Below are 112,717 nucleotides of genomic sequence, written 5' to 3' on the forward strand. Positions count from 1 at the left end.
GGGGGGGGGGGGGGGGGGGGGGGGGGGGGGGGGGGGGGGGGGGGGGGGGGGGGGGGGGGGGGGGGGGGGGGGGGGGGGGGGGGGGGGGGGGGGGGCGGGGGGGGGGGGGGGGGGGGGGGGGGGGGGGGGGGGGGGGGGAACCCCCCCCCCCGCCCCACCGTCTGTCGTGGGGTTACGCGGGCCGGGGCCGTGACTGGTAGAGGCGGGTGTAGTAGCGGCCCTCCGCCTCGAGGCCCGTGGGATCGTCACCGGCCTTCAGTACGTGGTCCACTGCGTTGCTCTGCTCGGTGAGATCGGTGAACAGCCGTTGCGGATAGGTCCGTTCGGGATCGGTCTCGGTGGCGAGGCCGTGGGCGTCCAGGGTCGCGAGGATCGGCTGGAACGGCACCGTGCGCAGGACGAACGCGCTCACCCAGACCGGGATGCGCGTCGCGTCGAGGAGTGCGTCGAAGGTGCGGTGGGTGATGTAGCCGATGCCTCCGGTGACCGTGATCAGGCCGACCCGCCGCATGGCGCGGCGCAGTCCGTCGCTGGGCGGGTGGTGCTCGAGGTTCTCGGCATAGGCCTCGTCGAGCAGCCCCACCTCCAGGGCGTAGCCCGTCGCGTTGTCGGCGGTGTCGAGGCCGATGGCCGGGACCGCGTCCGCCCGTCGCCGCGAGGCGTAGAACTCCTTGTCGGCCTCGATGAGCTCACCCCGGGTGAGGTCACCGGTCTCGGCGCTGGTGTAGTGCGCGTACAGATCCGCGAGCGTGAGGTCGTGGTTCAGGAGCGCCGCGTTGATCCCGTAGGAGCAGCAGAGGTCGAGGACCGTGACGGGGAGGCCGGTGCCGCGCACCGCGGAGCGCTGGGCGAGCGTGCGCCGGAAGACGTCCTGAGCCTGCTGCGGTATCTCGTACCGCAAGGGGGCCAGCGTGCGGAAGTACGCGCGGGGGTCGGGCTGGTTGTAGATGTCGTCGAACCGGGTCTTGCCTGCCGCGGTGTGGGCACCGGTCATGAGGCATGCCTCCTCGAGCTGAGTGGCGGGTCTGGGGCCGCGATACGTCTACCTGACCCATGGCTCAACCCGATAGACCTCCTGGCGGTAACCGGCCAGCACGGAGGTCAGGAGCCCCTGACACCACTTTGGCCCATTGGGTTTGGACGCTGGTCGAAGCCCGGTGATCCGCTGCTGACCAAGAACACCTCCGAAGCTGGTTCAGGCCCGAACGGCTGGGACCGTGCTATGCCGCCGTAGGCCGTCTCGGTTTCGGCTCCGCCGCGGTGTCCGGTGGTGCGGGCGACAGCGCCTGTGTCTGCTGGGCCTTCTCCAGGAAGCGCAGGAGCTCCACGGGGAAGGGCAGGACGAGGGTCGAGTTCTTCTCGGCGGCGACCGCCACCACGGTCTGGAGCAGCCGCAGTTGGAGCGCCGCGGGCTCGTCCGCCATCTCATGCGCCGCCTGGGCCAGCTTCTTGGAGGCCTGCAGCTCGGCGTCCGCGTTGATCACGCGGGCCCGGCGCTCACGGTCGGCCTCGGCCTGCCTGGCCATGGACCGTTTCATGGTCTCCGGGAGCGACACGTCCTTGATCTCGACCCGGTCGATCTGCACGCCCCACCCCATGGCGGGGGAGTCGATCATCAACTCCAGGCCTTGGTTGAGCTTTTCGCGGTTGGAGAGCAGGTCATCCAGGTCGCTCTTGCCGATGATCGAGCGCAGAGAGGTCTGCGCCATCTGCGAGACGGCAAAACGATAGTCCTCGACCTTGACCACCGCGTCCGCCGCGTCGATCACCTTGAAGTAGATGACCGCGTCGACGCGCACCGTGACGTTGTCCCGGGTGATGCCGTCCTGCGCGGGGACCGGCATCGTCACGATCTGCAGGTTCACCTTGTGCAGCCGGTCCACACCGGGGACGATCATGGTGAATCCCGGCTGGCGGACGCTCTCCCGCAGTCGGCCCAGGCGGAACACCACGCCCCGCTCGTACTGCTTGACCACGCGGGCCGCCGTCACCACGTACACGAAACCGGCGGCCGCGACCGCGGCCCCCGCTGTGAGCAGCTCTTCGACCATGACGACCCCCCTTCTTCCGAGTCGCCCGTCTCATACCAAAGATATGCCCAGGTTTGTCCACGGTCGAGCCCCGATCGCCCGCCGCTGACTAGGGTGGGCCCTGTGTTCACCTCCCAGGGACCCACGCTCCGCGAACTGACCGTGCAGGCTCTCTCCTCCATCGAGGACGGCTATGACCTGCTGGCCCCGAAGTTCGACCACACTCCTTTCCGTACGCCGGACCGGATCCTGGACGCGGTCGCGGGCGCGCTGGAGGGCCTCGGGCCGTTCGACGCGGGTCTCGACGTCTGCTGCGGCACCGGCGCGGGCGTCGAGACGCTGCTTCCGCTGTGCCGGGAGCGGGTCACCGGCGTCGACTTCAGTGCCGGGATGCTGGCCGAGGCGCGGGCCGCCGTGCCCCCGCGCGATGGCGGGCCCGCGGTGGAGTGGGTGCGGGCCGACGCCCGCGCCCTGCCCTTCGCCGAGGTCTTCGACGTGGCGGTGAGCTTCGGGGCGTTCGGGCACTTCCTGCCCGCCGAGCGGTCGCGGCTGTTCGCGGAGGTCTGCGGGGCGCTGCGGCCCGGCGGGGTCTTCGCCTTCCCGATCGGCGCCCCGCCGCCCCTGACGTCGCCGCTGCACTGGGCGCTGCTCGGCTTCGACGGGGTGATGCGGGTGCGGAACCTGCTGTGGCGTCCGCCGTTCGTCATGTACTACAGGACCTTCCCGCTGCGGGGTGTGCGCGAGGACCTGCTGCGGGCCGGGTTCACCACGAGGTTGCATCCGCTGGAGGAGTTCGGCCGCCGCGCCGACGGCACTCCCCGCTGGTGCATGGTCGAGGCGCGGAAAGTCTGACGGGCCGCCGGGCGCGGAGCCATCTGGCGGGGGTGTGGGGGGCGTGGAGTCATCTGACGGGGGTGTGGGGGGCGCGGAGTCATCTGACGGGGATGTGGGGGCGCGGAGTCACTGGAACGCCCTGCGGTAGGCCTGCGGGCTGACTCCGGCGACGCGCTTGAAGCGGTCGCGGAACGCGGTGGGCGAGTCGAAGCCGACCTGGACGGCGATGCGCTCGACGGAGTGCCCGGTCGCCCCCGCCGTTCTGCCGCGCCCGCCGTCCTGCCCACCCGCCGCTCTGCCGCCCCCGCCGTCCTGTCGCCCTGGATCTCTGTTGACCCCCGTGGAGCGAAAGCCCTAAGTTCGGTGAACGTGCGTTCACCAGCGCTTTCCTTACCACGGGGGTATCAGGAATGGTCCGTGCACCACACGCTCCACACGTAGTCGACCCGGCCGCCCTGCCGCCGGACGCCGCCCTGTATGTGGAGCTCGCGCTCGACGACGCCGAGCAGGAGCGAGTGCGTGCCCTCGCGCCGGGGCCGGTCTGGTTCGCCGAACCGGACTCCGACGCCGCCGACGACGCACGCGTACTCGCCGACTCCCACATCGCTCTCGGCAACCCGAGGGCGGACCGGGTGGAGAAGGCTCCGCACTTGCGCTGGCTGCAGCTCGCGTCCGTCGGCATCGACCATTATGTGGGCCTCGACTGGCCGGACCTGGGGCAGCGGCTGACCGTCACCAACCTCGGCGGGCTCTTCGCCGATCCGGTCGCGGAGACCTGCCTCGCGGGCATCCTCGCGCTCTACCGCGGCGTCGACGTACTCACAGGACTCCGCGCGGGGGAGTCCTGGTCGAAGCTGGACGTGCGGCCGGGCCTGCGGCTCCTGGGCGGCGCGAACGTCCTCATCCTCGGCAGGGGATCCATCGCCCTGCGCCTCGCCGAGCTCCTCGCGCCCTTCGGCTGCTCCGTCGCGCACTTCGCGCGGGGTGACGGCGACATCCGCACCCGGCGGGAACTCGACGCCCGGCTTCCCGAGTTCGACGTCGTCGTAGGACTGCTGCCGGGTACGGACGAGACCGCGGACCTCTTCGACCGGCGACGCATCGACCGGCTGCGCCCCGGAGCGGTCTTCGTGAACGCAGGCCGCGGCACCCTGGCGGACGAGGACGCCCTGGTCGCCGCCCTCGCCTCCGGTCGGCTCGGCGGCGCGGTCCTCGACGTGACCCGCGAGGAGCCGCTGCCCGCCGGGCACCCGCTGTGGAGCTGTCCGAACGTGATCCTCACCCAGCACACGGCGGGCGGTTCACGCGACGAAACGAAGCGGATCGTCGACCTGTTCGCGGACAACTGGCAGCGGCTCGCCGGTGGTGAGCCGCTGATGAATGTTGTGCGGTGGTCCCAGGGGTACTAGGAGGGCCGGGACTCACAGAAGGAGAGAAGACGTGAATGCGGAGTCGTCGGCCGAACTGGCCGATTCGTCGGTCGAGCTGGCCAAGGTATGGGCGTCAAAGGGCGGGGCGACGATGTTCGCCGTCGTCTTCGTCGTCTTCGCGATCGTCCTCCTGGCTCTGCTGAGAGGGAGTAAGAACCGACGATGAGCAGGGCGGTCAGGTGGTCAGGTGGTCAGGTGGTCAGGCGGTCAGGCGGTCAGAGGAAGTGGAAGCCTGGCCTCGGGTGCATGAGGAAGTCGTGGTGCGAGATGTTCCACGCGTACGCGCCCGCCATCGCGAACAGCACCCGGTCGCCGGCCCGCAGCCCGGTGACCGGAACCCGCCGGGACAGGACATCCTTCGGGGTGCACAACTGCCCCGCGAACGTCACCCTGTCCTGCCGTGCCTCGGACCGGGGCCAGGGGTGCGGCCACGGCTCACGTGCCGGGAGCACGGTGCAGGGCTGGTCGTGGCCCTTGGCCGCGGGGGTGCGCAGATGGTGGGTGCCGCCGCGCACCACGGCGAACTCCTCGCCGTGGCTCCGCTTCACGTCCAGGACCTCCGTGGCGTACCACCCGCAGTACGCGGCCAGCGCCCGCCCAGGCTCGATACGGAGCGTCAGTTCCGGGTGCACCGATGCGAGTTGGGCGAGACCCTCTCCGTACGCGGCCCAGTCGAAACGCGCGCCGGGTTCGGCGTAGTCCACGCTCATTCCGCCGCCGACGTTCACCTCCGCCAGGCGGATGCCGTGCCGCCGGGCGAGCGCCTGCGACCAGGTCACGATGGACCCGGCGACCGCGAGCTGCCGCGGTGCGGCAAGTCCGCTGGCCAGATGGGCGTGCACCCCGAGCAGTTGGAGCTGAGGGAGGTCGCCGGTGGTGAACGGGGAGACCACGGAGTCCGCCTCCGCGGGGTCGAGACCGAAGGGGGTGGGGCGTCCGCCCATCGCCAGTGAACTGCCTTCCAGGGATGCGGCGTTGAGGTCGAGATTGAATCGGAGCAGGACACCGACCCGTGTGTGCGGCACGACGCGGGCGGCGATCGAGGCCAGCATCCGCAGCTCGTATGCGCTCTCCACGTGGAAGCGCTCCACGCCGAGCTCAAGGGCGGCCGTGATCTCCTCCGGCGTCTTGCCGGGGCCGCCGAAGGCCAGCGGGCGCCCGGAAACCGCCTTGGCCACATGGGCGAGTTCACCGCCCGAGGAAACCTCGTAGCCGTCGACGTGCGGTCCGAGCGCGGCCAGAATCTCCGGCTCCGGATTGGCTTTGGCGGCGTAGTAGAGCTCGACCTGCCGGGGGAGCGCGGCACGCACCCCGGCGGCATGGGCGTCGAGCGCCGACAGGTCGTACAGATAGGCGGGCAGTTCTTCCGCCGGGAGGCCGAGGGCGCGCTCACGTACGGCGGGAGTGGGGGTGGTCATCCGGCGGTGCTCCAAGGTGCGTCGGTGCGGCCACCCAGGTTCCGTACGTGCTCGGCGAGCGGAAAGGGTGAGGTGAGTCGGACATAGCCGGCGTCCCGGTCGGCCTTGCGCTCCCAGCGGGTGAGCAGATTGGCCTTGGCGGGCAGCGGCACTCCGGCGAGCAGGGCGCTGAGCCGGGGCGGGCAGCCGTGCGCGTCGGCGAACTCCTGCACCGTGGCCCGGACGTGCGACCAGAGCGCGGGCTCGGTGTGCGGGTGCAGGTCGGCGAGGGCGGCGAGCAGTTCGGCGACGTGGTTGACCAGCAGGCAGTAGACGACGCGGTCCCAGCCGCGCTGCGCGTCGTACGTCATCGCCCCCGCGACCTCGGGCGAAAGCGCGGCCAAGGTCTCCGCGTGACGCTCGGGGACCAGCTTGGTGCCCTCCAGGTCGCGGAAGAGCACCTGCGCGGGCATGCCGTCGTCGTCCACACAGATCAGGACGTTCTGCAGGTGCGGTTCGAGCACCAGGCCGTGGTCGAAGTACGCGGCGAGCACCGGCGGCAGCAGCAGCCGGAGATATGTCCGCCACCAGTCGAGTGCCCGCTGCGGGCCCGCGCCCCCCAGAAGACGGGAGATGTGGCCGGGCCCCGTCGGATACTCGTCCGCGACGGCCGCGGCGAGCAGCGGTGTCGTGCCGGGAAGGAGCCGTCCGGCAAGGCCCTCGCGGACGATGACGCCGAAGCCCTCCAGGAGGGCGAGGTCGGGGCGCCCGCCGGGTCCCGGGAGTGCGAGGCTGCGGTAGGCGGGTTCACGGAGCACGGCGCTGCCCGGGAAACGGGCGGCCAGGTCGTCCAGGGGACCTTCGAGTACGCGGGTGAGCGCGACGGCGCCCGACAGCTCGTAACTGGCGTTCTTGCGCAGGCAGTTGGTGATGCGGATGTTCAGGCTGAACTTCAAGAAGGTGTCACCGTCGTACAGCGTGCGTACGGAGGCGGTGGCCGCGAAGGGGGAGCCGCCGGGGCCCAGATCGATGACGTCCTCGCGGCCGAGGGCGGCACTCAGCCCCGGGTGTTCCCGCAGCAGGTCGTACTGCCAGGGGTGCACCGGGAGCAGCCGGTAGCCGTCCGGCACCGATCCGAGGCGGTCGAGCGGGGCCGTGGCGCCCGGCTGCGCCGACTCCTCGGCGATGAGGTGGTCCCGTACGGCGAGGTGTCGCAGCGGGAAGGCGGCCGCCGTCTCGGGGGCGTACGCCGACCAGTCGGCGAGGTCGCCGCCGCGAGCCTTGGGAGTGGGGTGGAAGCGGTGGCCGAACAGCAGGGACTGCTCGGAGGCGAGGTAGTCCGCGAGCCACTTCGGGGCCGGACGCGTGGCGGCGGCCCTCGGAGTGGAGGGCGCCGGCCGGTCGGCGGCGATCGCGGCGCTGACGCCTTCATGGCTGGAGGCGACCTGCTCCAGGAACTCCTCATTGCTCACGCCCGTACGGAGCGAGAGTTCGGCGTGTGTGTACTCGGCGAGGCGCGGCCAGTTCACCTCGACCCAGGTGTCCTCCCGCTGTTCGGTCACCGGGCCGGTGAACCGGTGGGCGCCGAGGAGGGATGCGCGGCGCAGCGCGACACGCAGGAGAACGCCCCGGCGCGGTAGCCGGAGCAGCAGGTCACCGTCGACGACGGCGGTCTGGTGCTCAGGGCCCGAGACCTCGCGCAGCAGGCAGTTGAGGAGGGTGTGTGTCACCGCCTGGTCGGCGCTGGGCAGACGGGTGGGCGCGGCCCCGGCGACGGGGGCGCCGGCGACGAGGGCGGCGGACTGGGCGGGCGCCCAGGACGGGGCGGTGAACGTGCCGGTCGGCAAGGACATCAACGGCTCCAGCGGATGCGGGTCGAGCGGCGGAACAGGGCGGGAAGGACGGCGGCGGCCAGGGCGGCCAGAGCGATCGCGGTGCCGGTCAGCAGGGGCGCGGGCAGGCCGAGCAGGCTGTGGCCGGCCGCTGCCGCGAGACCGGCGGCGACCGCGCCGCCTTTCGAGACGAGCTCCAGCGTGCCGAACATCCCGCCGGGGGGCCTGCCGTGGGCGCACTTCGCGGCCAGCACGGAGAGGCTGACGAGGCCGAGAGTGAGGCCCGCGCCGAGCAGCAGTCGCACGCCGGTGAAGGCAGGGAGCGAGTCGGCGGCGCCGTGCCCGACGAGACCGAACGCGACCAGACCGAACCCGGCGGCGATCCCCGGCATGGGGCGGCGCTCGACGACCTGGTGGACCCGCAGCGCGAACAGCAGGTAGCACAGGTGCGGCAGGGCGAACAGCGCGCCGGACACGACCGGTGATACGCCGGGTATTCGGTCCTCGACCAGCGCGATCAGGTACGGGAACGAGATGACGGTGGAGAAGACGAAGGCGAACTCGAAGGCGTAGAGCGCCCGGAGAGGGGCGAGCGGTACGGGGGGTTCCGGCGCCTCGGCCACGTCGGCGTCCGGCGACTGCGCCGCGGGCTCCGGCAGGGCGGCGAGCATCGCGGCCGCGCCCAGCGGCAGGATGGCGAGCAGTGCGTACTGGCGGTGCGGCGAGATCCAGGGAGCCAGCGAGCCGACGACGATCGGCGCGAGGACGAGCGCTGCCCGCGCGGCCCCCTGCATCAGGGTGAGCGCCCTGGAGAGGCCCGAACCGGTGAGCGCGGCGGCGAGGTAGCCGTTGGACGCGGCGAACGTGCCACCCAGGACGCCTTGCAGGACCAGGGCTGTGACGAACGCGCCCAGGGACTCGGCCCACCCCGCGAGCAAGAAGGAGACAGCGAGGCCGAGTTGGGCCCGCAGGAGCAGACGCTTCCGGCCGAAGCGGTCGGCGGCACGGCCCCACAGAGGTGCGCCGAGCGCACCGAAGAGTGTCGGGACGACGTACAGGAGCCCGGCCCAGCGGGCGCTCGCGTCACCCAACTCCGGGAGGATCGCGGTGAGATACGGCGGCAGACCGAGGGCGGCGAAGGATGCCACGAAATAGCAGGCGGCGACGGCGTGCACCTGGCGTCGGCCGAATCCCGTGCCCACGGTAGGGCCCCCTGTAAGCGCGTGCGCCGAGGCGGCCATGGCCGTCATGAAGCACCCGTCCGACGCAGATAGTTGGGACCTGTCGTGTAGTGCTTGTTGATGTCGGCGGCCCCGGAGCGCTCCTTGGAGAGCAGGGTGCCCGCGGTGACCATCGCCTTGACGGGCAGCTCCGGTGCGTCAAGGACGTGCGCCCGCAGGCGCGCGCCCGGTTCGCCGGGGCCGGAGCCGAGTCGCTCGACGGCCTCGGCGAGCTTCTCGCGCACGAGCCGGAGCAGTCGCTCCAGTGAAGCGTGGCCGTGCCGGGCGAGCCCGAAGGCGTAGGAGCCCGCGCAGAGGTGGAGGGTGATGGTGGTGAACACATCGAGCACCGGCCCATCCCCGTTGACGAAGATCCTGGCGTCGTCGAACTCGACTCGATCGGGGGCCTGTTGTCCCATCACGTCACGCAGCCGGGTGAGGTTGACGCGGGGCCCGTCGTTGTCCTTGAACAGCAGCCGAAGCCGGGTGCGGCTGCCCGCGGGGTGGTCCATCACCAACGAGATGTTCTGCTGATGCGATTCCAGGGCGATCCCGTAGGCGAAGAGGGTGGTCTGCCAGTCGAAGAGCAGGGTGAGCGCGGCGTCCAGGAGGGCGAGGGGGTAGCCGCCGTAGAAGCGGTCGGCCAGGTGGTCGATCAGCAGCCGGTCGCCGCCGGGCGCCGGGCACAGGAGTGCGGCCATCGGCACGACCGCGGCGCCGTCGAGCCCGGCGGGGTAGCGGCGCAGGAGAACGGCGATGAGCTCATGTCCGGCGTGGGCGAAGCGGGTCTCGTCCGCGTGCAGGACGACATCCTTGAACCGGGGCTCGCGATGGATGACGGCTTCGACGAGCCGCTGGCCCGCGGCGCCGTCGGCGAGGGTGCCCGGCTTGATGGTGCGCCGGTTGCGCAGGCCCAGTGTGGCGGTGGCGAGCGGCAGCTTGAGGTGCTGCGTGGGGTCGCAAGTGCGGGCGACGGTGCGCATCGACAGGGTCGGTACGACGTCGGGTCCGGGGCCGTCGACCAGCTGGGCCCGCCCGTCGAGCCCCGCTGCCCGTAGCGCGTCCCGCAGGGGGCCGTCCGCGGTCAAGGGGTGCACGGGGAACACGAGATGGCTCCCTTCGAGCTCGGGCATGCCCGCTGCACGGGGCGAGAGCCAGGCGTCGGTGCCGCCGCCGACGGTGACGGCGTCGCGGGGCAGGGCGAGGTGCCGCAGCGCGAAGGTGGGCAGGAACTCGGGTGCGTAGGCGCGTAGTTGGTCGGGGGAGAGCCCGGCGCGGGCGCGCGAGGTCGGATACACGGGGTGATCGGCCCGGGCGGCGAGCGTGTCGTAACCGAGCCCGCCCGCGAGTCCGGTCCACGAGGCGGGACCCGCGCCGTACCGCTCGACGAGCAGGCTCTCCACCTCGCCCCTCGTCCGGGCGTGCAGCCGCAGGGCATCGAGCGCCTGCTCGCACTCCACGGCGAACGCCTCGAACCCGCCACGGTCGACGGGGTCGGCGAGGCCGCGCAGGGCGGCCAGAACGCTGCCCGCGTCGACGAGTTCGGCCCCGTCGGACTCGCGCCGGAGCAAGGGCAGTCGGGCGGCGTAAGTGGCTTGATAGCCGTCCGGGCGGACGGGCATCAGCAGGGCGTCGGCGCGGTGCGCGCCCCCTGCGGCTCGCGGACCCGTCGCGGTCCCACCGGCCCGCGGCCCGGGGGTCCCGGCGGCGGCTTCCTCCCCTGTGGAGCAGGCCCGCACCGTCGCCGTGACCGGCAGCCTCAGCCACAGGCCGTCCGGATGCCGCACCGTCGTGCTTCGGGTGCGCCACCCCGTCACGTCCTCGCGCAGGAGCGTGCTCAGTACGCGTAACAGGAGTTCGCCCTCGACGCCGACAGTGACTGGAGGCCGGCCGTCCGTCAGGCGCGTCATGGTGTGATCTCCCAGTGGTGCTCGGAGAGGAATTCCGCCACGGCTCGGTCCACCGCTGACTGTTCGGTGCCGCTGGCGCGGACCACCCCGAGGAAGTCGCGGTTCGTGCCGTGGAGTTCGTGACGTTCGCCGACCTCGCGGAGCGGGCGGTACGTCAGGCGCACCCCGTTCGCTGTTACTTCGCTCGCGTGTGGTGCTGCCGTCAGCGTTCCGGCGCTCCGCGCGCACGGATAGTCGAGCCGTGCCCGGCCATCCGTCCGTGCGCCCAGGTCCGAGGGGAGCGGCTCGCCCAGATGCGTACGGAGGATGTGCTCGAAGAGCGGTATGTCCAGGAGCTGGGCGAGGAGCAGATCGCACTGGTCGCCTATGGCACGGTAGTTGACCTCGATCAGCCGAGCCCGCCCATCCGCCACCACGAACTCCGTGTGGCACGCCCCGAACCCCACCCCCAGCATGTCCAGTTGGGGCAGTATCTGAGCCACCACCGCCTCCGGATGCGCCGGGACGAACGCCATCCGCTCCTCGATGAAGTACGGCGGCGGCGACACCTCCGTACGGAAGCCGCCCAGGACGTGTCTGACGCGGCCGTCGCCGAGGGTTTCCATGGTGTACAGCTCCCCGGCGAGGTACTCCTCGACGACCAGCGGCGCCCCCGGACGCCTGGCCTGTATCTCCGCGCACCGCCGCACCAGCTGCTCCGGTCCTTCGACCAGCATCACGTCCTCGCTCGCCACGCCCTCCCGCGGCTTGACCACGCACGGGAACGGTAGGTCGAAAGCCGTGAGTTCGGCCGGATCCTGGTCGGCCAAGAGCTCCGCCGACCAGATCGCCTCGGCGCCCGCAGCCGCGAGATGGCGCCGCATCAGAGCCTTGTCCTTGGTGCGCAGCGCCGCCCGCCAGTCCTTGCCGGGCAGACCGAAGTACTCGGCGGCCAGGGCGGCTTGGGTCTGCAGATGGTCACTGTTGGTGAAGATCGCGCCGGGGGAGTGGTGTGCGGAGACACGGCTGATGACCGCGCGGAAATCCCGTACGTCGCACTCAAGGATCTCCAGGGGGCCGGGGCCGCATGTCTCCTGGACTGCGCCATGACGATACGCGTCCGGCTGATCGGTGAGGAGCGTGACGTCGAGGCCCAGCCTGCGCGCGGCGGGCAGGAAGCCTTCGGTCACCGAGTCGGTGGGGTTGCGGGCAAGAACGTACAGCCGCATGTGCGAGTCCACTTCTGGGTGCGAGCGGAGGGTGTGGGGAGGGAGGGGAGGGGGCCGGTCGAGTGAGGCAGGGGCCCCTCCCGGGGGCAAGCATCTACTTGGCCGGCAGGCCGGCGTCCGTCGCCTTGGCTACGTCCTCAAGGACGTGCTCCGCGGACGCCGATGCCCGGCGACCGCCACCGCCGAGCCCGCCGGCAAGACGACCGCGATGCCTCCGGCCAACGCACCGATTCCGGCGCGGAGTAGAGGAATCCGCCGCGCGGATGGGCTGTCTGGCGGGACGGCCCGAGCGATCTTGGACACGGAGTGAGAGTTTAGGTTAGGTATGCCTAACGATGTCAACTCACCGTGAGGGGTGGATCACTCGCTATGGCTTGGTCCGCGGCACGCCGCCCACGATGCGGCAAGTTGGAGAGAAATAAGGTAAGCCTTACCTAGTTCGCGGTGGACGGGTCCGCCGTCGGACGACCGATGGACCTGCCTTCCAAGGAGTACGAGTGCCGCTGACCGTGGCCCCGGACCTGGCGCCGAACGCCACCGCCCTGAGCCCCGCCGCCCTGCTCGCCGCGACCTACCGGCGGCTCGCCGCGCACTGCGAGACGCTCGCCGTCGCGGTCGCGCAACCTGATGCCGCCGCAGGCCAAGGGTGGGTGACCGGCGCGGAACTGACGGCCCATGAGGGTGCTCTGGAGGCCTTCGTCGCGGCGGAAGCCGCACGCATCCGCGCCGGCCACGCCCACACCCCGCGCCCGGACGTCGCGGCGTCCCGCGCCCTGCACGGCTACCTCTGGTCGGTCTCCCTGCTGATGAGCGGTGCCTGGTACCTGGAGCGGCGCGTGCCGAGGATCCGCCCGGAAGACGTGCGCGTCCACCTGGCGACCGGCGCCTTCGAAATCGTCCCCGGCTCCTTCGCCTGCCTCCCGGACGACCCGGCGGCCGGGCTCCCCGGAACGCGGCCCCTCGGCGACGAGGAATCGCTGCGCACCGAACTCCGCGCCGCGGTCGTCGCGCACATGCGGCCGCTGCTCACGGCGATCGGGCCCCGACTGCGGCGCGGCCAGCGGGCGTTGTGGGGCATGGCCGGAGACGATCTCATCTCCGGGATCTGGTATCTGGGGCGCATGCTCGGCCAGGAGGACGAGGCGCTGCGAGCGGTGGACGCGCTGCTCCCCGGTCCGGTCGCGCCCTTCCCCGGCGGTGCCGCCTTCCGTCACCTGACGACGCGTGACGGCGAACGCCACGCGACGCGCACCCGTCTCGGCTGCTGCCTCTACTACACGATCCGAGCGGCCGAGGCGTGCGGCACCTGCCCGCGCGTCTGCGACGCGGAACGGCTGCGGAGGCTGGAGCCGGACATCATCTTGCCAGGATCTGCCGTCGTCGGCTGACGTGCTGTCGGAAGCCGCGGGGTGAACTGACGTGCCGTCGGAAGCCGGGCGGTGAAATCGTGATAGGGAAACCTGGCACAGCCCCTCGCTCACGCCAGGAGACGCCCATGCCCTTCCAGGTTCCCGTCATCGACATCACGCCGTACGTCGCCGATGACGGAACGGCGGCCCAACGCGCCCGCGTGGCACGGGAGATGGACGACGCCTGCGCTCGCGTCGGCTTCATCCAGATCCTCGGCCACGGCATTCCCGGCAAGACGGTGGACGGCCTGGCCGCCGCCGTGGACGGCTTCTTCGGCCTGCCCCTGGAGACGAGGAGGAGCTACCGTGTGGTCGGCGCGAACCGCGGGTACAGCCCGCCCAGGAGCGAATCCCTCAGCCTGAGCCTCGGCGTGCAGTCCGCCGGGCGCATGAACGACTTCTTCGAGGCGTTCAACATCGGCACCGAAGCCCGTTCGTTCCCCGGACTCGACCTGTCCGAGGACGACTACGGGCTCAACGTCTGGCCCACGCAGGTCGAAGGCTTCGAACCAGCCGTGCTGAGCTACTTCGCCGAGGCCGGCCGCGTGGCACGCATCCTCACCCGCGTCTTCGCGGAAGCGCTGGGCGAGCCCTCCGACTTCTTCGACGCGCTGACCGACCACTCCATCGACGTACTGCGCATGAACAACTACGCCCTGCCCGAAGGCACCGTCACCCTCGACGGCGACCTGACGGGGATGGGCGAGCACACCGACTTCGGCCTGGTCACCGTGTTGTGGGCGGACCAGGTCGCCGGTCTTCAGGTGCTAGGCACCGACGGGGCCTGGCACGACGTCTCTCCCGTCGACGGGGCGCTTCTGGTCAACCTCGGCGACCTCACCGCCCGGCTCACCAACGACCGCTGGATGTCCACCCTGCACCGCGTCAAGCCGCCGGTCGTGGACGGCGGCGTCGTCCGGCGCCGGTCCGCCGCCTACTTCCACGACGGCAACGTCGACGCGGTCATCTCCACGCTGCCGAGCCATCTCGGCGCCTGCGACGAGCTCGCCTACGAGCCGATCCTCGTGCGCGACCACATCAAGGCCAAGCTCGCGGGCTCCCGGCAGGGCAGGGCGAACGTCGCCGCTGTCCGGGAGGCGGCGCGAGTGCGTGCGGCAGTGGGGCGGGAGACCGGGAAGCACGGCCCCGCGGCCGAATCCGGCTCGGTCACGCCTGGTCGAGGGAGGCGCGGCTCGCCTCCAGGGCCTCGGTGATGTCCGCTCCGGCGTCGTACGGGATGAGGTCGGGCACCTCGCCTACCGGGGGCGGCGGCGCTTCGGTCACGCATGCGCGGATCGCGTCGGGCGAACTACCCTCAGCCACAAGGGCTTTGGCGGCGAGGGCCTCCGGTTCGGTCAGGAGGGCGAGTGTCAGACGGCCGGGGGCGAACCCCCGTGCTCTTGCCGATGTCCGTCCACGAGGCAGAGCTGGTCGAGGGCTGCTTCGGGGTGGGCCTCGTCAGTGCCGCAGTGGCGTGAATTCGGGCAGGGCGAGGGCCGAGTGGGCCGGGCGTTCCTCCGTGGAAGGCATGGTGCTGAGATTGCGCAGCATGTCGTTGCGCTGTTCCAGGGTCCGGGCGGTGGTGGGGAAGAGCGCGGCGTCACCCTTGCCGATCAGCTGCTGATTGGCCGTCACGAACGCGCGGGTGTCGTCTTCGTAGGCGGCGAAGCCCGCGGCGGCGTCCCGGTCGGCGAGAGAGCCGGCGAGCATGTACGCACCGACGAGCGCGAGGCTGGAGCCCTGTCCGGTGAGGAAGGAGGGTGCGTACGCGGCGTCGCCCACCAGTGCCACCCTGCCGTTGGACCAGCGGGGCATGCGGATCTGGCTGACCACGTCGATGAACAGGTCATCCGCGGCGTGCATGGCGGCGACCATGCCCGGGACTTCCCATCCCGCGTCGGCGAAGGTCTGGGCGACCAGGTCCCGTTGGGCTTGTGGCTCACGGAACGCGTCACCGTCGAAGGGCGGCTCGGGGTGGGCGAAGTTCAGGAACGCGTGCACTTCGTCGTTGTCCCCCACCGCGTAGAGAGCCGCGGCTCTGCCCGGGGTGTTCCACATCACGACCTCGTGGGAGAGGCCGAAGGTGTTGCGCATGGTGAACACGGCGAAGCAGTACCCGAGGTAGTGGTGGAACCGCTCTTCGGGGCCGAACACGAACTCACGGGTACGTGAGTGCAGACCGTCCGCGCCGAACACCATGTCGAACGTGCGCCTGCCGCCCCCGCGGAAGGTGACGTCGACTCCGTGGCCGGACTGTTCGAGGGTGTCGATGGAGTCGTTGAACAAGAACTCCACGTCATCACGGACCGCCGTGCAGAGGGCGTCGGTCAGATCTCCGCGGCGCACCTCGAGGTCTTGCCCCGCGACACTGCCGACGACGTCATGCGGGTTGATCGAGGCCACCTTGCCCCCGTCCCCGTCGAGGAAGGTCATCCGACGCGAGTCGATGTGCGCGTCCCGCAGTCGGGGCAGGATCCCCATCCTCCGGACGACCTCCAGTGCGGTGCCGCGCACGTCGATGGGGTAGCCGCCCCTGCGTGGCGTGCTTGCCTTCTCCACCACCGTGACCGCGTATCCGTAGCGGTTCAGCCAGTACGCCAGGGCGGGCCCCGCGATACTGGCCCCCGATATCAGGACCTTGCGCTTCAGTGTGGTGCGGTGGTCCGTCAACTGATCGGTGAGGGTCATGCTTTGACTCCTTTGCGCATGGTGCGGACGGCGAGCAGGGAGAGCGCCGTGACGACGCCGGCGATGAGGAAGCCGGTGACGAAGGCCGATTCGGCCGGGTCGTCCATCCCGGGACCGGTCCCCGCGGCCAGGAAGGCGCCGCTGACCTGTGCGCCCACGGCGAAGCCGATCACGCGCGTCACCAGGACCAGGCCGGTGGCGGTGCCGGTGTTGCCGTGATCGACAGAGGTGGCGGTCTTGACGACCATCGCCGTGACGCAGACGCCACTGGCCAGGGCGACCAGCGCCTTGCCGACGACGAGGTGCCAGACCTCGCTGTGCACGAACGCCATGGCGACCAACGCGGCCGTCATGATCCCGATTCCGGCGGTGACCACGGCGGTTGAGCCGAAGCGTCGCGCCGCGAGCCCGCCGAGCGGCCCGCTGATCGCCCCCGCGATGGCGCCGGGCAGCAGGTACCGCCCGATGTCGGTGGGGTCGGCCCCGAAGCCGTATCCGTCGGCGGACAGATCGAACAGCTGCGGAACGAGAAACATGGTCACCGAGGTGCCTACGCAGACGGCGAAGGTGATCGCGTAGGAGCTCCAAACCGCAGGCCGCGCCACCACGCGCAGATCGACCATCGGCGACGGTGACCGGCGTTCGACGCGGATCCACCCGGACACGAGGAGGGCCAGGAGCACGACGAGGGCGCCGAGTGCGAGTGGCCGGCTGCTGACTTCGGGTGCCATCGAGAGCCCGAGCATGAGGGTCAGCAGAACGCCGCTCAGGAGAACCAGACCGGGCCAGTCGATCCTGGCGTCCGACCGGGCCGGCGGATCGTCCGGCATGAGCCTGTGCACCAACAGGGTCGCCACGACGATCGCGATCGTCGGTATCGCGAACATCCAGTGCCGGGAGAGGTTTTCCGCGATGGGCCCGGCCATCAGGGTGCCCAGCATGCCACCGCCCACGAACAACCCGCTGACCATCCCGATGGCCACTTGGGACTCTCCCGTGGGGAGGTACTTGCGTACCAGGATGAACGAGAGTGGCATCGCGCCCACCATCGCGCCCTCCAGTACCTGACCGAGCAGCAGCACCGGCAGGTTCGGTGCCAGCGAGGACACCAGACCGCCCGCCGAGACCACCGCCATCAGCCGGAGCATGACCCGTTTACCGCCGTAGCGGTCACCGAGGCTGCCCGCGACGGGCGTGACGAGAGCGCCGGTGATGAGCATCGTGATGCTGAGTAACGCCCCTTGGGCGCGGCTCATCGACAGTTCGCGTTGTAAGAGCGGAAGCGTCGGTGTCACCACCGACTCCAGGGACCCGGTGGCGGCCGCCAGCATGCCGAGAGCCGCGACAGCGGCCTTCCCGATGCGGGCCGGGGGAGCCAGGGTTGTGGTCATGAACGTCCTTTCCCTCATGGCTGGGCGAGCAAGGGGGTTCGGCAGCACGTGGTCGCCCTCTCACCGCGACTACACTACACCGTGCAGTGTAGTTGCGTTAAGGTGTGCCCATGCCGACCACGAAGACACTGCGCGAGGGGTCCACGCAGAAGCGGGCCGCCATCCTCTCCGCGGCCCGGGACCTGTTCCTCGCCGACGGTTTCGACCGGACCAGCGTCGACGCGGTCGCCGCCCGGGCCGGGGTGTCCAAGCGGACGGTCTACGACTACTTCGGCGACAAGCAGACGCTGCTGCGAGCAGTCGTCGACGCCGTCGGCCAGACATTGATCACCACGATCCGGCGCATCCTCGACGAGACCCTCACCGGCCGCACCGAAGCCGCCGACCTCGAGGACGTCCTGGTCACGTTCTCGATGCGCATCGCGACCGACATGCTCGACTCGGCGGAGTACGCGACGCTGCGACGACTCGTCAGGGCGCAGTCCGGCCATCGGCCTGGCCGGGGCGAGAACCCGATGGCGGACGCCCCTGACGAGGCGCTTGCCGCGCGGTTGGCCGCTTTCGCGGCGGACGGGCTGCTCGACGTCCCCGATGCCCGGCTCGCGGCTGATCAGTTCATCGCGCTGACCTTCGGAGTCGCGCTCGACCGGTTCGGTTCCGCGAACGTCGCGGAGGACAGCCGCGTCCGGCCGCTCATCGTCGAGGGAGTGCGGACCTTCCTCCGGGCGTACCAGGCCAAGTAGGACTGGGGCGACGTCGGTTGTTCCCGCCGGTGGTCAGCTGTGCGCCCGCCGGGCGCCGGGCGTGTGGCCGAAGGCCCGGCGGAACACGTCGATGAAGGCGCTGCTCGACGCCCAGCCGCAACGGTGCGCGACCACGGTGACCGGGGCGCCGTCGGCCAGCAGGCACAGGGCGTGGTGCAGGCGCAGTTGGGTGCGCCACTGCGGAAAGCTCATGCCGAGCTCGGCCCGGCAGAGCCTGGTCAGGGTGCGATCACTGACGCCGGCCGCGGCGCCGAGCTGCGCCAGGGTCCGCGGATCGGCCGGGTCGCCGCGGAGGATGGCGCACACGGCGACCAGACGCGGATCGCGCGCCGCCGGTACGTGGACGGGCTGCTGGGTCGAATGGCGGAGTTGGTCGAGCAGGACGGTCCGCAGGCGGCGGCGCTCGGCGCCGCGGCCGACGGGCGGCTCGGTCTGCCGGGTGTAGGCGATGATCAACTCGCGCAGCAGCGGGGCGACTTCGAGGACAGCGGGCCGGTCGAGACGCAGCGGGTTGTCCGTCACCGGCAGGCCGACCAAGTGGAGATCCGTGTCGCCGTACGCGCGATGCTCGTGGACGGTTCCCGCGGGAATCCAGATGGCCCGCGTCGCGGGCGCGACCCAGCTGCCCGCGTCGGTGGTGACCGACAGGACGCCGCGGCCCGCGTACACGATCTGGTGCTCGTCGTGCCGATGCGCGTCGACCTCCGCGCCCGCGCGGAGAGGAAGGAGCCCGGTGGTCGCGTGCGGAGTATGGCGGATTTTCGGCACAAGCAGGTACTGTATCGGGCTCTCGCATGGCCCGCTGCAGGCGGCCGTTGGGCCGTTCCTTCGCTGGTGAGAAGAGGCCAGCCAGCCAAATGGTCCGGCTTGTGGACCATTCGTGGAGCGTGAGCATGGGCCAATTCCGTGCCCGGCGCGGTGCGCAAGCGGGAGGAGCGCGGGCGAGGGCGCGGTCGAGGCGGTGCGTCAGCCCGGCTGACGCACCATGAAGACGTCGACCGGGCCCTGTTCCTCGACGCTGAAACCGTGGCGCTCGTAGAGGCGCTGGGCCGCGCTGCCCCGCAGGACGTTCAGGCGGACGAGGTCGCCGGCGGCGTCGGTCCGGGCGAGCAGCCTGCTCAGCACGGCCGATCCCAGGCCCCGGCCCTGGAGGGCGGGGGCGAGGTAGAAGTGTTCGAGCCACCGGCCGTCCTCGGCCGGTCGCAGGGTGACGCAGCCGGCGAAGTCGCCGTCGGTGACGATGACCGAGGTGTGCGGGGCAGAGACGGAGTCCCGCAGCCGCTGGCGGACGCGATGTTCGTCGAACCGGCCGAGCCGCTCCAGATCCGGCCGCATCACCGTCGCGCGCAGCTCGGCCATGGGCTCCACGTCGGAGGGCTCCACGGCCCGCAGTATCCACCCCGGGGCAGGGGCCACCGCCCTCCGCGACTGCTCGGCATGCGTAGACATGGCCGCAGTATCCCTGGTCACCGTCCGGCGGCACGCCGCGGCCCTTCGCGCCCGCGGCGTGCCGCCTCGGTCTGTCAGCGGGTGACGTGCCAGCTGAGCGAGCCGGCCATCAGCTTGCGCAGCTCCGGGGCGCGGACTGCCTTGGTCGGGTCGGTGGCGCGCGCGGTGACGGTGTGCGCGCGGCCGTCGGCGGGCACCCCGAGCGCCTTGGCGGTCACGCTGTCCGCGCCGCGGGCCTGCCGCGCCTCGCGGCCGTCGACGTACCAGCGCAGTCGGGCATGCGAAGACACCTCGACCCGGATCCGCTCGGCGCCGCGCACCTTCCGGTCGGTGGGGGTGGCGGAGGCGAGGACGGGTGCGTGCTGGTGGAAGCCGGCGATCATCGCCTCGCGTCCGGGCAGGTTGAACTCGCGGCCCAGGGTGCGCATGATCGAGTCCTCGGTGGGGCGGTTGAGGCCGTGCCCGTGGTAGCCGCCGCCCTCGTACGCGCCGACGGTGCCCCCGTCGGGCGATGCCTGACCGAGCCAGCGATGCCACTTCACCTTCTGCGCGGCCATTTCGGCGGCGCTGAGCTTGGTGAGGTTGGCATCGCCCGGCTCGGGGCCGGTGTAGGTGCTCTCGTCGTACCAGTACTCGTCGGCGAGCTTGCCGAAGGAGTGGCCGGTCTCGTGGACGGCGACCTGGTCCGAATCGGGGTGGTCGGAGGAGGCGGTGCCGATGCCGTCGTACCCGGAGGGCGAGGTGATGCCGTTGTAGCCGGCGCCGCCGTACTTGGTGGAGTTGCTGAGCACGATGACGAGATCGGGGTCGGCGGCCTTGCTCGCGTACGCCTCGACCTTGTTGGTGTCCACGCACAGCAGCCGTTCGATGCCGTCGCAGAAGAACGCCGAGTCCAGGGCGGTGTTCCTGCGGACGTCGCTCGTCGGGTCGCCCGAGACGCCGGAGTCCTGTGAGTGTGCGTCGACGGCCCAGACGTTGAACAGGTCCTCGTACTCGGCGTACGGCTCGACGGCGGCCATCTGCTTCCACTTGCTGCGCACGTCGGTGTGGAAGTCCTCCTGCTGGGCGGCGGTGTAGCCGTCGCCGATGAAGACGACGTCGACCTTGCTGTCGCTCGCTCCGGCCTCCACGATCGGCAGGACGTCGCCGTCGCCTTGGACCGTGGCCCGCTCCTTCCTGGTGAGCGGGGCGGAAGCGGGGATCTCCGTGTGGCGGGGGTGGCTGCCCGGGCCGGTGAAGTATTCGACCTCGATGTTGTGGGTGTCGCGGGCGGCCGGGGAGCTGTCGTCGGGGCCCTGGTCCGCGGCGACCGGCGCGGTGACGGCGAGTGCCGCGGCCAGCGCGACACCGGTGGCCACGGCAAGCCGCTTGCGGGATATGCGGGATGAGCGTCTACGCATGGAGGATCTCCCGGGTCTGCGCGGACCGGGATCGTCAAGTCCGCGATATAAGTGGGGGGTTAAGGGAGCTTAAGGCGCGGTTCAATGTAGGGGTTGTGGGGAAGCCAGGCAATGCCTGGGGAGCAAGGTGGGTGCGGGAGCGGTGAGTTCGTGCGATGCCCTCCCAAGTCCGCGCCCCTCAGGCGGGGATGTACGTTGAGCGGACCTGGAGAGGGAGAGATGGCGGAGAGCGGATCTGAGGGCGTGCGGCTGGACGAGCCCGCGGCGATCGGACGTCGCGTACTGCGGCTGCGTACGGAACTCCACCTCACCCAGCGGCAGTTGGCCGAACCCGCCTACACGCCTGCCTACGTCTCCACACTGGAGTCGGGCAAGGTGAGGCCCTCCGAGGCCGCCCTTCGGCACCTGGCCCAGCGTCTCGGCGTCACCCCCGAGGAGCTCGCGACGGGACGCCCGGCCCGCCTCGCCGCCGAGCTGCGTCTGCGCCTCACCGACGCGCGGCACGCCCTGGCCACCGGATCCCCCGAGGACGCGGCCCCTGTCTTCCGTGCGCTGTCCGCCGAAGCCGTCGAGCACGGCCTGCCCAGGGAGCAGGCCACCGCGCTCCTCGGCCTCGGCGACTGCCTCCTCGAATCCGGCGACCTCGACGACGCGCACGAGTGCTTCGCCTCGGTGGAACGGCTGCTCGCCGACGAGCCGCTGCCGCGCCGCGTCCTCGCCATCCGCGGTCGCGCCAACGCCCACCGACTCACGGGCGAACTCCGCTACGCCTGCCATCTGCTGGAGACCGCTCTCGACCAGCTCAACGCCTCGGGCCTGCACGACCCGGACGCCCTGCTCCTCCTCTACTCGGCGTCCATCGCCCCGTACATGGACATGGGGGCACACGAGCGCGCCGCGCACGCCGCCGAGCTCGCCCTCGCGCTGGCGCCGCGCGTGGACGATCCCGCCCTGCTCGCCGGGATGCACCGCGGGGTGGCCCGAACGCTCATCGCCCAGGGTCGTATCGCCGAAGCCGACGCGTCCCTGGTCAGAGCCCAGGATCTCTACCAGCAGCTGCACATTCGCACCGAACTGGCCCACTGCCACTGGATGCGCGGCTACGTGTACGCCCAGGGCGGCGACCTGGAGCGCGCCGAGAGCGAACTGCGCACCGCGCACGACATGCTCACCACCAAGCGGGCCGCGCTCTACGCCGAACAGGTCGAGGTGGAACTCGCGGACGTGCTGCGCCGGCGCGGCAGGATCAAGGAGGCCGAGGCCTTGCTCAGGCCGCTGCTCGCCGCCGGTCCGGATGCGACACGGGCCCCGGCCCTGCGGGCCGGCCGCGGCGCCGTGCACATGGGCGCCGCCCACCGCCTGCTCGGCGTCATCGCGGAGGAGTGCGGTGACGCGGAGGGTGCCGAGGAGCACTACCGCGCCGCTCTGCCGCTGCTCGAACGCGCGGGCGCGGCCGGGGACGTGGCCGGCCTGTGCTGTCTCCTGGGCGATCTGCTCCGCCGCACGGGACGGACGGAGGCCGCGTTGGACGCCTACCGCACCGGCCTCGCTCACCGGGCCACGCCGGGCACGACGACGCTGGGGCCCGCGCCCGCGCCACCGCCGATGTGGAGCCACGGCGCCGCACCCTCGCTGACCTCGGGGAATGGTGCGAAGCGAAGCGAATGACGTGGCCGGCTATCTGGCCGAGGCGCCCGAGGGGCGCAGGGACGCCCTGACCCGGCTGCGCGAGCTGTGCCGCGTGGAGCTCAAGGGTTTCGAGGAGGTCATGGCATACGGAATGCCCGCCTACGAACGGGACGGCACCGCCGAAATCGCCTTCGCCAGCCAGAAGCAGTACATCTCCTTCTACCTGATGCGCGCTGACGTCCGCGATGCCTTCGAGGATCGCCTGACCGACCAGGACATGGGCAAGGGCTGCCTGCGCTTCCGCAGGCCGGAGACCATCGACTTCGACCTGCTCCGCGACCTTCTCAGAGCCACCGCGACCCGGCCGGGCACGGTCTGCTGATACCGCGGACCACGAGGTCCCTGCTCGACGCGGCGACGTTCGCGCGTAGCATCCGCACCGTCGACGGTTCGAACGTGAGCCAACGAGAGATCTGGAGCGGTCAAGTGGACAAGGTGACGCAGGCGGGGCTCGGGGCCGGGAAGTATCTGCTGGTCACCAGCTACCGCAAGAACGGCACGCCTGTGCCGAGCCCTGTGTGGGTCGTCGAGGACGGTGCCGCCCTTGGTATCTGGACGGTCGCGGATTCCTGGAAGGTCAAGCGGATCCGCAACCGCGCCGACGTCCTGATCGGCCCCTGCGATCTGCGGGGCAATCCCACCGGCGAGCAGGTTCCCGCCACCGCCGAGATCTGCGACCCGCGGGTCACGGCGCGCTATCGCACCCTCATCGCGCGCAAGTACGGCCTGATCGGCCGCCTCACCCTGCTCGGCAGCAAGCTCCGGCGCGGCACGAGCGGGACGGTGGGCATCCGCATCTCGCCGGCGGAGTGACGTCCCGGGGTCACGTCATGATCGGCTCCGCGGCCATCTCGTTGCGGAAGTCGATGGCCGCCTCGCGTGCCTGCCGCAGGCCTATGCGCGCGAAGTCTCCTTCGAGATCGGCGAGTTCGGCCAGCGTCTCGCTCCGGTCCCGGCCGAGCCTGGCCCGCGACTTGACCAGGCCGAGCCGGGACAGCGCCATGCCGCGCGGCTCCCGCATGGCGTCGAACTCCTCCAGGGCGGTGGCGTACATCTCGCGGGCCGCCGCGTAACTCCCGTGCCGGTACAGGACATTGCCGCGCATCTTGTGGTTGTACGCGAGCGCGCTCGCCAGATCCATGGCGCGGCAGATGACCTCCGCCTCCGAGAGCAGCGCGAGCGCCCGTTCCGTCTCGCCCCGCAGCGAGAGGACGTCGGCGACCCCACGGAGTGACCAGGCACGCCCCCGCGCGTCCTGAGCGTCCGCCGCGATCCGCACACACTCCTCGAACAGCTCCAGCGCCTCGGTGTAGTCGCCGGTGTTCCGCCGCATCTGGGCGATGCCGGACATCGCCCAGACCATGTGCCGAGCCTCGCCGTGCGCCCGGCCCTGTTCCAGGAGCTGCTCGTGGAGCGCGGCCACCGCCGCGTAGTCCCCCTGGATGCGGCCCGTCTCGGCGAGTCCCGCGAGCGCGTAGCCGTGGGCGAGCCGCTCGCCGCTGTCGGCGGCCAGCGTGACTCCCCAGGTCAACAGCCGGCGGGCGAGCCGCAGTTGCCCGCACTGGCGGGCGAGCGTGCCGCCGCTCCACAGCGCCCAGGCCATGGCGCCCGCGTCCCCCGCGACGCGTGCGCTGCGGTAACTCTGCCGCCAGGCGGAGCCCGCGTCGTCCACCTGGCCGAGCCGCCGGTTGGCCTCGGCAAGGGCGAGTGCGGCGCGCGCCCTCTCCAGTGCGGTGTCCGCCTGGGAGAGGGCGCGGTCCGCCGCCGTCAGGACCTCCTCGTAAGAGGAGTTCACCCCCAGTGCCGCGCCCAACTCACCCTGGTATTCGGGCGCGAATGCTTTGCTGTGCATAGATCCATGACCTCTCGATCAACTCCGTACGCCGGTCTCCGTACGTTGATCAAGAAGCTACGAGCGGGGCGGGGTGCGGCGAATCCCCCCGCGTATGGGTCATTCCGTACGACTCCAGGGCTACGGGCGAGGCCATGGTCATCATCGGGATGTACGGGGAGGGTGGGGCCCACCGCGAGGAACCGCGACGTCAGCTGCCGTCCACCGCGGAAGGGGAGTCACCCACGGCCGCGGAGTCTCCCGCGGAGGCGGTCGCGGTCGCCGCCTGCAGCGCCGTGATGCACGCGGCGATCGACTGCTGCAGCTCCTCCAGGCGCCGCATCATGTCGTCCTCGTAGATGTCCTCGACCTCGGCGTCGTCGAAGGTCAGCTCCTCGAAGACCTTCGTCGCCTTCTGCAGGCTGCTGTAGAACTTCGCGCGGCGCTCCTGCACCCGCAGCCGCGGGTCGCTCTGGACGGTCTGGGCCACCAGGTCCTTCACGGTGTCGTACGCCTCGCGGGCCCACTCGCCGGAGTCCTCGCCGTCGTCCAGCTCGTCGATGAGGGACAGATGCCGCTCGGCCTCCTCCTTCAACTCGGCGGGCGCGTCGATCAGCTGGCCCGCCGACGTCTTGACCTGACCCTTGTCGACGATCTGGCGTACGTAGTCGACGCGGTCGCCCGCCTTGGCCTCGGCCGCGACCGCCTTCTTGAGGTCGTCCGCCCGCACGATGTCGCGAACGAGCTCGGTGCGCAGCGCGGGGTCCTCGTCGAGCCGGTCCATCAGCGCGCGCCGCGCCGCCTCGGCGGTCCCGGGGTCGGCGAGGATCGCGGCCCGCAGCGCGGTGGGGTTCTCCGCGACCTCCAGGGCCTTGGTGGCGCGGATGCCCTCGGCCTCGGCGGCCTCCGTGATCGCGGTGCCGCGCGGGGACAGGGCGCTGGAGCGGGAGGAGTAGTACGTCAACCAGACGTCGGAGTCGGGAAGTTCGATGTCCTCGCCGGGCGTGAGCGCCTCGAAGTGGGGTACGAGGCCATCGTCAGCGGCCTTGTCCCAGGCTTTGTAGTAGCGCATGACGCGCTCGGCCGAGCAGCCGGCCAGTTCGCTGAACTCCTTCGCCGAGATCTTCGGCGTCTCGTCGGCGCCCTGTCCGCCGGGGCGCACACTGCGCGCCACCTTCAGGGCGAAGGCCCAGCCGCCGGTCCGTGCGTAGGCACCGAACTCGCGGGCGTCCCGGGCCACCGGCTCGGGCACGTCGGCCGGCGAAACCGCGGAGGGGTCCACCGAGGGGTCCTCGGACGAGGCGGCGGCTTCAGACGGCGCGGTGGCAAGAGTCACGAAGGTTCTCCTGGATGGTGATGACAAGTACCTGAGAGCTGACTCGACACCTTATCTCTCCTATTAGGGTGTTATAAGGGCGAGTTGTTCTGGGGTGCATGGGTGTCCCAAGGTACGGAGGCGAAGCCTCCGGTGAGTGGGCGCGCGATGTGGGGTCTACACATGCTGATCACATCTCCTCCCCGAGGATGACCCAGCGTGCGCGGCACTACAGCGCCCGTGGGCGCAGAGTCCGGCTCTGAGTCTGACTGCCGGGCCGTTCAGGGACTGGACTATTGAGGGGAAACCTGCTGACCGCCCTGACGTGCGCCGATCGTGCCGCGGGGGGTGTCACCCTGCCTGCCGAAACCGACGGGAGCCCCTTCGCCGTGGCTACGTTCCTTTACAAACTGGGCCGCCTCGCCTTCCGGCGACGCCGCTATGTGGCACTGATGTGGGTGGTGCTGCTGGCCGGCGTCGGCGTCTCCGCGGCGACCGCGCCCGCACCGCCCGAGGACTCCTTCTCCATGCCGGGGACGGAGTCCCAGAAGGCCTTCGACCTCCTCGACGAGAAGTTCCCAGCGGCCAGCGCCGAAGGCGCCACCGCCCGCGTCGTCATCCGCGCCCCCGAGGGCGAGAAGCTGACCGAGTCCGGCCCCAAGGGCGACGTCGAGAAGCTGGTCAAGACCCTGGGCGCGGGCCCGCAGGTCTCCGAGGTCGCCGACCCGTACAAGGCCGACGCCGTCAGCAAGGACAAAACCACCGCCTACGCGTCCGTGACGTACAAGGTGGCCGCCACCGAGCTGACCGACAAGGCGCGTGACGCGCTGACCAAGGCCACCGACGACGCCCGCAAGACGGGCGTCACCGTCGAGACCGGCGGCGACGCCGTCATGGCCGAGGAGGAGATGGGCGGCTCCGCCGAGCTCATCGGCATCGCGGTCTCCGCGGTCGTCCTGATCATCACCTTCGGCTCGATGGTCGCCGCGGGCATGCCGCTCCTCACCGCCATCATCGGTGTGGGCATCGGCATATCGGGCATCGCGGCCCTCGGCAGCGTCCTCGACCTCTCCGCCACGACCAGGACGCTCGCGATGATGATCGGCCTCGCCGTCGGCATCGACTACGCGCTCTTCATCGTCTCCCGCTACCGAGCGGAGATCGCGGACGGCCGGGAACCGGAGGAGGCAGCGGGCCGCGCCACCGGCACCGCCGGTTCCGCCGTGGTGTTCGCCGGACTCACCGTCATCGTCGCGCTGTCCGGCCTCGCGATCGTCAACATCCCGATCCTCACCAAGATGGGTCTGGCAGCGGCCGGCACAGTGGCCGTGGCCGTCCTCATCGCACTCACCATGATCCCCGCGCTGCTCGGCTTCGCGGGCAAGAAGGTGCTGCGCCGCAAGGACCGCAAGAAGCCCGTGAGCGAACTGCAGGACGCGAACGCCAAGCCGAAACTGGGCGCGCGTTGGGCGCGCTTCGTGCTGCGCCGCCCCATCCCTGTCCTGCTGCTCGCCGTGGTCGGCCTCGGTGCGGTCGCCGTACCGGCCACCAGCCTGGAGCTCGGCCTGCCCGACGAGGGCACGTCGGCGCCGGACACCACGCAGCGCAAGGCGTACGACATGCTGTCCGAGTCCTTCGGTGCCGGCTTCAACGGCCCGCTGATGGTCACCGTCGACACCGACAAGGACAAGGGCGCGGCCGCCACGGCGGGCACCGTCGGCAAGGAGATCGCCAAGATCGACGGCGTCGCGGCCGTCACACCGGCGAACGGCAACAAGTCCGACGACACCGCGATCTTCAACGTCGTACCGAAGACGGGCCCGAGCGACCACAAGACCGAGGGCGTCGTCAAGGAGATCCGCTCGACGGTCGACGGCCTCGGGGAAAAGACCGGCTCCGAGGTCCTGGTCACCGGCGCCACCGCCCTGACCATCGACTTCTCGCAGACCCTGGACGATGCGCTGATTCCCTACCTGGGACTCGTCGTCGGCCTGGCCTTCCTGCTCCTGATGCTGGTGTTCCGCTCGGTGCTCGTGCCCCTCAAGGCGGCGCTCGGCTTCCTCCTGTCGGTGACCGCGGCGCTCGGCGCCCTGGTCGCGGTCTTCCAGTGGGGCTGGCTCGCCGACATCGTCGGCGTGGACCAGCCGGGCCCGATCATGAGCATGATGCCGATCTTCATGATCGGCGTGGTCTTCGGCCTCGCCATGGACTACGAGGTCTTCCTCGTGACCCGCATGCGCGAGGCGTACGTCCAGGGGGCACGCCCCGGCGAAGCCGTCGTCACCGGCTTCACGCACGGCGGGCGGGTTGTCGCCGCCGCGGCCGTCATCATGATCAGCGTCTTCTCCGGCTTCATCATGGAGAACGACGACATGATCAAGATGATGGGCTTCGGTCTGGCCATCGCCGTCCTCTTCGACGCCTTCGTCGTCCGCATGGCGATCGTTCCGGCCGTGCTCGCCCTCCTGGGCAACAAGGCGTGGTGGCTGCCGAAGTGGCTCGACCGCGTGTTGCCGAACGTCGACGTGGAGGGCGAGAAGCTGCACAAGCAGCTCGGCGACTTCCCCACGGCACGCCAGGAGGAGCAGGACCGGGAGCTCGAGTCCGTACGCGGCTGAGCACCTGACGCTCCGTGAGGAGCAACCCTGTCAGCCCGGTGACCGACCACGGTCACCGGGCTGACGCCTGTCCCCTGCGGCCGGTCAGCCGACCGGCTCAGCGGTCCGCGTAGACCATCCAGACCTGCCCGGGAGCGAAGGGCATCCGCTGTCCGTTGGAGAGCGTGAAGGACGTGCCGCTCTCGGGGCTCGACCGCTTCCAGCGCGTCTCGTACGCCTTGCCGCCCCGCAGGACGGTCGCCCTGCCGCTGCCGACCGTCTTGATGTACGGAGTCGCCGCGCCGTTGACGTCCTTGTAGCGCGACGGAGGCATGGCGACATGCTGGATCACGATCGTCTTCGCTCCCAGACGCGCCCCCGATGTGCTGCGGGCCGGCGTCCCGTCGAACGACGCGAGCCAGCGGCCCTCCTGCGGCGACCAGTTGAAGGTGTGGCTCGCCGAGGAGTAGCGGACCGTCCGCGCCGATGTGGGGGCGCCGCCCGCCGGGGCCGGGCCGAAGCGGAAGCCGATGTCGGTGGGGCGGTCGGCCTTCGGGGCCGAGCGCAGCACGGAATCGGGACGGACGAAGAGGTTGTGCGGTGCGGGGCGGCTGCTGTCGCGGAAGTAGGCGCCCGGCACGCTGCCGAGCGGGCGGGCGTACAGCGGTGACTCCCTGAGCGTCTTGTTGAGCGCGCTGCGCACCCCCGAGTAGGCGAGGGCCGGGCGGCCGAACTGCCGCAGCAGCTCGACGTCGGACTCCCGGGCGCTGCGCACCGGGCCGACGGCCTGCGGCAGACGGCTCGAGTACACGCCCATCAGGCGGCTCATGCCGCCCTCGACCTTCTCCACGTAGACGATGTCCGCCTGCGCGAGACCGGTGTGCGGCCGGGCCGTGCGCGCGTTGTCGAACTTCACCGCGAGGACCGGCCCCTGATCCGCCGTCTGCCCGGTGAAGGGCGACGGTTCGCGCGGCGGGGCCCCGGTCTGCGCCCGTGTGCTCTCGTACGCCGCTCCCATGGTGAGCGCGCCCACGGCGAGCGTGGCGAGGAGTCTTGTGCCGATGCGGGCGCGGCGGCGGCCCCCGGCCGTTGCTGTCATCGCGGTTCTCCGTTCGTCCCCGAACGCGCGGTTCCGGGAGCAGTTCGTTCCTGGCAGTGGCAGCCGCAGTCCTTCCTCCGGGGCGCGGGCGGTGAACCCCGTTAGGGCCATCCAGCCGCCAGGACTCACCGCAGCGGCGTACGCGCCGGGCCCTTCCGCGGGCCCGGCGCTGTCCGCCGCTCTCAGGCGGTGTGCAGGGTGAGGCCGTAGCGCCCGAGGATCTCGTTGACCGGCTGGTGCCAGGTCTCGCCGCCGCCGCTGCAGTTGCCCCAGCCGCCGGAGGTGACGCCCTGGGCCTGGTCGCCGCTGATGAACGAGCCGCCGGAGTCGCCAGGTTCGGCGCAGACGCTCGTCTTGGTCATCTGGTGGACGGCGCCCTGGCTGTAGTTGACGGTCTCGTTCTTGGCGAGCACGGTGCCGCAGTGCCAGTGCGTGGTGGAGCCGGAGCGGCAGACAGACGCGCCCACGGGCGCCTCCGCCGAGCCGCGGACGAGCTGGTCGGGGACGGTGCCCCAGCCGAGCACCACCGGGACGGTCCACCAGCCGTTGCCGACGCTGACGTACGCGTAGTCGTTGTCGGGGAACGAAGAGCCCTGGAAGTTGCCGATGTTCGAGTTGTCCCAGCCGCGCACCGCGGCTCCCGCCTGCCCGCAGTGGCCCGCGGTGACGAACCCTCCGTGGACCGAGAAGCCGATGGAGCAGCGGACGTTGCCGGTGTAGTAGGGGTCGCCGCCCACGGTGCCCGCGGCGAAGGTGCTGGGCGCCTTGCCGACGGTCTCGACCTGGACGGGGCCCGCCTTCCGGGCACGGTCGACGAACCGTCGGACATCGTTGTCGTCCTTCTGAGCAGCGACGACGTTCACCACGATGTTGTTGCTGCGCGGCGCCACGTGCCAGCTGCTGACGCCCTTGGGCGCGGACAGGGAGTCGATGCTCTGCTTGGCGGCGTCCAGTTCCTTGGCGCTGTGGCGGACGACGCGGACGGTGGCGCCCGTCTCGCGCAGGGCGTCGGTCTGGTGCGCGCTGGTGGTGGCGACGGTCAGCTTCTCGGTGCCCGCGTCGTACCAGGAGCCTGCGTACGTGGATCCGGCTGCCCGCTGTGCCGCGCGGTCGACGCGGATCGCGGTCTTCTCGGCCGCGAGGCGATCGCGGGCCTGGCTCGCGGTGAGCCCGAGGTCGTCCTGCAGGGCGGTGAGCATGCCCGCGGACGCCGGGGGAGCGGCGGGCGCGGGGGCGGCCCCGGCGGTGGAGGTGAGCGAGGCGCTCGCCCACGTGCCGACCAGGAGTAAGGAGGAGAAGGCGATGCGGACTCCGGTTCTGCGTCTCACGGCAGTGCCCTTTCTGTCGTTCCATCGGGGTGGGGAGGAACAGGGGTGATGAGAGCGCTCTCACGATGAGTTCAGGCGGAGCATAGGAGTGGCGTGGGGTCATGTCCATACCAACTGGGCGTCTCCGAGCGGCAATTGGAGCCCGGAATCTCAGCGCGACGAAGACTGGGTACGGTGTGCGCTTTTCCTTTCGCCCGGTTCAGGCCAAGGAGCATCAGTGACGGTCACCCCCGCCGCCAGCCACCACGTGATCCAGGTGCGAGGCGCCCGCGGGCTGAGGCCAGGTCGCCGGCACCAGCCGATCGTGCTCGGGCGGCGTGTCCGCGTAGGGTGCGTGGATGAGCATGCTGGATGACGCCCGCGCGGGCATGAACCCCGAGATCCGGCCGCAGGACGACCTGTTCGGCCACGTCAACGGTCACTGGCTGGAGAACGAGCCGATCCCCGAGGATCGCTCGAGCTGGGGCCCCTTTGTGCAGTTGGTCGACACGGCCGAGGAACAAGTGAAGGTGATCATCCAGGACCTGGCGTCGGCCTCGACGTCCGGCGCCGTCCCGGATGACGCGCGCAAGATCGCCACGCTGTACGCCTCTTTCATGGACGAGGAGGCGATCGCCGCCCGCGGCCTCGCCCCGGCGCAGCCCCTGATCGACGAGGTCGCGGGTCTGCGGGACACCCGGGAGCTCGCGGCGTTCCTCGGCCGCTTCGAGCGGACCGGCGGCTCGGGTCTCTTCGGCTCCTACATCGACTCGGACGACCGTGACTCCGACCGCTACCTCTTCAACATCCTCCAGGGCGGCCTCGGCCTGCCCGACGAGTCGTACTACCGCGAAGAGAAGTTCGCCGAGATCCGCGAGAAGTACGTCGCCCACCTCACCGAGCTGCTCACGCTCGGGCAGCACGCCTCGCCCGCCGAGGCCGCGCAGACGGTCCTCGCCCTGGAGACCCGGCTCGCCGCAGGACACTGGGAGCGGGCCGAGACGCGTGACGTGCAAAAGACCTACAACCTCCTCACTCTGCACGAAGTGATCACCCTGGCGCCGCACTTCGACTGGCGGGCCTTCGTCGAGGGCCTCGGCGGCTCGGACGCCACCATCGCCGAGGCGTGCGTCCGCCAGCCGTCCTACTTCCGTCACCTGTCCGCGACCCTCGCCGAGGTGCCGATCGAGCAGTGGCGCGACTGGACGCTGGTCCGGGTCCTTCGCTCCTGCGCGCCGTATCTCACGGACGCGTTCGTCCGGAACAACTTCGAGTTCTACGGCCGCACCCTGAACGGCACGCCGGAGCTGCGAGCCCGGTGGAAGAGGGCGGTCGCCTTCGTCGAGGGCTCCATCGGCGAGGCCGTCGGCAGGGAGTACGTGGCGCGGCACTTCCCGCCGAGCTCCAAGGCGCTGATGGACGACCTCGTCGCCAACCTCCTGGAGGCCTACCGCCAGTCGATCGCCCGCCTGGACTGGATGACGGACGAGACGAAGGAGCGCGCGTACGAGAAGCTCGCCACGTTCCGTCCCAAGATCGGCTACCCCGACACCTTCCGCGACTACTCGGCCCTCGAGGTCTCTGCCGACGACCTGCTCGGCAACGCGCACGCGGCGGCCGCCTTCGAGTCCGACCGACAGCTCGCCAAGATCGGCTCGCCGGTCGACCGCGACGAGTGGTTCATGCTGCCGCAGACGGTCAACGCGTACTACAACCCGGGCACCAACGAGATCTGCTTCCCCGCGGGCATCCTGCAGAAGCCGTTCTTCTCGCCCGACGCGGACTCCGCCGAGAACTACGGCGGCATCGGCTCGGTCATCGGCCACGAGATCGGCCATGGCTTCGACGACCAGGGCGCGCAGTACGACGGCGCGGGCAACCTCAACGACTGGTGGACGGCGGCCGACAAGACCGCGTTCGAGGCGAAGTCGAAGGCGCTGGTCAAGCAGTACGACGCGTACTCGCCCCGCAATCTCCCCGGCGAGTTCGTCAACGGCTCGCTGACGGTGGGCGAGAACATCGGCGACCTGGGCGGCCTGACCATCGGGCACACGGCGTACAAGATCGCGCTCAACGGCGACCCGATGCCCACGAGCGACGGCCTGACCGGTTCCCAGCGGCTGTTCATGAACTGGGCCTACTGCTGGCGCACCAAGCGCCGCAAGGAGCAGGAGCAGCAGTACCTCACCATCGACCCGCACTCGCCGCCGGAGTTCCGGGCCAACATCGTCCGCAACCTCGACGAGTTCCACGAGGCCTTCGGGACGACGGACAGCGACGGGCTCTGGCTGGACCGGGCGGAGCGCGTCAGGATCTGGTGATCCGACCCGGGGGCGGCCACGACCGGAGTGCCGTGGGCGCCCCCCCCGGATCCGTCGCGCGGGAGCGGAACAAAAGGGCGTGGTCCGGTAGTTGTTCCTGGCGGACGGCTGCGACCTCACGTAGGGTCCGAGCAGGCTGCCGACCGGCGAGGCCCCGGGCCCGCCGAACCAAAAGAGCGGAGGTGACGGACGTGCCACAGATGCCGTTCGTGTCCGCCCCGCGGGTCCCGGTGATCGGCCCGAGCCGCCAGGTGCATCTGTACTCCCGGCCGCACATCGACCTGCAGCGCGTCGCCGGCGCCCTCTGTCGTTCCTGACCCGTCGCCCCGCCGCCGCACCCTCGCAGCCGAGGGGCCGGTGTTCTCGTACGGTCGCATCAGGAAGGCACTCCTCTCGTGTCGTCATCACCCGCACCTTCATCCGCCCTGCCCTCTTCCGGCCCTGCCACTCCTTCGGCCGCGCTGCACCTCGCCGTCGCGCTCGACGGCGCGGGGTGGCATCCGGCCGCCTGGCGCGAACCGGTGGCCCGTCCCCGGGAGTTGTTCACCGCCCGGTACTGGGCCGATCTGGTCACCGAGGCCGAGCACGGCCTGCTCGACTTCGTGACGATCGAGGACTCGCTCGGACTCCAGTCCGCACACTTCACCGAACCCGACGGACGCACCGACCAGATCCGCGGACGGCTCGACGCCGTCCTCATCGCCGCCCGCGTCACCCCGCTGACCAGCCACATCGGTCTGGTGCCGACGGTGGTGACCACCCACACGGAGCCCTTCCACATATCGAAGGCGATCGCCACGCTCGACTACGTGAGCACGGGCCGTGCGGGCGTACGCGTACAGGTGTCGGCCCGTCCGGACGAGGCCGCGCACTTCGGTCGGCGAACCCTCCCCGCCTTCCGTTCCGAGGACATCGAAAGCCCCGCCGTACGGGAGTTGACCGCCGATCTCTTCGACGAGGCGGCCGACTACGTCGAAGCCGTGCGCCGGCTCTGGGACAGCTGGGAGGACGACGCGGAGATCCGGTCCATCGCCACCGGCCGTTTCATCGACCGCGACAAGCTGCACTACATCGACTTCCAGGGCGAGCACTTCAGCGTCAAGGGCCCCTCGATCACACCCCGGCCGCCGCAGGGCCAGCCTGTCGTCAGCGCGCTCGCCCACGAGAACCCGACCGACGCGCCGTTCCGGCTCATCGGTCGCTCCGCCGACATCGGATACGTCACCCCGCGCGACGCCGGGCACGCGCGCGCCGTCGTCACGGCGGTCCGCGGCGAACAGGACGCGGCCGGGCGGGCCGACGAGCCCCTGCACATCTTCGGTGACCTGGTGGTGTTCCTCGACGACGACCCGGCCGCCGCCACGGCCCGCCGCGAGCGTCTGGACGCCCTCGCGGGCCGCCCGTACACCAGTGACGCGCAGGTGTTCACGGGTACGGCCGCTCAACTGGCGGAACTGCTCCTGGAGTTGGGGAAGGCCGGTCTCACCGGATTCAGGCTGCGCCCAGCCGTCGTCGGCCACGACCTGCCGGCGATCACCCGGGGCCTGGTGCCCGAACTCCAGCGGCGCGGCGCCTTCCGGCATACGTACGAAGCCGGCACCCTGCGCGGCCTCCTCGGTCTCGCCCGCCCCGCAAGTCGCTACGCCGCCACCGCCTGAGCCGGAAGGACCCCCGACATGAGCAAGTCGCCGTCACCGGACGAGCCGCTCAAGCAGATCCACCTCGCGGCACACTTCCCCGGCGTCAACAACACCACCGTATGGAGCGACCCGGAGGCCGGCAGCCACATCGAGTTCGACTCCTTCGCGCGTTTCGCGCGGACCGCCGAGCGCGCCAAGTTCGACTTCCTCTTCCTCGCCGAGGGGCTGCGCCTGCGTGAACAGGGCGGGCACATCTACGACCTGGACGTCGTGGGGCGGCCCGACACGTTCGCCGTCCTCAGCGCGCTCGCCGCCGTCACCGAACGCCTCGGCCTGACCGGCACCATCAACTCCACCTTCAACGAGCCCTACGAGGTGGCCCGCCAGTTCGCAAGCCTCGACCACCTCTCGGGCGGGCGTGCCGCGTGGAACGTCGTGACCTCCTGGGACGCCTTCACCGGCGAGAACTTCCGCCGCGGCGGTTTCCTGCCGCAGGAGGAGCGCTACTCCAGGGCGAAGGAATTCCTCCACACGGCGGGTGAGCTGTTCGACTCCTGGCGCGGGGACGAGATCGTCGCCGACCGGGAGACCGGCAGCTTCCTGCGTGACGCCCGGGCGGGCGCCTTCGTCCACCCGGGCCAACACTTCGACATTCAGGGGCAGTTCAATGTCCCGCGCAGTCCTCAGGGGCGGCCGGTCATCTTCCAGGCCGGTGACTCGGACGAAGGGCGTGAGTTCGCGGCCGCGGACGCCGACGCGATCTTCAGCCGGTACAGCACGCTCAAGGAAGGCCAGCGGTTCTACACGGACGTCAAGGGCCGCCTGGCCCGCCACGGCCGCACCCACGACCAGCTCCTCATCCTGCCCGCCGCGACCTTCGTCATCGGGGACACGGACGCCGAGGCGGAAGAACTCTCCCGGGAGGTGCGGCGCAAACAGGTCAGCGGCGCCACCGCCATCAAGCACCTGGAGTTCGTCTGGAACCGCGACCTCTCCGCGTACGACCCGGAAGGCCCGCTGCCCGACATCGACCCGGACACCGGTGAGCACACCATCGCCCGCGGCCGGGCCCAGGTGCGGATGTACCGCGACCCGCTGGCCACTGCCCGTGAGTGGCGGGAACTGGCCGCCGCGAACAAGTGGTCCATCCGCGACCTCGTCATCGAGACCGGCAACCGCCAGTCCTTCGTCGGCGCCCCGGCCACCGTCGCCGGGACGATCAACTCCTTCGTCCAGGCCGACGCCGCCGACGGCTTCGTTCTCGTCCCGCACCTCACCCCCGGCGGCCTCGACACCTTCGCCGACACCGTGGTCCCGCTGCTCCAGGAACGCGGCGTCTTCCGCACGGAGTACGAGGGCACCACCCTGCGCGACCACCTGGGCCTGGCCCACCCCGACGCGGTCGCGCCCTTGCCCGAGCCCGCGTCGGCCGCCCACTGAGAAGAGGACCCACCCATGTCACCCGTTCCTCTCGGCGTCCTCGACCTGGTCCCGGTCTCGTCCGGCTCCACCGCGGCCCAGGCGCTGTACAACTCCATCGACCTGGCCCGGCGGACCGAGCAACTCGGCTACGCCCGCTACTGGTTCGCCGAGCATCACCTCAACCCGGGCGTGGCCGGCACCTCGCCCGCGGTCGTCCTCGCCCTGACCGCCGCCGCGACCTCGACGATCCGGCTCGGGGCAGGAGCCGTACAGCTCGGTCACCGCACCGCGCTCTCCACGGTCGAGGAGTTCGGCCTGATCGACGCGCTGCATCCCGGGCGCCTCGACCTGGGGCTCGGCCGCTCCGGCGGCAAGCCGCCCCGAACGCCCGCTGCTCCGCCGCCGACCGCGACCCCCGTCGTCGACGGCCGCGCCCCCAACGGGCTGCGGATCCCGGCGCGGTTCTCCTACGAGCATCTGCTCGGCTCACCCCGCGTCGCCCTCCAGCGCAAGCTGCTCCAGCAGCCCCGCGCCGAGGCACCGGACTACGGGGAGCAGGTCGACGACATCCTCGCGCTGCTCGCGGGAACGTACCGCTCGGACGACGGCATCGAAGCGCATGTCGTCCCCGGCGAGGGAGCCGACATCCAGGTGTGGATCCTGGGCAGCAGCGGCGGCCCGAGCGCAGACGTCGCGGGCCGGGGCGGCCTTCCTTTCGCCGCGAACTACCACGTCAGTCCGGGCACGGTACTCGAAGCCGTGGAGGGCTACCGCGCCGCGTTCAAACCCTCCGACGTACTCGACAGGCCCTACGTCAGCGTCTCCGCCGACGTCGTCGTCGCCGAGGACGACGAGTCCGCACGCGAACTCGCCGCGGGCTATGGCCCGTGGGTCCGCAGCATCCGCACGGCCGAGGGCGCCATCCAGTACCCCACTCCGGCCGAGGCACGCCGGCACGTCTGGACCGACGCCGACAGGGCCCTGGTCGAGGACCGCACCCAAACCCAGTTCACCGGCTCCCCGGGACGCGTCGCGGACCTCCTGGAACAGCTCCAGGAAGCCACCGACGCCGATGAGTTGCTCATCACGACCATCACCCACGGCCACGCCGAGCGGGTGCGCTCCTACGAACTGCTCGCCGAGGAGTGGGGGCGCAGGTGAGGTGCCCGTCCGCCGGGCGAAGGGCCGCCGCCCGGCGGACGGTTGCGGTCAGGCGATCGGCCAGCAGGTGTACGCGTTGTAGTTGACGCCGTTGCATCCGAACCACTTGCCATAGAGGGAGCAGCAGCTGTGCGAGGGCGAAGGCGTCCCGCGCGGACAGCTGCGGCGCGCGGGCGGCGACCTCGTCGGCGAGCACCGCGGCCGCGACCCGGTAGGCGCGGAGCACCGCCTGCAAGGGGCAGCCGTCCGCCGCGCGCGCCGCCGCGGAAGCGCCGCAGCTCACCGTCGCCGATCGCACCGTCCGTCACCCAGTGGTCGAGGAGCCGGTCCGTCGCCCAGGCCGCGCTGGCCCGTACCTCGGGGAACCTGCTGCCGTCCAGCGCCGTGTACGCCGGAACTTGTTCGTGCACCGCGTCGACGACCGCCTCGACGAGACGGGCGTCGGCCAGGAGTTCCTGCCGGACGCGTTCCCGCTTGTTTGTCACAGGGTGATAGTCCCATCGGAAAAGGGTGCGTACGGCCATGGACGGCGCTTGTCACTGTGGCAAGGATCGACGGGTGGACAGTGCTGTCTCACGCAGTCTCACAGCTCACGCAGTCTCACAGCTCATGCAGTCTCACAGCTCACGCAGTCTCACAGCCTCACGCAGTCTCACGGCCACCGGACGGGACCCACCACATGACGACGACGCCGAACTGGGCGGACTTCCAGTACGAGATCTATCTCAACGGCATGACTGGCGCCGTACCCCGCCTGCCCACCGACCTGACCCGCCTGGAGGAGCTGACCGAGCAGCGCCTCGGCCCGGGGCCGGTCGGCTACGTCTCCGGAAGCGCGGGCAACGGCAGTACCGCCCGCGCCAATCGTGAGGCACTCGACCGGCGCCGGATCGTGCCCCGCATGCTGCGCGACGTACACGAACGCGATCTGTCCGTGGAGGTGCTCGGCCACCGGTTGCCGGCGCCGCTCGCCCTCGCGCCCGTCGGCGTCCTGTCGATCATGCATCCGGATGGCGAGTCCGCCGCCGCCCGGGCGGCAGCTGTCCGCGGAGTCCCGTACATCCTGTCCTCGGCGTCCAGCACCCCCATGGAGCAGGTCGCCAAGGAGATGGGGGACACACAGCGGTGGTTCCAGCTGTACTGGGCCAAGGACCGTGACGTCACCAAGAGCTTCCTGGACCGGGCGAAGGCCTCGGGCTTCACGGCCCTGGTCGTCACGCTCGACACCCCGCTCCTCGCCTGGCGGCCGCGCGACCTCGACCAGGCGTATCTGCCGTTCCTGCACGGGGTGGGCACCGCCAACTACTTCAGCGACCCGGCGTTCCGCGCCGGTCTCGCCAAGCCGGTGCACGAGGACCCGAACGCGGCGGTGATGCACTTCGTCGGCATGTTCGCCGACCCCGCGAAGACCTGGCCGGACCTGGCGTTCCTGCGCGAGAACTGGGACGGTCCGATCGTGCTCAAGGGCATCCTGCACCCGGACGACGCCCGCCGCGCCGCCGACGCCGGCATGGACGGAGTGGTGGTCTCCAACCACGGCGGCCGGCAGGTCGCGGGCTCCGTCGCTGCGGCCGACGCGCTGCCCCGCGTCGTGGAGGCGGTCGGCGACCGGCTCTCCGTCCTCTTCGACAGCGGGATCCGCACCGGTGACGACATCTTCAAGGCGCTCGCGCTGGGCGCCGAGGCCGTGCTCGTGGGACGGCCCTACGCCTATGGGCTCGGCTTGGACGGCCAGGCGGGCGTCGACCACGTGATCCGCTGTCTGCTCGCCGAACTCGACCTTACCCTGGCCCTGTCCGGGCATGCCGGGCCCGCCACGCTCACCCCCGACGACCTGATCGAGGAGACCGCATGACCGCTGTGAAGAACGTCCTCGCCATCGTCTCGCCCCACGTGGGCGGCCGCGCGGCGGGAGGCGCCCTCGCCGGGCTGCTTCCCGCGTCGGCGCATGTCGCCGTCGTCGAGTCGGCCGACGAGGACCCCGCTGCCCTGCGCGAGGCACACGTCATCATCACCGGCCTCGCCCCGGTCACCGCCGAACACATCGCGGCGGCCCCGGACCTGGAAGTCGTCCAGTGCGCGAGCCACGGCTTCGACTACGTGGACCTGGACGCGGCCCGCACACGGGGCGTGCACGTCTGCTCGATCGGCTCCAGCGGCGCCGAGAAGCAGAACGTCGCCGAGCAGACCTTCGCCCTCATGCTCGCCCTCGCCAAGCAGCTGATCCCGGCGCACACCGCTCTCACCGAGGCGGACTGGGCGCTGCCCCGCCTCCAGCAGTCCATCACCGAGCTCTCGGGCAAGACGCTCGGCATCGTGGGACTCGGCCACATCGGCGAGGAAGTCGCCCGCCGCGCGGTCGTGTTCGACATGAGCATCGTCTACGCCGGGCCGAGCGCCCTGGGAGCGGAGGCGGAGGCCCGCCTCGGCGGCGCGCGCCACGTCGAACTCGACGAGCTGCTCCGTACCTCCGACTACGTCAGCCTGCACGCCCCGCTCACCGAGCGGACGCGCCACCTCCTGGACGCCGAGCGCCTCGCCCTCCTGAAGCCGACGGCCTTCGTCATCAACACGGCGCGGGGTGCGCTCATCGACCAGGACGCCCTCGCCGACGCCCTCACGGCCGGCACGCTGGCCGGGGCGGGCATCGACATCTTCGACCCCGAACCGCCCACCGCCGCCCTGCGCCTGCTCAAGGCTCCGAACGTGGTGCTCTCGCCGCATGTCGCGGGCGTGACCCGCGAGACGCTCGTGCGCATCGGTCTCGCCGCGATCCAGAACGTCGTCGGCCACCTGGAGGGCAAGCCGCTGGGCGACGTGGTGTCCTGACGCTCCGTCAAGTGCCGGTGGTGGCAGCGCTCCAGGGATCGTTGCCACCACCGGCGCCTGCGATCTACCAGATCGCTCCGACCCACTCGGGGTGGTCGACGAACGGGTTGCGGTTGTGCTGGAACTGGTCGTAGATGGCCTGGTTGCGGTTCTTCTCGAACGTGTCCGGCGGGTCCTCGTCGCTCCACTGCTTGAGCACGGAGAGGCGCCCGATGGCCGGGGCGCTGCCGTTGTCGACCTTGTCGTTGGGTTCGAGGTCGGCGAAGCCGTCCTCACCGTCGTAGCGCACGGCCATGTAGAGGATCATGCGGGCCACATCGCCCTTGACGGCGTCACGGGGCTCGAAGGAGTCGGAGTCGGTGTAGTTGCCGGGCGCCTCGCCGACCTCGCTGCCGCCGTTGTCGAAGTCCTTGTTGCCGCGGGTGCTGTTGACCGAGACGTCCGTCGGCCGCAGGTGGTGGATGTCGGTCCCCGGGCCGGTCGCGGTGCCGAAGTCGCCGTGGGACTTGGCCCAGGTGTGCTCACGGTTCCACTGGTCCGGGTCGCCGCCGTTGCTGTCCTTGCTCTGCGAGCGGCCGGTGTAGAGCAGGATCACGTTGCCGCTCTCCGCCGGGTCCTCGTCGGTGACCTTCAGCGCGTCCCAGACCTGGTCGTACGACAGCTTGGTCTGGTCGCTGATGATCGTGTGCAGGGCGCTCTTCAGCTCCGGACCGGTCTTGCCGATGGCGTCCTTGTAGTACGTGTCGTCATAGGCACCGGTGGCTGCCGCGGTCGGCGTGGGGGCCGTGGTCGCGGCGTCGGCGGCGGCCGGGACGGTGATCCCGACGAGGACCGCGGCGGCCGTCATGGCCAGCGGTTTCCAGCGACGTATGTGAGGGACGGGCATGTGGGGGTGTCCTCTCCCAGAGGCTCGCGCACCGCGGAGTCCCTCAACAGGGTCCGCGTTCTACGCGAGTTGACTAGTGGGCCAACGGGAGAGTGGCACGGGTGGGCACATCACTGTATGAACGTTGTGGGTCGAAGTTGTGACGATGTCATGGACGCGACATGCCGGATGGCTGGGCGGCCCGCTGCTCTACAGGGCGCGGACCGTCAGGATCTGCTGTGCGTGGCCGACGGGGCCGGCCTTGCGGATGCGGGACGTCGTGCTCGATCGACATCTACCCGAAGGCCGAGGCGGACGTCTACTGAAGTCCGTTGAGGTAGTGCTCCCCGAGGTCGCGCAGGCGGTGCGCTGCGGAGCTGTGGGCCGTCAGGGCGCGGGCGTTGCGCCAGAACCTGTCGAGCCCGGGGTCGGCCGGAGGAGAGGGCGCGTCGGCGGTGAGTTCGAGGACGCGGGTGGTGATGTGCAGGGCGGACCGGGTGGTGACCGCTTCGGCCGCGCCCACGAGGAACGCGATGTCGGCACGCTCGCCGGCGCCGAGCGCCGGCCCCGTCTCCAGGCCTTGGGCCAACGCCTCCGTCGCGCGTTCCACCACCGCGGCGGCGCTGTGCGCGGCCGTCGCCAACTCCCCGTAGGCGAGCAGCAGATAGGGGTCGGTGGGCGGCGGCCCACAGTCACCGCTGGTGTCCAGGGCGGCCGACATGGCGGCGGGACGCGGCAGGGAGCGGCTGATGTCCCGTGCCTCGGCCAGCGCGCCCTCCGCGTTGCCGAGGCCGACCTGGACGAGTAGGAGGCGGCGGGCCAGCGGGGCGAGCGCGGTGAACGGTGAGATCTCGTGCTCGTCCACGGGGACCGTGCCGAGGACTTGGTGCGCGGCCACCGGTACGTCGTCGTAGCTGACACCGCCCGTACCGCTCAGGCGCTGCCCGAGCAGATCGTGTGCCGGTTCGGCGTGGACGCCGGGGTGGGCCGGGTCCACATGGACGACCGCCCACTCGCCGGTGTCCGTGCGCCGCGCCGTGTGGACGAGCCGGTCGGCGACGGTGACGCCCGCGGTCAGCGGGCGCCTGCCGTGCAGGACGTACCCGTCGGCGGCCGGGATGAGCGCGAGGCCGGTGGGCGTCTGCGCGTCCGGCAGTTCGATGTCACCGCCCCAGAGCCACTGCTCGCGCACGGCGCGCAGTTCGAGCGCGGCTGCGTCTTCGGGCGTGCCGAAGAGGCGCGGACTCCACGACAGGGCGTGGTGGTGCGCGAGGAGTTCGGCGATGGAGCTGTCCGCCGCCGCGATGTCCCTGAGCGCCGTACACGCCGTGCGCCAGTCGCTGCCCCGGCCCTGCGGGCCGTCCTGGCCGGGCGGCATCAGGAGCGCGGGCAGTCCCGCCTCGCGCAGCCGCGAGACCTCGTCGACCGGAGGCTTGCCCGCCCGGTCGCGCAGGTCCGCGTCGACGGCGAGGTCGTCGGCGAGGTCCCGGACGACGCGCGGCGAGGCGGAGGGGATCAGCGTTGTCACGGGGACGCCTCACAGATTCCTAGTTTCCCTACCTGATTGATAGGAATAGTGGGTGTGAACTCCCGCCGCGACAAGGGGGTGTTCAAGGGGCGGACCGCTCCGTCTCGCAAGTTGGGACCGGGACGGCGGCTCCGGCGACGGCCCTTCCTGCTGATCGCCCGAGGGCGCTCCGAGGGCGCACCGAAATTCGGTTACGGAAGGGCCACCGTCATGCCTAGCATCCGACCATGCCAAGACCTTCCGGGTTCACCTACGAGCAGCACCCAGACGCCGGCGTGACGATCACCCACCATGGGCGCGCGGCCGGCAGGCTGCGCGGTGCGCGCGCCGAGAAGTTCCTCGCCGAGGTCGAGTCGGGCGACGCCCAGCTGGTGATGGCCCGTTGGACCGGCGCGTACAAGCACGGCAACGAACGCACGGCGCGCGACCACCCCCGCAACCGGCGCTAGGTCCTGGGCGGGTGGAGACGCGGGGCTCATCCGGCGTGGGACTCATCGAGCGTCTGTGGGCGGCGGGAGAGATGCCCTTCCGCGACGGGGCGCAGGCCGACGTGGTCCAGGCCGTCGAGGAGGACGGTGTCACCGAGGCGTACTCCATCTTCGAGAGTCCGCTGCCCGATGGTGGGGGGGTGGGTGTCCGGCGGGGGCAGCGGCATGGGGAACATCGGCTACCTGGCCCGGCTCGACGCCGACCGCTCCTTGCTGTGGGTCGCGTCATGTTCCGCTCCAACCCGTTCGTGGGCGTGCGTCATGAAGGAGCGACCGCCGTCTTCGCCAACGACTGGGGAAACCAACTGGCCCTCGACCTCACCGGGCTCGCCTTGCCTAGGGATTCGTCCAGGCCGCGGGGTCCGCGGCGAGCTCCGTGACCGGGGTGGGCAGTTCGGCGCCCGCGACGTCGGCCAGAGTCACGCCTTCGAGGATCTGGCGCACGTTCGCCCGCAGCGCGATCCACAGCGGCAGCAGCGATGTCGCGGGCCCGCTGTAGGCCAGCTCCGGAGGGCGTACTCCGCGCACCGACACCAAGGGGCCCTCCACGACGCGGATGACGTCCGCGATGCTGATGCGGTCGGCGGGCCGGGCCAGGCGGTAGCCGCCGTTGCCGCCGCGCTGGCTGAGGACGAGACCGCCGCGCCGCATGTCGTTGAGGATGCTCTCGAGGAACTTGTGCGGGATCTCCTGGGCGTCCGCGATGGCCTCGGCCTTCAGCGGCCCGCCGTCCTGGCACGCGGCGAGTTGCAGCGCGGCACGTACCGCGTAGTCCGCCCTGGCTGAGATCCGCATGGCCGCAATTATGACGTCCGGCGGAAGCTCGGCGGGTACCGGGCCGTCGCCTCCCGCGCCCCGCCCCCGTGCCCCTCCTGGCGTCCCCTCCCGATGTCCGGCCCGGTATCCGCTCCCGGTGTCCCCTTCGGCCACGATTCAGCACGCCTTCAATAAATCTGCACATCGAATGCGCAGCCCAGTCACGCCATTCGGCGAATAGTCCACGCGAAGCCCTTGTGTATTGACCACAGAACTTTCGCTTTGGTGCGAGAGTGTCCGCTTTGGTGGAGGGAGTCCTTCCGCTCGCGGGATTTCCGTCTGTGAAGCTTGTGAAGGAGCTGCTCCCGCGCGGTGAACATGCCTGCACGCAGCGGTGATTCGATGCCGCGAGCGCCGTCGGACATCACAACGTCGATTGGATGTACGACCTGCGAACGTGCTTTGATCCTGGCCACCGCGGAATTCGCACTTCAGGTTCCGCAGTGTTGGAAACACCTTTGCACCATTCATGAGAAGGGCAGCTCACACCATGAACTACACCCCCCAGGTCGAGACCCTCGAGATTTCCGACGCCGACCTCGACAACGTCTCCGGTGGCCTCGTCGCCGGTGTCGCGGGCAACGTCACCAGCACCGTTGACTCCATCGCCCCCGTCTCGGGCGTCGTCGGCGGCGTCGTCGGCACCGTCGAGGGCGTGACCGGTCTCAACACCGGCGCCGTCACGGGCCTGGCCTCCGGCCTGACCGCTGGTCTCTGAGCTGAAGCTCACTGAGACGCCATGATTCGTGAGCCCCGGAACCATTGGTTCCGGGGCTCACGGACGCCACAGGCAAAGTAAGGGAAGCGTTCCGTGCAGTTCCGCCAACAGGCCCTGTCCAAGCTGCAGTCGCCCGAGGAACTCGACCTGCCGGTGCGCTACGCCCGACCCCAGGGCCTGCTCGTGCTCGCCGTCACCGTCGTCGTCATGGCCGCCGCCGGCGTCTGGGCCGTGACCGGCTCGATCTCCTCCACACTGCGCGCACCCGGCATCCTCACCCACGGTCAGGGCAGTTACGTCCTGCAGAGCCCCGTCACCGGACAGGTGACGCGTGTCCTCGCCGAAGAGGGAAAGCGGGTCGCCGCGGGCGCTCCCGTGCTCAAAGTCCGTACGGACCAGGGCGACAAGGTCGTACGCTCCATCGCCGCCGGCCGTGTGTCCACACTGGTCGCCAGGATCGGCACCGTCGTCACCACCGGCGCCGACGTCGCGACCGTCGAGCGGGTGTCGGGCAGCGACGACCCCCTCCTCGCGATGCTCTACGTACCGGCCGACAGCGCCGCCACCGTCCCCGTCGGAGCCTCGGTGGACCTCACGGTCCAGTCCGTGCCCACGCAGGAGTACGGCATGCTGCGCGGCCGCGTGAAGGCGATCGGCCGAACCGCCCAGAGCGAACAGAAGATCAGCGGATTCCTCGGCGACAAGGAACTGGCCGGGCAGTTCAGCAAGGACGGGCCACCCGTGGCCGTCCTCGTCTCGCTCGAACCCTCATCGGCCACCAAGTCCGGCTACTCCTGGTCGACCGCGGGCGGCCCTCCCTTCACGCTCGACTCCATGACCCCGGCCACCGGCGCCTTCCACCTCGCCGAGCAGCGCCCGATCGATTGGCTGCTTCCGTGACCGCACCGCACCCCTCCCCGGAGCACCAGCAGCAACTGCCGCCCCCCGGCGGCCGTCGCAGACACCGCCCCGAGCCCCAGCGGGGCCGCCGCCGCGCCGCAGCCCCGCGCCCCGCGTCGAAGGGCAAGCGGCACAAGACCGTCCGTACCCCCACCGTCCTGCAGATGGAAGCCGTGGAGTGCGGCGCCGCCGCGCTCGCCATGGTCCTCGCGCACTATGGACGGCACGTCCCGCTGGAGGAGCTGCGCATCGCGTGCGGCGTGTCCCGCGACGGCTCGCGGGCCAGCAACCTCCTGAAGGCGGCACGCAGTTACGGCCTCACGGCCAAGGGCATGCAGATGGAACCGGCCGCGCTCGCCGAGGTGAGGGCGCCCGCGATCCTCTTCTGGGAGTTCAACCACTACGTCGTCCACGACGGCATGGGCCGCCGCTTCGGCCGTCGCGGCGTGTACATCAACGACCCGGACAAGGGGCGCAGGTTCGTCCCCTCCGAGGACTTCGACACCAGCTTCACCGGCGTCGTCCTGGTCCTCGAACCGGGCGAGAACTTCCGCCCCGGAGGCCGCAAGCCCGGCGTCATGCGGGCGATGCCCGCGCGGCTGCGCGGCACCACCGGCACCATGCTCGCCGCGCTCTTCGCCAGCCTGCTGCTCGTCGCGGTCGGCGCGGCACTGCCCGCGCTCAGCCGGACGTACATCGACTTGTTCCTGATCGGCCATCAGACATCTCTGCTGGGCGCCCTGTTCGCGTCGATGGGCGCGATGGTGGCGCTCACCGTCATCCTCACCTGGCTGCAACAGGCGAACCTGCTGCGCGGACGCATCATCTCCTCCACGCTGAGCAGCGCCCGCTTCCTGCGCCACCTGCTGCGCCTGCCCGTCACGTTCTACGCCCAGCGCAGCCCCGCCGACCTCGTCCAGCGGCTCGCCTCGAACGACGCGGTCGCCGAGACCCTGGCCCGCGACCTCACCGCAGCGGGCGTCGACGGCATCGTCGTACTCCTCTACGCGGCCCTGCTGTGGACGTACGACCCCCAGCTCACCCTGGTCGGCGTCGGCATCGCCCTGCTGAACATCGTCGCGATGCGCATCGTCATCCGGCTGCGGGCCACCGGCACCCAGAAGCTGCGTGCCGACAGCGCCAAGCTCACCAACACCTCCTACACCGGCCTCCAGTTGATCGAGACCATGAAGGCCACCGGCGGCGAGAACGGCTACTTCCGGCGGTGGGCGGGCCAGCACGCCACCACCCTGGAGGAGCAGCAGCGCCTCGGTGTGCCGAGTGCCTGGCTCGGCATCGTCGCGCCGACCCTCGCGACGCTCAACAGCGCCCTGATCCTGTGGATCGGCGGCCTGCGCGCGGTGGAAGGTCACCTGTCGATCGGCCTGCTCGTCGCGTTCCAGGCGCTGGTCACCCGCTTCACCGCGCCGATCACCCGCCTCAACGGCGTCGCGGGCCGCATCCAGGACTTCGGCGCCGACGTCGCCCGCCTCAAGGACGTCGAGAACTTCCCCGTCGACACCCTCTACTCCCGCCCGGAACCAGCCGCGAGCACCCGCCGCCTCAAGGGCCACGTCACGCTCGACGACATCACCTTCGGCTACAGCCCCCTCGACAAGCCGCTCCTGACGGGCTTCTCCCTCGCGGTCGGCCCCGGACAGCAGGTCGCGCTCGTCGGCGGGTCGGGCAGTGGCAAGTCGACCGTGTCCCGCCTGATCTCGGGGCTCTACAGCCCCTGGGAGGGCACGATCCGCATCGACGGACAGCGTCTTGAGGACATCCCGCGCGGAGCACTCGCCGCCTCCGTCTCCTTCGTCGACCAGGACGTCTTCCTCTTCGAGGGCACCATCCGCGACAACGTGGCGCTGTGGGACCCCTCCATCCCGGACGACGCCGTCGTCGCCGCCCTCAAGGACGCCTGCCTGTTCGACATCGTGGCCCGCAGGCCCGGCGGCATCCACGGCCGCGTCGAGCAGGACGGCCGCAACTTCTCCGGCGGGCAGCGCCAGCGCCTGGAGATCGCGCGCGCCCTGGTCCGCCGGCCCAGCATCCTCGTGCTCGACGAGGTGACCAGCGCCCTGGACGCGGAGACCGAGCAGGTCATCATCGACAACCTGCGCCGCCGCGGCTGCGCCTGCGTCGTCATCGCCCACCGCCTGAGCACCGTGCGCGACAGCGACGAGATCGTCGTCCTCGACCACGGCTCGGTCGTGGAACGCGGACGCCACGAACACCTCGTCGCCGCCGGCGGACCCTACGCCGACCTGGTCAAGGAGCACTGAGGTGACCTCGGTACCGGAGCAGTACACCCCGTACACGGACGATGCGGTCGCCGCCGCCTTCGGCGCGCTCGGCACCCCGGCCGACTGCACGGGCCTGCGCAGCGTGCACCTCGAAGGACCGCAGGTCCTCTGGCTCGTCGTGGCCGGCGCGCTCGATCTGTTCGCGGTCGACGCCGTGCAGCAGGGCCACTGGTACTTCCTCGGCCGCCTCGAACCGGGCACCCTGCTCCTCGGCCCCGTCGAGGGCCCCCAGCACACCCTCGTCGGGCGCCCGCTCCAGGGCTGCGAGCTGCGCCGCATCCCGCTGCGCGAGCTGTACCGCCCCGACTACGGCGACACCTGGGCCTACGAGCAGCAGTACCCCAGTCAGTACGACACCCAGGACCAGGCCCTGAGCCTGCTCGAGCACGCCTTCGCGCTCGGCATCGGACGCAGCCACCGGGTCCTGTTCGAGGCGCCGCTCGACGGCCGCACCATGGCCGACGACGTGGTGACCGACGACGACATCCTCTGGATGCCGGTCGCGCCGGGCAGCGTGCAGTACGGCTCCGCCTACAGCTCGGAGGCCGCGGGCGATCTGCTCGTCGACGCCTCCATGTGGCAGCGCATGGTCAACCAGCAGTACCGGCTGCTCTCGACGCTCGACCGCTGGATCGAACGCCTGGAGCGGGCCCACGAGGACCGCACCGCGGCCGGCATCAAGGCAGGCGAGAAGGTCCGCGAGCAGGCCGACCGCACGCTGATCGCCTCCATCGGCCGTTCGGGCAGGGGTAGTTCACGCGGCGCCGACTCCCGCGGCGGTGACGACGCGACGTACGCCGCCTGCCGCCTGGTCGCCGAGGCGGCGGGCATCACGCTGTCCGGTGCCGCGGAGGGCGGCGCGGTCAGCGACCGGATCGACCCCGTGGAACAGGTCGCGGTGGCCTCGCGCATCCGCACCCGCGCCGTGCGGCTCGACGGGCGCTGGTGGCGCGAGAACACGGGCCCCCTGGTGGGACACCGCGCGGCGAGTGGGACGCCGGTCGCGCTGCTGTGGCGGCGCGGCGGCTACGAGTCCGTGCACCCCACCTCCGGGCGGCGCACGCGCATCGACAAGACCAACGCGGAGGAGTTCGAACCGCAGGCGGTCATGTTCTACCGCCCGCTGCCGGAGCGGGCGTTGACGCCGTGGCGGCTGTTCCGCTTCAGCCTGCGGGGCACCGGCGGCGACGTACGCAATCTGGCCATCGCCGGTCTGGTGACGGTGGCGATCGGGGCGCTGGTGCCGATCGCGACGGGACAGGTGCTCGGCGTGTTCGTCCCGAACGGCGAGAAGAGCCTCATCGTCCAGGTGTCCCTGGCGGTGATGATCACGAGCATCGTCTCCGCGGCCTTCATGCTGCTCCAGAACCTCACCATCCTCCGGATGGAGGGCCGCATGGAGAGCACCCTCCAACCAGCGGTCTGGGACCGCCTGTTGAACCTCCCCACCCGCTTCTTCGCCTCGCGCTCGACGGGTGAACTGGCGAGCGCGGCGATGGGCGTCAGCGCGATCCGCCGGGTGCTTTCGGGTATCGGGCCCGTCGCGCTGCAGGCGGGCACGATCGGTGCGATGAACCTGGTCCTGCTGCTCCTCTACAGCGTCCCGCTGGCGCTTGCCGCGCTGGCGATGCTGGTGGTGATCGCGGCGGTGTTCCTGACCCTGGGCCTGTGGGAGCTGCGCTGGCAGCGCCGCCTGGTAGAGCTCTCCAACAAGCTCAACAACCAGGCGTTCCAGACGCTGCGAGGCCTGCCCAAACTCCGCGTCGCCGGGGCGGAGAGCTTCGCGTACGCGGCGTGGGCGGGGGAGTTCGCCCGCAGCCGGGAGCTGCAGCAGCGCGCGGGCCGCATCAAGAACGTCACGACGGTCCTCAACTCGGTCTATCTCCCGCTCTGCACGCTCATCATGTTCATCCTCCTCGCGGGCCCGGCCCGCGGCAGCCTCACGGCGGGGGAGTTCCTCACCTTCAGCACGGCGGTGACGATGCTCCTCACCTCCGTCACCCAGCTGACCGGCGCACTGATCTCGGCGGCAGCCGTGCTCCCGATGTTCGAGCAGATCAAGCCGGTACTGGACGAGGCCCCGGAGGTGCGGGGCGCGAGCACGCAGCCGGGCGAGCTGCAGGGCGAGATCGAGGCCCGCGCCCTGTCCTTCCGCTACGCGGACGACGGCCCCCTGGTCCTGGACGACGTCTCCCTGTCCATCAGGCCGGGCGAGTTCGTCGCGGTCGTCGGCCCCAGCGGCTGCGGCAAATCGACGCTCCTTCGCCTGCTGATCGGCTTCGACAAGCCGGTCTCGGGCAGCGTCCTCTACGACGGCCAGGACCTCTCCGCCCTGGACCAGGCGGCCGTCCGGCGCCAGTGCGGCGTCGTCCTGCAGAACGCGCAGCCACTCACCGGATCGATCCTGGACTGCATCTGCGGCGCCGAGACGTTCACGCAGGAAGAGGCGTGGGAGGCAGCGGCGATGGCCGGCCTCGCCGAGGACATCAAGCGCATGCCGATGGGCCTGCACACGATGATCTCCGGCGGCGGAGCCGTCTCCGGCGGCCAACGCCAGCGCCTGATGATCGCCCAGGCCCTGATCCGCCGCCCGCGCGTCCTGTTCTTCGACGAGGCGACCAGCGCCCTGGACAACGAAACGCAACGCACGGTCATCGACAGCACCCGAGCCCTGAACGCCACCCGCATCGTCATCGCCCACCGCCTCTCCACGGTCATGGACGCGGACCGGGTCATCGTCATGTCGGAGGGCCGAGTCGTCCAACAGGGGCCGCCCGCGCAGCTGTTGGCGGATACTGGCGGGCGGCTGCATGAGCTGGTGCGGCGGCAGATGCAGTGAGGTGGCGTCGGCCTGCTGCCTCACGCCCCGGCCGCGTACCGCCAGAAGTCCCGCATCAGCTCGGGGAAGCTGGGCCCGCCCATCTGCAACTGGCTGAACATGAGCGAGACCGCGCCGGTGGACGGCGTGATGTGTGCCGTCGTGCCCGTGCCGCCGACCCAGCCGTAGCGACCCGGCACGGTCCACGGTTCGACGGCCTCGACGTCCACCGCGCCGCCGAAACCCCAGCCCATTCCTTCGAGGAACAGGCCGGCGGACTCCCGCTCGGGCGTGGTGAGTTGATTGGTCATCATCTGCCGTACCGAGTCGGGCGCGAGCAGCCGACGGCCTTCCGTCGTCGTCCCCTCGGCGAGCAGCATGCGGCCGAAGGCGAGCCAGTCGTCGACGGTCGAGACGAGACCGCCGGCGCCGGACGGGAACGGCGGCGTACTGCTCCACTGCCCGTCCGGTGCGTCGAGCAGCTCGAGCCCGCTCCGGGGATCGCGTTCGGGCCCCGCCTCGGGCCCGGCCGCGTAGTAGCTGGTGAACCGGTCGAGTTCGGCGGGTGGCACCGAGAACGCGGTGTCGGTCATCCCCAGGGGCTCGAACAGCCGCTCCGCGAGGAACGCGGGCAGCGGCACCCCTGTGACCCGGGAGATCAGTACGCCCTGAAGGTCGGAGCTGAGGTTGTAGAGCCAGCCGTCGCCGGGCTGGTGCAGGAGCGGGATCCGGGACAGCGCGGCCATCCACGCGTCCGGCGCGGGCGCGGCCTGAGGTTGCGGAGGTCCTTGCTTCAGCTCGCTGAAGAGCGGCGCGAGCGCGGGCAGCGAGAAGTCGGACGGGAAGCCGTACCCCGTCCGGGAGGCGAGCAGATGGAAGACGGTGATGGGCCGCACCGCCGGGACCACGTCGTCCACCGGCGAGCTCGGCGTACGGACGACGCTCGGCGACGCCAGCTCGGGGAGCCACTCGCGGACGGGGGCGTCCAGCGCGATCCGGCCCTCCTCGACCAGCATCATGACTGCCGCGGCGACGATGGGTTTGGTCAGCGACGCGATACGGAAGATCGAGTCCCTGGCCATCGGGGCGGTGCCCTCGACGTCGACGGACCCGACGGCCGCGACCTCCTCGCTCCCGTCACCGCGGGCCACCAGGCCCACCGCTCCCGCCACGGAGCTGTTCCTGACGTGCGTCTCCAGAGTCCTGCGCAGATCGGCCATGCGTCCACCCTCTCAGGCGGGGCCCGGATCGCAGCGCTTTTCGTGCGCTCCCGGCAGCCGGGAGCGGATGTGAAAGCCCGGCCTGCCGGGCCGTCGGCGTGTTGACGCCGGGGCCCGGCAGACCGGGTCGGGTGGTGTGGGGGAGCCACCCGCGCGGGGATCGGTCCCCGATGGGGGGATCAGCCCCCGATGTTCACATCGATGCAGGCGTAGAAGGCGTTGGCGGTGTCGGCGATGTTCCACACCGCGAGCACCTTCTGCTTGCCGCTGAGCCCGCCGAAGTCGACCTTGTGCGTGACGGTCTCGCCCGGCTGGGCGCCTCCGTCGTCGACTTCAGCGATCTTGTTGCCGCCGACGAAGTACTGCCAGGTGCTGGTGCTGTGACGTGCCGTCAGCTTCCAGCTGAACTCCTGTGACGAGCCGACATCGGTGACCTTCCAGCCCTTGCTGTCGTCGTCGAGTTCGGCGAACCGTGAGTTGCCGCCGCTGCACGTCGTCTGCCCCTTGGGGCCTTCGACGCTCTGCGGTTCATTGGTGATCTCTCCGCAGGACACGGTGCCGGCCGCGCACTGTGCCTGACGGCTCGGGGGTGAGGAGACATAGCCGTGCGCACTGGCCGGGGTGACGGAGGCCAGGACGAGCACGGGCGCGAATCCCGCGCCCAGGGCGGCTGCCAGCTTCTGCTTCTTGTTCATCTCTGTTCCCTCTGAGTGGGGGGAGGAGGGGCGAGAGACAACCGGGCGCCTCGGTCGACTCATTGGCCTAGACCATACTGGTTGTCAGGGCTCAGTCAACCCTTCAAGTACTTCCGGTGATACGGAAGTTGCCGCTGGGGCTAGCCGGCGAAGCCCAGAGCCAGGGCGCCGATCACCGGAGCCGCGTACAGCAGGGGGAAGGGGATGTGCGCGTACCAGCGGGCCCGGATCACTGTGACGACGGCGCCGGTGAAGTACAGCGCCAGGCCGATCCCGGACGCGACGCCGACGGCCGGAACCAGCAGCCCGACCAGCAGGCCTGCCGCCCCCGCCGCCTTGGCCGCGCCGAGCCACGGCAGCCACGAGAAGGGGACGCCGTAGTCGGCCATGGGCTCCACGACCCACTTGGCGCGGAGGAAGACGGAGGCGGCCGAGAAGCCCACCATGACGGCGGCCAGGACGGTGACGACAACGTAGGCGGTGGACATCAGGAATGCTCCCATCGGGCGGGTGTCCGGCCGGACTTGCTCCGGCCGGCGTCTTGAGTGCTGCACTGCTCTGACGGGCCGCGACGCGGGAATGTGACCGAAGGGCGCCACTTGGGGTGTGGCCTGGGACACACGTGGTCGAGGATGCCTTTCGGCGAGACGTTGGGACATGTGGGCGAGACAGAAGGCCATTCAGCGGCTCATTCGATCTCCCTAGGGTTGGGGACATCAACCGGACGAACCCAGGCCGGACGAAGGCAGGCCGGACGAACCCAGGCCGGACAAACCCAGGCCGGACGAACCCAGGAGAGTTACCGTGCGCGCAGTGATCCAGAAGTCCTTCGGCGGGCCCGAGGTCCTCGAGCTCGTGGCGGCCGAACGGCCGAAGCCACTGGTCGGCGAGGTCCTCGTCAAGGTCCACGCCAGTGCCGTCAACCCGGCGGACGTGGCCGTCAGGTCCGGCGCCTTTCCGCTGCTCGGTGAGCCGCCGTTCGGCGTGGGCTGGGACATCTCCGGAGTGGTCGAGGAGGCGGGCGCGGGCGCCGTCTTCGCGGTGGGCGACGAGGTGTACGGGATGCCGCTCTTCCCCCGCGCCGCCACCGGGTACGCCGAGTACGTCGCAGCGCCGTCCCGGCAGCTGGCCCGCAAGCCCGCCTCACTCGACCACGTGCACGCCGCGGCCGTGCCCCTCGCGGCGCTCACCGCCTGGCAGGGCCTGGTGCGGGCGGCGGACGTCAAGGAGGGCGACCGGGTGCTGATCCAGCGGGCGGCCGGTGGCGTCGGCCACTTCGCCGTGCAGATAGCAAAGGCGCGAGGCGCCCATGTGATCGCGATTGCCGGCGCGAGCCGACACGATTTCCTGCGCGGTCTCGGTGCCGACGAGATCATCGACTACCGGACCACCGACTTCACCGAGGCCGTCGAGGACGTGGACGTGTTCCTCGACTCCACGGCCCAGGGCGATCTCTCGCTCGGCGTCGTGCGCCCCGGCGGCGTACTCATCAGCATCCTGGAACACGGCGACCGGGAGCTCGCCACACGTGTCGAGGCCGCCGGGCGGCGCTTCGCCGGTGTCCTGGTCGAACCGGACTCCGAGGGGCTCGAAGCGCTCGCCGAGCTGATCGACGCGGGACGGGTCCGTCCGTACGTGGAGGAGACGTTCCCGCTGGCGGAGGCAGGCAAGGCACACGAACTGGTCGCCGCGGGACACGTACAGGGCAAGATTGTCCTGACGGTCTGAACAGACCCACCGCGACGGACGCTCTGAACAGGCCGACCGCGAGGGCGGCACGCGGCACCAGGAAGGGCGAGTCCGGATGGACGTTCTCACCGAGGCACTGGCCTCGATGCGCACCGGGCACCCGGCGTCCGCACGCACCAACGGCCGCGCTCCTTGGGGCCTTCGGCTGCCGCCCGTCGCGGGCGCCGGGTTCCATGTGGTGCTGTACGGGACCTGCTGGCTGGTCCCGCTGTCCGACGCGCCGCCGCACCTGGAGCCGATTCCGCTGAACCCCGGCGATGTGATCTTCCTGCGCGGCGGGCGGAGCCACATCCTCGCCGACCACCCCTCCACGCCGGCCGAGGACTGCAAGACCGAGCAGTTTCAGGGCAGTTCACCGATCGGAACGATCACACTCGGCGGCGAGGGCGCCGAGACCAGCCTGCTGTGCGGCAGCTACCACCTGGACCAGAGGAGACCACACCCTCTGGTGCGCCAACTGCCCGAGGTGATCCATCTGCCGACGCGGCACGGCCGCCATCCGGAGCTGAGCGCCGCCGTCCAACTCCTCGGTTCCGAGCTGGAGAACCCGCGCGTCGGCTCGGACGGCATCGTGCCCACCCTGATCGACTCGCTGCTCTTCTACATCCTGCGGGCCTGGCTGGACGATCAGGCCCCGGCCGCCGCGCAGGGCTGGGCCGCTGCCCTGGATGACACGGCGGTCGCGCCCGCCCTGACGGCCATGCACGACGATCCCGCGGCCTCGTGGACGGTCGAGTCCCTCGCGGCGAGGGTCGGTCTGTCCCGCGCCGCGTTCGCCCGGCGGTTCACCGCGCTGGTCGGCGAACCGCCGATGGGCTATCTGACTCGCTGGCGCATGACGACCGCCGCCCGCATGCTGCGGGAGTCCGACGCCCCGCTGACGACGGTCGCCGACCGCACCGGGTACGGCTCGGAGTTCGCCTTCGCCAAGGCCTTCAAACGCGAGTACGGCCTGGCGCCGGGTGCCTACCGGCGCCGGAGCAGGGCGGCCTAGGCAGGCGGCTGGTAGTCACCCGCCGGCTGTTGGGTGATCACACTGAGGCGGTTGGCGGCGTTGATCAGGGCGATGAGTGAGACCAGGGCGGCGAGCTGCTCATCGTCGTAGTGCTTGGCGGCGGTCGCCCAGACGTCGTCGGGGACCCCGCCCGCCGCGTCCGCGATACGGGTGCCCTGCTCCGTCAGCGCCAGGGCGGCGCGCTCGGCCTCGGTGAAGACCTTGGCCTCGCGCCAGGTGGCGACCAGGTTCAGGCGCACCGGGGTCTCCCCGGCGTGGGCGGCGTCCTTGGTGTGCATGTCGGTGCAGAAACCGCAGCCGTTGATCTGGCTCGCCCGGAGCATCACCAGCTCCTGAGTCGTGGACGGCAGCGTCGACTCCGAGAAGATCGCCTTGCTCGCCGATGCGATGTGCTTCAAGGCCTTGGCTGCGATCGGGCTGCCGAAAAGGTTCAAGCGGGCTTCCATCGTGAACTCCTTGCCGTCTGCTGGCGGTTACACCACCTACACGCGCCGGCCCGGCCCGATTCGACAGGGAGGATTGTGACGCGCGTCTCCTTGTCGTGCGGAGCTGCTCACACGGCCACCGCAAGGGCCGCTCAAACGGCCACGGCAATCGCCGCCGTCACACCGACGACGACAATGACCCCGCGCAGGACGGCGGGAGAGAGCCGACGGCCCACCCGCGCCCCGAGCAGACCGCCCACGGTCGCGCCGAGGGCGATCACGCCGGCCACCGTCCAGTCGACGCTCGTCACGGCGATGAAGATGACCGCTGCGACGCCGTTCACGATGGATGCGAGGACGTTCTTGACGGCGTTCAGGCGCTGCAGGTCATCTCGGAGGAACGACCCGAACAGGCCCATGAGCAGCACCCCTTGGGCCGCGCCGAAGTAGCCGCCGTAGACGCCGGTGACCAGGACACCGGACCACAGCGGAATGCCGCCGTCTGCACGGCCGCGGCTGTCGCGCCGCGCGAGCCACTTCTGCAGGCGGGGCTGCAACAGCACCAGCGCGCAGGCGAGCAGGATCAGCACCGGCACCGCGGCACGGAACGTGTCGGCGGACAGCTTCAGGAGCAGGACCGCCCCCGCGACACTGCCCAGGAGCGACGCGAGTCCGAGCCTGATGAGCCGGCGCCGCTGGCCCTTGAGCTCGGCGCGATATCCGTACGCCGCACTGATCACGCCCGGGAAGAGGCCGACGGTGTTGGAGACGTTGGCCAGTACGGGTGGATAACCGAAGGCCAGCAGCGTGGGGAAGGTGATCAGAGTGCCGGAGCCGACCACCGCGTTGATGCCGCCTGCCGCGACGGCCGCGGCGGCTATGGCCACTGTCTCGAGTGCCTGCATGGATCGCCCTTCCCGGGACGGTCGGCGTACCGGAGCGCGGGCAGCCCGGGACGGAGGAGTCTGATGCGGAGCCGGCGGGTCGGCACCCGGCATGGTCCGCACGTCCTCCGGATGACGTGCGTGCCGGGCCGGGTTGCCGCCCTGGGCCCGGGAAGATCGTCTCGCTCGCCCAACACCCAAGTCAATCCTCGGATTTCCTTGCAGACCCCCAAGCTGTAGCTTCACTCGTCATGACCCTCGACGACCTGCGTGTCTTCGTCGCCGTCTGCCGAACGGGCAGCCTCAGCGCCGTCGCCCGCGACCTCTCCTGTACGCAGCCCGCGGTGAGCCAGCACATCAAGCGCCTGGAGCGAGAGCTGGGGCTCAGCCTGCTCGAACGCCACCCGCGCGGGGTTGTCCCCACTCCGGCCGGACAGCTCCTGCAGAACGCGGCGGCAGGTGGTCTCGGGGACATCGACCACGCCCTGCGCCGGCTGAGCGACCTGGTGCACGGAGAGGGCGGCTCGGTCCGGATCACCACCGGTGCCACCACGGTGCGGCACTTCATGTCCGAAGCGATCGTGGCCTTCCGTCGGCGCCACCCCCAGGTGAGCCTCGAATTCGAGACCGCGCACTCCAGCCGCAGCTGCTTCGACGCCCTCATCGCGGGCGGCCTCGACCTGGCCTGGATCACCCTCGGCACACCGGTGAAGGGCATCGAGCAGCACCCGGTCATCGAACTTCCCTGGGTACTGGCCGTCCACCGCGACGACCCCCTTGCCACCAAGCCGCTGATCACCACCGCCGACCTGGCCGGCATTCAGCTCATCGGCCTCCCGGAGAGCACGACATCCCGTGCGCGCCTGGACGCCTGGTTCACCGAGCGCGGCATCAGCCCGGCCTCCGACACCAGCGTCGCCGACTGGGACACCGCACTCCTGCTCGCCGAACTCGGCCTGGGCCACGCGATCGTCCCGGACCTGCCGGGCTGGCGCGGTCCCGGCCACCCCGACCTGCACCTGATCCCCATCCCGGAACTGCCCACCCTGTGGACCGGCTGGGCGGTACGCCGCTGGGACGCGCTGTCCCCCCTGGCCAAGGCCTTCGCCGAAACGGTCAGCGACAACTGTCCGGGCGCACGCATCCCTCATCAGGCGTCGGAGACTCGGAGGAGTTGAAGAAGCCGGAGGGGATTGTCAGTGGCGTTCTGTAGCGTTCAGTAAGTGACCGACGACGACACGACCAGACGCCGCGGTCACCCTGAGGGGGGAGTGCCATGGCTGTTGTCGATCCAGACGGCTGGGCGGGTTTCGGCTGGGACGGCTGGCGGGACCACACGCTGGTACGAGATCGGCTGGAGCGCGGGGCCGATCCGCATGTGTGGGGCGGTGGCCGCCCCCTGCACCGGGCGGCCGTGTGCGGCTCACCGGAGGTGGTCGCCGAGCTGGCCCGCCGCGTCGATGATGTCGACGCGGAGGAGGAGGGCCGCACCGCTCTGTGGGCCGCGGTCCTATCCGACCGCGCGGACAACGCCCGTGTGCTGGCCGCCGCCGGTGCCGACCCCTGGCGGACAGCGCTGGCGGGCTGGTCCCCGGGGCGGCTCAGCCTGGCGGGACCGACGCCGGACCTCTTCATGCTTCCGGCCGGCGAGCGCGGCCTGACCCCGGCGGAGTCCGCCGCCGCGACGGAGGGCAGACGGCTGACCGCGGCCCTGGGCGACGTCTGCCACGACGGCGCGGGCCTGGCGTGCGTGGCCGGGATCGACGCGGCCGAGGCCGCGCGCCGGCTGGAAGCCGCACCCTATGAAGACCCCGAGCTGGAGGTTCTCCTGGAGGACCCATGGTCGTACGACATGGACGATTCCCTGCAGATCATCGGCGCCACCGACGTACAGGGCGGCTGTGTCCTCACCCAACCCTGGGGCTACGCACCGCAGATGCCCGGAGTGCAGACCCTGCTCTCCGCGGGCACCGTCTGCTACGGCCTCTATGCCAACCCCAAGAGCGGCAACCAGGGGAGCATCGTCCGCGACGGCGTCATAGAAGGCTGGGACCTGCACCCCGGAGGCGGCCCCGACGAGGACGACTCCTCTGAGGAAGTCCTCGCCTCCTACCTCTACCGCCACAACGCCGCCGCCTACGCCTGCGCCCACGTGGGCCTGCGACCGGCCGATGCCCGCGCCGTCACCGGCCCGCCCGACCGCTGGCTCAAGCTGCCCCGGCGCGACTACTGGAACTGAGCGGCCGGCCTGCCGCTCACCGGCCTAGCCCTTCAGGCCGACCGTCGCGCACGCGGCCTTGAGCTCGGCCGTGCAGATCTCCTTGGTCTGGTAGATGCCGTCCTCGATCACCGTGGACTTGATGGTGTCCCGGGTCAGGGGGCGGACCGAGACCAGAAGGGAGGGGATGTTCTTCGTGGTGGCGTTCTCGGACCTGTCCCCGGCCAGCGCGTCGTACTCGACCATGCGGCCCTGGGAGATGCGGACGGCCATCTCCGCGGCGCCGACGGCCTCCTCGGGGTAGGGCTTGTAGACGGTCATGTACTGCTCGCCCGTGACGATGCGCTGCACGGCCGACAACTCCGCGTCCTGACCGGTGACCGGCGGCAGGTCGGTGATGCCCGCGGCCTTCAGGGCCTTGATGGCGCCGCCCGCCATGCCGTCGTTGGCGGAGTAGACGGCGGCGATGTTGTCCTTGCCGATCGCGGTGATCGCCTCGGTCATATGGGTTCCGGCCGTCTGCGGTTTCCAGCCGTCGGTGTCGTACGACTTGGCGATGTCCACCTGGTTCTGGAGCTGGGAGAGCGCACCTTCCTTGAACACGGCCGCGTTCGGATCGTTCGGTGCGCCGTTGATCATGACGACCTTGCTGTTCCGGCGGTCGTCACCGCCGAGCGCCTTCAGGATCGCCTGGCCCTGGACCTGGCCGACCAGCTCGTTGTCGAAGGCCGCGTAGCCGGAGACGGGTCCCTCGGCGAGCCGGTCGTAGGCGATGACGGGAATATCCGCTTCCTTCGCCGTCTCGACCGCCGGTGCGAGCTTCTTCGCGTCCACCGCGCTCACCAGGATCGCGTCGACCTTGTCGGCGACCATCTGGTCGAGCTGGTCGTTCTGCTTGGCGGCGTCTCCCTTGGCGTTGGCATAGACGAGCTTGCCCTTGCCGTTGGTGAGCTTCTCGACCTGCTTCTTGATGATGGGGTGGTCGAACTTCTCGTAGCGGGCCGTCTCCGTCTCGGGCAGGAGCAGTCCGACGGTGACCGCGTCACCTTTCCGCTCGGTCTGCGCCTTGTCGTCGTCCGAGTCCAGCAGGCTGCCGCATGCGGCGAGCGAGAGTGCCAAGGCGCTCACAGATACGGCGACGGTGGCTTCACGCATACGGGTTTTCATTCGCCCACTTCCTCGATCGGACCGCTCCGTCGCGATCCGAGATGGCTGAAAGCCAACCCCGGAGCGTTCCCGGCGTCAAGGAGTCAATGCATAACGAGATTGCAATGGAATGTGTGTTTCAGTTTTGAACGTCCCGTATTTACACGTGACAACGGCGGAGCCCGAAATCTACGGTGAGGGACGACGCGGAGAGGGCGTACTCGCCACGGAGGGTGCTGACGCATGACCGAGCCGACGATGACCCGCACCGGACCGATTCGCTACGCCACCGCGGAGCGCTTCGCCCGCCCGAGGCCCGTGCCGGACCCGGACCCCCGCCCCTCCAGCGGTGAGATCTGCCCGCAACTGCCCTCCAGGCTCGACGCGGTGATGGGCCCGCCCCTCGACCGCCACCCGCACGGCGAGGACTGTCTGAACCTGTCGATCACGACACCGGCCCGCGACGCGGGGGCACGCCCGGTGCTCGTGTGGTTGCACGGCGGCGGGTTCAGCAGCGGAGCCGGACTGATGGACTGGTACGACGGCGGCGCGCTCGCCGCCCAGGGCGATGTGGTGGTCGTCGGCGTCAACTACCGTCTCGGCGCGCTCGGTTACCTCTGCCTCGACGGAATCAGCGAGGGCAACCTCGGCCTGTACGACCAACTGGAAGCGCTCCGCTGGGTAAGCGCGCACATCGCCGCGTACGGGGGAGACCCCGGCAACGTCACGGTGATGGGCCAGTCGGCCGGCGCGCTGTCCATCCGCCTCCTCATCGACATGCCGGAGGCCAAGGGACTCTTCCGCCGCGCGATCCTGCAGAGCGCCCCGCTCGCGCTCGCGGCACGCCCCCGCAAGGACGCCCAGGTCCTTGGCCGCCTCTTCGCCGACTTCCTCGCCACGGATCCGCGTACCGCTGAGGTATCCGCGATCCTGGCGGCCCAGCGCGAGACGGCCCTGGCCAACATGAGCCGCTCCGGCAGCACGATGGAACCCGCGTTCACCCCGGTCGAGACCGCCGGCCCCGAACCCTGCTCCGTGTCTTTCGAGGAGAACGTGCGAGGGCTCGACATCCTGTACGGCTGGAACGCGGACGACATGACCGCGTTCCCCGGCGAGGGCGACGACACGGCGGACCTGACCCGTCGCGTCTACGAAGAACCCCTGGCCCTCTTCGGGACCCGCGCGGCACGGACGGGTGCCCAGGTGCACACATACCGCCTTGACTGGCGCCCGACCGGATCGGCGTTCGGTGCCACCCACTGCCTCGAACTCCCGCTCCTTTTCGGCTCGCGCGAGGCGTGGCGGGACTCGCCCATGCTCGGGGCGGTCCCCTGGGAGGAAGTGGACTCGCTCGGCGCGGTGCTGCGTTCCGCCTGGATCATGTTCGCGCGCACCGGCATGCCCGGGCCGGTGTCCGCACCGCTGCACCAGGGGCGGGCGCCCGCATAACCCTCACGGGTGCGGGCGAGCACCCGGCCTCACGAGCCGTCTTCGTCCAAGGGGTGCCACACGGCTCGCCCCCGCTCCGTGCGGACCCGACCGAACACCACATCGGCGAAGTGGATGCCGAAGCCGATCGTGCCGGGCTCCTGGAGCTCGCCGACGAGGCGGCGGCGGAAGTCCGCGGAACGGACGGAGTCGTGGTCGGGGGCCGCGGACCACTCGGGGTGGCCGACCTGGACGGGGGAGTGGAGCGCGTCCCCGAAGGCGATGAGGCGTCGTCCGTCCGAGCCCTGCCCGCCCGCCGTGATGACGTAGGCGGCGTGCCCGGGGGTGTGGCCGGGAACGAACCGGACGCGTACGCCGGGGAAGATCTCCTGGCCGTCCGCCACGGTCCGCACCTTCGGTGCCAGCACGGCGAGCGCCTCCTTGCTCGTGCCGTGCGCCTCCAGGAGGTGGCGTTGGGACCATTCGGGCTCCGCCACCACATAGTCGGCCCGGGTGAAGGCGGGGTGGTCGCGGCCAGGCCCGGGGTGCCAGGCCCAGCCGATGTGGTCGGTGTGCAGGTGGGTGAAGGCGACCGCTTCGATCTCCTCGGGCCTGCGGCCGAGTGCGGTGAGGTTGTCCAGGAGCGCGCCGCCCTGGATGGCGCCTATCGCGTGGCCCGGCTCGGCGGGGAAGGACTGCGGTCCGAAACCGGCGTCGATCAGGAGCGCACGGTCGCCGTGCTCCACCAGCAGGCCACCGATGCCTGCCGCGAGGTGGCCGGTGTCGTCCAGGTACTCGGGGTGGGCGGCCCAGTCCGCGTCGGTGGTGGCCGGCAGCCAGCCGCGGGGCGTGAGCTGGACGGCTCCATCTGGTACGTACGTCACCTTCGTCCCACCGAGTCGCAGGGAACGGATGCCGGAGGGCCTGCGCAGCCGTGCGGTGGCCGCGGGGTGGTGCTGGGAGGCAGTGGTCATGGGGGAACCATATGCATCTAGCTTGAATCATTCAAGCTAGCAATATTCAGGCTGGATGCACTTGCTAGGCTGGGCCGTATGACGACCCCGGAATCACAGGCCATCGCCGAGCGGCAGCTGTGCGGCCTGGTGAACGGGATGGCCGACCAGATCGCGGAGCACCTGCGCGGCCGCGCCGTCAGCCTGGGGCTCACCGCTCCGCAGGCGGCCGCTCTGCGTGAGCTCGCGGGGCCCATGACCATGCGTGAGCTCGCCGAACGCATGAGCTGCGAGCCCTCCAATGCCACCTTCGTCGTGGACAAGCTGGAGAAGCGGGCCCTGATCGAGCGCCGCCCGCACCCTTCCGACCGTCGTGCCAAGCAGCTGGTGCTCACATCGGAGGGCCTCGCGCTGCGGGAGCGGCTCCTTCGGATTCTGGGTGAGGACTCGCCCCTCGCCGCCCTCACCCAGAATGAGCAGGACACCCTGCGTGGCCTGCTCCAGCGGGCCATTTCCCGCCCCCGGTGAGACCGGAGGTCCGTAGATTTCCGCAATGTGGTGCGGGCTCAGGGCCGGTCGGGCGAAATATGTAGTGCTTGCCCGTGCCGTGAAGCCCATCTCGTGCTACTGTTGATCGTAGTTGCAGTTGTGGTTCCCATAAGACTTCAAGTGCCTTTGGTGGATCTATTCCGCCGGGCACTTTTGTATTTCCGGGAGAAGTTTTCCCGGACGGGGCAATCAACGTGGCGACGCCGGGGTTCGCACAGTGCGGGTCCCGGAGCTTGCCCCGAAGGAGATATTTAGTATGGCTACTGGCACCGTGAAGTGGTTCAACTCGGAAAAGGGCTTCGGCTTCATCGAGCAGGAGGGTGGCGGCCCCGACGTCTTCGCCCACTACTCGAACATCGCCACCCAGGGCTTCCGTGAGCTTCAGGAAGGCCAGAAGGTGAACTTCGATGTCACTCAGGGCCAGAAGGGCCCGCAGGCGGAGAACATCGTTCCTGCCTGACGCTGAAGCGTAAGACGACGCTGGTGCCCGCGCCTCAAGGCGCGGGCACCAGCTCGTTGCTGTCTGCGTAAGTTTGTCTTTTATTCGGCTCGTGCTTGCAATTCGTTCGGTTGAAATCCACCGAGAATTCCTCGATGCGTGCCATATCGAGGAAGGTTCTCCATGAACCGATCAGCTCGCACGAACGACCGCTATTCCAATCCCCGCAACAGCGGCGGCACCCGCGGTGCGGCCCCCCGCAAGGGTGGCGGCGCGCGCCCCGGCAACCGCTCCGGCGGCCAGGGACGCCGTCCCGCCGCGCCCCAGGGTGAGTTCGCCCTGCCGGTCACCATCACCCCGGGCCTCCCGGCGGCGGAGACCTTCGCCGAACTCGACATGCCGGCCCCGCTGTTGAAGACGCTCACCGGTCTCGGCGTGACCGAGCCGTTCCCGATCCAGGCGGCCACGCTGCCGAACGCCCTCGCGGGCCGGGACGTCCTCGGCCGGGGCCGCACCGGATCCGGCAAGACCCTCGCCTTCGGGCTCCCGCTCCTCGTGCGCACCGCCGGTCAGCGCGCCGAGTCGAAGCGGCCCCTCGCCCTGGTCCTCGTTCCCACCCGGGAGCTCGCCCAGCAGGTCACCGAGGCACTCACTCCGTATGCCCGGTCGCTGAAGCTGCGTATCGCCACGGTGGTCGGTGGCATGTCGATCGGTCGGCAGGCCGGTGCGCTGCGCTCCGGCGCGGAGGTGCTCGTCGCCACGCCCGGCCGCCTCAAGGACCTCATCGAGCGCAAGGACTGCCGCCTGGACCGGGTGAGCATCACCGTCCTCGACGAGGCCGACCAGATGGCCGACATGGGCTTCATGCCCCAGGTCACCGAACTGCTCGACCAGGTGCGTCCCGACGGCCAGCGGATGTTGTTCTCGGCCACGCTCGACCGCAATGTCGACCTTCTGGTGCGCAGCTACCTCCACGACCCGGTCGTCCACTCGGTCGACCCCTCCAAGGGCGCGGTCACCACGATGGAGCACCACGAACTCCATGTGCACGGCGCCGACAAGATGGCGGCCGCCACCGAGATCGCGGCCCGCGACGGCCGAGTGATCATGTTCCTCGATACCAAGCACGCCGTCGACCAGTTCACCAAGCACCTGATGGGCAGCGGTGTACGCGCCGCGGCGCTGCACGGCGGGAAGTCCCAGCCCCAGCGCACCCGCACCCTCGCCCAGTTCAAGACCGGCGCGGTGACGGTCCTGGTGGCCACGAACGTCGCGGCCCGCGGCATTCACGTCGACAACCTCGACCTGGTGGTCAACGTCGACCCGCCCATCGACCACAAGGACTACCTCCACCGCGGCGGCCGTACCGCCCGTGCGGGTGAGTCCGGCAGCGTCGTCACCCTGGTGACGCCGAACCAGCGCCGTGACATGAGCCGTCTGATGTCCGCCGCCGGGATCAGGCCGCAGATCACCCAGGTGCGCTCCGGTGAGGCCGAGTTGAGTCGCATCACCGGTGCGAAGGCGCCCTCCGGTGTGCCGATCGCCGGCAGTGCGCCCAGCACGGAGCGCCCCAAGCGCGGCGGCGCCCCCTTCCGTGGGATGGGTACGCGCCCCGGGCAGCCTGGCCGTTCCGGCGGCGGCTCTCGCCGGTCTGCCGAATCCCGCGAGATGGCTGAGGCCCGCAAGGCCGCACGAGTGCGTCGCGCTGCCTGAGCAGAGTTCTTGACCCACAGGTCAAGAATCGCCTAGGCTCCTGTCCATGGGAAGGCCGAAGCAGTTCGATCCGGACGCCGCCGTCGAGCGGGCCATGGACGTGTTCTGGCGCAAGGGGTATGCCGCCACCACGCCCCAGGACCTCGTGGACGCGCTCGGTATCGGCAAGGGCAGTCTCTACAACACCTTCGGCAGCAAGCACGCCTTGTTCGAGCGAGCGCTGCGCCGCTATCGCGACAGTCAGGCCGCGGCTCTCATCGAGATGCTCGAGGAGTCGGGGCCCGTGAAAGAGCGGCTGCGCGCGGCGCTGTGGCTGCTCGTCGAGATGGACCTCGCTGATCCGGACCGGCGCGGCTGCATGGCGGTGAACACCGCTGCGGAGCTGGCCGGGACGGACGAGGTGGCGACCGATCTCGTCCGGCGCATGTTCGACCGCACCGAAGAGGCCTTCTCCGCGCTGGTGGAGAAGGGGCAGCGGGCCGGGGAGATCGCCTCCGCTCGTGACGCTCGCGCCGTCGGCAGCCTGCTCCTGACCACGGTGGTCGGCCTGCGCCTGATGGCGCGAGTCGCGGAAGGGCCGGAGCGCCTCGCCAGGGTGATCGACGCGACGGTCGACTCTCTCTGACTCCCTCTGATTCATTCGCCCTTTGATTCATTCACCGGTGCCGCCGTCATCGGGGCGGGTCGGGCGGTCGGGCGGAGTCTCGGCGCATACTCATATTTTGTACTCACAGGTCAAGAAAAATACGTTCGTGAAGGAGCTGGAGAAGCGTGAAGCTCGACCTCCATGGCAAGACCGCCGTTGTCACCGGTGCCAGCCGCGGGATCGGCCTGGCCACCGTCAAGGCGCTGATCGACGAGGGGGTACGCGTCGTCGGCGCGGCCCGCACCGTCACCCCCGAACTCAAGGGGTCGGGAGCGTTCGCCGTGTCGGCCGACCTCAGCACCCCCGAGGGGGTGGCTGTGCTCATGGACGGCGCCTTCGCCGAACTGGGCGGCGTCGACCTGCTGGTGAACAACGTCGGCGCGGGCGACGCTGTGGAGCCGGTCGGCTTCCTCGACACCGACGACGCGCAGTGGCGGGGCGTGTTCGACCTCAATCTGCTCAGCGCGGTCCGCGTCAGCCGCGCCGCGCTGCCGAGCCTGATCGAGCGTGGCGGTGCGATCGTCAACGTGTCCTCGATCAACTCCCGCCTCCCGGCGGCCGGTCCTGTTGCCTACAGTGCGGCCAAGGCTGCGCTCGCCTCCCTCGGTAAATCACTGGCCGAGGAGTTCGGGCCGCGGGGTGTGCGGGTCAACACCGTCTCGCCCGGCGTGGTGCGCACCGCCATCTGGGAGGACCCCGAGGGCTTCGGCGGCAAGGTCGCGGCCGGATTCGGGGTCGAGCACGAGGCGTTCATCGAGCAGATCCCGGCGGCCTTCGGCATCACCAGTGGGCGCATCACGGAGCCCCGGGAGGTGGCGTCACTGATCACGTTCCTGCTCTCGGACGTGGCGGGCAACATCACCGGTGCGGATCACGTGATCGACGGGGGCACGGTCAAGACTGTCTGATGGCGTGTACTGCTCCAGGTGGCTAGCCGACTTGTTGACTTGCCTAAAGGTATTAGGCAATTGCATACTCGGTTATGCCGAAGGAGAGGAAGGTCATGGTTCGCGCAGGACTGACCACGGAGCGCTTGGCCAGGGCCGGGGCGGATCTGGCCGACGAGGTCGGGTTCGAGCAGGTGACGGTCTCGGCGCTCGCCAGGCGCTTCGACGTCAAGGTCGCGAGTCTGTACTCGCACCTGAGGAACTCGCAGGACCTCAAGACGCGGATCGCCCTCCTCTCCCTGGAGGAACTCGCCGACCGGGGCGCCGCAGCCCTCGCCGGGCGGGCCGGCAAGGACGCTCTGACAGCGCTCGCCGACGTCTACCGCGACTACGCCCGGGAGCACCCCGGGCGCTATGCGGCGGCTCAGCTGAGGCTCGACCCGGATACGGCAGCCGCCAGCGCGGGCGTCAGACACGCACAGATGACGCGGGCGATCCTGCGCGGGTACGACCTGGCGGAGCCAGACCAGACCCACGCGGTCCGGATGCTGGGCAGCGTCTTCCACGGCTACGTCAGCCTGGAGATGGCGGGAGGCTTCAGCCACAGCGAACCCGACTCGCAGGAAACGTGGACACGCATCCTGGACGCCCTCGACGCCCTGCTGCGCAACTGGCCCGCGTCCTGACCCTGGCCGGTTGGGAATCCCGGCCCGGCCCTGGCCGGTTGGGAATCCCGGCCCGGCCCACGCTGCGACCGGTGGCCCGCACGGGCTGACTCCCGAGGGGCGGCGGCTCAACTCCCGTGGGAGGAGCGAGTCGACTCCGTGGGGGCGTCACGCCAACTCCCGCGGGAGGAGCGGGTCGACTCCCATGGGGGGCGTCACGCCAACTCCCGTGGGAGAAGCGGCGTATCGACGTGGCGGCGCCTCCCGACAAACTCAGACACCCTGATCAGCAGGCGGAGACCATGCACACCGAGCACGACTGGATCACCACACCCATCACCGCGGACATCCTGCGCGGTGCCCTCGACCTGGAACACACCGCGCACGGCGTCCTGCCGCACCGGCTGCCCGCACGGGCCCGTGCCCAGTGCGCCGACGGACAGCTGGCCATGGCGGAGTCACAGCCCTCCGGTGTGCGCCTTGTCTTTCGCACCCGGGCCACCGCCGTCGAGCTGGACGCGCTGGCCACCAAGCGCGTCTACGTGGGCGCCCCGCCCCGCCCCGAGAGCTTGTACGACCTGCTCGTCGACGGCCGCCCGGCCGGGCAGGCCTCCGTGAGCGGCGGCCACATGCTGACCATCGACCTGACCACCGGGTCGACCGAGACCCGGCCGGGACCGGTCGGCACCCTCCGCTTCACCGAACTGCCCGAGGGAGCCAAGGACATCGAGATCTGGCTGCCGCACAACGAGACCACCGAGCTCGTCGCGCTACGCACCGACGCGCCCGTCGAGCCCGCACCGGACCGGGGCCGCAAGGTCTGGCTGCACCACGGCAGTTCGATCAGTCATGGCTCCGACGCCGCGAGCCCCACCGCTACTTGGCCCGCCCTTGCCGCTTCTCTCAGCGGTGTGGAGCTGATCAACCTCGGCCTGGGTGGCAGCGCGCTGCTCGACCCCTTCACTGCTCGCGCCCTGCGGGACACCCCCGCCGACCTGATCAGCGTCAAGATCGGCCTGAACCTGGTCAACGCCGACCTGATGCGCCTGCGCGCCTTCGGCCCCGCTGTCCACGGCTTCCTCGACACGATCCGTGAAGGCCACTCCAGTACGCCGCTGTTGGTCATCTCGCCCGTTCTGTGCCCCATCCACGAGGACACACCCGGCCCCACCGCGCCGGACTTCAACGACCTCAGCTCCGGGCGGCTGCAGTTCCGGGCTATGGGCGATCCGGCGGAGACCGCGAGCGGGAAGCTGACGCTGGGCGTCATCCGCGAGGAGCTGGCCCGGATCGTGGCGCAGCGGGCGGCCGAGGACCCCAACCTGCACTACCTCGACGGCCGTGAGCTGTACGGGGACTCGGACTCCGCCGAGCTTCCGCTGCCCGACCAGATACACCCGGACGCCGCCACGCACCGCCGCATGGGCGAACGCTTCGCCGAGCTGGCTTTCGCGGCCGGCGGTGCCTTCGGCGCCCTCGATGCCTCCGCGGGCCGAGGGGCCTGAAGCCGGGCGGCGGATCCGCGCGCACTCGATGGCCGCCCGCGGTCTCCGTCTCCTGCCGGGGATGCTCTGCCGCGCGGGATGGCGCCCCCGGCAGGTGACTCACCCCAAGTCGGTGCGCCCCTTCGCTCCTTGGGTGAGCAGCCACTGGACGACGTCATCGGCGTCCTGTGCGCGGGCGATGTCCAGGGGTGTCATGTCGTCGTAGCCGATCCAATTCACCTCAGCTCCATCCTTCAACAGGCGCTTGGCAGTGGGGAGTTGGCCACCATGGCAGGCGCCCCAGAACGCGCTGGTGATCGCGGGCCCGCTGGGGGAGTCCGGTGCGGCGAGGATGGCCTCGACCTGGTCGAGCAGGCCAAGGGTGGCGGCGTCCTGCAGGTCCGCACGGGCGCCGTGCTCAAGAAGCCTGCGAGCCGCCCGCCACTGGCCGAAGCCGCGCGCGTCGGCGAGCGGTGTGCCGCCACCGATGACGGCCCCGTACGCCTCGATGTCGGCGCCCGCGGCGATGAGGGCGTCCAGCGCGGTGACGTCGTCGTTGCTGGCGGCCCAGTGCAGAGGAGTCTCGTTGCGGGCGCCGACGAAGCGGGCGTTGGGATCGGCGCCCGCGGCGACGAGGGTGGCAATGACCTCTTCCGCGTTGGGGTAGTGGCCGGGCCAGTCGGTGGCGATGTGGAGGAGGCTTCGCCGGCCCGCCGCAGGTCCTTCCTGACTGATCAGGCTGGTGGCCAGTGAGGGGTGATCGGCGAGGAGCTGACGCAGTGCGCGGACGTCACCCTTCCGGATCGCCTCGGTCACCGAGACGGCCAAGGGAGTCAGGGAGTTGAGGGTGTCCATGAAGGGGATGGCCTCCTGCTCGATCGGCTGGTCCAGACCTATTGACGGCAGGTCTGGACCACTTTACGGTGTGGCGCGTCGCACCACTTACGTCTCCAGGCTCGACAGTCCAGGAGGTAAGCGTGTCATCCCGACCCTCTCCCCACATTCCGCGCCGTGCACCGTCCCGTCTTCTGACGCTCGGCCTGGCGATGGCCTGCGCCGTACCAGTGCTCGTCGGCGCGACACCGAGTAGTACGCCAGCGAGCAGTGCGACGACAGCGAGCAGCGCGACGCCGAGCAGCGTGGCGCCACAGGACCGCCAGGCCGCCGCCACCCAGGACCAGGAGACCGCCGACAGGGCCCGGGACGTGCGGGACGAAACGTGCGCGGTCAAGTCGAAGCCCGCCGGGAAGGTGCTCCAGGGCTACTGGGAGAACTGGGACGGAGCCGCCAACGGCGTTCACCCGCCCTTCGGTTGGACCCCGATCACCGACACGCGTATGCGGGACCACGGCTACAACGTGATCAACGCGGCGTTCCCAGTCATCCGCTCCGACGGCACCGTCCTGTGGGAGGACGGCATGGATTCGACGGTGAAGGTCGCCACACCGGCCGAGATGTGCCGGGCGAAGGCGAACGGCGCCACGATCCTGATGTCGATCGGCGGCGCGACGGCGGGCATCGACCTCAGCTCGAGCACGGTCGCCGACCGCTTCGTCGAGACCGTGGTGCCAATCCTGAAGAAATACAACTTCGACGGCATGGACATCGACATCGAGACCGGCCTCGTGGGCAGCGGCAACATCAACCAGCTCTCCGCGTCGCAGGCCAACCTCGTCCGCATCATCGACGGCGTCCTCGCCCGGATGCCCGCCAACTTCGGCCTGACGATGGCGCCCGAAACGGCGTATGTCACCGGCGGCAGCGTGGCGTACGGCTCGATCTGGGGCGCGTACCTCCCCATCGTGAAGAAGTACGCGGACAACGGCCGCCTCTGGTGGCTGAACATGCAGTACTACAACGGCAGCATGTACGGCTGCTCCGGCGACTCCTACTCCGCCGGAACCGTCCAGGGCTTCGTCGCGCAGACGGACTGCCTGAACAAGGGGCTGGTCGTCCAGGGCACCACGATCAAGGTCCCGTACGACAAACAGGTCCCGGGCCTCCCCGCACAACCGGGCGCGGGCGGCGGCTACATGGCCCCGAACCTGGTCACTCAGGCGTGGAACCACTACAACGGCGCGCTGAAGGGCCTGATGACCTGGTCCATCAACTGGGACGGCTCGAAGGGGTGGACGTTCGGCGACAACGTGAAGGGGCTGACGTAGCGTAGTTTGCTGAGGGTAGTAAACGTGCAGGTCAGACGGGGTTGTGCCTTTCGGGATGCGGCCCTGTTTCCGTGCCCGTGCTGGTTAGATGCTGGATTTCTGACCTGTCGTCACCTGTCCTGGCCCTTGGCCATCCGTACCGTGCTGAACGCCGAGCGACGGCCACCATGCCCCAGCTGGTTCCTCGTCGGCGAAGACCATGCCACGGATGATGACGGCTACGAGGACGAGCTAACCGCCTTCCTCTCCGTCTGCTCACGATATGGGCGCGCAACACCTATGCCCGAGCCCGGGCCGTGAACACAGGCCGCAGATCTGGCCCTGGTTCGGGATCCTCCACGTTCCTAGGTCTACCGGGATGCGGCAAGGACGTCGAAGGTGCGGTGCGACGTCACCGTGTTCCGCACGGCCCTCGATCAGGATGGGCTGCGCAGCACGTCAAGCAACTGGCTGCCGAAAAGCGATATCTCGGCACGCCTACTGACGCGCTGCTTCTTAGACGGAGATGTGGCACCTGAACGGATGCTGCGTTCAAGGCACCAAGATCAGAGGGCATTCCGTTTCTAATGCGGCTCGCGGCATGAGGACCGGCCGCGCTTAGGGACCACGCTCGGGCAGGGCTCGGCATTTGTGATCACGCGCGGGGAGGACGTAGGGAAGTTCGAGGGCGTTCCCGGCTCGTACCCAAGGATTGTGGTCGGGGAGGGCTCCGGTTCCCCGAGCGAGGGCTGGCTGGCGTACGCGGACACGGCATCGGCCGCGCAAGACTTCGAGCCGGACGGCCCCCACGGAGGCCGACGACCCGCTGATGCTGTACTTCACGTCGGGCACGACATCGCAACCGAAACTGGTGGAGCACACCCATGTGTCGTACTCGGTGGGCCACTTGGCGACGATGTACTGGATCGGCGACGCATCCTCTGAGGCTCCCCGCCTGTGCCCGAGGAGTCACTACGTTGCCGAGCCCCTGTCCATCGCCGCACTAGGTGCCGAAGTCGAGACCACGTTCTCTCCAGGCAGTCATGCTGTTCTGGCTCCGGTATCACCCGGTCTTTCGTCGGTCGAACCAAACCGTGGCGAGAGTCGGCAACAGCCCTGCCCAGACGAGAAGTTGTGGCGCCTCTCGTTCTGTCCATGGGGGCTGTGTGATCAGCAGTGTGCAGAGCATGGCCCACGTGGCCTGGGCAAGGGCAATGCGAGGCCATCTACGCCGACGGATCACGGAGTGGATGTTGACCCGGATACCGGAGCGTAGGCGGCGGTAGCGCAGCAGGGCGCCCACGGCCCAGATCGCGGCGGTGGGTACGAGGAACCACAGGCGCTGGCCGAGCGGAACTGGTAGCTCTCTTGGTACCTCATCCGCGGCGACGAGGAGGTCGAGCTGGACAGCGGCGAAGGCCAGGCAGAGCAGGGCGAGCCAGCGGATGCCGCGGAGCAGGCGGTAGGAGGCGTGGTCGAGGCCCTCCTGCATCAGCTCTGAGTTCGGGGCAGCCGCGAGAGCATCCGCGTACAGGGCGGCGGCGTGTGCCGCCTTGATGCCAGGTGCACTCGCCTGGTGCTTGGTCTGCCGGGCCAGGGCGTCGGGGTGGGTGGGATTGATCTGGAGGATGGCACGGTTCATCTGTTCGGCAACCGTCTCGTTGCCTGCGATGTAGGCGATGAGGAAGGCGACTTCGTAGGGGTAGACCTCGTCGGGGCCCAGGCGTATGGCCTCCTTGACCAGGGCGGCCGACTCCTCGAAGACCTGCGGCGGCACTTTGTCGATGTGTATGACCTGGCTGGGCTGGGACTGGCCGTACTGCGTGAGGCGGATGCGGTAGATGAGGTCGGCGAGATAGGCGTATCCGTGCCAGTCGTCGGGGGCGAGGCGGATCACTTCGCGCAGGGATACTTCGGCCTCCTGCCACCGGCTGCCGATCCCCCGCAGTGCGTGGGCGCGCATCCTGAGCGCGTACACGTTCTCGGGGTTGAGGGTGAGGGCTTTGTCGGCGGCTTCTAGACCCTTCTCCGGTTGTTCGGAGCGTGTGTGGCACAGGGAGAGGTCGATCCAGGCGTCGGTGTCGTCGGGGTGTTCGGTCAGGTGTCGGCCCAGGAGTGTTTGGGCGTCGTCGTACCGGTTGAGAGTGATGAGCGCGCCGGCCCGTTCGACGGTCGGGTGCACGGTGGTCACAGTTTGCGCCTCTTCTTCAGATAGGCGACGAGGTCGTCGTAGGTGCCGCCCTCGTTGGCGAACATGGCGACGTTGCGGGCGGTGGCGAACCACGGTTCGGTCGAGGGCCTGATCGTGGCGGCTGCGTTGAGTAGGTCCTTCATGCTGATCATGCGGACGGTGCCGGTTCGGGCAGAGTCGAGCAGAGCGCTTTCGGCTGCTGCCTCGCAGAGGTGGGCGAGGTCGGCACCGGACAGGCCATCTGTGGCTTTGGCGAGTTTGCGCAAGTCGATCCCCGCAACGGGGCGTTGGCTGAGGTGGTAGCGGAGGATCGTCTCGCGGGCCGGGCCATCGGGCGGCAGGACCAAGAGGGTGCGGTCGAGGCGGCCGGGGCGGCGTAGGGCGATGTCGACGTCCCAGGGGACGTTGGTGGCGGCGAGGACGAAGACGCCTTCGTTGGCGGCGGAGCTGATGCCGTCCAGCTCGGTGAGGAGTTGGTTGACGGTGTTGCGCATGCCGCTGTGGGCAGTGCGGCTGCGCTTGGCGCCCAGGGCGTCCAGCTCGTCGAGGAAGACGACGCAGGGTGCTTGGCGGCGGGCGGTCTCGAAGACCTCGTGCATGTTGCGTTCGGAGTTGCCGATCCACATGTCGAGTACGTCGTTGACCGATACGGACAGGAAGTTCGCGCCGAGCTCCCCGGCGATGGCGCGGGCGATGAAGGTCTTGCCGCAGCCGGGCGGGCCGTAGAGGAGCAGTCCGCCGCGCAGGCTCTTGCCGTAGAGCTTGCGCAGTTCAGGGTTGCGCATCGGGGCCAGGAAGGCGGCTTCGAGGCGTTCCTTTACTTCCTGCATGCCGCCGACGTCGGCGAGCCGCACGGTGCCGGGTGTGGCCACGTCCCAGGCTGTGGCATCGCCAGGGTCGCCGCTGCCGTCGGCGGCCAGCGGCGCCTCGGCCTGGGACGCTGTGCTCTCGAGGAACCGGGGCGGGAGGAGGTCGCCGACCTCCTCCTCAGCAGCCCCCCAGTCGAAGCCGTCCTGAGGCCGGGAGGGCGGCGCCGGGGTCTGCGGGGCAGGTGCGCCCATGGTGCGGGTCATGAGGCTGCGTACCTGCGGATCGGCCGGCGCGTGTTGCAGTGCGACAGCGGCTTCTGTGATCGCCGCGTCGTGGTGTCCGGCGTCCAGTAGCACTTCTGCGAGGTGTACGCGCAGCGGCACGTCGTTGGGGGCCGCCGCGACGGCTGTGCGCAGGCTCTGGATCAGAGGGGATTCCTCCGGCATGGTCCGCTCTCTACGTAGATGATGACTGGGGTGGTTCGGCGTTCCCTGTTGGTCCTGGTTCACCGGGGTGACCTGGTCGATCCTGGGGTGGCCTTGAGGTGCTGGGTGAGGTGCTGGAGGGTGGTCCAGGAGTTCGGGTCGGTGCCGTCGCCCAGGACGTAGTGGAGTGCCGGCCGTGCAGTGGGGCCGAGGCGGCTGGGGCCGGGGCCCTGGGGCGGGTGTTGGGCGTGGGTGAGGCCGATGTCGTTCACGGCGTCTGAGCCCAGGGTGAAGGAGAAGGGGAGGGGTGGGGCTTCGAAGCGGGGCGGGATGGTGAGGTCTCGGCGGGCGGTGCGGAGCGACGTGAGCATGGATGCCATGCCGTGGTCCGTGGCGAGGGTCTCGGCCAGCGGCGCGATGGCGTCCAGGGGCGGGGCTTCGTCGGGGGCGTAGCCGAGGGTGAGGGTGACGCGTTCCTCGATGCCTGCCGTGGTGTGGGTGATGTGGGTGGTGGCGATGGCCGGGCGGCCCGGGGTGCCGATGGTGGTCAGCCAGGTGGGCACGTTCTTCTGCGCGCGGGTGCGGGCCAGTTCGGTCAGCTGGCGTCGGGACCAGGGAAGGGCGATGGGTTCCGCCGTAGACCAGCCGGCCGGTGGTGCGCCGGTGAGGGACTGCCACGCCGCTTCCAGGGCGCCGCCGAGCAGGAGGTGTTCGTCGGCGGGGTGGGTGGTGTGGAGGGAGAGGAGTAGTTGGCGTTCGCGCGGAGCATCAGGGGTGTCGGGGGTGGGACCGGGTTTGAAGGCCTCCGCGATCCGGGGGCTTCCGTCCGTGGGCTTCTCTGGCGTGAAGTGGCCTTCGTGCCAGTGGAGTTCGGCACCGGACAGGCCGTCGTAGTAGCCGCAGTCGGGGTCTTGGACGACCCAGCGGTTGGGGTGGCCGTGCAGTGCGTTGCGGGTGGGGAGGGTGAGGCTGGTTTGGGGCGGGGTGACGATCTGCAGGGCGCGGTCGTCGGCGGCGGCGGTGCGCAGGGCGTCGGCGAGCCAGCTGGTCATTGCAACGACGGGGCGGTCCTGGATGACGACCGCGGCCTTGTCTGTGAGGACGTCTACGGCCGGCGGTGTCGCTTCGGGTGCCGGTGCGGCCGTGGCGGTCTCGGGGGTGAGCAGGACGACGTCGGTGTGGGCCGCTTCCGGTGGCCAGACTGTGCCGCCCAGGACGGCTGCTAGGCGGCCGGCGAAGGAACCGGCGAGCCGTTCGCCCTCCTCGACGGTGGTGGAGGCGCGCGCTTCGGTCCACCAGAACACCCCGTCGGGGGAAGTGACTTCGGCTCCGAGCAGGCGCTGTGCCTCGTCGGGGACCTGGATGAGTAGGGGTGCTTCGACGGAGACCAGGGGGCGGCCGGTCGGGGTGCAGAGCTGGACGACCGCACCGTCGGCCAGGGAGTTGATGCCCAGGTCGGGGCCGCCGGCGAAGAGTCCGGCGAGCAGTGTGTTGATGTCGGGCATCTTGGGGGTGAGGGCGATGACGTCCTTGGTCACGGGTGTTTGTTCTCCGCGGTGTGGTCGGCCTCGGTGGCCAGGGCGGTCTGAATGAGCTGGTGGCGCCGGCCTCGGCGGACGAGGGTGCCTCGGCCGGGGGGTTGGGTGGAGGCGTAGAGGCCGGGGAAGAGCTGGCCTTCGGTGCGGTCGCCGGTCATGAGGAGGGCGGTGGTGCCGGTTTCGCGCAGGGTGGTGAGGAAGGGTTCGTACAGGGCGCGGGAGGCGCCTGCGACGCGGCGGGTGACGATGAAGTGCAGGCCGATGTCCGGGGCGGAGGAGATGTAGGGCAGGAAGGGGGCCAGGGGTTGTTGGCCTGCGGTGGTGAGGATGTCGTAGTCGTCGACGAGGATGACGATGCGCGGGCCGGTGAAGGCAGGGGCGTCGGTGATTGCGTCCGGGTCGGCGGTCTCCGGCAGGCGCTTTTCCAGTTCCCCCGCGATGCCGGTGGCCAGGGCGGTGGCGAGTTTGGCGTTGTGGGCGTATCCGCCGCGGTAGGGCTCGGGGACGACGCCGCGCAGGCCGCGGCGGGGGTCGAAGACGCCGAAGACGAGTTCTTTGTCGCTGTGGCGGTCGATGAGCTGGCCGGTGATGAGTTTGAGCAGGTTGGTCTTGCCGCATTCGTTGTCGCCCAGGATCAGCAGGTGCTGGTCCGGTCCGGTCAGGTCCAGGAGGGCGGGAGCCAGGTTGTCCTGGTCGAGGCCGAGGGGGATGCGTGAGGGCTCGGCGGTGGGCGAGGGCAGTTTGGCGGCGGGCAGGGCGGTGGGCAACACCCTTACGGGGGCAGCGAGTTCGCCGTTCCAGCTGGCGCGCAGGGTGCGGGCGGCGCGTTCCAGGGCGGGGCCCAGGTCGCTGGTGGTGGGTTGGCCGTCGATGCGGGGCAGGGCGGTGTGGGCGAAGAGTTTGGCGTCGGTCAGGACTCGACCGGGGGTGTCGGCGGTCAGCGTTTCGGACAGTTTGCGGTCGACGCTGGAGTCGGAGGGGTCGTTGAGGCGAAGTTCGACACGCGTGCCGAACATGGACTGGGTGGCGATGCGTACGTCGTTCCAGCGCAGCATGCCCGCCACGATGTGGATGCCGTAGCCGCTGCCGCGTTTGAGGAGGTCGGCGATCGTGTCGTCGAGTTCGCCGAACTCGTCGCGCAGGGCGCCGAATCCGTCGATGAGCAGCACGATGTCGGTGGAGCCGAGTTCGGTCAGCCGTCCTTGGGCGCGCAGGTGGCGCAGTTGGTCGATGGAGTCGATGCCGTGCTCGCGGAAGAGCTCTTCGCGTAGGGCGAGTTGGGCGCGGACCTCGGCGACCGTGCGGGCGGCGCGCTCGTGATCGGCGCGTCCCGCGATGCCGCCGACGTGCGGCATACCGGAGAGCGCGGAGAGCCCGCCGCCGACCAGGTCCAGGCCGTAGACGGCGGCCTGGTGTGGGGTGTGGGTCAGGGCCAGGGAGAGGGTCAGGGTGCGGAGCAGGGTGGTCTTGCCGGACTGCGGGCCGCCGATGACAGCGGCGTGTCCGCCGGCGACGGTCAGATCCAGGATCCAAGGCATCTGTCCCTGCTTGGCCGGGTCGTCAAGGACGCCCAGCGGTATCTGCATGGCGCCTGCGGCGGTGCCCAGGTGCAGGCCGCGCTCAGAGGCTTGTACGGGCCCGGCGGCGGCATCGAGCGCGATCGCGGCGGGCAGCGGGGGCAGCCAGATGCGGCGTACGGGCGGGGCGGAGGCGCACAGTTGGTCGACCATGGCCGTCAGGACGGTCGGGCCGGTCTCCCGCTCCCGCATGGCGGGTTCTTCCGGCGTACCGGTGGTGGGGTTCTGGCCGGAGTTGAAGGTGGGATAGGCCCAGGCGAGGGGCTCTTCAGTGGCCTGGTCGTGGTGGGTGGGGCCGCGGTGGGCGCCGGAGACGTAGCCCGCCTTGAAGCGTTCGTATGTCGATGTGTCGACCTTGAGGTAGCCGAAGCCCGGCAGCGGCGGTAGCTGGAAGGCGTCCACGGTGTCCAGGACGGTGCGTGACTCGTCGGCGGAGAAGGTGCGCAGGCCGAGCCGGTAGGAGAGGTAGGTCTCCAGGCCCTTGAGTTTGCCGGATTCGATGCGCTGGCTGGAGAGCAGCAGGTGCACGCCGATGGAACGGCCAATGCGGCCGATGGACAGGAACAGGTCGATGAAGTCGGGTTTGGCGGTGAGGAGTTCGCCGAATTCGTCGATGACGACGAACAGGTGGGGCAGGGCTTCCAGTTCGGGCTGTTTGGCGCGCAGGGCGGCGTAGTGGCCGATGTCGGCGACGTTCCCGGCGTCCTTGAGAACCTGCTGGCGGCGCTTGACCTCCCCGGCCAGGCTGGTGTGGACGCGTTCGACGAGCCCGGCCTGGTTCTCCAGGTTGGTGATGACGCCGGCGACGTGCGGGAGCCCGGTGAAGGGGGCGAAGGTGGCGCCGCCCTTGTAGTCGACCAGGACCAGCGCGAGGTCTTCGGGGGAATGGGTGGCGGCCAGCGCCAGGACCAGGGTGCGTAGCAGTTCGCTCTTGCCGGAGCCGGTCGCGCCCACGCACAGGCCGTGCGGGCCCATGCCCAGTTCGGAGGACTCCTTGAGGTCCAACAGGACGGGTTCGTGGCGGTCGTTGAGCCCGATGGGAACGCGCAGGAAGTCGCGCTCGCTGCGAGGCGCCCACAGCTGGTCGAGGTCGAGGGCGGCCGGATCGTCGATGCCCAGCAGGGTGGGGAAGTCGACGGGGCCGGAGATGGGGGTGCCCTCGGCGGCGGACTCGGCGGACAGGCGCAGGGGGGCGAGCATGCGGGCCAGGCCTTCGGCCCCCGCGATGCTCACCTCATCCGCGGTGCCGTGGCCGGGCCGCGCGTCGGGGACACGCAGGTCTTCGACGCTCACCTGGTCGCCGTCGACAGTGATCCGCACGCTCACCTGATCTGGTTCGTGTACCTGCTGTTCGAGCAGATGCAGCACGGTCACGCCCATACCCGTGAGGTCGGTAGCCGAGTCGGGGCGGGGGAGTTCGGTGGCCGTGTCTCCGTGGCAGTCGCTGACGACCAGGAGGCGGTCGTTCATCCGCAGCGCGTTGCGGTCGGACAGGCCGCGGCGTACTTCCGCGGCGTAGGACGAGCGGCGCCGCAGGTCCGGGGCGCACTGCCGGGCGAGCTGCTCCACGCTCGGTGCGATGCGCCGGGCGGCGACCGGCCCGTCGTCCTGCTGGGCATCGAGGATGTGGGGCAGCCACTTCGCCCACTCCCACTCCTCCAGACGCCCGCCGGGCACGCCGAGAGCGATGGCGACGTCGTCAGGGGCGTGCGTCACCGCGGTCTGGATCAGCAGGGCACGGGCGACGCGCAGGACACCGTCCCGGTCACCGATGATGCTGACGTTGCCTGCCCGATCGAGCGGTGCCACCAGCGGGAAGTCGGTCGCGGTGGTGAACCGGTGCTGCAGCGCGCGCGCTTCGTTCAGCATGAAGGGGTCGGGCGGGGTCAGCACGCCGCTGCCCTGGTTCTGGCCGATCGTCAGGGCGTGTACGGGGACGTCGCCCGTGCCGAGCCGCACGCGCAGGAAGTCCGCGTCGAGGCGGCGCCTCTCCCACAACCGGGCCGGGTCACGCACGAGGTCGTACAACGCCGCCGGGGGCGGATTGAGGACGCGTGCCTGCATCCGCAACCCCCGCTCGGCGGCCCCGAGTTCCTCGCGCTGCTCCTCCACGTACTCCAGATACCGCTCGCGCTGCGTACGCCGGGTGCGCTGGGCCTTGCCGCGCTGGGACAGGAACAGGGCGACCGCGCCCAGCAAGGCGAAGACCAGGACGATCGCGCCGATGGCAGCGAACTGGCTGTTGCGGATGACCGTCATCATGACGACCGAGCCCATGACACCGGCCATCGGCAGCAGCGCGGTGGCCGCGTTGCCCATCTTGCCCTCGGGCAGGTTCGGGGGCGGCTCGATGGTGCGTTCCGGGGCAGCGGGGAGAGGCCGGGTGGAGCGGGCCGGGCGGTGTATGAGGCGGTTGGTCATCGCACCCGCACCGCCCGCCCCATCGCCTCGGCGGCCAGTCGGACGGCGGCGTCGCGGGAGCTCTGGCTGAGCATGCCGGTGTGGATGGGGCCTCCTTGGGCCAGATGACGGTCGTAGGGGAGCGGTACTACGGCAGCTCCCGTCTCCCGCAGGTGCGCGGCGGCCGTCTTCAAGTCGAGCGTCGTATCAGGGGAGTTGGCCGACAGCGCGACCACGGTGGTGGCCAGGGCCGAGTGCGGTAGTTGGGCCAGCCAGTCCAGGACCAGACGGGTGCCGTTGACGCCCTCGGCAGTCATCGGGGCGACCACTACGCGGGCGTGGGCGGTGTCCATCGCGGTCCGCGCCACATCGCCGGGCAGCGTCTCGCAGTCGACCACCGACACCGCGAAGTAGCGGCGCAGCGCGAGGGTGACGGTGCGGTAGGTGGGTACATCGAGCGGGGCGCCGACACGTCCCTGGCTAGCGGGCAGCAGCCAGCCACCGTCCGTGACCGGCACCAGGTAGCCGGTGACGTCGGTGAGTTGCATGGCCGGGCTGAGGATCTGGGCCAGATCGGCGCAGGCCCAGCGCACGGACTCCGCGCCCAGGCGCACCGGCAGGGTGCCGAGCGCGGCATCGGCTTCCAGGGCGAGCACGGGGTCGTGTCGGTAGTGGTTGAAGGTCCGGGCAAGGAGGGCGGAGACGGTGGACTTGCCGACGCCACCGCGGATGGAGGTCACTGCGACGACCCGCCCGGTGGTGACCGGCTGCTGCACCTCGCGGGCGAGCTGGGTCTGCTCGGCGACCTCCTGCCCTGCCGACGCGGTGAGCTTCCGCAGCGTACGACCTGTGCGCCGCGCGGCGGAGTCACCGTGCTGCGGGCTGCCCAGGGCGCGGGCCAGGCGCGGATCGACCGTGGGCACGGACTCAGGGGTGGGCATCGGGACACGAGGATCACGCGTTCTGTTGTGTACGGGACGGGGCGGGGCCGTCGGCTGAGGAGCCGGTCTTGAGTCCGCGGGTGCGTCACTGTCCGCCCTGCGGAGAGCGACAGCCGGCTCGACCGCCGAGCCGGTGCTCGCGCCCAGATCCCTCAGTACGTTCCGCTGCCAGTCATCTTCCTGAGCCATGCCGCGCCCCTACGCGAAGGTGTCGAGCAGTCGCCCGTACACACCGAACACCCCGATGACCAGGGGCAACAGGGCGATGACGCCCACCGACTCCAGGACGTCGCCGACACGGCGAAGCCGCACCCGCACATGCTCGGCGGGCTGCGCCGCGAGCACCACCAGGGGTGCCAGCGCGAGTCCGGCCAGCAAGGCCAGCGGCCCACCGCCGGACGACCGCTCCTGCCAGACGCCGACCAGCGCGACGACGACGACCGCTGCCGCGGCGAACAACGCCACCACCTCGGCGACCAGCGGAAAGGCCCGCGCCCGCAGTGCCAGCACCACCGCGGTAACCACGGCGAGGAGCACGGTCCACACGGTCGGCGCTGCGAGCGCCATCACGCCCGCCCCGGCCGCCGAGACGGCCAACACGACGGTGGCGACGGACAGTCCACGGTGGGTGGCGGTCAGCGCGGTACCCACCCGATATCGACTCACCGACGATCCGCCCGAGCGCCGGTCATCAAGCCCCGACAACCCCGACGCCATGAGCGCGATCCGCGGCAGCACACCGAGCACCACCACCGACACCACGGCAAGCAAGGAGCCCATCCGAGCCTGCCCGGTAGCCGTCAGCGCCCCGTCCTGCAACGCAACGGACGTTTCCCACAGGATCAGGCAGCCGAGCATGGCCGCGGCTCCGATCAGACCGCCCCGCCCCAACGGGGAGAAACACCCCAGGAAGAGCAGCACCAGCATCGCTGCCAGGGTCACCCCTGCCAGCCGCGCGGCGCCGGACCAGACATGGGCGTCGGCCAACGTCCAGGCCCCGAGCGCCCCCAGGGCCCCGGCGCAGATGACCAGTGTGGCGGAGAGCGCCCGCCGCTTCATGCGCCCCAGCACGATCCCGGCGATACCGACCAGAACGGCAACGCCCACTAGGGCGTTGCCCACGTCCACCAACTCGAACTCGCCGCGTGCCAACACTCCGGCGACGAGAGCCCACGCCACGGTGGCCGACCCGGCCACCGCCCGCCGACTTGCGGGCCGCCACCGCCAGGCCCGCACATCCAAATCATCGGCAGCCTCATCGGTAACGTCATGCACGACGGGCGCGGAGGGCGCGTCCTCGGCCCGCACGAGCCGCAGCACGGCGCCGTCCGCTATCCCGGCGGATTCCAGCGTGCTGTCGTGTGCGAGGGCCGAGCCGTCCGCGGTGACCAGATGCCGCAACAAGGGCCGGCCGGCAGCCTGATCATCGAGCAGCCGCAACACTTCCGGAAGCAGCAGCCCAACTGGCTCCTGAGAGGGAAGAACGAGGTCCACCCGCCGCCGCTCTCCCACCAGAGTGACCCGGCTCAAGGCCGTACGACTCGTACCGCTCGTGCGGCTCAACGGCCCCGCAGATATCACGCGTTCGAACCTATCATCGAGAGGAAGGGGTTATGGAATGCGAAGGTGAGGAAGAAGCTCGGGAATTGGGGGAAGCGGGCACCGGCGACTCGTAGGGACTTTTCCCAATGAGTCGGTGTGAGACGAACGACCATCCCACGCATCCGGCACACAAGATCGCCGCGACTACCATTCCGGCGACCACTTTCCCCAATCGCTCATCAACGGACCTCCGCTGCCGCTGCGATCCGAACAGAAGGGCATCGCGCAACCGTCGGCGTCGAACCGACACCGACTCCAAGAGTTGACTGTCGTAATCCTGAGCTGCCATCAGATGGACTCACAGGCCTCTGCAAGTGGACAGGGAGATGACATGGTTCCTTCTTAGTTTCTTGGGGCACGGCCTGCTGGGCGGTTGCCTTGACTGCATGAGCTGCTCAGGGGTCGCGAAGTGGTCCCGCGCGCCATTGGGGGGGGGCGGGCACGCCTGGTCCTGAGGATGGACATTGACAACTGGGCTGAGGTGCGAGTTGTTCCTACACCCCGGTTGCTACCTTCGCCACTCTGGAACGGCAGGCTCAACCGATGACACGCGCCCCGAGGGCCTTGAGGAGCGCGGCATACGCCTTGCACGGCTGGTGGGCCGCCTGGCCCCGCACGGCGCCTCGGGGGGAGCATCCAGCTCATGGCTGTTACAGCTTGTCCGTCAGGTCCGGCCCCAGCCCACTCTCATCAGCGTCCGGCGTACTGATGCCGAAGTCGACGGCATGCCCGAAATACGTTGGCTCACCTGTCTCGGCTTCCATGCCGAGTGCGGAATTGAGTTCGCGCAGCGCGTCGGCAAGCCGAGGGGCATTCCTTCTCTGTACCTCCGGATGCGGACGGCCAGAGAAGTTGAACCAGCTCCAAATATCGTGGTGAACCGAAACGGTTGCGGTCGGACCGTAGGAGGAAGTTGTGACAGACAAATCCACGAGGCGGGGCTCCTTTCGGGGGCGCCCGTCAGCGTCGTACCAGACTCCACTACCGATGACCTTGAAGTCTCGGATCTTCGCCTCGGAGAAAGCTACGGGACGGCTACCAGAGAGCTTTTGCGATATTTCTTGCTCTGTCATATTTCGAATGAAGACCGTGCTCATCACCCCTGTAAACCCTTTCCCAGGGACGAGCCACATGCATTCCAGACTGCTCGGCGCAAGCAGCTCGAACTGATCGAGCACCTCGACCATTCTTGCTGCGACGCTCAATGCAGAGTCAAGACCGGAAGGCGCGGTCTCATCCAGATCCCAAAACCAGGATCCGCATTCCTTCTTTGCGCGCATGAGTGTCGACATGAACTTCTCTCAAGGGTAAATTGGGCCGTCAGCCGGAATCTTGATCGCGCCATCCTCGAAGCGCAGCAGTACGGTCGCGCCGCCATCCATCGCTGCTTCCTCGATGGCCTTGAACGCTCCTGGGCGCAGGATCGACATAGGATGGTGCACGTCCAGGATAGCGACGCCTTGGTTCATGTGCTCGTACCGCAGCTGCTCTATTGCACTTTCGGCGTTCTTGATCAGCTTCTTCTTGCTGGCTACATTCTTCAGCTGGTAAGCGTAGTCGATCTCACCGTCAGCATTTCGCGTGTACACGTCGAGGTCCCACAGATCCGTGGGCTCCCCGAACTCGAACCCGAGGCGTGTGAGCCCCCGGCCCTGCAGTTCGGTGGCGTGAACCAGGGCCATGTGAGCAGCAGGAACCATGCTGTCGGGGCTGCTGCGGCTGGGCCCTTGCTTGCACATATCGAGAATCTTGTTGTAATTCTCTGTACCCCGAAGGTGCCCACGGTTGATGAGTTCAGCAACACTGGCACCATAGGGATCCTTGCGGAGGCTGCGGAGGACAGCTTCCTGATCAAGCGGTTTCATTTTCGCGTGACTGAGCTCAGCAAGGAGACGAGCCTCCTGCTCCGGCTTCAGTGGTTCGGTGGGCTCATGGGGCATCTCGTTATGCGGTCTGCTGTACCTGCTCGGATCGATTTCCGACAGACCATCGGAGGTGCCTGCCTGCCCTCTCGCGCCGAGCCCGTCGCCTCCGACCACACCGTCACCATGACTACCGGCAGAACCTGCGCCGTGACCGGTGGTTGGGTGCTCCCGGACGGAGGCGCCGTCGTGGTTGACGGTGCCGCCCGGCGCGTGATCGCCACTACCTGGGCCTGGGCTGTGACTACCCGAGCCGGGGAGCTCATGGCTGCCTGAGGGGCCGTGGGTGAAACCGCCTGGTGTGCCAGGGGGGAGGTGTGATGCGGTGTCACCCGAGACACCGCGGCCCACTCCACCTATATCGTCCCCGGCCCGCCCGGCAGCCCCGCCCACACCCTCTCCGGTATGGGCGGCAGCTTCTGGTCCTTGAAGAGGCGAGCTACGCGGCGGAACGTTCCCGTCCCGGCCGAGGGCTGCTGTCGCATCATCACCAGCATGCACGCCGACCAGGACAGGCCCTCGTTGCGGCAGCGCCTCCGCCCCCGCGTTTGCTCGTTCGGCGGCCGCGCCTTCCTTTGGTATCTCGGCGGGTCTCTGAATGACGTTCTGGTGGTCCCGGCTCGCGGCGACGGAGGGGGCGCGTTCGTCGGCGGAGAGTTCGACAGGGGGCGGCGTGGTGTCGCGGACACCGTCCTTGATGATGGCCAAGTCACCGCTCCCGACGTGGAGTTCAGAGCGTGGGGCGAACCTCCACACGGTGCTGACGGATCCGGTGCCGGGCGCGTTGCCGAATCCGGCGCGGGCGCGGGCGGTGACGTCTGCGATCTTGGGTGCGGCTCGGGTGGTGGCGCCGATGGTCTTGGCCGCCGCGCTGAGGGGGTCGATGGCCTCGCCGACCTTGGCGAGGGTGCCGGCGGTTTTGGCGACGGCGCCGCCCTTGGCCAGCTTGGAGACGGCGGCCAGGGGTCCCGAGGCGATGGTCAGGCCGTTGAAGATGACGGTGCCTGTGGCCTTGCCCGGGCGGTCGGCCCAGTCGTCCCAGCCGACCAGGGCCTTGCCGAAGGCCTTGGTGTACGGGCGGCCCTCGGCGACTTGCTTCTTCCAGGGCGAGTCTTGCTTGTTGAGCGGGTCGAAGAGGTAGGACTCCAGGCCGAGCACCGTCATGCCAAGACCCTTGCGGGCCGCGTCGCCGTCCGCTCCGGGGCTGAAGAGGTCCACGAACCCGGTGACGGTCCCGACGATGTTGTCCTTGATGCTGCCGCTGACCTCCCCCACATGGTGGGAGAGGTCGAACTTGTCGTAGGTCAGGGCCTCCGGGGTGCCCCAGGGCAACTTGTCGGCGTGCTTGAGCGCGTCGGCGGTGTAGCCGTAGACCTGCGCACCGCGTGGGACCAAGGTGCCCTCGTAGCCCTGCGGCACGTACTGGGTGCCGTCCACCAGGGCCGTGATCTTGTTGTTGGCGGCGGTCTCGGCGGCCGTGAAGTCGGCCTGGGCCTGGCCGACCTCGTCCCATAGAGCCGTGTGCTGGTCGATCTTGTCCTGGTCCTGGGTCCACTCGTCGTCGATCTCGCCGCTGTCGTTCTTCAGACCTGCCGCGAAGTCGGCCACCCGAGTCCGCAGACGGTCCAGGCGGGCGATGATGGGCCTGACGGCGCCGGCGTAGTCGTCCAGCGCCCCGGCGACCGTCTCGATCTTCGAGGCGAACAGGTCCGCTCGATCCCGCACCGGCGCCGTGGAGGCGAAAAGCTCCTCCGCCTCGGGCGCCCGGTAGAAGGCCCCAAGTCCCTGGAACTTGTTGTGCACCACACCACCCGCCTGACGCAGGGCGCCGGCATGGGTCCGCAGCCCGGAGGCGTGCTGCTCCAACTGCTCCAGATCACCGGTGAAGTGGGGGACATCCTGTGCAGTGATCACAGCGAACCCCGCGTGAGGGGTGTGGGCCGCTCCAGGACCGGATCGACCACACTTGCCGCGGAGCGCTGTAGCTCGGCCGCGATCTCCAGGTCGCCCGCCTCGTAGGCAGCGGTGGCCAGCATCGCGCCGTTGACCGACTGTCCGGCCCGCGCGCCGATGAACTCCACTTCCTCGGCGGTGCCTTCGGCGAACTCGACGAGCGCCGAGGCGACCAGACCTCCGACCGGACTCTGGCCCCCGCCGCCGGCATCCCCCGATACCAAGGCGCCGGACCACTTCGCGGCGCCCCCCAAGTCCTCGCCGTACCCGCCGACGTGCCGATCCAGAGCACCCAGTACGTCGTTCACGTGCGACAGGACGAGATTCACCCCGCCCGGCTCGATATCCCATTTCGGCATGCCAACCCCCTACTTCAGCCTCGTGACCCCGTATCCGCGCCAGCCCACACCGCAGCGGCCGGTCGTTCAGCCGATGTTGTCGACCGCGGCGCGCGCTCGCGCGAGCGTCGACTGCGCGGTGCCGTCGTTCTGCTCCAGCGTGGTGCGCACGAGGCGGATGATTTCCCGCACCTCGTTGGCCGCCTTGTTCCAGCGGACTTCCTTGCCGTGGTAGTCGTCTGACACACCGTCGGCCTGGTAGTCGGCCATCGCGGCCTTCACCGCGCGGTCGCGGTCGCCGAGCACCCGCTCCAACTGACCGATGATGATCTGCAGCCCGCCCTGCACATCGGCCGAGGCCCCGGTGTCGTAGGAGCGGCGGTCCTGGTTTCCGGCCATGGCGAAGTTCCCCCTGCGTGGTGAAGTGTCGTGGTGTGCGAGTCGGCCGACTCGGGCTCAGCCCGAGAAGCGGGCGCTGTCGAAGTTGGCCGCGCCCATGTTCTGGTGGGCGTTGTCGGACTGCTCCTGGTCACCGGAGCCGAACGCCGTGTCCATGCCCGCCTGTCCGCCCAGGATCGAGGAGAGCGCCCCGTTCAGATCCGAAGTGATCTCATCCGCCCGCAACTTGAACGCGTCGAAGGTCGCCTTGCCAGCCCCGTTGAACTTGCCCTCCAGCGGCTCGGCCGCCTGGACCAGCAGGCCGATCAGCGTCCCGAGATCGTCACTGGACCCCACGGTGTTCTTCCCCAGCACCGCGAGAGTCGTGTCTCCCATGTCGAACTTCACGAACCCACCCCCGTATATCCCCAATTGTGTGGTGCGCTGTGGGCGGGTCTGCCGTCACGGCATCCACATGCGCCACTCACGCCCCGTAGTGTATCGAACATCCTGTCCCATGAGGCGTTGCAGCCGCAACGTAGTTGGGGCGAGATGGCGTGATCTGTGCCATGGCGTGCGCCACGCAGGGGACCTGCCGCTATAGGTAATGCGTAGATCGGCGGCCGCAGTTGCGCTGGTAGGAGTGATGTGCCGCCGCATATGTACCGGGCCGACGAGATGTTGTCCTGGAAGGTGCAAATCGCGGGGGCCGTGGCGGGTACAGGTGCCGGCCTCGGTTGCTGTGGCCGAATCTGCCTGCAGTGCGTATTCCGGAGGCGGGTGCTACGCGATGGCGGCTCCATCGTGCAGGTACCGGGGTACTCCGTCGGAGAGTGCGTCCAACGCAGCTTCGAGCCTGTGCTGCAACCGCTCCCGCAGCGCCGCCACAGCCTCTGCCGCCGGAGCGAATCTCAGCTCGGAGAGCTCTTGATCGTGTGGCCGCAGGCTGGCGGCCTGGTCCTCGTCGAGGGTTCCCCCATCGAACGTGAGCGCGAGCTGATCGTCTCACGGGCCGTGCGGAGCCACCCAGTCGATGACGAGCAACCGCAACGGCCGGATGCCGAGGCCCAGTTCTTCCTTGAGCTCCCGACGTGCTGCGTCGTCAGGGGATTCGTCGACTTCGACCATGCCTCCGGGCAGGTCCCACCCGGGCTTGTAGGTACCAGGAGAATCCGACCGTCCTTGTCCCGCACCACGACGTCGGCGCGACTCGCTTACGGGCCTGGGTGGCGTTTCCTTCGGCGAGGTAGGCGTTCCAGGCGACGGGGTCTGCAGGGGTGGGCCTCATGAAGCAGTACCTTTCCCGGGCGGCGTGATCATGTCGGCGAGCAACAGCATTCTGGCCCGTTTCGCATCGTCGAATCGCTCCAGGCGGTCTCGTACTGGGGGATAGCGACGGGGCGGGATCAGTGGTTTGCGCAGGTCCGCGAGTTGGTGGATGAGGCGAACCGATCCGAGGGTGGGATCGGCGGTAAGAAGTCTGAGGCCAGTGTCGACGGCAGCGTCCAGCTCGTCGCGTGGAGGTGGATGCGTACCAAAGTGATGCGGCTCAGGCCAGGGAACGGGCCCGACCAGACTGTGCTGGATCGGTGCTGGACGCGTCGGATTGTGGGGCTGTCTGAGCGGGTGACAGCCGCGACCAGGCATTCGGCGACAACGTGGAGAAGCTGCTGTAGCCCGCGGCGGGCGGCGTCCGGGCTGTCAGGTGCGATTGGGTGGGCAGAGGATCGCCGCGTGCAGTGGCCCCTGGGTGACGACCGATTCGGAGACGCCGGACGTCCAGACGGTGTCACATATGGTGCAGGTGAAACGGTTGGACAGGCCGTCCGTGTGGCGGCCGCAGCTCGGGCACTGCTCCGTGGTGAAGTACGCGTCTGCCATGGCTGTGCACCTGTCACTAGGCTTTCCGTCCGGCCGAGTCGCCGGACCCTGCGCTTGAACGCTCTGAGCCGCCGAGCACGTGGGGCTCGTGATGGCGAGTTCGCCGGATGCCGAGGATGAAACCTGTCAGCCGGGGCCGAGTACCGGTTCGGGTCGCCCAAGGGGCTGGTGATGGTGCGGAAGCAGGTGTTGCTGATCAGCGCGTCCCATAACCTCGTGCATGGAGATGCCAGATGTCCTGTGCGTCCACACTGAGGAGGCGATGGTGCTCGGTAGGAGCACGCGATGGCTCGCGGGTGCCCTGACTGTGGCCTGCGTGGTTTTCGTCGGTCCCAGTGCGCCGGGCGACGCCCTCTTCGACAGGTCGCCGCCCGTCGATGCCGTCAGGGATGTAGTACCGAACCGGGTCATGACGTGGAACATCTGCAACCCCTGCGAGGAGAGCGACGTCGACCGGGCCGCGGAGATCGCCTCGTACGCGCCCCAGGTCATCGGCCTGCAAGAGGCGTGCGCGGGGGACGTCGAGAGGATCCGGGAGTATCTGGAGTACCTGCACGGGCTGGTCTACCACGTCGAGTACGGTTCAGTGCTGCGCAGTTGGGGTCGCTGCGGGGGAGTGCCGTGGGACCCGGGTGGGTTTGGACAGGCGGTCCTCTCGGCGGCACCGATGACAGACCGTGTGAACGTGGAGTACCCCGACGGCGGATCCGAAGACCGTGGATACATGGCGGTCACCACGACGGTGGGCGGCCGGTCCGTCCGGGTCTTCAACACGCACCTCGCCCAACGGCAGCAAGAAGCAGTGCGAGCGGAGCAGGTCGGCGTACTCGCCGCGGAAGTCGCCCGGCACAACCGCGCGATCGTTCTCGGCGACTTCAACGCCGCGCCGGAGGCTCCCGAACTCACCCGGGTGTGGGAGCTGGCCGCGGACACGGACCCGCAGTGTCGTCCCACGTCCGTCGGCACGTGCAGGACGACCACCGACTGGCAAGCCAAGTTCGATTACGTGTTCCTGAGAGGCTTCGCCCCGCTCAGGCACCGCGTGGAATCCACCTCGTACTCGGACCACGACCTGCTGCACACAGACCTGAAGCCGACTTAGGGGGCCTGAGCGCGGAATCGTGCCCGGCATCCGCACCGTTTGCATGTCCCGCGGCGCGAGGCTCTACGGTCTCGCGTCGTGAAGATCAGCGCGGGCGTGCCGACCGGCGCCCGACCGCCCGCTCCGCGGTACCCATCGTGCTGCTGGAGGCGACGACCCGGCCCGTCCGCGTACCCGGGAGTGCCGCGAGCGCGACCGCCGCCAGGGCGAGCGCGGCGCCCGCGACGGTGGCCGTCGTGACGTGGGTGTCGCCGTGCGGGAGCAGCAGGTCGAGGGCGATCGAACCGACCAACTGGCCGGTGATCGTGCACAGACCGAGGAGCAGGACGCCGAGCTTCTGGACCGTGGCCACCGCGATAGTGATGAAGGAGATGCCGACCAGGCCGCCGAGATAGAGATACGGCTCGGTCGGCAGACGGGCGGGAACCCCGCCTGCCACCGCATGCACCAGGAAGATCACACTCAACGCGCCGGTACCGGCGACGAAGTTGAAGAACGTCCCGGCGTACGCGGATCCGGCGGCGTTCTTCACATGCCCGTTGACCGCCTGCTGCCAGCTGACGCACACGCCCGCCACCAGGGGCAGCAACAGCATCACGTACGGGAACCCGCCACCCAGTTTGTCCGCAATCGACAGGCCCACGGCCGCGAGTACGAGCACCGCACCGACGATCCTGCGGCGCGTAGGGCGCTGCGGCCCGGCCGGCCCGAGCCCCATCCGGTCGAAGAGCATGCCCCCCGTGACCTGGCCCGCGACGATCGCGACCGTGAAAAGTGCGACCCCGAGCGCCCCGACGGTCAGCCCCTGGGCGAGCAGGAAGGCCGCTCCTCCGAAGCCGCCGAGCACCTGCCACCACCTGAGCCGCCTGCTGCGTACGTCCGCGAGCACCAGGCCCACCCCGCGGCGCGGCTTGCGGAGTACGAGGAGCCCGAGGGCCAGCACCACGAACCCCGAGCCGAACGAGATCACCGCGGCTGCGAACCCGTCGCCGCCGAGCCCGGCGGCGAGCTCACCGGTAATACGCGCTTGCAGGGATATCAGGGTGCCGGAGAAGACGGCGAGGAGCAGCCAGGGGGCTGCGGCGGCGGGCATGTGCGTACTACCTCTGGGTGGGAGTCGACGGGGGCGGGGAGATACTTCGGAGCACTCCGAGAACTCAGAGGGGTCAGAGCTCTCCGCAAGAACTCCGCGGAACTCCGCGGAACTCCGCGGAACTCCGCGGAACTCCGCGGAACTCCGCAGAGCTCTGGAGGCGCCTGGGCCGGCGGACGGCCCGTACCTCTCCCATTGATCAGTTCCTTTCTAACCGATCAGCCCGTGGTCGGACAGGGCGGGCCGGATGACGAGACAACAGGGAGGGAGCTGCCCGTCCCTGCTCAGTCCTTCACGATGCGGCGGACGTTCTCGATGCTTCCGCAGCCCGCCTTGAGGTGTTTGTCGCGTTCCTTCGTGAATGCGGTGCCCAGTTCCTCGCGGCGATCCATGGCCACGTTCTCGCGTGCGCCGTTGAGGATCGTCCGCTCCTCCTCATCGGTGTGGTGAGTCACCGCCTCGACGAGCTTCTCCAGCTTCTCGTCCCAGTCGTCGGAGCCGACGTCGCTGACCTCGAGGAGGGCCAGCAGTGCCTCGTTGCCTTCCTCGTGTTCCTCGACGCCGTGTTCGACCTCGTCGTTGTCGATGTCCCGGTAGCGCCTGAGGGCGGGGTAGACCTCGGCCTCTTCCGCGAGAGCGTGCGCGATGAGCAGGTCGGCGAACTTCTGCAGGGCATCGGCCCGTTCGGCCTCCACGCTGCGCATGTCGCGGAACAGGTCCTCCATCCGTCGGTGATCATCGAGGATCAGCTCGACGACGTCCGTTGCCGTTGACTTGTCCGGCATGTCCGGGCTCCTTCTCAGCAGGGGGCAGAGGGCTCAGCGCTTCGGGGTGAGCGGCTTCGTACAGATACCTAGCGTGCTCACTCGCCCACGAGGTGCCTCGTGTACCCGGCCGTCGCGTGTGTCACTCCTGCGGCCCACCGGGCGAGTGCCCGGGCCGGGAGGAGGTCAGCGAGAGCTGCGGGGAGAGCCGGCTCCCTGGACGGGGGCGGTTCGTTCGCCGGCGGCCGATTCACCGGCCAGGGCGATGTGCGCGGTGACGCGTTTGCCGGCCGGTTCGAGCTGGACGTGGAAGTTCTGGGCGACGGCCTTGACGATCTCGAGGCCGTGGCCGCCGATTCTGTGCGGGTCCTCGGACCGGGCGACGGGTCGGGCGCGGGCGCTGTCGTGCACGGTCACCGCCACCGTGGAGTCCACGATGCGCAGCTCCATCAGCATCGGCCCCGGGGCGTACTTCCGGGCGTTGGTGACCAGTTCGCTCACCACCAGCTGCGTCAGATCCATCGCGCGGGCGGAGACGGACACGTCCTGGTCCGCCTGGGCGCGGGTGAGGAAGTCGAGGGCGAGGTGACGTGCTTCGGCGATGGAGGAGTCCCCGTCGTTCAAGGGGACGGCGACAGCCATGGGATGAGCTGCCGACGACCCCTCGCCGCCACTACCGGCTGACTCCATTTCCTCGCCACCTTCGTCCCCGCGTCCCCGTTTCTGCTCACCTACCCTGCTGGACGCGGCACATTCTGCTCCGGCCCGGATCGATAATCCGTTCGAGCACGGCGGTCTGTCCAAACCGTCGGGCAGTCTGCCGGCGCATACCCGTGGCGCGCGCCGCACCAGCGAGTGCAGTTGAGAACATGGTGACAGACACCCGGCAAGGACACCCGGCTCTTCGCACCGAACCCGTCGCAAGGGGCACGCGCGGGCTCGGTGCGGCGGATCGCATGTGTCGGTCGGGGTGCCAGTGGGGTCGGCCGCCGCGATTATCGGTGGCTGATCATGACGGGCCGCCGGTGGCGGGATCATCCTGCCCTGTGCTCCGACCGGCGGCTGCCGACCGCAGCGCCGCCAGTGCCCGGTCCGCGTGGGCACTCATCCGGAACTCACTGCGGACCACCTCGAGCACACGCCGGTCGGGGCCTATGACGAAGGTTGCGCGCTTGGTCGGCAGGGGGCCGAAGCCGCGCGCCACGCCGAACTGTCCGCGCACCACGCCCTCCGGGTCGGACAGCAGCGGGAACCCGAACGTGTGCAGCCCCGCGAACTCGCGCTGGCGCTCGACGGCGTCCGAGCTGATCCCCACCGGCCTGGCGCCCACCGCCGCGAACTCGGCCGCCAGGTCCCGGAAGTGGCACGCCTCCGCGGTGCAGCCGGGGGTCATCGCCGCCGGGTAGAAGAAGACCACCACCGGGCCTTCGGACAGGAGTGACGAAAGGGCTGTGGGCGTGCCCGTCTCGTCGGGCAGGGTGAAGTCCTCGACAAGGGAGCCGACTTGGATGCGGGTCATCGCTGGGCTCCTTGGCCGGGGTGGAGGTGGGCACGCGAACAAAGCGGAGAGAGTTGAGAGAACTGAGAGAACTGAGAGAGCAGAGAGATTGGAGAGAGAGGCGGGCGAGGGAGAAGCGTGGGCATGAGGCTCCTGACGGCTCGGCAGCACAAGGCAGCGTGGCACGCGATACTACGCGGCGGTAAGAAGGTGCGTGCTCGGCCTGGTCGACCCCGGGCGGGGGCTTGCGGACGGCTGCCTACCGCTGACGACTGCTGACCACTGACGACTGCGATCCCGTCATCAAGGTGCTGCATTGAGGTGCATGAGCCCCTGGGGCGGCCCTGGCGCCCCAGGGGCTCGGCGCGGGCAGCGCACGCTTCACGTGCGACCCGCGGTCACGCCGCCTGCGCGTGCTCGACGCCGTCCTCTCCGCGGACGGCCTCCGCGCGCACGCGGGCGCAGCTGGTGGTGATGAGGCGCGAGACGTGCATCTGTGAGATGCCGAGCTCCTCGGCGATCTTGCTCTGCGTCATGTCCTCGAAGAAGCGCAGATACAGGATGGTCCGTTCACGCTCCGGCAGCCGCCGCAGCCCGGTCTTGGCGGCCTCCCGGTCGGTGATGCAGTCGTACGCGGGATCGGTTGCCCCGAGGGTGTCGGCCAGGCTGAATCCATCGGGGTCGGAGGAGATTTCGGCGTCCAGCGAAAGGGCGCTGTAGCTCGTCATGGCCTCCATCCCCTCGCGGACCTCGTCCTGGGTCAGCTCCGCCTGCTCGGCGATGTCCGCGATGCTGGGCTCGGCGTCGCTGCCCGGCCGGTCCAGGAGATCGCGGCGCGCGACCCGGACCTTGTTGCGCAGGTCCTGGACGCGACGGGGAACCCGCACGTCCCACATGCGGTCGCGGAAGTGCCGACGCAGTTCTCCGGTGATGGTGGGCACGGCATAGCTCTCAAAGGCTCCGCGCTCGGGCTCGTACCGGTTGACCGCCTTGATCAGGCCCATCGCGGCAACCTGCCGCAGGTCTTCGAGGTTCTCCCCCTTGTTGCGGAAACGGCTCGCCAGCCGGTGCGCCATGGGCAGCCAGGCCGTCACGATCTCCTCGCAGAGCAGGTCGTACTCGGGCCCGCCATCGAGGGTGGCCAGGTGCGCGAAAGCCGCCTCGGTGTCGGGAGCGTCGTCGTGGAGGTGCCGGGGCCCCGTACGACGACGGGTCGAGGGTGCGGCGAGATCGGTAAGCATAAGGAAACGCTCCTCAGCGGTGGGCGAACAGGTGACCGCGGAGAAACGGGATGGCCCGGAGCCGGACGTCCGACGGGAGTGGACATACCGCTCCCCGCGAATGCGCCTCCGGTCCGAAGCACGAAGTCCGCCTGCCCCCGGACTCGGAGGGGAAACAACCACCAGCTGGGTGCGTTGCGTTCGGAGCCACGCGCGTGCAGGAACGGCCGCTCGTCCATGAGCAAGAAGAAACTCAAGAAGCGACTCAGGGAGGAACTCAGGGAGGAACACGTCGATCGGCCGCATCGGGGTGCGGCCGATCGACGGTACCGGTAGTCCGTCAGCGGGGTTCTTCCCCCGACAACCCCGACAACCCCGACAGCAAAGAGTCGTCGGCGGGGCGGACGCCGGGCAGGTGATGGCTCGCGGCCACCAGGGCGGCGTCGATGTCGCTGGTGCCGGTGGCCAAGCACAGGCTGTAGGCGACGTCTTCGTACTCCTGGCGGCTTGCGGCGCTTCCCTGGTCGGCCCGCAGCACGGCCAGGGCCTTGTAGCGTTCCACCAGGTCTTCCAGGACCACGGGGTGTGCCAACAGCATGAGCATCCTCTCTCGGGGGTGCGATACGACCATCGCTTCGCCCATGTGCCCGTGGCGGAATCGATCAATCCGCGGTGGCGTGAGGCGAGGGTCACTTCGGCGAGGACTCCGCCGACGCCCCGGTGTGCGCCGATGCCGCCTCGCGCAGGGCGTGCAGTCCGGCCGCCACCAGCGGATGCGCCGCGCTGCCGCGCCGCACGGCGGTCAGGAAGCGTCGCGTGGGAACAGGCGTACCCCGCAACGCAACCCGTGTGACCGCGTGTTGGGGGAGCGGCACGATTCTTGGCATGAGGCAGATGCCGAATCCCGCAGCGACGAACGAGGAGACCGCGTACCACTCCTTCACCTGATGGGTGATGCGGGGAGTGAAGCCGGCCGCCGTGCACGCCGCCATCACCAGCGGGAAGGTGTCGTTGTTCGGCTTCTTCACGATCCATGACTCCCCGGCGGCCTCCGCGAGTTCGACCCCTTCGGGCCGGGCGAGCCGGTGCCCTGCGGGGACCAGTAGGTCCTGGCGGTCGGTCAGCAGCGGAGCCTGCTCGAAGCGGGCGTCTGTGACGGGCGGCGCGTCGGGGCCGGGCAGCACGAGGGCCACGTCGGCCTCGTCCGCGAGCAGCAGCCGGTAGCACTCGGCGCTTTCTTCCTCGACGATCAGCGACTGGACCAGCGGGTGGGTCTCCCGCAGCCGGGCGGCGGCCGGAGCGCCGAGCGCGGCCAGCGCCGAGGACACCCCGCACATCCGCAGCGTGCCCTGCGCGCCCCGGGCGCTCGCACCCTGCTGAGCCAATTCGGCCTGGGCCGACTCCCATTGCACCCGCAGAGCCTCGGCGTGCCGCAGAACGACGTACGCGGCAGGGGTCAGGCGGACGCGTCGTCCCTCGGGGCGCAGCAAGTCCACGCCCAGATCGCGGGCCAGCAGCCGCAGTTGCTGGGAGACGGCGGAGGGAGTCAGGTGCAGGGCCTCGGCGGTCGCGGTGACCGTGCCGAGCTCGGCGAGTGCCTGGAGGACGTGCAGCCGGTGGTCAATCATGTAGGCAAGCCTAAAGGGATTCGTGCGCATTCATTTGCTGGACGTGCATGTTCTGGGTGCGGAGGCTGGACGCATGACGAAGTTTCCCGCCCCCGGGCTGATGCTCGGCAGCGTGCTGAGCCTCCAGTTCGGGCAGGCCCTGGGCAAGCAACTCGCCGATGCCGTCGGGGCGCCCGGAGCTGTGGCCATGCGTCTCGGCCCGGCCGCGGTGCTCCTGCTGCTCCTGTACCGGCCCTCGCTGCCCCGCAGCCGTACGGAGGTGGCCCTGGTCCTCGGCTTCGGGACAGCGATCGCCGGGATGAACCTGATCTATCCCGCGCTGCTCCTGCTGCCACTCGGACTGGCCAGCTCCCTCCAGCTTCTCGGCCCGATCACCTTGGCGGTGCTGACCTCGCGCCGTTGGCGTGACGCGGGCTGTGCTGTCCTGGCCGGATGCGGGGTGTGCCTCTTCCACGTCCCGCACGGCGCCGGTTTCCCGATCCGGGGAGTGCTGCTCGCGCTGGCCGCAGGGGCATCCATGGCCGCCTACCTTCTCCTGAGCAAGAAGGCGGGAGCCCGGAGCGCAGGGGGTGGTCCGCTGGCCCTGGCGGTGACCTGGGCGGCAGTGCTGACCATCCCGCTGGGTGTGGCGGGCCCGGGGACCGAACTGCTCGCCCCTCGGATTCTGCTGCTCGGAACCGCCCTGGCCGTGCTGTCGGCGGTCATCCCGTACTCCCTGGAGCTGGCGGCTCTGCGGCGGCTGCCGGTCCGTACGGTGAGCGTCCTGACCAGCCTGGAACCAGCGAGCGCGGGCTTGGCGGGCGTACTGATCCTGGGCGAGGACCTGGGCGTCACGCAGTGGCTGGCGCTGGCGTGCGTGGGAGCGGCGAGCGCGGGGGCGATGGCCCGTCCGCGATCGCGGTACGGCCCATGAGCTTCCCCTGGAGCCGGCCTCGGGGCGCTCCTCGCTCTGGTGCTGCCCCGAGGCCCGCAGTTGGCGACCCGTCAGCGTCGCTGTGCAGGTGATGACGCGTGCACGTGAGGGACGCGGGTAAGTGGAGGGGTGTGTTCAGGTGGCCGGTGGCTCAGGCCAGCATTCCCCTGCGGAGCTTGGTGAGGGTGCCGGTGAGAAGACGGGAGATGTGCATCTGCGAGACGCCGAGTTCGGAGCCGATCTGCGACTGGGTCATCTCCTGGCCGAAGCGCATTTCGAGGATGCGGCGCTCCCGGTCGTCGAGTTCGTCGATGAGCGGTGCCAGGGTGTGCAGGTTCTCCACCACTTCCATGGCCGGGTCCGGTTCGCCCATCACGTCGGCCAAGGTGCGTGTCGGAGTGGTCGCGCCCTCACCGCTGTCCGTGGGCGCCTCCAGGGAACCGGCGGTGTAGCCGTTCGAGGCGACGAGGCCGTCGATGACCTCTTCTTCGGTGATCGACAGGTACTCGGCGAGCTCCTTGACGGTCGGGTCATGGTCCAGATGGGCGGAGAGCTGCTCCTTGGCCTTGGCGAGCTCCACGCGCAACTCCTGGAGCCGGCGCGGCACATGCACGGCCCAGGTGGTGTCCCGGAAGAACCGCTTGATCTCGCCGAGAATGTAAGGCACGGCGAAGGTGGCGAACTCGACCTCGCGGCTGAGGTCGAACCGGTCGATCGCCTTGATGAGGCCGATGGTGCCGACCTGGACGATCTCCTCCATGTCGCCGTTGCCGCGATTGCGGAACCGGCGGGCCGCGAACTGCACGAGCGTCAGGTTCATCTCGATAAGGGTGTTGCGTGCGTACTGGTATTCGTGCGTGCCCTCTTCCAAGGTCTGAAGCTTGTCGAAGAACAGCTTCGACAGGGCTCGGGCATCCTTCGGGGCAACCTTGTCCGTGTCCTCGATCCACGGCAGTTCACCCTCGCCGGCAGACACCCCGCCCGGGACGGACACCTCGCCCAAGGTCAGCGTCTCGTCGTTTCGTACGGTCTCGGCAGCGTGTTCAGAGATCAGTGACATGGTTCTAACTCCCCTGGTCTACGAAGCTTCCTCGTACCGCCTCTGCCCCGGCTTGTGGGAGGCATGTGCGTTGACCCAATTTTTCTTGCTGTGGGGAAATAGTTGTCTCCGTGCATCGTACGATGTGAGAGGTTGCCCGGCGTCAGGCCAGGCAGTCGCCCGAGCCTGACAGCCCAGCCACCGGAGTGACTCCTCGGCCGCGCCGTGTTGGACTGAGTGCATGTCCCCATACGCCGAAGGCCGACGGACCGGGGGCGCTGTCGGCCGGGTCCTCAATTCGGCGTGGCTTAGTGAGAAGCAGGAAACGTGGACAGATTCGCTGTCGTCGAGCGGGCGCTGCGCAGCGCGGCGCCCCATTTGCTGCTCGATGTCGTGACGGGGGCGTTGCGGGAGCAGTACGGGGTCGAGAGGGTGGAACTGCGGCTCGCCGACTACGGCTTGACGACCCTCCAGATGGTGGAGGACGTGCCGTTCACCAGAGAGTCGGTACCCATCCATGACAGCCCGCAGGGCAGAGCCTTCGGTGCCCAGGAACCACGCGTCGAGTCGAGGACGGACGGCGCGACGACCATCCATCTGCCGGTGACCGTCCGGGGAGACCGGATGGGTGTACTCACCCTCACCATTCCTGAAGCGCGCTACGAACAGGCCTGTCTGCCGGAGATGCAGCGCATCTGTGAGGCGCTGGGCCACGAGATCCGGGTCGCCGAACGCGACACCGATCTGTACCTTCTCGCGCGCAGGGCCGTCCGCCTCACTCTCGCCGCCGAGATGCAGTGGCAGTTGCTGCCGGGCCGCTCCGTGTCGCGTCCGGAGTTCCAGCTGGGCGCCCATCTGGAGCCCGCGTACGCGATCTTCGGTGACAACTTCGACTGGTCGGTCTCGCCGCACCACCTCACGCTCACCGTGACCAACGGAATGGGCCACGGGATGGAAGCGGCACTGCTCACCAACCTCGTGGTGAACGCGTTGCGCAACGCCCGCCGCGCCGGCCTGGATCTTCCCGGCCAGGCGAGCCTCGCCGACCAGGCCGTGTACGCGCAGTACCGGGGCGAGTTGCACGCCTCCGTCCTGCTGCTGCGCTTCGACCTCGCCACCGGCGAAGTGGAGGCCGTCGACGCCGGATCGCCCCGTATGTGGAGGTATCGCGGGCGAGCGGTCGAGTCCGTCGACTTCGACGCGCAACTCCCCCTCGGGATGTTCGAGGAGACGGTCTACGTCGCGGAGCGCCTGCGACTGGAGCCGGGTGACCGCATCCTGGTGGGCAGCGACGGGGTCTACGACAGCGTCTCGAAGGCGGGGGAGCGGTACGGGGAGCGGGCTCTCGCCCGGTCCCTGTCGGCGCATCGTCTGCTGCCGGCGTCGCAGGTGCCGCAAGCGGTTCTTCGTGATCTCGGAGAGTACCGAGGTTCGTTGCCCCTGGACGACGATGCTCTCGTGGTCTGCCTCGACTGGTTCGGACGGTAGACGAGGACGGTAGACGAGGGCGGAGGAGTCGGGGGGCGGAAAAAGGAGAGTGCAGGACGAGCCGGCCTGAGCGCTCAGCGGCCTGATCTAGCCGACCGAGCGCCAGGTTCTGGCTCCGTCGTCGTCCTGCTCGGACGCGGTCGCCACATCACGAAAACCTCTGAGCCCTTCGAGCAGGGCGCGGCGTGCCTTGGGCGGCATGGCGTCGATGGTGGCCATCAGTATGCTCTCGCGCCGCTTTCGCAGGTCGGCGAGGTAGGCCCTGCCATGGCTGGTCAGCCGGAGCTCCAGTTCCCGTCGGCTGACCGGACTGGGCGTACGTTCGATCAATCCCGTGGCCTGGAGCCGGTCGCACAGGCGGCTCACCGAAGGGGGAGCCGAACCCAGAGCCTCGGAGAGCATGCGCAGGTTGATGCCCTCCTCGCGGTCCAGCGCGTAAAGGAGGCGCAACTGGGACGGAGAAACCGGTCCGGTCGGAACGGCCTCACGTCCCCGTTCCCACATGACTTCGAGCAGTTCGATGAACTCGGAACCCGCATGAGCCGCATCCCGGGACCTGCGATCGGGTTCGGGACTCAGACCCATATCGATGACACTCCGATCGGCGTTGTCTCACTTGTACATCTTGCCACCGGGGCACGGTCCACACCCCGTTACCCGTTCGGCCGGCAAGGACACTCAGGTCGCGGAGCCCGGGGACCGTACGTGCGATGGGTGAAAGCTCCGTGAGACCGCGTCGACCCCAGCGAACTTCGCTCAGCTGATGGGGCACGGTGCTAGGGGCGCCGGCAGAGCACGCGGCACCGGATCGCATCTCGGCGCGGGCGGTTGTGCGAGGAAGCATAGTGGAAACCGGCCTGGGCTTCGCTGGCCGGTCGATGATTCGAGGACCGACTCACCGCCAGGTGTGCCCAGGGCACGGATCCCCCTCATGCGTGAGACGTCAGATGTCTGATGCCTTGATAGCGTGGGAGCCGCCCTGGGAACCGAGAGAGGTCAAGAGGTGGGGAGTTCACCCGCGTCCGGCGCGAAGCCCGGTCGGCAACTGCTTCGGCAGGAAGTCGTGGAGGGCATCAAGCGCCACATCATCGAGGAGCGACTGCGCCCCGGTGACCCGCTGCCCACCGAGCCGGCCCTGTGCGAGGCGTTGGGCGCCAGCCGCTCCAGCGTGCGCGAGGCCGTCAAGATCCTGAACGCCCTGGACATCGTCGAGGTCCGCCATGGCCACGGCACCTATGTCGGCCGGCTGAGCCTTTCGGCCCTGGTGGAGAGCCTGACCTTCCGCGGGCTGCTCTCGCCGGGCGACGACTTCCAGGTCCTCGCCGACCTCGTCGACGTACGCGAACTCGTCGAGCGCGGGCTGGCCGACCGGATCGTCACCGCGCTCGGCTCCGGCCAACTCGACGCGCTGGAGCGCCTCGTGGCTGCCATGCGCGAGGGCGCGGGGGAGGGGCGCGGCTTCATGGAGGCGGACCGGGCGTTCCACGCGCTGCTCGTGGAACCGCTCGGCAACGAGCTCGTCGAGCAGCTCTCGATGGCCTTCTGGGATGTGTTCGCGATCGTCGCGCCGCGTCTGGACGGCTTCACGCACGCCGACGAGACCGAGACCATCGCCGCGCACCAGAGCATTGTGGACGCCGCGCGGGCCGGTGACGTCGCCGCCTTCATGAGGTCGCTGGGCGAGCACTACGCGCCGGTGCGGCGCCGGATCTCCGAGGCCCGCGCCCAGGACGCCGCGCAGGCCTGACCCGGTCGTACGCGACGCCTGACCCGGTCGTACGTCCTTGACCCCACCCTCTTCGCCGCGCGCGCCGCCGCTCCGGTGCCGGTCTTGATCGCGACGATGGATGCGATCTGCCTGCCCTCCACCTGCGTCAGCGCATACGACCACTACGCGGAACCCAAGGATGGATCGTCCATGCAGCGAAGAACCCCCCTCGCCCTGCTGTCCGCCGCGGCGCTGGTCATCACCGCGAGCGGAACCGCGAACGGCATCGAGCACGACATCGCGCACGGCGGCCCCGCCGCCTCGGGTGAACTGACCTCCCAGGACCTGACCGTCAACGGAGTGGGATCGCCGTACTACCGCATCCCCGCCCTGACCACCTCGGTGGAGGGCACGCTGCTCGCCGCCTACGACGCCAGGCCCACCCTGGGTGACCTGCCGGGCAACCTCGGCGTCGTGCTGCGCCGGAGCACCGACGGGGGCCTGACGTGGAAGGCGCAGCAAGTGGTGCGCAAGGATGCCGCGCCCCGGGGGCACGGCGACCCGAGCCTGCTCGTCGACCGCACGACCGGCCGGATCTTCGTGTTCTACGCCTCCTCGGCGAACCGGGGCTTTTCCGGCTCGGGCACCGGCAACGACGAGCGCGATCCGGACATCCTCCAGACCGACTACAGCTACTCGGACGACGACGGCGTGACGTGGACCCATCGCCGTATCACCGCGCAGATCAAGGACCCTGCCTGGGCCGGCATGTTCGCGGCCTCCGGCGAGGGCATTCAGGTGCGGCACGGACCGCACACGGGCCGGCTGATCCAGCAGTACGCCATCCGCATCAACGGCGCCAACTACGCGGCCAGTGCTTACAGCGACGATCACGGGGCCACGTGGAGCATCGGCAATCCGGTCGGTCCCGGCGGCGACGAGAACAAGACCGTCGAGCTGTCGGACGGCAGGATCATGCTCAACAACCGTTCGAAGCCGTACCGCACGATCGCGTACTCGACCGACGGCGGGGTGAACTACACCCCGTTTCAGCAGGACACACGGCTCACCGATCCCGCGAACAACGCCTCGGTCATCCGGTACGACGCCGAGGCCCCGGCCTCGCATCCGCAGTCCTCGTGGCTGCTGTTCAGCAACACCGAGGACGCGGCGGCGCGGCGCAACCTCACGGTGAAGATGTCCTGCGACAACGGCAGGACCTGGCCGATCAGAAAGGTCGTCGACGCCGGCAGCGCGGCCTACTCGACGCTGACCAAGCTGCCGAACGGGCGCGTCGGACTGCTCTACGAACGCGGCGACTACGACCACATCACCTACGCGTCCTTCGACCTGGACTGGCTCGGCGGCACCTGTGCGGACATCACGATCGCCCCGCCCGCGACCCTGAAGGCGGGCAGGAGCGGGAAGGTGGAGGTGCGGGTGGTCAACCGGATGGACACACGTCGCGCTCGGGGCACCCTCGATCTCACGGCGCCCGGCGGATGGACGACGCGCCAGGTCGCCGTCCCCGCGCTCGACCCGGGCGAGGGGGCGACCGTCAAGGTCCCCGTCACCGTGCCGTCGGACGCCTCGGGCAGCGTCGAACTCACCGCCACTTACCGGACGGGCGGCAAGCGGGCCTCGGGCAGGGCGACGGTGGCGGTCACTCCCTAGGCCCGGAGCGAGCGTCGAGGGGCGGTGACACTCCCGCCCGCACGTGGCAGAGGTCAGATCACGCGGAAGAGGTCGGCGGCCGCATGGATGTCGGTGAGGTCATCGACAGCCCGGAGGTTGTCGCACAGGGCATCGAGGACCGAGCCGGCTTCGGCGGCCGGCGGGGCGCCGATGGCCACGCCGAAGACGCGGAAGCCCAGCCGGCGTTTGGCGTCGTTCCAGCCGCGTGTCCATGCCTCGGTGACGCCGCATTCGTCGTCGGTGAGCATCACGATGTCGCCCCGCATGCGGGCGGAGTCGTCGAACTCCTCCTCAAGGAGCTCGGCGGCTGCCGACAGCGGCCTCTGGTAGCTGGTGCCGCCACCAAGGAAGGTCTCCGCGAAGTCGATGACCCGGGCGATGTCTGTGGACTCGTCGGTGGGGAAGCGGAAGACCTGGAGCTTGTCGGCCGCGGCGAACAGGATGCCGACGAAGTCACGCCCGGCTTGGCGGGCCTGATCGAAGAGCGCCAGGGCGCACGCCTTGGCCCACGCCTCCCGGGTGACTCCGCCGGGCCCCTCCACGTACATGGAGTGTGAGGTGTCCACGCACGCGATGACGGCGCCCTTGCCGGTGGACTGCTCCCCTTGGCTGTCGTAGAGCATCAGTTCCCCGGCTGCGTAGCGCGCGGCGAACACCGCACGCAGCTCGGGCAGGCCGAGGTTGGCCAGCTCGGAGGGGATGACGCGGGAGAGGTCGTCGCCGAGCGTGACGCCGACCAGCTCGCCGGTGGTGTTCTCGACCTTGCGGGCGCGCTCGCCCTCGGCCATCTGCCGGAAGCGGCCGATGAGGTCGGCCCACTGTGCGAGACGGCTGGTGCGCAGCCGCTCGGCGAGCCGGGCGCGCTGTGCGAACGGCATGCGCTCCAGTTCACCGGGGCCGACACCCCAGGCCCGCATCAGTGCGACCTCCTCCCGCACGGCTTCGGCGGCCTTCGATGCCGCGTTCCGCACGCCGGAACGGATACCGGGGGCCGCCGTGGCGATGGCCTGTTCCGCGTGCTGGGAGGCCTGCCGCGCCTCCGCGTCGGCGGACTCGGCGGCCTCGATGGCCAGTTGGAGGGCGTCGGCGGCGGGGGTGTGCACGGCGCCGTCCTCATGGGCTCCGTCAGCGGCCCGCTGGAGCGCCTCGTCCACGGTGGCTGCCGCGTCCTCGGCGGCCTGCCGGGCCGTGTTCGACCGCTCGGCTTGTTCCTGGGCGTCGCGGGAGTGATCGAGGAGCCGGCGCAGGGCCGGGGCCTGGGCGAGGACGGCCATGGCGGCGGCGTAGGGGTCACCGGTTGTCTCCCGGTGCAGCTCGGCGAACTCCGGTGACTCCATCAGGGAGGCCACGACCTGGTGGTTGACCAGCCGGGATGGAGCCATCCGTGTGCGCTCGCGCAGCCGCGGGGCGGCTTTGTACGCGGCCAGGAACACGTCGGTCAGGAGGTCGGTGGCCCCGTCGTGCCGGTCGTTCAGTTCCTCGGTGAACTCGCGCAGTCCGGCCGACTGCTCGTAGGTGTCGCGCCACGCGATCTGTTCGAACCGGTCCGCGAGCACGGCCGCGGTGTGCCGCTCGGGAGCGACGGCCAGAGCGAGCCACTTCCCTGCGCGGTTCGCCAGCTCGTCCAGCCTGTCCGATGTCTCGCCCATGCTCCTGATCCCCCGGTGTCAGAACTGGGCCTGCACCATGCTCGCGTCCACGCCGAGTGCCTCGGTGAGAACGCGGGCGCGAACGGCGCGTTGGCGGCCGGTGACGCGGTCGATGGCGGCGGTGGAGCGGCCCGCGCCCGCCGCCTCGGCGCGCAGCGTCTCCAGGCGCTTCCCCGCCGTGGCGAGCTTGTTGTGGGCCTTCTTGATGACCCAGTCGCTCAGCGCCTCGCGGGACTGCCCGGCCATGGCGTCGAGCTGGGTCTCGATCTCCTCGATGGTGTCGGCGAGCTCGAGCGCCTCCTTGGCGTCGGGGTTCACCAGTTGCAGCACCTCGCGCTCGACGGTCGGACGCTCGGCGGGGGAGTCCCACAGCACGTGGGTCAGGACCGAGAGGTCCGTCTCGGCGACCGCCGGGCGGTCGTCGAGGTACGCGGAAGCCTGGAGCAGGCCCACCGCCTGGCGCCAGCGGCGGTCGGACGCGACGAGTTCCTTGCGGCGCAGGGCGGCCCGCAGCGTGCATATCGCGTCCACGATCGCGTCGGGGACATCCACCGCCGGGACGGCTTCGGCCACGGCGTGCCGCAACGCGGCCAGTTCGACCGTGGTCCGTGTCGGTGCCGCCGGGCGGCCTACGGCGGAGCGGACCAGTGCGGCGAAGTTCGAGGGGTCCGCCAGGTAGCCGACCTCGATCCGTACGAGGAGCCGGTCGTAGATCGCGGCCGAGTCCTCCCCGGTGGGCAGTTCGTTGCTCGCCGTGATGGCTCCGATCAGGGGGCAGCGGATGGGCTCGCCCCCGCTCTCGGGGTGGTAGATCCGCTCGTTGAGGTAGCCGAGCGTTTCGTTCAGGGCCGCCGTGGAGCACTTGAAGATCTCGTCGATGAACGCCACATGCGCGGTCGTGGCACGGCCCTCGTAGACCTGGCGGTACTCGCCCCGGGCCAGCGCGGCGACGTCGATGGGACCGAACATCCTCGTCGGCGCGGTGAACTTCGACAGAAGGATCTCCCAGTAGGACGCGCCGTCGACCCGGCCCGTGAGCTCCCGGGCCATCTCGGACTTCGCCGTGCCGGGCGGGCCGAGCACCAACGAGTGCTGTCCGGCCAGAAGCGTCACCACCAGCGTCCGCACCACGTCGGCCCGCTCGTAGAAACGGTCCGACAGCTCGTCGCTGATCGCCCGCAGCCTCTTGGCCGTCTCCTGCGCTTGCGGTGCCCCCACCATGTCGCTCCCTGCCTTTACCCCGCCGGCTCGCTCTCCCGTACGGCCTCTTCGTTCTCCCGTACGGCCCCTTCGCCCGAGCACGATAGCTGTGTAGATCCCTCCCAGGGGGAACCCGGGGGCGCTGTGGACATGCGTCCGGCCGACTCCGGGAGGCGTGTGATCCGGCACGCCGTTACGTTGAGCGAGGCCGGTCATTTATCGGAAGGAACAGCCATGGGCGAACCCGCGGTGAACCCGGCCGCACCCGCCGAACCACCCTCTGATGCCGAACTGCAGGCGCTGGAACGGTACTGGAGGGCAGCGAACTACCTCTCGGTGGGGCAGATCTATCTGATGGACAACGCCCTGCTGCGGCGTCCCCTCGCGGTCGAGGACATCAAGCCACGCCTCCTTGGCCACTTCGGCACCTCGCCCGGCCTCAACCTGGTGCACGTGCACCTCAACCGGGTCATCAGGGCACGGCAGCTGGACACCGTCTGCGTCTGGGGCCCGGGGCACGGCGGGCCCGCCGTACTGGCCAACTCCTGGCTGGACGGAACGTACACGGAGACCTACCCCGACATCACCCGCGACGAAGAGGGGATGACCCGGCTCTTCCGCCAGTTCTCCTTCCCCGGCGGAGTGCCGAGCCATGTCGCCCCCGAGACGCCCGGCTCCCTCCACGAGGGCGGCGAACTCGGCTACTCCCTCTCGCACGCCTACGGCGCCGCGTTCGACAACCCCGACCTGCTGTCGGTGTGCGTCATCGGCGACGGAGAGTCCGAGACCGGGCCGCTGGCCGCCTCCTGGCACTCCAACACCTTCCTGGACCCGGTGCACGACGGTGCGGTGCTCCCGATCCTGCACCTGAACGGCTACAAGATCGCCAACCCGACGATCCCGGCGAGGCTGCCCGAGGGGCAGCTCGAAGACCTGATGAGGGGGTACGGGTACGAGCCCGTGCACGTCACCGGCGATGATCCCATGACGGTCCACCGGGACTTCGCCGCCGCCCTCGACCGCTGCCTCGACCGCATCGCGGCGATCCAGCGCGAGGCCAGGGCCGAGGGAGACGCCGAGCGTTCCAAGGACGCCGTCCCGCCCCGCTGGCCCATGATCGTGCTCCGTACCCCGAAGGGCTGGACCGGCCCCAAGATGGTGGACGGCAAACCGGTGGAGGGCACGTGGCGCGCGCACCAGGTGCCGCTGTCCAACGTCAGGGAGAGCGCCGAGCACCGCCACCAGCTGGAGGAATGGCTGCGCTCCTACCGTCCCGAGGAACTGTTCGACGCCCAGGGGCGCCCGGACTCCGGGCTCCTCGACATCGCCCCGCGGGGCACGCTGCGCCTCGGCGCCAATCCGCACGCCAACGGCGGGTTGCTTCTGCGCTCGCTGCCGCTGAAGCCGCTGGAGGAGTTCGCGGTCGTCGTGGACAAGCCGGGCGGCTCCATGAACGAGCCGACGCGGGTGCTCGGCGGCTATCTGCGGCAGGTGATGGCCGACACCGCCGAGCGGCGCGACTTCCGGCTCGTCGGCCCGGACGAGACCGCGTCCAACCGGCTCGACGCGGTCTACGGGGCGTCCGGAAAGACGTGGCAGGAAGAGATCTACGACGTTGACGAAGACCTCACCCGCCATGGGCGGGTGATGGAGATCCTCTCCGAACACACCTGTCAGGGATGGCTCGAGGGCTATCTGCTGACAGGTCGTCACGGATTGTTCTCCTGCTACGAGGCGTTCGTGCACATCGTCGACTCGATGGTCAACCAGCACATCAAGTGGCTGCGCACCACGCGGGAGCTGCCCTGGCGTGCGCCGATCGCCTCGCTGAACTACCTGCTGACCTCGCATGTGTGGCGCCAGGACCACAACGGCTTCTCGCACCAGGATCCCGGCTTCATCGGACACGTGCTCAACAAGAGTCCGGAGGCGGTACGGGTCTACCTGCCGCCGGACACCAACACCCTGCTGTCCACCGCCGAGCACTGCCTCGCCTCACGTGACTACGTGAATGTGATCGTGGCCGGCAAGCAGCCCGGCTTCGACTGGCTGAGCCTGGACGATGCGCGGGCCCACTGCGCGCGGGGTGCCGGTGTGTGGACCTGGGCCGGCACCGAGACCCCCGATCAGGAGCCGGACGTCGTTCTGGCCTGTGCCGGGGACGTGCCCACCCTGGAGGTGCTCGCCGCCGCGAGCCTGCTGCGCACCCTCCTGCCGGACCTCGCGGTGCGCGTGGTCAACGTGGTGGACATCGCGCGGCTGATGCCGGAGGGCGAGCACCCGCACGGCATGCCGGACGCGGAGTTCGACGCGCTGTTCACCCGCGACAAGCCGGTGATCTTCGGCTTCCACGGCTACCCGTGGCTGGTGCACAGGCTCGCCTACCGGCGCGCGGTCCACCCGCACCTGCATGTCCGCGGATACAAGGAACGCGGCACGACCACCACGCCCTTCGACATGGTGGTCGCCAACGACCTGGACCGTTTCCGCCTGGTGATGGATGTCGTCGACCGGGTGCCGGGCCTCGGCGTCCGTGCGATCGAGGCACGCCAGCGAATGATGGACGCGAGACTGCGCCACCACGCCTATGTGCGCGCACACGGCGTGGACCTGCCGGAGGTGCGGGACTGGTCCTGGCAGGACTGACCGGCGTGCCGGCGAATATCGCGTGCCGTGGCGGCGGGGAAGGTGCAGACTCGCCGCATGGCGGACATGGGGGCGTTCCGGGGCGCGGTCGACGAGTGGGCGGCCGGCGGGCCCGGCGGGCCCGCGAGTGATCTGGCCGGTCAGGTGGGAGTGCGCACGGCGGTCCTGCTGGAAGGGCCGAGTGACCGCGAGGCCGTTGAGGCGCTGGCAGCACGGCGTGGCAGGGACCTGGCCGCCGAGGGGGTCTGCGTCGTGTCGATGGGCGGGGCGATGAGCATCGGCCGTTACACCGAGATCCTCGGGCCGCCCGGGCTCGACCTGCGGCTGGCAGGACTGTGCGACGTGGGCGAGCAGTGCTTCTACGACCGCGCTCTGGAGCGGGTGCGGGCGCCGCGCCGGGACTTCTTCGTGTGCGTCTTCGACCTGGAGGACGAACTCATCCGCGCGCTGGGCACGGCAAGGGTCGAGGAGATCGTCCGGGCCGAGGGCGACCTGCGGGCCTGGCGGACCTTCCTGCACCAGCCCGCACAGCATGACCGGCCCCGGCAGCAGCAGTTGAGGCGCTTCCTCGGCACGAAGAAGGGCCGCAAGATCCGCTACGGCCGCCTCCTCGCCGAGGCCCTCAGCCCGGAGCTGACGCCGGCCCCGCTCGACGATCTCCTCGCGAGCTTGTGAGCCCCGACGCCCCGGACGCCCCCGACGCCGCGTCAGAAGGGCATGCGGCCGCGGGTCCGCCGGCCGGCCGAGCCGCTGCGGCCCACAGCCTTGGAACTGCTGCGGAACGGCTTGCTGAAGAGCCGGCCAAGGATGCCGGGGGCCTTGTTCCCGGCGCGTGAACCGGCCCCCAAAGTGCGCTGGGTTCCCCGCTCGGGGTGCCGGGAGAGACGCGGCACGAAGAAGGCGAGTACGGCCAGAACGATACAGACAGCGACTATGCCGACAATGATCACGAAAAGCTCCCTGTGTCGAGGCGTGACTGCCGTGTTCCCTGCCCGGTGAGGTGTATGCCCGGGCCCCTCACGGCCTCGGCATTCCGACCGGTACAGTCGGCTCGCCGCTCAGCCCGTGCCGGACCGGGCGCCGCGGCCCGATGTTCTCTCCTCGCGTACCGGCCAGGTGATGCCATGACCAGTACGCAGCAGCCGCCCGAGCTGAGTCCGCGGGCGTCCGGCGGCGCCGTCGAACCGTCCGTGGAGGACCGCGTCACGCGGATACGACGGCGTCTCGAGCGGCTGATCGGGATCGCGGCGACCGAGGGAAACGCGCTCACCCCTCTGCGCAACGGCGACGAGATCTTCGCGGCCATGCTCGCCGGAATCCGCCGGGCCGAGCACACCGTGGACATGATGACGTTCGTGTACTGGAAGGGCGACATCGCCCTCCAGTTCGCCGAGGCGCTCGCGGAGCGGGCTCGCGCCGGGGTGCGGGTGCGTCTCCTCCTGGACGGGTTCGGCAGCCGGCTGATCGAGACGGAGCAGCTCGACGCGATGGACCGGGCGGGGGTGCAGGTGGCGTGGTTCCGCAAGCCGCTGTATCTCTCCCCGCTCAAGCAGAATCACCGCTGCCACCGCAAGGTTCTGGTCGTCGACGAGGAGGCCGCGTTCACCGGCGGGGTGGGGATCGCGCAGGAGTGGTGCGGCAACGCCCGCAACGAGCACGAGTGGCGTGACACACACGTCGAGGTCCGCGGACCCGCGGTGGACGGAATGGCCGCGGCGTTCGCACAGAACTGGGCGGAGTGCCACGACGAACTCTTCGACGACCGGGACCGGTTCATCGAGCAGCAGCCGCGGGGCGACGCCATCGTGCAGGTGGTGCGCGGCTCGGCGAGCATCGGCTGGCAGGACATGCAGACCCTGATCCGGGTGATGCTGGAGTCGGCCGAGGACCGCTTCAGGCTGTCCACCGCGTACTTCTCCCCGGACGCGTACTTCATCGAGCTGCTGTGCGACACCGCGCGGCGCGGCGTCGAGGTGGAGATCCTGCTGCCGGGTCCGCACACCGACAAACGGGTCAGCCATCTTGCCGGCCAGCACTATTACGAGGATCTCACCGCGTGCGGGGTGAAGATCTTCCAGTACCAGCCCACAATGATGCACGCCAAGATCATCACCGTCGACGGTGTGGCCGCGCTGATCGGCTCGACGAACTTCAACCGCCGCTCCCTCGATCACGACGAGGAAGTCATGCTCGCGGTCCTCGACCCGGAGTTCACCGCGACTCTGGACGCGTACTTCGACGACGACGTGGCGGTCAGTGAACTGATCAGGCCAGGCCGCTGGAAGAGGCGCTCCGTCGTCCAACGGGCCCGGGAACTGGCCGTCCGGCCGATCCGCCGCTTCCTGTGACGAGCCGTCCCTCGCCGAACTCAGCGCATTCCCGGTAGCCGCCGGAGCTCGCTGACCTTCATCAGCCGTGCGAGGAAGAGGTATGCCAGCAGAGTGGTGAGCACTCCCGCGGCGAGCGCGGCGGCCGTCGGCCACGTTCCGCTTCCCGGCCCGGCGCACGCCTGTGCGGCGGCCCAGCCAAGGCCCGCGGCGGGGGCCGCGGCGCAGAGCAGCTTGCCGTAGGTGCGGCGCAGGCTGCCGTCGTCGATGCGGGCTCCGAGTCTCCTGCGCAGCAGATACGCCGTGAGTGCGAGGCCGGCCAGGTAGGACAGGGTGTAGGCCCCGGCCATGCCGACGACCGCCCAGCGGGCGGGCAGCAGCACATGGCAGGCCGTGGCCAGGGCGATGTTCACCCCCGCGATCCAGGACGCCATGAAGAAGGGCGTACGCGTGTCCTCCAACGCGTAGAAGCCGCGCAGCAGGAGGTACTGGGCGGAGAACGGGATGAGGCCGAGCGCGAAGGCCTGCAGCATGTATCCCGGAGGGCGGGCCGACGCGGCATCCGCCGCTCCGTGGGCGAACAGCAGCGACGCGATCCGCGGCCCCTGGGCGAGGAAGAGGAAGGCGGCGGGCACGATGACCAAGCCACTGATCCGCAGGGCCCTGGACAGATCCGCGCCCAGGTCCTTGACTCGTCCTTCCGCGGCGGCCCGGCTCATGCGCGGCAGCAGAGCCGTCACCAGGGACACGGTCACGATCGACTGCGGCAGCAGCCAGATCGTCTGCGCGTAGGTGTAGGCGGAGTAACCGGCGCCGGCCTGCGGCAGCTCCTGGTCGGCGGCGGTGGCGTAATTCGTGACCACTGTCAGGGCGGCCTGGTTGGCCAGGACGAACAGGAGCGTCCACTTCGCCGCGTGGACGCTCCGGCCCAGGCCGGTGCCCCGCCAGTCGAAGCGCGGCCGGAACCGGAAACCGGCCGCCCGGGCGAACGGTATGAGAGCCAGGGCCTGTACGGCGATACCAGCCGTCGTACCGAGGCCGAGCAGCCGCACCTGGGTGGTGGTGATGTCCGCCACCTGATCGGGGACCGTCATCAGCGTCAGGTAGGCGGCGAACATGCCGACCAGCACGACGTTGTTGAGGACCGGTGTCCACATCATCGCGCCGAACTTCTCGCGGGCGTTGAGGACTTGTCCGTAGATGCTGAACAAGCCGTAGAAGAAGATCTGCGGCAGCAGGAACCTGGCGAACGTCACCGTCAGTTCGAACGCCTCGTGACTGTCCGGGGTGTCGCGCATGTACAGGCCCACGATCTGTGGAGCCGCCCACACCGCGAGCGCCGTACCGACGCCGAGCACGCACACCACGAGCGTGACCAGACGCTGCTCGTAGGCACGGCCACCGTCGGGCTGCGTCGCCCTGGCCCGCACAAGCTGTGGCACCAGGACGGCGTTGAGCGCGCCACCGATCAACAGCGTGTACAGGCTCGTCGGCACGGTGTTCGCCGTGTTGTAGGTGCTGGCCAGCAAGCCCGTGCCAAGGGCCGCGGCTTGCAGCACCTGCCGGATGAGACCCGTCGCCCGCGACACCACCGTGCCGACAGCCATCAGCGACGACGAACGAACCAGCCCGCCCTGCTTCTTCTGCCGCCGAGCGGCGTGCCGCCCCCTTGTTCGCTGCTCCGGCGGCATGGTCCGCGCCGCCGGGCTCGCCCCCTCAACCATGTGGTCAACCTACGTTGCCCGGCAGCCGCGTCCGTTGCCGCCCCACGTCACCCCGTGATGGATCCGGCGTACTCCGGGAAGTCCAGGTCGAAGTCCTCGCTGCTGCGTTGCACGGTGACGACGATCTTCTTGCCGTACTTCGTTTCGAGCACCTCGTCGGAGCAGTGCTTCGTCCAGTCGGCCTGACTGATGTCCTCG

97 protein-coding genes and 3 pseudogenes are annotated in these 112,717 nt (G+C 69.9%); 44 read left to right on the forward strand and 56 right to left on the reverse strand.

The genetic code is table 11. From position 1 onward, the window contains the following. Positions 1-172: 172 nt before the first annotated feature. A complete protein-coding gene (locus ACZ5WE_RS18520; protein ID WP_467694819.1) occupies positions 173-994 on the reverse strand; it encodes a hypothetical protein in 822 nt (273 codons plus the stop codon). Between the two features lie 226 nt (positions 995-1,220). Then, positions 1,221-2,051: a slipin family protein gene (locus tag ACZ5WE_RS18525; protein ID WP_467694817.1), complete on the reverse strand. Its 831-nt coding sequence runs from the start codon at positions 2,049-2,051 to the stop codon at positions 1,221-1,223. Between the two features lie 102 nt (positions 2,052-2,153). Here ACZ5WE_RS18525 and ACZ5WE_RS18530 point away from each other — a divergent pair, with 102 nt between their 5' ends. Further along, positions 2,154-2,882 (forward strand): class I SAM-dependent methyltransferase, encoded by a 729-nt coding sequence (locus ACZ5WE_RS18530; RefSeq protein ID WP_467694815.1) that lies wholly within the window; start codon positions 2,154-2,156, stop codon positions 2,880-2,882. 108 nt (positions 2,883-2,990) lie between these two features. On the opposite strand, the pseudogene ACZ5WE_RS18535 reads toward ACZ5WE_RS18530, so the two are convergent. Further along, positions 2,991-3,113: pseudogene (locus ACZ5WE_RS18535) on the reverse strand (helix-turn-helix domain-containing protein); the annotation flags it as partial. A 161-nt stretch (positions 3,114-3,274) separates the two neighbouring features. Between ACZ5WE_RS18535 and ACZ5WE_RS18540 the strand changes: the two are divergent. After that, complete coding sequence (locus ACZ5WE_RS18540; protein WP_467694813.1) at positions 3,275-4,273, forward strand: D-2-hydroxyacid dehydrogenase; 999 nt, start codon at positions 3,275-3,277, stop codon at positions 4,271-4,273. Positions 4,274-4,304: 31 nt separating this feature from the next. Next, positions 4,305-4,460, forward strand: coding sequence for a hypothetical protein (locus tag ACZ5WE_RS18545; RefSeq protein ID WP_467694811.1), 156 nt, complete (start codon positions 4,305-4,307; stop codon positions 4,458-4,460). Positions 4,461-4,509: 49 nt separating this feature from the next. Here the strand turns inward: ACZ5WE_RS18545 and ACZ5WE_RS18550 are convergent, their stop codons facing one another. Genes ACZ5WE_RS18550 through ACZ5WE_RS18570 form a run of 5 tightly spaced genes read right to left on the reverse strand, consistent with a single transcriptional unit; the run spans position 4,510 to position 11,861 of the window. Beyond that, entirely contained in the window at positions 4,510-5,712 is a 1,203-nt protein-coding gene (locus ACZ5WE_RS18550; protein WP_467694809.1) for a type III PLP-dependent enzyme, read from the reverse strand. Then, the gene (locus ACZ5WE_RS18555) at positions 5,709-7,544 is read right to left on the reverse strand and encodes an IucA/IucC family protein (RefSeq protein ID WP_467694807.1); all 1,836 of its coding nucleotides are present in this window, start codon (positions 7,542-7,544) and stop codon (positions 5,709-5,711) included. Before ACZ5WE_RS18555 ends, ACZ5WE_RS18550 begins: the two co-directional genes overlap by 4 nt. Beyond that, positions 7,544-8,764 carry an MFS transporter gene (locus ACZ5WE_RS18560; protein ID WP_467694833.1) on the reverse strand — a complete coding sequence of 407 codons (1,221 nt, stop codon included), beginning with the start codon at positions 8,762-8,764 and terminating at the stop codon, positions 7,544-7,546. Before ACZ5WE_RS18560 ends, ACZ5WE_RS18555 begins: the two co-directional genes overlap by 1 nt. A gap of 5 nt (positions 8,765-8,769) precedes the next feature. Continuing rightward, a complete protein-coding gene (locus ACZ5WE_RS18565; protein ID WP_467694805.1) occupies positions 8,770-10,653 on the reverse strand; it encodes an IucA/IucC family protein in 1,884 nt (627 codons plus the stop codon). Continuing rightward, entirely contained in the window at positions 10,650-11,861 is a 1,212-nt protein-coding gene (locus tag ACZ5WE_RS18570; RefSeq protein ID WP_467694803.1) for an ATP-grasp domain-containing protein, read from the reverse strand. The genes ACZ5WE_RS18565 and ACZ5WE_RS18570 overlap by 4 nt, the downstream gene beginning before the upstream one ends. Before the next feature lie 503 nt (positions 11,862-12,364). Between ACZ5WE_RS18570 and ACZ5WE_RS18575 the strand changes: the two genes are divergently transcribed. Next, a complete protein-coding gene (locus ACZ5WE_RS18575; RefSeq protein ID WP_467694831.1) occupies positions 12,365-13,249 on the forward strand; it encodes a (2Fe-2S)-binding protein in 885 nt (294 codons plus the stop codon). A 107-nt stretch (positions 13,250-13,356) separates the two neighbouring features. Beyond that, a complete protein-coding gene (locus tag ACZ5WE_RS18580) occupies positions 13,357-14,484 on the forward strand; it encodes an isopenicillin N synthase family dioxygenase (protein WP_467694801.1) in 1,128 nt (375 codons plus the stop codon). Positions 14,485-14,728: 244 nt separating this feature from the next. Here the strand turns inward: ACZ5WE_RS18580 and ACZ5WE_RS18585 are convergent, their stop codons facing one another. Together ACZ5WE_RS18585 and ACZ5WE_RS18590 are read right to left on the reverse strand one after the other, a co-directional pair. After that, positions 14,729-15,958, reverse strand: a complete 1,230-nt coding sequence (locus ACZ5WE_RS18585; RefSeq protein ID WP_467694799.1) for an FAD-dependent monooxygenase — start codon at positions 15,956-15,958, stop codon at positions 14,729-14,731. Further along, a complete protein-coding gene (locus tag ACZ5WE_RS18590; RefSeq protein ID WP_467694797.1) occupies positions 15,955-17,349 on the reverse strand; it encodes an MFS transporter in 1,395 nt (464 codons plus the stop codon). Before ACZ5WE_RS18590 ends, ACZ5WE_RS18585 begins: the two co-directional genes overlap by 4 nt. Positions 17,350-17,459: 110 nt before the next feature. On the opposite strand from ACZ5WE_RS18590, the gene ACZ5WE_RS18595 reads away from it, so the two are divergent. Beyond that, entirely contained in the window at positions 17,460-18,092 is a 633-nt protein-coding gene (locus ACZ5WE_RS18595; RefSeq protein WP_467694795.1) for a TetR/AcrR family transcriptional regulator, read from the forward strand. 33 nt (positions 18,093-18,125) lie between these two features. Here ACZ5WE_RS18595 and ACZ5WE_RS18600 read toward each other — a convergent pair whose 3' ends face one another. From ACZ5WE_RS18600 to ACZ5WE_RS18610, 3 genes are all read right to left on the reverse strand, one after another. Next, positions 18,126-18,881 carry an AraC family transcriptional regulator gene (locus ACZ5WE_RS18600; RefSeq protein WP_467694793.1) on the reverse strand — a complete coding sequence of 252 codons (756 nt, stop codon included), beginning with the start codon at positions 18,879-18,881 and terminating at the stop codon, positions 18,126-18,128. A 198-nt stretch (positions 18,882-19,079) separates the two neighbouring features. Further along, the gene (locus ACZ5WE_RS18605) at positions 19,080-19,562 is read right to left on the reverse strand and encodes a GNAT family N-acetyltransferase (RefSeq protein ID WP_467694791.1); all 483 of its coding nucleotides are present in this window, start codon (positions 19,560-19,562) and stop codon (positions 19,080-19,082) included. A gap of 74 nt (positions 19,563-19,636) precedes the next feature. Continuing rightward, complete coding sequence (locus ACZ5WE_RS18610; protein ID WP_467694789.1) at positions 19,637-20,962, reverse strand: M64 family metallopeptidase; 1,326 nt, start codon at positions 20,960-20,962, stop codon at positions 19,637-19,639. A gap of 219 nt (positions 20,963-21,181) precedes the next feature. Between ACZ5WE_RS18610 and ACZ5WE_RS18615 the strand changes: the two genes are divergently transcribed. The 3 genes from ACZ5WE_RS18615 to ACZ5WE_RS18625 all read left to right on the forward strand — a co-directional run bounded on the left by ACZ5WE_RS18615 (position 21,182) and on the right by ACZ5WE_RS18625 (position 23,464). After that, positions 21,182-22,630 carry a helix-turn-helix domain-containing protein gene (locus tag ACZ5WE_RS18615; RefSeq protein WP_467694787.1) on the forward strand — a complete coding sequence of 483 codons (1,449 nt, stop codon included), beginning with the start codon at positions 21,182-21,184 and terminating at the stop codon, positions 22,628-22,630. After that, complete coding sequence (locus tag ACZ5WE_RS18620) at positions 22,608-22,973, forward strand: iron chaperone (protein WP_467694785.1); 366 nt, start codon at positions 22,608-22,610, stop codon at positions 22,971-22,973. Before ACZ5WE_RS18615 ends, ACZ5WE_RS18620 begins: the two co-directional genes overlap by 23 nt. Before the next feature lie 74 nt (positions 22,974-23,047). Beyond that, positions 23,048-23,464: a PPOX class F420-dependent oxidoreductase gene (locus ACZ5WE_RS18625; protein WP_467694783.1), complete on the forward strand. Its 417-nt coding sequence runs from the start codon at positions 23,048-23,050 to the stop codon at positions 23,462-23,464. Between the two features lie 10 nt (positions 23,465-23,474). On the opposite strand, the gene ACZ5WE_RS18630 is transcribed toward ACZ5WE_RS18625, so the two are convergent. Together ACZ5WE_RS18630 and ACZ5WE_RS18635 are read right to left on the reverse strand one after the other, a co-directional pair. Further along, the gene (locus ACZ5WE_RS18630) at positions 23,475-24,503 is read right to left on the reverse strand and encodes a tetratricopeptide repeat protein (RefSeq protein WP_467694781.1); all 1,029 of its coding nucleotides are present in this window, start codon (positions 24,501-24,503) and stop codon (positions 23,475-23,477) included. Positions 24,504-24,693: 190 nt separating this feature from the next. Continuing rightward, complete coding sequence (locus tag ACZ5WE_RS18635) at positions 24,694-25,764, reverse strand: hypothetical protein (protein WP_467694829.1); 1,071 nt, start codon at positions 25,762-25,764, stop codon at positions 24,694-24,696. Between the two features lie 422 nt (positions 25,765-26,186). Between ACZ5WE_RS18635 and ACZ5WE_RS18640 the strand changes: the two genes are divergently transcribed. After that, the gene (locus ACZ5WE_RS18640; protein ID WP_467694779.1) at positions 26,187-28,415 is read left to right on the forward strand and encodes an MMPL family transporter; all 2,229 of its coding nucleotides are present in this window, start codon (positions 26,187-26,189) and stop codon (positions 28,413-28,415) included. A 97-nt stretch (positions 28,416-28,512) separates the two neighbouring features. On the opposite strand, the gene ACZ5WE_RS18645 is transcribed toward ACZ5WE_RS18640, so the two are convergent. After that, positions 28,513-29,493: a DUF3048 domain-containing protein gene (locus tag ACZ5WE_RS18645; protein ID WP_467694777.1), complete on the reverse strand. Its 981-nt coding sequence runs from the start codon at positions 29,491-29,493 to the stop codon at positions 28,513-28,515. Between the two features lie 182 nt (positions 29,494-29,675). Next, complete coding sequence (locus ACZ5WE_RS18650; protein ID WP_467694775.1) at positions 29,676-30,821, reverse strand: S1 family peptidase; 1,146 nt, start codon at positions 30,819-30,821, stop codon at positions 29,676-29,678. A 338-nt stretch (positions 30,822-31,159) separates the two neighbouring features. Here ACZ5WE_RS18650 and ACZ5WE_RS18655 point away from each other — a divergent pair, with 338 nt between their 5' ends. From ACZ5WE_RS18655 to ACZ5WE_RS18685, 7 genes are all read left to right on the forward strand, one after another. Further along, on the forward strand, positions 31,160-33,121 hold the full coding sequence (locus tag ACZ5WE_RS18655) for a M13 family metallopeptidase (RefSeq protein ID WP_467694773.1): 1,962 nt from the start codon (positions 31,160-31,162) through the stop codon (positions 33,119-33,121). 182 nt (positions 33,122-33,303) lie between these two features. Continuing rightward, positions 33,304-33,438 carry a putative leader peptide gene (locus ACZ5WE_RS18660; protein ID WP_467694771.1) on the forward strand — a complete coding sequence of 45 codons (135 nt, stop codon included), beginning with the start codon at positions 33,304-33,306 and terminating at the stop codon, positions 33,436-33,438. A gap of 78 nt (positions 33,439-33,516) precedes the next feature. Continuing rightward, positions 33,517-34,779, forward strand: coding sequence for an LLM class flavin-dependent oxidoreductase (locus ACZ5WE_RS18665; protein WP_467694769.1), 1,263 nt, complete (start codon positions 33,517-33,519; stop codon positions 34,777-34,779). Between the two features lie 18 nt (positions 34,780-34,797). Further along, complete coding sequence (locus ACZ5WE_RS18670) at positions 34,798-36,201, forward strand: NtaA/DmoA family FMN-dependent monooxygenase (RefSeq protein ID WP_467694767.1); 1,404 nt, start codon at positions 34,798-34,800, stop codon at positions 36,199-36,201. 15 nt (positions 36,202-36,216) lie between these two features. Next, on the forward strand, positions 36,217-37,344 hold the full coding sequence (locus tag ACZ5WE_RS18675; protein ID WP_467694765.1) for an LLM class flavin-dependent oxidoreductase: 1,128 nt from the start codon (positions 36,217-36,219) through the stop codon (positions 37,342-37,344). 679 nt (positions 37,345-38,023) lie between these two features. Continuing rightward, positions 38,024-39,199 (forward strand): lactate 2-monooxygenase, encoded by a 1,176-nt coding sequence (locus ACZ5WE_RS18680; protein ID WP_467694763.1) that lies wholly within the window; start codon positions 38,024-38,026, stop codon positions 39,197-39,199. After that, positions 39,196-40,173: a 2-hydroxyacid dehydrogenase gene (locus ACZ5WE_RS18685; protein ID WP_467694761.1), complete on the forward strand. Its 978-nt coding sequence runs from the start codon at positions 39,196-39,198 to the stop codon at positions 40,171-40,173. The genes ACZ5WE_RS18680 and ACZ5WE_RS18685 overlap by 4 nt, the downstream gene beginning before the upstream one ends. A gap of 64 nt (positions 40,174-40,237) precedes the next feature. Here ACZ5WE_RS18685 and ACZ5WE_RS18690 read toward each other — a convergent pair whose 3' ends face one another. Both ACZ5WE_RS18690 and ACZ5WE_RS18695 read right to left on the reverse strand, forming a co-directional pair. Then, positions 40,238-41,059, reverse strand: a complete 822-nt coding sequence (locus ACZ5WE_RS18690) for an endonuclease I family protein (RefSeq protein ID WP_467694759.1) — start codon at positions 41,057-41,059, stop codon at positions 40,238-40,240. Positions 41,060-41,357: 298 nt separating this feature from the next. Continuing rightward, positions 41,358-42,566, reverse strand: a complete 1,209-nt coding sequence (locus ACZ5WE_RS18695) for an acyl-CoA dehydrogenase family protein (protein WP_467694757.1) — start codon at positions 42,564-42,566, stop codon at positions 41,358-41,360. A gap of 227 nt (positions 42,567-42,793) precedes the next feature. Here ACZ5WE_RS18695 and ACZ5WE_RS18700 point away from each other — a divergent pair, with 227 nt between their 5' ends. After that, positions 42,794-43,015, forward strand: a complete 222-nt coding sequence (locus ACZ5WE_RS18700; RefSeq protein ID WP_467694755.1) for a hypothetical protein — start codon at positions 42,794-42,796, stop codon at positions 43,013-43,015. Between the two features lie 26 nt (positions 43,016-43,041). Here ACZ5WE_RS18700 and ACZ5WE_RS18705 read toward each other — a convergent pair whose 3' ends face one another. Next, the gene (locus ACZ5WE_RS18705) at positions 43,042-43,221 is read right to left on the reverse strand and encodes a hypothetical protein (RefSeq protein ID WP_467694753.1); all 180 of its coding nucleotides are present in this window, start codon (positions 43,219-43,221) and stop codon (positions 43,042-43,044) included. Positions 43,222-43,390: 169 nt separating this feature from the next. Further along, the gene (locus ACZ5WE_RS18710) at positions 43,391-43,849 is read right to left on the reverse strand and encodes an RrF2 family transcriptional regulator (RefSeq protein ID WP_467694751.1); all 459 of its coding nucleotides are present in this window, start codon (positions 43,847-43,849) and stop codon (positions 43,391-43,393) included. Positions 43,850-44,360: 511 nt separating this feature from the next. Between ACZ5WE_RS18710 and ACZ5WE_RS18715 the strand changes: the two genes are divergently transcribed. The 4 genes from ACZ5WE_RS18715 (at position 44,361) to ACZ5WE_RS18730 (ending at position 50,630) form a co-directional block, all read left to right on the forward strand. Continuing rightward, on the forward strand, positions 44,361-44,588 hold the full coding sequence (locus ACZ5WE_RS18715; RefSeq protein WP_249585724.1) for a type A2 lantipeptide: 228 nt from the start codon (positions 44,361-44,363) through the stop codon (positions 44,586-44,588). A 93-nt stretch (positions 44,589-44,681) separates the two neighbouring features. Continuing rightward, positions 44,682-45,488, forward strand: coding sequence for a biotin/lipoyl-containing protein (locus ACZ5WE_RS18720; protein ID WP_467694749.1), 807 nt, complete (start codon positions 44,682-44,684; stop codon positions 45,486-45,488). Positions 45,489-45,523: 35 nt separating this feature from the next. Then, positions 45,524-47,770, forward strand: coding sequence for an NHLP family bacteriocin export ABC transporter peptidase/permease/ATPase subunit (locus tag ACZ5WE_RS18725; protein WP_467694827.1), 2,247 nt, complete (start codon positions 45,524-45,526; stop codon positions 47,768-47,770). 1 nt (position 47,771) lies between these two features. After that, complete coding sequence (locus ACZ5WE_RS18730; RefSeq protein WP_467694747.1) at positions 47,772-50,630, forward strand: NHLP bacteriocin export ABC transporter permease/ATPase subunit; 2,859 nt, start codon at positions 47,772-47,774, stop codon at positions 50,628-50,630. 20 nt (positions 50,631-50,650) lie between these two features. Here ACZ5WE_RS18730 and ACZ5WE_RS18735 read toward each other — a convergent pair whose 3' ends face one another. The 3 genes from ACZ5WE_RS18735 to ACZ5WE_RS18745 form a co-directional block, all read right to left on the reverse strand. Next, positions 50,651-51,829, reverse strand: coding sequence for a serine hydrolase domain-containing protein (locus ACZ5WE_RS18735; protein WP_467694745.1), 1,179 nt, complete (start codon positions 51,827-51,829; stop codon positions 50,651-50,653). Between the two features lie 179 nt (positions 51,830-52,008). Then, entirely contained in the window at positions 52,009-52,524 is a 516-nt protein-coding gene (locus ACZ5WE_RS18740) for a lytic polysaccharide monooxygenase auxiliary activity family 9 protein (protein WP_467694743.1), read from the reverse strand. A 140-nt stretch (positions 52,525-52,664) separates the two neighbouring features. Beyond that, entirely contained in the window at positions 52,665-53,012 is a 348-nt protein-coding gene (locus tag ACZ5WE_RS18745; RefSeq protein ID WP_467694741.1) for a DoxX family protein, read from the reverse strand. A gap of 316 nt (positions 53,013-53,328) precedes the next feature. Between ACZ5WE_RS18745 and ACZ5WE_RS18750 the strand changes: the two genes are divergently transcribed. Both ACZ5WE_RS18750 and ACZ5WE_RS18755 read left to right on the forward strand, forming a co-directional pair. Next, a complete protein-coding gene (locus ACZ5WE_RS18750) occupies positions 53,329-54,252 on the forward strand; it encodes an NADP-dependent oxidoreductase (RefSeq protein ID WP_467694739.1) in 924 nt (307 codons plus the stop codon). 76 nt (positions 54,253-54,328) lie between these two features. Further along, a complete protein-coding gene (locus ACZ5WE_RS18755; RefSeq protein ID WP_467694737.1) occupies positions 54,329-55,267 on the forward strand; it encodes an AraC family transcriptional regulator in 939 nt (312 codons plus the stop codon). On the opposite strand, the gene ACZ5WE_RS18760 is transcribed toward ACZ5WE_RS18755, so the two are convergent. Then, entirely contained in the window at positions 55,264-55,734 is a 471-nt protein-coding gene (locus ACZ5WE_RS18760; RefSeq protein WP_467694735.1) for a carboxymuconolactone decarboxylase family protein, read from the reverse strand. The two genes, ACZ5WE_RS18755 and ACZ5WE_RS18760, sit on opposite strands and share 4 nt — an antisense overlap. Positions 55,735-55,865: 131 nt before the next feature. After that, on the reverse strand, positions 55,866-56,618 hold the full coding sequence (locus ACZ5WE_RS18765) for a sulfite exporter TauE/SafE family protein (protein WP_467694733.1): 753 nt from the start codon (positions 56,616-56,618) through the stop codon (positions 55,866-55,868). Between the two features lie 230 nt (positions 56,619-56,848). Between ACZ5WE_RS18765 and ACZ5WE_RS18770 the strand changes: the two genes are divergently transcribed. Beyond that, a complete protein-coding gene (locus tag ACZ5WE_RS18770; RefSeq protein ID WP_467694731.1) occupies positions 56,849-57,775 on the forward strand; it encodes a LysR family transcriptional regulator in 927 nt (308 codons plus the stop codon). 98 nt (positions 57,776-57,873) lie between these two features. Then, the gene (locus ACZ5WE_RS18775) at positions 57,874-58,836 is read left to right on the forward strand and encodes an ankyrin repeat domain-containing protein (RefSeq protein ID WP_467694729.1); all 963 of its coding nucleotides are present in this window, start codon (positions 57,874-57,876) and stop codon (positions 58,834-58,836) included. A 24-nt stretch (positions 58,837-58,860) separates the two neighbouring features. On the opposite strand, the gene ACZ5WE_RS18780 is transcribed toward ACZ5WE_RS18775, so the two are convergent. After that, positions 58,861-59,970 (reverse strand): sugar ABC transporter substrate-binding protein, encoded by a 1,110-nt coding sequence (locus ACZ5WE_RS18780; RefSeq protein WP_467694727.1) that lies wholly within the window; start codon positions 59,968-59,970, stop codon positions 58,861-58,863. Between the two features lie 234 nt (positions 59,971-60,204). Here ACZ5WE_RS18780 and ACZ5WE_RS18785 point away from each other — a divergent pair, with 234 nt between their 5' ends. Continuing rightward, positions 60,205-61,410 carry a carboxylesterase family protein gene (locus ACZ5WE_RS18785; protein ID WP_467694725.1) on the forward strand — a complete coding sequence of 402 codons (1,206 nt, stop codon included), beginning with the start codon at positions 60,205-60,207 and terminating at the stop codon, positions 61,408-61,410. 29 nt (positions 61,411-61,439) lie between these two features. On the opposite strand, the gene ACZ5WE_RS18790 is transcribed toward ACZ5WE_RS18785, so the two are convergent. Next, positions 61,440-62,363, reverse strand: a complete 924-nt coding sequence (locus tag ACZ5WE_RS18790; protein ID WP_467694723.1) for an MBL fold metallo-hydrolase — start codon at positions 62,361-62,363, stop codon at positions 61,440-61,442. A gap of 78 nt (positions 62,364-62,441) precedes the next feature. Between ACZ5WE_RS18790 and ACZ5WE_RS18795 the strand changes: the two genes are divergently transcribed. The 7 genes from ACZ5WE_RS18795 to ACZ5WE_RS18825 all read left to right on the forward strand — a co-directional run bounded on the left by ACZ5WE_RS18795 (position 62,442) and on the right by ACZ5WE_RS18825 (position 68,746). Further along, positions 62,442-62,870, forward strand: coding sequence for a MarR family winged helix-turn-helix transcriptional regulator (locus ACZ5WE_RS18795; RefSeq protein ID WP_467694721.1), 429 nt, complete (start codon positions 62,442-62,444; stop codon positions 62,868-62,870). Positions 62,871-63,147: 277 nt separating this feature from the next. Further along, complete coding sequence (locus tag ACZ5WE_RS18800) at positions 63,148-63,351, forward strand: cold-shock protein (protein WP_100598391.1); 204 nt, start codon at positions 63,148-63,150, stop codon at positions 63,349-63,351. Between the two features lie 162 nt (positions 63,352-63,513). After that, positions 63,514-65,043, forward strand: a complete 1,530-nt coding sequence (locus ACZ5WE_RS18805) for a DEAD/DEAH box helicase (protein ID WP_467694716.1) — start codon at positions 63,514-63,516, stop codon at positions 65,041-65,043. Positions 65,044-65,089: 46 nt separating this feature from the next. Further along, a complete protein-coding gene (locus tag ACZ5WE_RS18810; RefSeq protein WP_467694714.1) occupies positions 65,090-65,668 on the forward strand; it encodes a TetR/AcrR family transcriptional regulator in 579 nt (192 codons plus the stop codon). A gap of 146 nt (positions 65,669-65,814) precedes the next feature. Continuing rightward, the gene (locus ACZ5WE_RS18815; protein WP_467694712.1) at positions 65,815-66,597 is read left to right on the forward strand and encodes an oxidoreductase; all 783 of its coding nucleotides are present in this window, start codon (positions 65,815-65,817) and stop codon (positions 66,595-66,597) included. Positions 66,598-66,692: 95 nt separating this feature from the next. Beyond that, entirely contained in the window at positions 66,693-67,262 is a 570-nt protein-coding gene (locus ACZ5WE_RS18820) for a TetR/AcrR family transcriptional regulator (protein ID WP_467694710.1), read from the forward strand. Positions 67,263-67,543: 281 nt separating this feature from the next. Continuing rightward, positions 67,544-68,746, forward strand: a complete 1,203-nt coding sequence (locus ACZ5WE_RS18825; protein WP_467694709.1) for a GDSL-type esterase/lipase family protein — start codon at positions 67,544-67,546, stop codon at positions 68,744-68,746. Positions 68,747-68,845: 99 nt separating this feature from the next. Here the strand turns inward: ACZ5WE_RS18825 and ACZ5WE_RS18830 are convergent, their stop codons facing one another. Beyond that, positions 68,846-69,580: an ankyrin repeat domain-containing protein gene (locus ACZ5WE_RS18830; RefSeq protein WP_467694708.1), complete on the reverse strand. Its 735-nt coding sequence runs from the start codon at positions 69,578-69,580 to the stop codon at positions 68,846-68,848. A gap of 191 nt (positions 69,581-69,771) precedes the next feature. Between ACZ5WE_RS18830 and ACZ5WE_RS18835 the strand changes: the two genes are divergently transcribed. Together ACZ5WE_RS18835 and ACZ5WE_RS18840 are read left to right on the forward strand one after the other, a co-directional pair. After that, positions 69,772-70,890 carry a chitinase gene (locus ACZ5WE_RS18835; RefSeq protein ID WP_467694825.1) on the forward strand — a complete coding sequence of 373 codons (1,119 nt, stop codon included), beginning with the start codon at positions 69,772-69,774 and terminating at the stop codon, positions 70,888-70,890. Between the two features lie 584 nt (positions 70,891-71,474). Further along, a pseudogene (locus ACZ5WE_RS18840) lies at positions 71,475-71,800 on the forward strand (AMP-binding protein); the annotation flags it as partial. Positions 71,801-71,932: 132 nt separating this feature from the next. On the opposite strand, the gene ACZ5WE_RS18845 reads toward ACZ5WE_RS18840, so the two are convergent. The 14 genes and pseudogenes from ACZ5WE_RS18845 to ACZ5WE_RS18910 form a co-directional block, all read right to left on the reverse strand. After that, the gene (locus ACZ5WE_RS18845; RefSeq protein ID WP_467694707.1) at positions 71,933-73,060 is read right to left on the reverse strand and encodes a tetratricopeptide repeat protein; all 1,128 of its coding nucleotides are present in this window, start codon (positions 73,058-73,060) and stop codon (positions 71,933-71,935) included. Next, positions 73,057-74,316: an ATP-binding protein gene (locus ACZ5WE_RS18850; RefSeq protein ID WP_467694705.1), complete on the reverse strand. Its 1,260-nt coding sequence runs from the start codon at positions 74,314-74,316 to the stop codon at positions 73,057-73,059. The genes ACZ5WE_RS18845 and ACZ5WE_RS18850 overlap by 4 nt, the downstream gene beginning before the upstream one ends. A 59-nt stretch (positions 74,317-74,375) precedes the next feature. Continuing rightward, positions 74,376-75,833 carry a DUF6177 family protein gene (locus ACZ5WE_RS18855; RefSeq protein WP_467694704.1) on the reverse strand — a complete coding sequence of 486 codons (1,458 nt, stop codon included), beginning with the start codon at positions 75,831-75,833 and terminating at the stop codon, positions 74,376-74,378. Beyond that, a complete protein-coding gene (gene eccCa / locus ACZ5WE_RS18860; protein ID WP_467694702.1) occupies positions 75,830-79,831 on the reverse strand; it encodes a type VII secretion protein EccCa in 4,002 nt (1,333 codons plus the stop codon). The genes ACZ5WE_RS18855 and eccCa overlap by 4 nt, the downstream gene beginning before the upstream one ends. After that, a complete protein-coding gene (locus ACZ5WE_RS18865) occupies positions 79,828-80,940 on the reverse strand; it encodes a type VII secretion protein (RefSeq protein WP_467694700.1) in 1,113 nt (370 codons plus the stop codon). Before ACZ5WE_RS18865 ends, eccCa begins: the two co-directional genes overlap by 4 nt. A 9-nt stretch (positions 80,941-80,949) precedes the next feature. Beyond that, a complete protein-coding gene (eccD, locus tag ACZ5WE_RS18870; RefSeq protein WP_467694823.1) occupies positions 80,950-82,314 on the reverse strand; it encodes a type VII secretion integral membrane protein EccD in 1,365 nt (454 codons plus the stop codon). A gap of 31 nt (positions 82,315-82,345) precedes the next feature. Further along, positions 82,346-82,642, reverse strand: coding sequence for a hypothetical protein (locus tag ACZ5WE_RS18875; protein WP_467694699.1), 297 nt, complete (start codon positions 82,640-82,642; stop codon positions 82,346-82,348). A gap of 361 nt (positions 82,643-83,003) precedes the next feature. Then, positions 83,004-83,645 (reverse strand): hypothetical protein, encoded by a 642-nt coding sequence (locus ACZ5WE_RS18880; protein WP_467694697.1) that lies wholly within the window; start codon positions 83,643-83,645, stop codon positions 83,004-83,006. Positions 83,646-83,654: 9 nt separating this feature from the next. Beyond that, positions 83,655-86,141, reverse strand: a complete 2,487-nt coding sequence (locus tag ACZ5WE_RS18885) for a hypothetical protein (RefSeq protein WP_467694695.1) — start codon at positions 86,139-86,141, stop codon at positions 83,655-83,657. A gap of 44 nt (positions 86,142-86,185) precedes the next feature. Beyond that, the gene (locus ACZ5WE_RS18890; RefSeq protein ID WP_467694693.1) at positions 86,186-86,587 is read right to left on the reverse strand and encodes a DUF6507 family protein; all 402 of its coding nucleotides are present in this window, start codon (positions 86,585-86,587) and stop codon (positions 86,186-86,188) included. Between the two features lie 66 nt (positions 86,588-86,653). After that, positions 86,654-86,965: a pore-forming ESAT-6 family protein gene (locus ACZ5WE_RS18895; protein ID WP_361461276.1), complete on the reverse strand. Its 312-nt coding sequence runs from the start codon at positions 86,963-86,965 to the stop codon at positions 86,654-86,656. A gap of 57 nt (positions 86,966-87,022) precedes the next feature. Further along, positions 87,023-87,352 carry a hypothetical protein gene (locus tag ACZ5WE_RS18900; RefSeq protein WP_467694691.1) on the reverse strand — a complete coding sequence of 110 codons (330 nt, stop codon included), beginning with the start codon at positions 87,350-87,352 and terminating at the stop codon, positions 87,023-87,025. Between the two features lie 375 nt (positions 87,353-87,727). Continuing rightward, positions 87,728-88,232: pseudogene (locus ACZ5WE_RS18905) on the reverse strand (NUDIX domain-containing protein). Positions 88,233-88,645: 413 nt separating this feature from the next. Continuing rightward, a complete protein-coding gene (locus ACZ5WE_RS18910; protein WP_467694689.1) occupies positions 88,646-88,825 on the reverse strand; it encodes a hypothetical protein in 180 nt (59 codons plus the stop codon). A gap of 220 nt (positions 88,826-89,045) precedes the next feature. Here ACZ5WE_RS18910 and ACZ5WE_RS18915 point away from each other — a divergent pair, with 220 nt between their 5' ends. Next, positions 89,046-89,927, forward strand: a complete 882-nt coding sequence (locus tag ACZ5WE_RS18915) for an endonuclease/exonuclease/phosphatase family protein (RefSeq protein ID WP_467694687.1) — start codon at positions 89,046-89,048, stop codon at positions 89,925-89,927. Positions 89,928-90,012: 85 nt separating this feature from the next. Here the strand turns inward: ACZ5WE_RS18915 and ACZ5WE_RS18920 are convergent, their stop codons facing one another. From ACZ5WE_RS18920 to ACZ5WE_RS18950, 7 genes are all read right to left on the reverse strand, one after another. Next, positions 90,013-91,020: a DMT family transporter gene (locus tag ACZ5WE_RS18920; protein WP_467694685.1), complete on the reverse strand. Its 1,008-nt coding sequence runs from the start codon at positions 91,018-91,020 to the stop codon at positions 90,013-90,015. Between the two features lie 284 nt (positions 91,021-91,304). Next, positions 91,305-91,805, reverse strand: a complete 501-nt coding sequence (locus ACZ5WE_RS18925; RefSeq protein WP_467694684.1) for a hemerythrin domain-containing protein — start codon at positions 91,803-91,805, stop codon at positions 91,305-91,307. A gap of 165 nt (positions 91,806-91,970) precedes the next feature. Then, complete coding sequence (locus ACZ5WE_RS18930; RefSeq protein WP_467694682.1) at positions 91,971-92,474, reverse strand: ATP-binding protein; 504 nt, start codon at positions 92,472-92,474, stop codon at positions 91,971-91,973. Between the two features lie 319 nt (positions 92,475-92,793). Continuing rightward, positions 92,794-93,303, reverse strand: coding sequence for a peroxiredoxin (locus tag ACZ5WE_RS18935; RefSeq protein WP_467694680.1), 510 nt, complete (start codon positions 93,301-93,303; stop codon positions 92,794-92,796). Positions 93,304-93,680: 377 nt separating this feature from the next. Next, a complete protein-coding gene (locus tag ACZ5WE_RS18940; RefSeq protein ID WP_467694678.1) occupies positions 93,681-94,523 on the reverse strand; it encodes a SigB/SigF/SigG family RNA polymerase sigma factor in 843 nt (280 codons plus the stop codon). Positions 94,524-94,842: 319 nt separating this feature from the next. Beyond that, positions 94,843-95,100, reverse strand: coding sequence for a DUF5133 domain-containing protein (locus ACZ5WE_RS18945; protein ID WP_467694676.1), 258 nt, complete (start codon positions 95,098-95,100; stop codon positions 94,843-94,845). A gap of 91 nt (positions 95,101-95,191) precedes the next feature. Then, entirely contained in the window at positions 95,192-96,130 is a 939-nt protein-coding gene (locus ACZ5WE_RS18950; protein ID WP_467694674.1) for a LysR family transcriptional regulator, read from the reverse strand. Between the two features lie 73 nt (positions 96,131-96,203). Here ACZ5WE_RS18950 and ACZ5WE_RS18955 point away from each other — a divergent pair, with 73 nt between their 5' ends. Then, a complete protein-coding gene (locus ACZ5WE_RS18955) occupies positions 96,204-97,043 on the forward strand; it encodes an EamA family transporter (protein WP_467694672.1) in 840 nt (279 codons plus the stop codon). Positions 97,044-97,194: 151 nt separating this feature from the next. Here the strand turns inward: ACZ5WE_RS18955 and ACZ5WE_RS18960 are convergent, their stop codons facing one another. Beyond that, on the reverse strand, positions 97,195-98,103 hold the full coding sequence (locus ACZ5WE_RS18960) for an RNA polymerase sigma factor SigF (RefSeq protein WP_467694671.1): 909 nt from the start codon (positions 98,101-98,103) through the stop codon (positions 97,195-97,197). 306 nt (positions 98,104-98,409) lie between these two features. Here ACZ5WE_RS18960 and ACZ5WE_RS18965 point away from each other — a divergent pair, with 306 nt between their 5' ends. Beyond that, the gene (locus ACZ5WE_RS18965; RefSeq protein WP_467694669.1) at positions 98,410-99,570 is read left to right on the forward strand and encodes a PP2C family protein-serine/threonine phosphatase; all 1,161 of its coding nucleotides are present in this window, start codon (positions 98,410-98,412) and stop codon (positions 99,568-99,570) included. Between the two features lie 87 nt (positions 99,571-99,657). On the opposite strand, the gene ACZ5WE_RS18970 is transcribed toward ACZ5WE_RS18965, so the two are convergent. Further along, positions 99,658-100,155 (reverse strand): MarR family winged helix-turn-helix transcriptional regulator, encoded by a 498-nt coding sequence (locus ACZ5WE_RS18970; RefSeq protein ID WP_467694668.1) that lies wholly within the window; start codon positions 100,153-100,155, stop codon positions 99,658-99,660. 418 nt (positions 100,156-100,573) lie between these two features. Here ACZ5WE_RS18970 and ACZ5WE_RS18975 point away from each other — a divergent pair, with 418 nt between their 5' ends. Beyond that, a complete protein-coding gene (locus ACZ5WE_RS18975; protein ID WP_467694666.1) occupies positions 100,574-101,317 on the forward strand; it encodes a FadR/GntR family transcriptional regulator in 744 nt (247 codons plus the stop codon). Between the two features lie 171 nt (positions 101,318-101,488). After that, on the forward strand, positions 101,489-102,952 hold the full coding sequence (locus tag ACZ5WE_RS18980) for an exo-alpha-sialidase (protein WP_467694664.1): 1,464 nt from the start codon (positions 101,489-101,491) through the stop codon (positions 102,950-102,952). Between the two features lie 53 nt (positions 102,953-103,005). Here ACZ5WE_RS18980 and ACZ5WE_RS18985 read toward each other — a convergent pair whose 3' ends face one another. Continuing rightward, positions 103,006-104,622: a VWA domain-containing protein gene (locus tag ACZ5WE_RS18985; protein WP_467694663.1), complete on the reverse strand. Its 1,617-nt coding sequence runs from the start codon at positions 104,620-104,622 to the stop codon at positions 103,006-103,008. A gap of 18 nt (positions 104,623-104,640) precedes the next feature. Then, positions 104,641-105,843: an AAA family ATPase gene (locus tag ACZ5WE_RS18990; RefSeq protein WP_467694661.1), complete on the reverse strand. Its 1,203-nt coding sequence runs from the start codon at positions 105,841-105,843 to the stop codon at positions 104,641-104,643. 213 nt (positions 105,844-106,056) lie between these two features. Here ACZ5WE_RS18990 and ACZ5WE_RS18995 point away from each other — a divergent pair, with 213 nt between their 5' ends. Further along, a complete protein-coding gene (locus tag ACZ5WE_RS18995; RefSeq protein WP_467694659.1) occupies positions 106,057-108,468 on the forward strand; it encodes a phosphoketolase family protein in 2,412 nt (803 codons plus the stop codon). Between the two features lie 57 nt (positions 108,469-108,525). Continuing rightward, positions 108,526-109,143 carry a TOPRIM nucleotidyl transferase/hydrolase domain-containing protein gene (locus ACZ5WE_RS19000; protein ID WP_467694657.1) on the forward strand — a complete coding sequence of 206 codons (618 nt, stop codon included), beginning with the start codon at positions 108,526-108,528 and terminating at the stop codon, positions 109,141-109,143. 32 nt (positions 109,144-109,175) lie between these two features. Here ACZ5WE_RS19000 and ACZ5WE_RS19005 read toward each other — a convergent pair whose 3' ends face one another. Further along, positions 109,176-109,418: a DUF6411 family protein gene (locus tag ACZ5WE_RS19005; protein ID WP_467694656.1), complete on the reverse strand. Its 243-nt coding sequence runs from the start codon at positions 109,416-109,418 to the stop codon at positions 109,176-109,178. Between the two features lie 174 nt (positions 109,419-109,592). Here ACZ5WE_RS19005 and ACZ5WE_RS19010 point away from each other — a divergent pair, with 174 nt between their 5' ends. Then, positions 109,593-110,816 (forward strand): phospholipase D-like domain-containing protein, encoded by a 1,224-nt coding sequence (locus ACZ5WE_RS19010; protein ID WP_467694654.1) that lies wholly within the window; start codon positions 109,593-109,595, stop codon positions 110,814-110,816. A gap of 20 nt (positions 110,817-110,836) precedes the next feature. On the opposite strand, the gene murJ is transcribed toward ACZ5WE_RS19010, so the two are convergent. Beyond that, the gene (gene murJ, locus ACZ5WE_RS19015) at positions 110,837-112,519 is read right to left on the reverse strand and encodes a murein biosynthesis integral membrane protein MurJ (protein ID WP_467694653.1); all 1,683 of its coding nucleotides are present in this window, start codon (positions 112,517-112,519) and stop codon (positions 110,837-110,839) included. Between the last annotated feature and the right edge of the window lie 198 nt (positions 112,520-112,717).

The sequence above is a fragment of the Streptomyces sp. NPDC033180 genome (assembly GCF_055577645.1).

Excerpts from the sequence above, each read along its gene's own strand:
- ACZ5WE_RS19000 (WP_467694657.1), top strand. The coding sequence starts at position 108,526 with ATGGCGGACATGGGGGCGTTCCGGGGCGCGGTCGACGAGTGGGCGGCC.
- ACZ5WE_RS18765 (WP_467694733.1), bottom strand. The coding sequence starts at position 56,618 with ATGCAGGCACTCGAGACAGTGGCCATAGCCGCCGCGGCCGTCGCGGCA.
- ACZ5WE_RS18740 (WP_467694743.1), bottom strand. The coding sequence starts at position 52,524 with ATGAACAAGAAGCAGAAGCTGGCAGCCGCCCTGGGCGCGGGATTCGCG.
- ACZ5WE_RS18775 (WP_467694729.1), top strand. The coding sequence starts at position 57,874 with ATGGCTGTTGTCGATCCAGACGGCTGGGCGGGTTTCGGCTGGGACGGC.
- ACZ5WE_RS18915 (WP_467694687.1), top strand. The coding sequence starts at position 89,046 with ATGGAGATGCCAGATGTCCTGTGCGTCCACACTGAGGAGGCGATGGTG.
- ACZ5WE_RS18880 (WP_467694697.1), bottom strand. The coding sequence starts at position 83,645 with ATGTCGACACTCATGCGCGCAAAGAAGGAATGCGGATCCTGGTTTTGG.
- ACZ5WE_RS18670 (WP_467694767.1), top strand. The coding sequence starts at position 34,798 with ATGAGCAAGTCGCCGTCACCGGACGAGCCGCTCAAGCAGATCCACCTC.
- murJ (WP_467694653.1), bottom strand. The coding sequence starts at position 112,519 with ATGGTTGAGGGGGCGAGCCCGGCGGCGCGGACCATGCCGCCGGAGCAG.
- ACZ5WE_RS18875 (WP_467694699.1), bottom strand. The coding sequence starts at position 82,642 with ATGGCAGCTCAGGATTACGACAGTCAACTCTTGGAGTCGGTGTCGGTT.
- ACZ5WE_RS19010 (WP_467694654.1), top strand. The coding sequence starts at position 109,593 with ATGACCAGTACGCAGCAGCCGCCCGAGCTGAGTCCGCGGGCGTCCGGC.
- ACZ5WE_RS18590 (WP_467694797.1), bottom strand. The coding sequence starts at position 17,349 with ATGACCACAACCCTGGCTCCCCCGGCCCGCATCGGGAAGGCCGCTGTC.
- ACZ5WE_RS18550 (WP_467694809.1), bottom strand. The coding sequence starts at position 5,712 with ATGACCACCCCCACTCCCGCCGTACGTGAGCGCGCCCTCGGCCTCCCG.
- ACZ5WE_RS18800 (WP_100598391.1), top strand. The coding sequence starts at position 63,148 with ATGGCTACTGGCACCGTGAAGTGGTTCAACTCGGAAAAGGGCTTCGGC.
- ACZ5WE_RS18520 (WP_467694819.1), bottom strand. The coding sequence starts at position 994 with ATGACCGGTGCCCACACCGCGGCAGGCAAGACCCGGTTCGACGACATC.
- ACZ5WE_RS18555 (WP_467694807.1), bottom strand. The coding sequence starts at position 7,544 with ATGTCCTTGCCGACCGGCACGTTCACCGCCCCGTCCTGGGCGCCCGCC.
- ACZ5WE_RS18595 (WP_467694795.1), top strand. The coding sequence starts at position 17,460 with ATGCCGACCACGAAGACACTGCGCGAGGGGTCCACGCAGAAGCGGGCC.
- ACZ5WE_RS18675 (WP_467694765.1), top strand. The coding sequence starts at position 36,217 with ATGTCACCCGTTCCTCTCGGCGTCCTCGACCTGGTCCCGGTCTCGTCC.
- ACZ5WE_RS18805 (WP_467694716.1), top strand. The coding sequence starts at position 63,514 with ATGAACCGATCAGCTCGCACGAACGACCGCTATTCCAATCCCCGCAAC.
- ACZ5WE_RS18745 (WP_467694741.1), bottom strand. The coding sequence starts at position 53,012 with ATGTCCACCGCCTACGTTGTCGTCACCGTCCTGGCCGCCGTCATGGTG.
- ACZ5WE_RS18990 (WP_467694661.1), bottom strand. The coding sequence starts at position 105,843 with ATGGTGGGGGCACCGCAAGCGCAGGAGACGGCCAAGAGGCTGCGGGCG.
- ACZ5WE_RS18950 (WP_467694674.1), bottom strand. The coding sequence starts at position 96,130 with ATGATTGACCACCGGCTGCACGTCCTCCAGGCACTCGCCGAGCTCGGC.
- ACZ5WE_RS18760 (WP_467694735.1), bottom strand. The coding sequence starts at position 55,734 with ATGGAAGCCCGCTTGAACCTTTTCGGCAGCCCGATCGCAGCCAAGGCC.
- ACZ5WE_RS18940 (WP_467694678.1), bottom strand. The coding sequence starts at position 94,523 with ATGCTTACCGATCTCGCCGCACCCTCGACCCGTCGTCGTACGGGGCCC.
- ACZ5WE_RS18565 (WP_467694805.1), bottom strand. The coding sequence starts at position 10,653 with ATGACGCGCCTGACGGACGGCCGGCCTCCAGTCACTGTCGGCGTCGAG.
- ACZ5WE_RS18645 (WP_467694777.1), bottom strand. The coding sequence starts at position 29,493 with ATGACAGCAACGGCCGGGGGCCGCCGCCGCGCCCGCATCGGCACAAGA.
- ACZ5WE_RS18835 (WP_467694825.1), top strand. The coding sequence starts at position 69,772 with ATGGCCTGCGCCGTACCAGTGCTCGTCGGCGCGACACCGAGTAGTACG.
- ACZ5WE_RS18850 (WP_467694705.1), bottom strand. The coding sequence starts at position 74,316 with ATGCCGGAGGAATCCCCTCTGATCCAGAGCCTGCGCACAGCCGTCGCG.
- eccCa (WP_467694702.1), bottom strand. The coding sequence starts at position 79,831 with ATGACCAACCGCCTCATACACCGCCCGGCCCGCTCCACCCGGCCTCTC.
- ACZ5WE_RS18795 (WP_467694721.1), top strand. The coding sequence starts at position 62,442 with ATGACGACCCCGGAATCACAGGCCATCGCCGAGCGGCAGCTGTGCGGC.
- ACZ5WE_RS18920 (WP_467694685.1), bottom strand. The coding sequence starts at position 91,020 with ATGCCCGCCGCCGCAGCCCCCTGGCTGCTCCTCGCCGTCTTCTCCGGC.
- ACZ5WE_RS18925 (WP_467694684.1), bottom strand. The coding sequence starts at position 91,805 with ATGCCGGACAAGTCAACGGCAACGGACGTCGTCGAGCTGATCCTCGAT.
- ACZ5WE_RS18995 (WP_467694659.1), top strand. The coding sequence starts at position 106,057 with ATGGGCGAACCCGCGGTGAACCCGGCCGCACCCGCCGAACCACCCTCT.
- ACZ5WE_RS18785 (WP_467694725.1), top strand. The coding sequence starts at position 60,205 with ATGACCGAGCCGACGATGACCCGCACCGGACCGATTCGCTACGCCACC.
- ACZ5WE_RS18895 (WP_361461276.1), bottom strand. The coding sequence starts at position 86,965 with ATGGCCGGAAACCAGGACCGCCGCTCCTACGACACCGGGGCCTCGGCC.
- ACZ5WE_RS18810 (WP_467694714.1), top strand. The coding sequence starts at position 65,090 with ATGGGAAGGCCGAAGCAGTTCGATCCGGACGCCGCCGTCGAGCGGGCC.
- ACZ5WE_RS18605 (WP_467694791.1), bottom strand. The coding sequence starts at position 19,562 with ATGTCTACGCATGCCGAGCAGTCGCGGAGGGCGGTGGCCCCTGCCCCG.
- ACZ5WE_RS18690 (WP_467694759.1), bottom strand. The coding sequence starts at position 41,059 with ATGCCCGTCCCTCACATACGTCGCTGGAAACCGCTGGCCATGACGGCC.
- ACZ5WE_RS18945 (WP_467694676.1), bottom strand. The coding sequence starts at position 95,100 with ATGCTGTTGGCACACCCCGTGGTCCTGGAAGACCTGGTGGAACGCTAC.
- ACZ5WE_RS18735 (WP_467694745.1), bottom strand. The coding sequence starts at position 51,829 with ATGGCCGATCTGCGCAGGACTCTGGAGACGCACGTCAGGAACAGCTCC.
- ACZ5WE_RS18585 (WP_467694799.1), bottom strand. The coding sequence starts at position 15,958 with ATGACCCTCACCGATCAGTTGACGGACCACCGCACCACACTGAAGCGC.
- ACZ5WE_RS18830 (WP_467694708.1), bottom strand. The coding sequence starts at position 69,580 with ATGGACACCCTCAACTCCCTGACTCCCTTGGCCGTCTCGGTGACCGAG.
- ACZ5WE_RS18710 (WP_467694751.1), bottom strand. The coding sequence starts at position 43,849 with ATGCGGATCTCAGCCAGGGCGGACTACGCGGTACGTGCCGCGCTGCAA.
- ACZ5WE_RS18960 (WP_467694671.1), bottom strand. The coding sequence starts at position 98,103 with ATGTCACTGATCTCTGAACACGCTGCCGAGACCGTACGAAACGACGAG.
- ACZ5WE_RS18630 (WP_467694781.1), bottom strand. The coding sequence starts at position 24,503 with ATGCACAGCAAAGCATTCGCGCCCGAATACCAGGGTGAGTTGGGCGCG.
- ACZ5WE_RS18755 (WP_467694737.1), top strand. The coding sequence starts at position 54,329 with ATGGACGTTCTCACCGAGGCACTGGCCTCGATGCGCACCGGGCACCCG.
- ACZ5WE_RS18705 (WP_467694753.1), bottom strand. The coding sequence starts at position 43,221 with ATGCCGCTGCCCCCGCCGGACACCCACCCCCCCACCATCGGGCAGCGG.
- ACZ5WE_RS18935 (WP_467694680.1), bottom strand. The coding sequence starts at position 93,303 with ATGACCCGCATCCAAGTCGGCTCCCTTGTCGAGGACTTCACCCTGCCC.
- ACZ5WE_RS18980 (WP_467694664.1), top strand. The coding sequence starts at position 101,489 with ATGCAGCGAAGAACCCCCCTCGCCCTGCTGTCCGCCGCGGCGCTGGTC.
- ACZ5WE_RS18525 (WP_467694817.1), bottom strand. The coding sequence starts at position 2,051 with ATGGTCGAAGAGCTGCTCACAGCGGGGGCCGCGGTCGCGGCCGCCGGT.
- ACZ5WE_RS18700 (WP_467694755.1), top strand. The coding sequence starts at position 42,794 with ATGCCAAGACCTTCCGGGTTCACCTACGAGCAGCACCCAGACGCCGGC.
- ACZ5WE_RS18540 (WP_467694813.1), top strand. The coding sequence starts at position 3,275 with ATGGTCCGTGCACCACACGCTCCACACGTAGTCGACCCGGCCGCCCTG.
- ACZ5WE_RS18910 (WP_467694689.1), bottom strand. The coding sequence starts at position 88,825 with ATGGCAGACGCGTACTTCACCACGGAGCAGTGCCCGAGCTGCGGCCGC.
- ACZ5WE_RS18890 (WP_467694693.1), bottom strand. The coding sequence starts at position 86,587 with ATGCCGAAATGGGATATCGAGCCGGGCGGGGTGAATCTCGTCCTGTCG.
- ACZ5WE_RS18560 (WP_467694833.1), bottom strand. The coding sequence starts at position 8,764 with ATGGCCGCCTCGGCGCACGCGCTTACAGGGGGCCCTACCGTGGGCACG.
- ACZ5WE_RS18620 (WP_467694785.1), top strand. The coding sequence starts at position 22,608 with ATGGTGCGAAGCGAAGCGAATGACGTGGCCGGCTATCTGGCCGAGGCG.
- ACZ5WE_RS18790 (WP_467694723.1), bottom strand. The coding sequence starts at position 62,363 with ATGACCACTGCCTCCCAGCACCACCCCGCGGCCACCGCACGGCTGCGC.
- ACZ5WE_RS18580 (WP_467694801.1), top strand. The coding sequence starts at position 13,357 with ATGCCCTTCCAGGTTCCCGTCATCGACATCACGCCGTACGTCGCCGAT.
- ACZ5WE_RS18970 (WP_467694668.1), bottom strand. The coding sequence starts at position 100,155 with ATGGGTCTGAGTCCCGAACCCGATCGCAGGTCCCGGGATGCGGCTCAT.
- ACZ5WE_RS18865 (WP_467694700.1), bottom strand. The coding sequence starts at position 80,940 with ATGGCTCAGGAAGATGACTGGCAGCGGAACGTACTGAGGGATCTGGGC.
- ACZ5WE_RS18615 (WP_467694787.1), top strand. The coding sequence starts at position 21,182 with ATGGCGGAGAGCGGATCTGAGGGCGTGCGGCTGGACGAGCCCGCGGCG.
- ACZ5WE_RS18985 (WP_467694663.1), bottom strand. The coding sequence starts at position 104,622 with ATGGGCGAGACATCGGACAGGCTGGACGAGCTGGCGAACCGCGCAGGG.
- ACZ5WE_RS18715 (WP_249585724.1), top strand. The coding sequence starts at position 44,361 with ATGAACTACACCCCCCAGGTCGAGACCCTCGAGATTTCCGACGCCGAC.
- ACZ5WE_RS18780 (WP_467694727.1), bottom strand. The coding sequence starts at position 59,970 with ATGCGTGAAGCCACCGTCGCCGTATCTGTGAGCGCCTTGGCACTCTCG.
- ACZ5WE_RS18825 (WP_467694709.1), top strand. The coding sequence starts at position 67,544 with ATGCACACCGAGCACGACTGGATCACCACACCCATCACCGCGGACATC.
- ACZ5WE_RS18655 (WP_467694773.1), top strand. The coding sequence starts at position 31,160 with ATGAGCATGCTGGATGACGCCCGCGCGGGCATGAACCCCGAGATCCGG.
- ACZ5WE_RS18955 (WP_467694672.1), top strand. The coding sequence starts at position 96,204 with ATGACGAAGTTTCCCGCCCCCGGGCTGATGCTCGGCAGCGTGCTGAGC.
- ACZ5WE_RS18770 (WP_467694731.1), top strand. The coding sequence starts at position 56,849 with ATGACCCTCGACGACCTGCGTGTCTTCGTCGCCGTCTGCCGAACGGGC.
- ACZ5WE_RS18685 (WP_467694761.1), top strand. The coding sequence starts at position 39,196 with ATGACCGCTGTGAAGAACGTCCTCGCCATCGTCTCGCCCCACGTGGGC.
- ACZ5WE_RS18680 (WP_467694763.1), top strand. The coding sequence starts at position 38,024 with ATGACGACGACGCCGAACTGGGCGGACTTCCAGTACGAGATCTATCTC.
- ACZ5WE_RS18570 (WP_467694803.1), bottom strand. The coding sequence starts at position 11,861 with ATGCGGCTGTACGTTCTTGCCCGCAACCCCACCGACTCGGTGACCGAA.
- ACZ5WE_RS18930 (WP_467694682.1), bottom strand. The coding sequence starts at position 92,474 with ATGGAGTCAGCCGGTAGTGGCGGCGAGGGGTCGTCGGCAGCTCATCCC.
- ACZ5WE_RS18610 (WP_467694789.1), bottom strand. The coding sequence starts at position 20,962 with ATGCGTAGACGCTCATCCCGCATATCCCGCAAGCGGCTTGCCGTGGCC.
- ACZ5WE_RS18820 (WP_467694710.1), top strand. The coding sequence starts at position 66,693 with ATGGTTCGCGCAGGACTGACCACGGAGCGCTTGGCCAGGGCCGGGGCG.